Source organism: Vibrio hepatarius (assembly GCF_011806575.1).
GTDB lineage: Bacteria > Pseudomonadota > Gammaproteobacteria > Enterobacterales > Vibrionaceae > Vibrio > Vibrio hepatarius_A.
Map to the genome: position 1 here is coordinate 1 of NZ_JAATOO010000023.1, position 82,253 is coordinate 82,253.

Consider the following 82,253-nt stretch of genomic DNA (forward strand, 5'->3'; position numbering starts at 1 on the left):
TGTAGCTCCAATTGGCAGAGCAGCGGATTCCAAATCCGCGTGTTGGGAGTTCGAATCTCTCCACCCCTGCCATATTTTCCCTTAGGGGATATAGAAAGCCTCAACTTCGGTTGAGGCTTTTTGCTATCTAGTGTTATGAAAAATAGATACTTCCCGATCTTCCACCCATACCTACCCGAAAATCCCCATCAGAATCGCTCCATACAGCTTTCCAAATTTCCTTCTGGTTCATATCCTGTCTTTTCAGCTTCAACCTCGTGGTGAGCTATACCGCTATGAATAGCGCTTGCGGCTGCCTGGGTTGAATATTGCCAATGAACAACTTTCATAGAAATTCGGCGCTGGTATGGTCCATATCCGGTCACATGAATACTGTGCACCTTACTAACGTGACGGTTAGCTCGTTCCCAATGACAGTGATGAAAACCCGTGGGGTGGGGGCTTATCGCAAAATTTCAATCCTTGTTATTGGTACTGTAGAAGTACCGTGATTCCAATTCTCTGATGACCTTGTGATGATTGTGTCTACGATTGTTACTCTGATGCCAACGCAAATGACAGCAATATACATTGCTACAATCCACATCTGAAATAGATCTCTCAGCCCAGTGATACCAGTATATTGCCATTGATCCTGCCAACGATTCTCTGCGTCCTGTTAGTCGGTGAACTGGGGGGTAATAATCATCGTTAGAGACATATATGAAGATTTAGTGTGACTAATTAAAGGAGTCTTCATGTCATGAAAGTTAATCGAACGATAAACCTGACCAATTCAGTCGTGAGATCGTTAAAGCCACCCTCTGCTGACTCACGTTCTAGTGATATCGAATGGTCTGATGGTAGGGGTGATAACAGTGTTATTGGTTTAAAGGTCTTGGTGGGTAAGACAGGGAACCGTCGTTTCTTACTACGATACTCATCCAGAAATTTGAAATCCAGTGGTAAATCCAGTCGTAAGGCAAGTATTTCACTAGGCCGTTTCCCTGATCTCTCGGTAGAAGAAGCTAGAAAGAAAGCCCGTAAGCTAAAAGTACAGATTGCTGATGGAATTGACCCTAAGATTGAACGTGACTCTCGTTCTGCCGTTGTGATGCCTGATGTATATACCTTTTTCCACGAGACTTATTTGCCGTGGGCGAAGACTCGTAAGAAGTCATGGAAAGATGACGAAACCCGCTTCTTGAGATGTAAACCAATCTATAAGATCCAGATGGATAGACTGTCAGCTCATGCAATCATGAAACTGCAGTCCCACTTGTCGACGGAAACCTACAAAGGTAAGCCTTACACAGCTAGCACGAATAATAGGGTCATTGCACTCGTGAAGGGGATTTGCTCACTTTCTGCACGCGTTTTAGATACTACGAACCATGCAACCAAGGTTAGTCTTTTGCCTGAATCGGGATCGCGGGATAGATTTCTTAATGTCGAAGAGACTGCTTTATTGATAAAGGTTTCCCGAACCTACTATTGTAAAGTGAAAGGCAATCTGATTGCGATGCTGTGGCTTACTGGTTGTCGTATATCTGAGTTACTTGAGAGGAAGTGGCAAGACGTTGATTTTGATAATCGTACGCTTTTCATCAAAACCAGTAAGAATAAGAAATCACATCAAGTCTATTTGTCGAACCTAATGCTTGAATTACTCTCGGAGCTTAGGGAGTTGAAGCAACCTGGCAATCCGTATGTGTTTCCCGGTAGTCGAGAAGGGACACATATCTCACCACCACGGAAAGCGTTTAAGTTGATACTAGAACGCGCTGGTATTGACCCTGAAGGCGTCGTGTTCCATACCGCGAGACATTCTGTAGCGAGTAACCTTCTGAACTCTGGGTTAGATATTACGTCGGTGCAACGCGTCCTAAACCATGCTGACATGGCCAGCACGTTACATTATCGGAAATTTGACCGTACTGCCCTAGAGCGTGGAGCGAATGCCTTGTCTGAAATGGTGGAACGAGCTAGTGAGAACCTAGCGCTACCCGAACCTAAATAGGTTAGGAACAGATATCAATTAAATGTGTAGCCCCTGAAGAGTTAGCTCTATTCAGGGGCTTTTTTGTATCTGTAATTTCAGTTGGAGAAATGGAATGAAAGTAGTGAAAAGCATTACCGAGGTTGAACAACTTGAATTGCCTATGCCAGTTAAAGAGCAATTGATGCATCAGCTTTTACTTCCTTGGTCAGGGGATCGTTATGAAGCTGAGAAATTTTGGGAAGAAGTATCCACGTGTCTGATTTTGATTGAGCGAAGTGATACTGACCATGACTTAGCTGACGTTGATGAAGAAACGAATGTTCTTCTGTCTTACGCGTTAGAAAATCCTGAGTTTGTTATTTTGCTACCGGATGATCTTGATCCACATGTGATGGCTTTGTGTGTCCATGCAGACGATGGTAGCGGCAGCTACGTTGTGGGTTCGACGAGCAATGAAACTCAAGCGATTAAAACGTTGAAAGTGATGGCTGAATAAGGAGGAATTTGTATGAGCCGAGATAATGTAAAGCAAGATGTTGAAGTGGTTGAAGCTAGCCCGTTTACAGTTGTTAAGAACGGTAAAAGTCCGAAGCTAAGTCCAAAGTCTAAAGACTTTCTACAGTATGAAATTGCCTTGCATGGGGATGATAAAGAATTTTACATCAGAGTCGCTGGTAACTCATCGTCGGGATTATTCTCGAAGGCTTGGATCAGGTTGGAAGATATTTTTACTTTACTTGATGATCAGGTAGGTAAAACGATGAAGTCTGCCATCTTTAAATCACTTGTATCTGGATCTAGCAGCAATTCAAGCGGGTTCTTAGCAGCGATATTGCGAACGATCTCTATTCTTGAGCCTGTACCCGATAACCTATTCCTCCATCGCGTTTCCGAACGGTATGAGACTGTTAAAACGGAATTACGTGCTTTAGCTTCTGATGGGGACCCGAAATAGCTAATCCAATGTCTGCGGTTTGATTGAGTGAGAACTAAAGCTGTATTGCCGTTATTAGTATTTCGATGGACAGGAAACGGACCAGAACAGTTAAGGTGAATCGAGTTCGGTGTTGCTGCTTGTCCATTGTTTTAGCCATGGCAATGATTGATGTGCTTTCGAGGGATAACTGATAAACCAGACCCAAGTTTTGTACATCCGTTGCTCTTTGATGGGGTCATTTCGGTGTCATTGAAGCTTCCAATGCCGAGAAAGCATTGGAAACGGTATCAGGTAAAACTGTTATTCCGACTAAGGTTGATGAGTGGGTTTCTATCAGGTTTAACCATCAGATTTTCCATGATATTTCCCAATATATTGCACTCAGCCCGGTGGCAGATTATTAATTAGTTTTTAAACCTCGTGCGAAAAACAGCACTATTTTCGGTGTTGCCATATCTCGTAAGGGTTCTTCGATTGGTTAGTTCGGTGCTTAAGCTTATTGCGCATCGAAACTTTTAAAATTGGTACATAGTGGCAATTTCAAGATCGCTTCCCTCTGTACTGGATGAGGAAGTGATCATTATGCAATGGGTGGTTACTACTAGCGAGATTAGCCATCTTGAAAGTTAGGTTCCCTTACAGAGCTTAGGTGCGGGATCAAATTGCTTGAGCTAACCCGAATAAAGAAACGTGGGATCTTCTAACCATGCTTACCATTCTGGTTGAGTCAATTTTCTATGTTCCAGTGTTACTCGAATCGCAATGATTCAACCAAGTAGATAGCACAATTGGGAGCAAAGCTGACTTACTTTACCGAGTACCGAATCTTGCCTTGTTCTTCCGTCTATACGGTTATCGCAGCTGATAACACTTCCTTTTGTATTAACCCTCACGTCAGCAATATCGCTGAATAACCACTTAACAACGTCAATCTGGGATGCCTGAGCATAGCTGTGGCTGTGCATTCCAATATCTATTCGCAACTCTAAGAAACAGGAGAGGTCTATGAAATTAAACAGAACTACAAATGCCGTATCGGTTTATTACCCTGACCGTGATAGTCCAGTGAAATATGAAATCGAACTAAGTGAGTCTGGTGCTCGTAAGGGTATGGTCATTGGTGGAATGATAGGCTCGAAAATCCCCCATCCCATTGCATTACCAGCCTCGATTGCAATCGGTGGGATCTTCGGTGCCATTTGGGGGAAGGCTGACTAAAGCAATGGTAGGGATGTATCGTCCCTACTTTTTTCGGTGCGGTTCGTAAGCGTGGTTTGCCTAGAACGCCTTGTTTTGTATGGGATATAGAGATCAATTTCAGTTCTTATAATGCAATGCGTATGTATTGCTGATGTTCATTTCTCAATGTTGTGGTGATAGCTACGAGATTGATTGAGGCACTGAATGGTTTCATGATAACGGCAATGTACCCATTGCTATCTACAGGTTTTGATATTGACCCTGAAACCCCGTCAATCCCACCCTCTACTCCCATTTCCTGTAACTACTTTTCTCAAATGTTAGTTGCATCTTTTAAATGAATTGCACACAAAACAACCAAACGAGCCGTGTATTAAATTTTTTTATTATGCGTCATGACTTGATAGTTAGGCATTGTTCGGCTGCTTTAAAAATAAGCAAAGATGGTTTGCGTCAAGAATAAGCCTCAAAACTTCTTTATCGATATATCCATAACTGCCTACCTGATTTTTTATGCAATTATGTGGTGTTTTGCTGCTTAGTCATGCGCTTGAGAGCGGTGTTTTATTGCGTTAATGTCTAGCTTCTTTAAATAACCGAGGGTAAAAAACATGGCTCGTACAGCGAAGAAAAATCAACGTGGATACGTCGAAACACCGGATAGTAACCTGATTGCGGTTAGTCGTACCGTAAGTGTTATCCGTGTTGATGAACGATTCATCTTATTGGATAAGAAAGGGCAGTCCATTAGTTACACTGAGCTAAAGCTTGATGAAGAAGGTAAGACTCCAACTGATGCAGACATTTGCACCCAGAAGATTGTCGATGCGTCTAAAGCCGATCCTCTTCTGCATTTAGGGCGTGGCAACTATGTCCGTTGTTCAGCTATTGAAGCGGTTGAGAACCATAGTGGTAGTGACTACAAAGGTCTGCTATTTCGTGGCGAGGGCGATGCTATCTTGGCATTTCTTGCTGTTCCTACGGGGGAAGTTCGTGAGCAGGTAGTCAGTCAAATCCATGCTGCTATCGAAAGCTATCAATCAGGCAAGTTTGTGCAGCCTGATTTAACTGAAATTTTTAACGATTAATCTAATAGGAGTGAGAATAATGAATATTGATAACCGAGCTAACCTAACTCAGCTATTAACTGATGTGAAAGACGCGGTATTTGCATCTGAGCCGAAGCGCTTTACAGGTAATGCTGATTACTTTGCTGGGTTAGTTGGTGCTGTGATTGACTGTTGCAGTTATGAGTTGGGCGACCGTGAATACCTGAAAAATGGAGTGGCTTACCGCCTAAATACCACCTACGATAAGCAGGGTAAGAAAGTGACAAACTGGGGCTACAAGCGTGTCCTTAAAGTGGTGGAACACACCTTTAATTACGTGAATAAATAGGAGTCATACGGCTGCAAGCTGGCTTAGCTCGCCATCGCCTACGTGCATACTATTCTACAGCTGCCATTCTTTAACTAGTCTCAACAGAGCATCAGTCGCCTAAGCGCACTCCATTATTACCAGTCATTACATATCCGATTACCGACGAAGCCGTCCGGTGAGGGATTGCTTCGTCTTTATTTCACCAGTGTAGGGTAATTGAAGATGGGTAGTATCGAAAAAACGATTAAGAAGACAAATATCATTGAGGAAACGAGTAAGAGTGGCTATCAGATCATGCGCGAAACGGATCTAGAAATAGGCGAGTCATTAAGCTCGATATTTACCGATAATCGTTCGTACTTATTGGATGATCAAGTCGCTAAATTTAAAGCTGAAATGCGGGATCGTGAACAGGCTAAGAAGGTCATCGACGAACAGTTGAATCGATACTATGAGGGGTTGCGCTCTGCACCTTGGGCGGCAATTCGTGGCAAGGGTAAGGCAGTTCATATCGCGATTGATTCAGAGTCGGTCTATAACCCTGAAACGGGTAAGAACGATATTCTCTGTTATTCCTACAGCGTCCAGGTTGGCGATAAAGTCTTTAATGGCGTGAAGCATACCGAGATGGCCAAGCTGATTAAACAGTGTCGCGAGCAGGGTCTAACGAAAGAAGAGGAAATGGCTAAACGCAAGCAGTTAGCTAACAGCAAGAAAGGTTACAAGATGAACTTCGATAAGTTCATCCAAGAGCTGTTAATTAAGGCTAAAGCGCGTAAATTCATCGACGAGTGGCCAGAGTATACCTTTATCTACGCTCATTTCTTACGTGCTGATATCGCCTCCTTTGAGGAGTTTTGGAGTATCGGAACCAATAGTAAAAATCATAAAAACTCGTTTACTGCGGTGCAAGGCTCCATCACATCAGGCCGTGGCTCTTACGGCATTGATTTACAGTCGATTGGGCGCAGCAAGTACAAGTTGGAGAACACTAAGTTCTACTCGAATAACAATGCCATTGAAACCAAGGTTCGTTTTATCGATACCATGTTGCTGAGCAGCAAGGCATCTCTGGACGATATTGGTGAGCTGGTTGGCATTCCTAAAATGACATTACCTGACAATATGATCGCGCACATGGATGATTTGTATTGCAGCGATACCAGCTTGTTTAATCGTTATGCGGTTCGTGATGCCGATATCGCGCTCAAGTACGGTTTGGAGATGCAACGTTTCGCTCTGGTAGATATGCGTGAAGATACAGGGTTAGAGCTGAAGCAATTGCCTTCTACGCTTGGTAATTTTGCCGTATCGCTGTTTAAACACACGTGTGGTGGTGTTAAGAAGATGCACGATTTCTTAGGGTATGAAAAGCGTAAATGTCAGTACTTTAATGTACAGAGTAATGCGGCACGAAACTCAACGATGATAACTAAGACGGTAAGCCGTGAGTATACGGATGCGCTAGCAGTGAACTGCTTTTATGGTGGTGCGAACTTTGGCGCGTACTTCGGTATTTCAGAACTGGGTGACTATAACGATTATGACTTATCTGGAGCGTACACCACAGCACTAGTGGACTGCCTCTGCCCAGATTATGAAAATAGCTTTGAATCTAAGAATATCGAAGACTTCTTAGGTCATACCATGGGCTTTGCCTACGTGCGTTTTCGCCATGATGAGAATGAAAAATTTGGGCTACTGCCTTGCCGTACTGATTTGCGCGGTATTTATTATCCGCTTCAAGGTGAGACATATGTTACCGCACCAGAGTTGCAATTGGCTCATGATGCTGGTGTTGATATCGAGATTCTTCATGGCCAGATTATCCCATGGAAAGTTGGCTCCGCTTCCCAGTTTAAAGAGTTCACTAAAATCATTCGTAAGCAACGCGCCAAGTATAAGAAAGAGGGCGATGAGCTGAAAAACGCCCTTTGGAAATTAATAGGGAACACCTTATATGGAAAAGTGGGGCAGGGGCTTCGTGAGAAATCAGGCTTTGATTTATCCTCAGGATTAAGCAGCAAGATACCTTACTCACCCGTGACTAATGCACACGCAGCGGCTCATGCGACGGGTTTTGTTCGCGCGACCATGATGGAAGTTATTCGCAAATTGGTGACGCATTATGGTGATTCTGGCGTAGAAATTGTCAGTGCTACAACGGATGGTTTCCTTACTAATGCCACTCCCGAACAGTTAGACAATTGCATAGATGGGCCGCTCGCGAAACGCTTCCAGCAAATCTGCACTGATGTTAGCGGTGAAGGTATGATGCAGTTGAAGCACCACGCTAAACAAATTGTGTCGATGAAAACTCGTGGCCAATTAACCGCTGAATTAGGTAATACCAAGCCCGTCTGTGCTAAAGCAGGTGTTAAGCCACCTAAACATGTTGATGAAAATGAGTGGATGGTGATGCTGTTCTTAGACCGCTATCCGGGGCAGAAGGTAGAACGTAAACATTTGGCGTCTGCTCGTGATATGTGGCTTAAAGAAATGGATTTGGTAAGTATTCACACTAAGCAAACTCTGAACCTCGAATATGATTTTAAGCGTCGCCCTGTAAATCCTCGTATGGTGGAAGTTCGTCACCCTAAAAGCGGTGAAATGGTAGAACACTTATCGTTCGATACTATTCCATGGAGAACCGTTGATGAGGGGCTGGAGGCGCGTACTTACTTCGACGAATGGCGCGTAAACAACTGCCTCAAAACGATCGAGGACTGGGAAAATTGGATGGACTTTTACAAGGTTCGTAGTTACCTCAAGGGTACTGGTGTGAAATATCTGGAGGACGGCTCAGAGGGCATTTTTAAGGTACAGATGTTACGAGCTATCACTCAGGGTAAATGGGGGCTACCAGAGGCTCCGAAACGCGCTCCGAGAGGTCATTACGATAAGATGGTCACTAAGTTTGAAGAGAGTGGTATTATAGGCATCACCAAGCAAGATTTGGCTAACTCGAAGGGACGCAAGCTACTAGAGTCATCGTTACCTATCACAGTACGTATGCTTCCACTTCTATCTTGGTTTGTTCGTGAGTACCCGATGGTGGATCTGACTTTGATTTTCCACCCTGACGAGGTCCAGGAGGCGGTCTCGATGCTTGAAGAATATAATCTAAACCATACTGAAAAACTCGCAGCGTAGTATCGCTAAACACTTACAAAGCCAGATTCCGAAAGGGACCTGGCTTTTCTTTCAATTATTGATAGTAGCAATGTAGTGGAACGATTGCTTTTGTTTATCTGGTGCGTGCTGGTGGATTCGCTATCATTAGGCAGTCTCACTTATAGCATTAGACTACCAAGTTTCTTTTTATCAAACATGTATCTATCTGAAGTAATGTTGATTTTCATCGCTTGCTACTTATGATGCGTTCTATATGATACTGCATTAACATAGATGCGTTGTGAGGTATAGTATGGTAACTGTATGGGCTGAATCACCGGAAGAAGCTAGGAATTTCATTCAAAATGTGTACGGAAGAGCGGATCTTCCTCCAATATCTGAAATCAGAGTAGCTAAGAGATCTCCGAACTCTAGAGGTAATAATTATCTAGGAGGTCAGTACTATGTCGCTACAAATGATGATTATGTAGATGTTACCGATGAGGTTGTTGAAGCGCCAATTAGAGTGAAAGAGCTTGTTCAATGGTGTACTTGTGACATCATGCTATCAATAGATGACGAGCCTGTATGTGTGATTGAGGATACTACTCATATTGTACGTATGAATGTTTTTCAGCGAGCCCCTCGTATTATCAAAGCTGCACAATTAGGCGTCCATGCAATTATTCTGCAAGGTACTTATGGTCTGGATCTAAGGCTTGGAGGTGATAATTGGGCCGTATATCGTTACATGCTGCCTTTTCAAAAAGCAAACAAAATACATGGCAACACTCTAGTTTGCCCCGTGCTATATCTACCTGATGAACATTCACAAGATCAGGCTGAGCAGAGAGTTTCTGAGATTCTTTATAGCATTTTTAATGCTCCGAAACGTGTTAAAGAGATAAAGATTGAAACTGAAAAAGAGCTTGATGATATAATTCATAACGGTTTTAATGGTTATATTGCCCCTCAGATACCATCAATTGAAGTACTGGATAACGAGGTTATAGTTAAAATCGGTGCGAAGCCAGATAAACCTAGTTGGAAAACTAAAGGTAGCGGGCAAATGGATCCTTACATTGGAATGATTGCAGCTGCTAAGTATGCTTATTGTTATAATGAGTTTGGTGATAGAACTCGTGATCTTATAGTTGAATTCACTTTTCTCCCTGAAGGCTTCTTTTATTTTGATGGGTGGGAAAAAAGCACCTCATTATATAAAAGGCTTGCTTTTGAAATTGCAGATGAGGTTAGATTTCTTGGCTAATATAATTGTTGATCAATCTCATTGTAACTTTCATCTATGCCGATGGCTTGAAAACAATGATTATAAAATATTATTTAAAGATGCCGGAAGGGTTACGAGAGGAGGGCGAGGTATTCAAGGAGTTATGCTTTCATTTTTTGAATCAAACTCTATGCCAATACCAGATATCGTGGCTGTAAAAGGAAGACATACCTTAATAGTTGAAATAGATTCGACTTTAAGTAAAGCGAGAGATAGTTTGAATAGGTATTTGAAGAGAAGCCTTTTCATCTCTGACTTTGTTGTAAAAACATTAAAGTTAGAAGAAGATATGGAACTTAGAGTCGCATTTTGTAAAACAGGAATAACAAAATCAGACAGTAAAGCGGTAAAGTCGGTGAGAAATGAAGGGTTTGATTGCTTTTACTTCCCTATAGCTCGAGAGCCCGAGTTTTTTGCCAGCTAGTGATATATAAGTCGAGAGTGACTATATAATCACTCTCGAAAATGCATTTTACTTTCTAGAAAATATTAGAACATGCTCTTTTTTTCCAGCTTCACCAGGTGCATTAGCTTTTCTAGATTTTAGACTCCCATACATTCCATGATGTGGCCCAGGAATATCAATTGATTCAATGCATTCAATAGTTTTCCATCCCGCTTCATCGGCACATTCAGATAAAATCTGATTTGTATCAACTAGTTTTCCGTAAACAACTGATGGAGCATTAATTAAAGCTATCTTCGCATCATTATTTAGTGCTCCGGTTAAGTTGTTGAATATAGATGTCATATCTGCTGTATAACGTTCAACATCATCCTTTTTCCTTCTCAAATGTCGACCAATTTCAGTTTCTTCATAATCATCTAACTGGAAGTCCATCCAGTAAAATCTAAACTTGTGATATAAAGCATAATCCCATGACATTAAGTATGGAGGGGATGAAACTACTAGATCAGCTTTAGTTGAATGTCCTTCAAAGGTATTTCTCGAGTCAACATTAATGGTTTTTAAAGAGAGTCCGTTGTTAAATAATATACTGTTTTTGTTATCGTAGCTTTTGAAACTCTCTCGTTTAATTCCATCTAACTCGATATTAAAACTAGCAGCACATTTGATGGTGTTTTCAATGCTCTTTGAAAATAAAGATATCGTTTTACCTTTATAATCATCCTTCTCAATTGCAACATAATTAGATTCACCTTTTTGGTTAGATGATCTTGTTATTATTGCACTAAATGAAATCCAAATGAAATTTAATAATGGAGATGATTTAATATCATCTTCGATTTCTTTAATGTGGAACTTAATAAATGATAACTCTTTTAATGAGTTATCAGTAAACCATTTAGAAACCCCTCTTACTCTAGGCATTGAGGGGATAAGATTTAGATAATCATCAAAATTACTTACTTGTTTGAAATTATTTTCAATCTTTAATTTAAAATCATTAAGCTTGTCAATTTCTTCATCTAATATACCCATGAGCTTACATGTTGATATAAGACAAGCTAACTGGCTACTATCCCATCCGATAGCCGATCTATTGTTAATAATTGCTTCATGCAATACTGTACCGCTCCCAGAAAAAGGATCGAGTACAATGTCTTTTTCTTTGGATAGATGAAGTATTAGACTTGAAGCAAGTGCAGGGTCGACCTTTCCAAAATACGGGTGGATTGGCAAGGAGCTTGATACATGTCTTTTGGGTGATATATCTTTAAATTTCATAATTAATTAAATACAAAAACAATTTCATTTTTAATACTGCCGCCTGCACTATTTCGATTTAAGCGCATCCCACTTCTGTTGTTAATAACATGGTAAAATTTATTTTCTACATTAAACCCTGCGTCAACAGCCAAGTCTTGAAGTAGCTCTGCAGTTGGTACATTTATATTACAAATATTATTGTATTCACCAACCACAAATGTCATTTTTCCACCTTGCTTTAATACTCGCCTCATCTCAATGAAAAAACCTTTCATTAAAGTAAAGTATTGCCATACTACATAACTTCTATTTTTAGATGTTGTAGTATTTATTTTCCTTAATTCTTCAATTAAATTTTGTATTTTGGTGTTGCTTTCAAATGTAAGATCTTGTTCGTAATGTTTTACTCGCACCGCTCTTTCCGTTACACCAATATACTCATGACAATGCTCTTTAAACTCTTCTGGCTTAACTAGGCCTAATGCAAACATTGAATATTTATGTGCCATTGTATAGTCAATGGCATTTATATATGGTGGAGAGGTTACAACAATATCAATACTGTTTTTTTGTAGTTTAGTATCTGTTGCACTAGCTTTTTTAATATAAAATTCAGGTTTGCTATTTAAATATTTCTTTGAAGTCTCTAGGTGGCTGTCAATTAATCGCTTTGTAGATTCAAAGTACACTTCATATACTTCAGGTATAACCTTATCTTTAATTTTTTTTACTTTTATCTGATCTTCATCTAAGTAAGAACATTTTTTAATGATTGAAGATAAGCTTGATAATAAGATGTCCTTTATCTCTGTATCAACTAAAGCATGGATAGATTTTCTAATAGCTATAATCTTTGCGATGTCATTCGGTTCGAACCAATTTGACCATGTTTTATCCATGCTATGGCAATTTTTGCCAATGTTGCCTTCGAAATCTAGAGTCAACTGGTAGTCGAGTGTTGCTGCGTTATGTAGAACTTCCTGTAAATTTTTATAGTATTCGTTAAGTTTGCTTTCAAAAATCGTGGAAGTCTTTGCTTTAGATATTTGAATTGCAACATCACTAATGTCAGTACCAATGACACGAGCTCCGTGCAATCCAGCTTCAACAAGAGTTGTTCCTGAGCCGCAGAATGGATCGAGAACAGTAATGCTTTTAGAGTCACCAGCTTGACTCAATGCCCATTTCGGGAATTGAGGTATAAACTTTGCTGGATACTTGTGATGCCCATGGCTATTACCAATAATCTGTTCTTTTGATAGCTTGTGGAACATGTAGAACCCGCCATTTTCGGGAGTAGCAGGTATCTCACAAATTTTGTCAATAGTATGCATTGTGTTCTTCTTACTTTAAGCTGTTTCAGGCGTTAGTCAGATATTGCCCAAACACTGTTTTAATGTACAGTATTTTTGTCATAACGGTTATACCAAAAAACTGACGAATTTTTATCCTATCTATTAACTCTTTGATATTTTTAAGCACAGGCTTTAGGGGGCGTTATGATAACACATCACGCTAATCTCGTTTGACTGGTTTGTGCAGGTATGACTAAATTTCAAACCCTGTTAATGATAGGAGTGCAGTGCAACTACTATTACTGATTACCAGAGTATCATTGTGTGACAGGTGTCTCGCATGATTTACGGTGGGATGCTTTTACCAATAGCTGGTGGAGTGGAATAGCAGCAATGTATCCATTGCTATATACATAGTCGGAAATTTAGCTCTAAGCCTTGGTGTGATGGTAGTTGGTTAGGATTCTCGATATGGCTTGTCGATGAAATTCCGTGGTGAGTGCGTAACAGTCTATCAGCTTGCGAAATTTCCATACAGGACATGCCAACATAACCAAGCGTGGCATTCGGTTATATCTTTATAGAGCGTAACCCATGGATTCCAAATCCGCGTGTTGGGAGTTCGAATCTCTCCACCCCTGCCATTTTTAAGGCTCCAGTCGAAAGACTGGAGCCTTTTTCGTTTAGTTGGGATAGTAGTTCTCTAAATGATTGAGCAGCGAATTCCCCGAATTACCCAAATAGCGCGTGTTGTGAGTTTGTATATCTCCAACTCAACTCTGTCATATCCAAGGCTCCAGTCGAAAGACTGGAGCTTTTTTCGTTTGGTTGGGATATTAATTCTCCAATTGATAGGGCAGCAGATTCCCCTCGGGAAGTATCAGAAACAGTGTGTATTGAACCAAAATGTCGTAATACGTTACTCCTGTAACTTTTTAAATTTCAAACTTTGTTTGAGCTATTTGTTTGATTTTATTGTTCGAAAAACTAGCGCTCACCGTTACAATGGTAAGTCATTTATTAGGGGGGAGTTATGGGGCAGTTTTATATTCTTGGTTGTATTGCAGTCGGTGGTGCATTCGGTGCCTGCTCCCGCTATTTGATTTCTGAGCTGTATGTGTCGTTATTTGGCCGTGGATTTCCTTATGGGACTCTTTCTGTCAACGTCATTGGCTCGCTGATGATGGGATTACTGATCGCTGCTTTTGAAAATGGCACATTAGCTACCGAGCCGTGGCGACAAATTATCGGTCTGGGCTTCTTAGGTGCATTAACGACCTTCTCGACCTTCTCAATGGATAATGTACTTCTTATGCAGCAGGGTGCTTTTATCAAAATGGGACTGAACGTACTACTTAACGTGGTATTGAGCATTTCAGCTGCTTGGGTAGGCTTTCAGTTACTCATCAAAAGTTGAGCCGTATAACGTATTAAATTTACACAACTCAGCTTGGTTTATCCAAGCTGATTTTATATACTCGTAAAACTTGTCGGAGTGCCATAAGGCTGAGACCGTTAATTCGGGATCCGTTGAACCTGATCAGGTTAACACCTGCGAAGGGAACAGGAGTAGATATCTACACTAGTTTTCTATCTAGTGGTCTATCAAACGTTCGAGCGTGGTTAATAACTCGATTATTCAAACACCACATTTCGACACCTCTTGTCGCATCTATCCGCCAAGCATTTTTATCCAAATTCTTTTTATCTAGCATAACAAAGCAAGGAAAAATGCTATGTCGAGTCGCAAACAAGCGAGACTGGAAGCAAAACAGTTCATTGATACCTTATCGGTACAACCATACCCAAATTCTAAGAAAGTTTACGTCGAGGGCTCTCGTCCTGATATTCGTGTGCCAATGCGCGAAATCACTCTCGCCGACAGCTTGGTCGGCGGAACAAAAGACAATCCAATTTTCGAGCCTAATGAGCCTGTACGAGTTTATGATACTTCAGGTGTGTATACAGACCCTGATTACGATATCGACCTTTACAATGGCTTACCGAAGCTTAGAGAAAGTTGGATTGAAGAGCGTTCGGATACCGAAGTCCTTGATGATGTAAGTTCTGTATACACCAAAGAAAGACTGGAAGACGACACGCTTGATGAACTGCGTTATGGAAACCTACCACGTATACGACGTGCTAAAGAGGGGCAATGTGTTACTCAGCTTCACTACGCACGCAAAGGTATTATTACGCCAGAAATGGAATACATTGCTCTGCGTGAAAATATGGGTAGAGCGAACTATCGTGATGAAGTATTAAACCAGCAGCACCCCGGCCAAAGTTTTGGCGCTAACTTACCTAAAGACATTACCGCTGAGTTTGTGCGTAAAGAAGTGGCGGAAGGTCGAGCAATTATTCCTTCTAATATTAACCACCCTGAATCTGAGCCAATGATCATTGGTCGTAACTTCTTGGTTAAAGTTAACGCGAATATTGGCAATTCGTCGGTGACATCTTCTATCGAGGAAGAAGTAGAGAAACTGGTTTGGTCTACCCGTTGGGGTGGCGATACTGTCATGGACTTGTCGACAGGGCGTAATATTCACGAAACGCGCGAATGGATTCTGCGTAACAGCCCTGTGCCGATCGGTACGGTACCTATGTATCAAGCGTTGGAAAAAGTGAATGGTATTGCTGAAAACCTAAACTGGGAAGTGATGCGCGATACGCTTATTGAGCAAGCAGAGCAGGGCGTTGACTACTTTACGATTCACGCTGGTCTGTTACTGCGTTATGTGCCAATGACGGCTAAGCGTGTCACCGGTATCGTTTCTCGAGGTGGTTCTATCATCGCAAAATGGTGCCTCGCCCATCACCAGGAAAGTTTCCTCTACACCAACTTCCGAGAGATTTGTGAGATTTGTGCTAAGTACGATGTCGCGCTTTCATTAGGTGATGGCCTACGTCCGGGTTCGGTTGCAGATGCCAACGATGAAGCGCAGTTTGCTGAACTACGTACTTTAGGTGAATTGACCAAGATCGCCTGGGAGTACGACGTGCAGGTTATCATTGAAGGCCCTGGTCACGTGCCAATGCACATGATCAAAGAGAACATGGAAGAGCAGCTTGAGCATTGTCACGAAGCGCCTTTCTATACGCTTGGTCCTTTGACTACCGATATTGCCCCTGGATACGACCACATTACATCTGGTATCGGTGCCGCAATGATCGGTTGGTACGGTTGTGCAATGCTTTGCTATGTAACACCTAAAGAGCATTTGGGTCTACCTAATAAGGAAGATGTAAAGATAGGCTTGATTACCTACAAACTTGCTGCTCATGCAGCCGATCTAGCAAAAGGACACCCTGGAGCTCAGGTTCGTGATAATGCGTTGTCTAAAGCGCGTTTTGAGTTTAGGTGGGAAGATCAGTTTAATCTAGCGCTAGACCCAGATACCGCCCGCGCTTTCCACGATGAAACGCTTCCTCAAGAGTCAGGAAAAGTTGCTCACTTCTGCTCTATGTGTGGACCTAAATTCTGTTCGATGAAGATCTCTCAAGAGGTTCGTGAATACGCTAAAGACACTAAGCAAGTCGCAGCCGACCAAGAGATCTCGGTTAAGTTGCTCGATGATCCACTAGAGGGAATGCGTCAAAAGTCCGAGGAGTTTAGAGCAACCGGTTCTGAGTTATACCACCCAGCAGTGACGGCTGAAGCGGAGGAGTGATGACTAAAATCCTTATTCCTGCTGATTGTCTTGAAGTTACTGGCAACGTTCAGCAATGCTTGTTATTAGCAAGGGAACAAGGATTTATAGTCGATGATATTGAGTTGGGTGTAAGCCCGAGTCATACCATATTGGTATCTAAACAAAGCGATACCATTGGCTTAGTGGCAGATCTGTATACAGATTTGCCTCCTTGTGTAAGCCAAGACTATTCATCCTCATATGCTCTTATCTATAACAGCAACTTACAGCTTTGTGATGACTTCGAGCAAGTGGAAGACACTGTCTACCTCGCTGTTGGCGATAAAGACCGTTACCTTGATATTTGGCATCACCAATTAACTGGTGAGACGCGCGCTTTGTCTTTCGGTCTAGCTAATGAAGCAGACAACTCGCTTCACCTTGCTTGGGTTGTTACTCTGCTTGCCCTCGATTTTCCGCTCGAAGACTGTCTGACGTTGGCGCGTGCGATGGGCAATGTTTCACGTGAAACATGGACGAATGACTACTCCCATTTTCCCATTCCGGTAATTGAAGATTCACGCTTAGGTATCAAAGTTGGTTGGGGCGTGAATCAAGATAAGATCCAATTTCCGACCTTATCTAAACCTAGCCTAGGACTCTATCCTGTCGTTGATAGTGTCGATTGGATAGAACGCTTACTTAATCTAGGTGTGAAAACACTTCAACTTCGAATTAAGGATCCAGCGAAAGTTGACCTAGAGCTGCAAGTAAAGCGAGCTATAGAACTTGGCAGGCAATTTAAAGCTCAAGTATTTATTAATGACTATTGGCAATTGGCGATAGAGCATGGTGCTTACGGTGTTCACTTAGGGCAAGAAGATCTTGAAGAGTCTAACTTAAAACAGTTGAGTGATGCAGGCATCAGGCTTGGACTCTCGACACACGGTTATTACGAACTGTTGCGAATTGTTCAGATTGCACCGAGCTATATTGCTTTGGGACATATCTTTCCAACCACGACTAAGCAAATGCCCTCCAAACCTCAAGGTCTAGTCCGCTTGGCGTTGTATCAAAAACTCATCGATACCATCCCTTATGGAAGTGAGGTCGGTGTGCCAACGGTTGCCATAGGTGGTATTGATCTCACCAATGCAAATGATGTTTGGCGATGCGGTGTATCGAGCTTAGCGGTTGTTAGAGCAATTACCTTGTCTAATGAACCACAAAAAGTGATTCAATCTTTTAACCAGATCATGGCCGCACATTCACTGAATCAGGAGCTGAGTTATGTTGAGTGATAGAGCATTTCTTAGATACCAACGACAAATTGCGTTGCCTGAAATTGGTGAGATTGGGCAGTCAAAGCTTAAACGTTCTTCAGTGCTGATTATTGGTTGTGGTGGATTAGGAAGTGCCGCTGGAATGTATTTGGCCGCTGCTGGTATTGGTCAGCTCGTGATCAGCGATGATGATGTTGTCGAAACCAGCAACTTACAGCGACAAGTGATATATCGCGCGAGCGATATTAACACCGCCAAAGTGGATGCAATGGCGAGTCAGATGCAAAGCATTAACGATGAGCTCAAAGTGAGAAAGCTGAATAAACGCCTGACTCAAGACCAACTCTATCTGGAAGTTATGATGGCGGATGTGGTACTAGATTGCAGTGATAACTTATCAACTCGCCACATGGTTAATCGTGTCTGCCAAAGTCAAGCGAAGCCTCTTATTTCAGGCTCAGCGATCGGCTGGCAGGGACAATTTGCTGTTTTTGATTTCGTAGAGTCTCAAACCGGCTGTTACCAGTGTTTAGTTCCTGAGGAAGCGGTTAACCGTCCAAACAAATGCAGCGAAAGCGGTATCCTTGGTCCGGTGGTAGGCACGATAGGTAACTACCAAGCGTTAGCAGCGTTGCAAGTCATCGCCTTAGATAAAGTCGGCTTTAAACCGAGAGAATTGCACCTTTTCGATGGCATGAGCCTTAAATGGCAGACCTTAACCATTAGACCTGACTCGGAATGTCGTGTTTGCGGTCAGTACCAAAAAGCGAGTTGAAGTATGGAAACTGTGCGAATTTTAATAAATGACCAAACTCATCACGTGCAGCGTAATAGCTCGCTATCGGTGATCATTGAGCAACTTTCATTACCTGCGTTAGGCTGCGTATTTGCCATTAACAATACGGTGATACCTCGTAGTGAGTGGTCGAGTACTCACTTAAACGAAGGTGATGCTATCTCACTCTTTCAAGCCATCGCAGGAGGGTAATCGGATGCTGACGATTGCTAATAAAACATTTCAGTCACGCCTATTTACTGGTACGGGCAAATTTGCCAATAGTCGAGTAATGGTCGATTCAATTAAAGCGTCAGGCTCTCAACTGTCTACGATGGCACTCAAACGTGTCGATGTGAATAACCAGCAAGATGATATTCTCAAACCGATTATCGATATGGGTGTTGATTTACTGCCGAATACCTCGGGTGCCAAAAATGCTAAGGACGCAATTTTCGCTGCGCATCTTGCACGCGAAGCGCTTGAAACCAATTGGCTTAAATTGGAAATTCACCCTGATCCGAAATACCTGATGCCAGACCCAATCGAGACTTTATCTGCGGCAGAGCAATTGGTGAAAGATGGCTTTATTGTATTGCCATATTGTCATGCGGATCCGGTTTTATGTAAGCGTTTGGAGGAAGTTGGCTGTGCGGGAGTCATGCCACTAGGCGCGCCAATTGGATCCAACAAAGGGATCGTGTCTCATGATTTTATCGAGATCATCATCGACCAAGCTAAGATTCCGGTGATTGTTGATGCGGGAATTGGCGCACCTTCTCATGCAGCGAGAGCGATGGAGATGGGGGCTGATGCGGTACTTGTTAATACGGCTATCGCGGCTGCGGCGGATCCTATTGCCATGGCAACAGCGTTCAAACTGGCGGTGGAAGCGGGGAGAACGGCCTATGAAGCGGGCTTAGCGGGCAAGGTTTCACACGCCGTCGCATCGAGCCCATTGACTTCGTTTCTTGATAACTAAGGTGAGAGGTGAACATGAGTTTCGTCGAGCACTTTAAACAGTTGAATTGGGACGACGTGTCTATCTCAATCAACAGTAAAACAGCTGCGGATGTCGAGCGCGCCCTGAGTAAGCCTAAACGTGATTTGGAAGACTTCAAAGCGCTGATCTCTCCGGCGGCTGAAGGTTGTCTTGAGCAAATGGCGCAGCAGTCATTTGCTCTAACGCGTAAGCGATTTGGTAATACCATGTCGCTTTATATTCCTTTGTACTTATCTAACCTATGTGCCAATGCTTGTACGTATTGTGGCTTTTCGATGGAAAACCGTATTAAGCGTAGAACGCTTAATCAACAAGAGATCGATGCTGAAATTGCTGCTATTAAACAAATGAAGTTTGATAGCGTATTGTTGGTGACCGGTGAGCACGAAACCAAAGTAGGGATGAACTACTTCCGCACCGTGTTACCGCAGATCAAGCAACACTTTAATTATCTTGCGATGGAGGTTCAGCCGCTTAAGCAAGAAGAGTACGCAGAGTTGAAAAGCTTAGGCTTAGACGCGGTTATGGTTTATCAAGAAACGTATCATCCATCGACGTACGCGCAACATCACTTACGCGGTAATAAGATGGATTTTGAGTTTCGTCTTGAAACCCCTGACCGGCTTGCAAAAGCTGGGATAGATAAGATTGGTATCGGTGCGTTAATTGGGTTGGAGGATTGGCGTACCGATTGCTTCTTTACCGCTGCGCACCTGGATTACTTGGAGCGTACCTACTGGCAAACTCGTTACTCGATTTCGTTTCCACGTTTAAGACCGTGTGCGGGTGCATTGCAACCTAAATCGGTGATGAGCGATAAGCAACTGGTACAACTAATTTGCGCTTATCGATTGCTGAACCCGGAAGTTGAGCTGTCTCTTTCTACACGAGAATCACCCGAGTTTCGTGATAATGTACTGCCACTTGGAATTACTTCTATGTCGGCGGCATCAAAAACTCAACCGGGCGGTTACGCCAACAATGACGTTGAACTGGAGCAGTTTGAGATCAGTGATGAACGAAGTGCTGCATCGGTCGAATCAATGATTCGTTCAAGAGGGTTTGATCCGGTATGGCGAGATTGGCATTCGGCATATTCCGGTTAATTAGTGTTTCACGTGAAACATAAAAAAGGGATTGATGTACTCATCAATCCCTTTTGTTTATCTAAAATAGAGCAAGTCTTAGTTATGGACTAGCGGTTGTGTTGCTGTACGTAACCAGTCTTTGACCTCACCTTCGACTAATGGGCTAATGTCGTCCCATACTTTTTGATGGTAGTCGTTCAGCCACGCTAACTCAGGGCGAGTGAGCATATCGACATTGATGTTACGTGTATCGATAGGGCAACGAGTGAGTGACTCAAACGCCAATACAGGGAAGTCACCTTGGGTTGCTTGTTCGACCACAAGCTCAAGATTTTCAATACGGATACCAAATGCGTCCGCTCGGTAGTAGCCAGGCTCGTTAGATAGCACCATGCCTTCAACGAGTGGTACATCGATTTGGCGCTTAGAAATACTCGCAGGCCCTTCGTGTACACTTAAGAAGTGACCGACGCCGTGGCCTGTACCATGGTCATAATCGTAACCTTCAGCCCATAAATGTTGACGAGCGAGTGTATCGATTTGATAGCCGCGAGTACCTTTCGGGAAGCGTGCGCGAGCGACACCGATATGACCTTTTAGCGCCAAGGTGAACTGTTTGATCATCTCTTCGCTCGGTTGTCCAATAGCGATAGTACGCGTGATATCGGTAGTACCATCCAGATACTGACCGCCTGAGTCCACCAAGTAAAGCGTGTTCATTTCTAGCTGGCCCGGTGTTGGCTGGTTTTCGTGATTGTAGTGGCACATCGCGGCGTTGCTTCCCGCAGCTGAAATGGTGTCAAAGCTTAAGTCCATTAACGTCGGGTCTTGTTTACGGAAGCTCTCTAACTTATCAGAAAGGGTGGCTTCGTCGTGCAGTCGATGATTTGCTACTTCACTATCCAACCAGCATAGGAACTTGCTCATCGCGACACCATCGCGAATGTGACATGCCTTCATTCCGGCAATCTCAACTGAGTTCTTCGCGGCTTTTGGCATTAGGCAAGGGTCGGCTGAGCTAATTACAGTAGCGCCAGCATTTTGCAGCACGAGTTTGAACCAAGCGTTGCTGATTGCAGGGTCAACCAAAACGTTTTTGCCAGTTAATGCTTCTAAGCGAGTTTGTAGTTGCTCTGGTGCGAAGACGGAAAGCCCTGAGCCGACGTGAGCTTCAAACTCTGCTGGTAGGCGTGCTGGGTCGAGGAAAAACTCCACGCTCGCATCGCTATGTAGGATTGCATGCGATAGCAATACCGGTAGGCGCGAAACATCCAAACCGCGGACATTAAGCAGCCAACAGATGGAGTCGAGCGCGGTAATGACTGCGCTGTCTGCGCCAGCTTGTTTAATCAGTTTAGCGATTTCTTGGCGTTTGCTTTCGCTCGATTGGCCCACAGATTCAGTGGGCATTAAGCGAACATCTGAAACCATAGGCGCTGGACGATCATGCCAAATCTGATCGATTGGGTTGATATCCAGTACTTTGAGTTCGATAGAACCAGCCAGTTTTCCTTGTGCTGCGTTGAGCCAAGATGCACTGTGCATGCGTGGGTCTATCGCTAGGTTTGAACCAGAAGCTAAATTCTGTGTAATCCAGTCTAAAGCGGGTTCTTCAATTAAGTGGCGGTATTCAAATAACTCGGCAGGTACCTGTTTGGTTACTTGAACGGTATAACGACCGTCAACAAAGATCGCTGCTTTATCTTGCGTAATCACCGCAGCACCTGCAGAGCCAGTAAAACCAGTCAACCAGAGCAAACGTTCATTGTGTGCAGGCACGTATTCGCCAAGGTATTCGTCCTCATGCGGAACGAGTAAAGCATCGATGTTGTTCTGAGCAAGCCATTCCCTAATGGCTGTCAGTCTTTGTTCTGTCGTAGTTAGCATCTGTTAATCCTTCAATAGGTGTAGAGCGTCCATTCTGTACTGCGGACGATGGAGATAAGCTACTCTTTTTAATCTATGGCTGCAAATTATCTCAAGAGGGTGGTTTTTTCAGTAATCATCTGCCTTATCCAAGATAGAGCAGGATCATTCTCTCTGTCTCTATGCCAAAACAGAGTATATGCCATCGGCGGAAACTCAATTGGCAGTGGTAGTACCGCTAACCCAAGTTGCTCTGATGCCAACTCGACAAAATGGCTGGGCGCGGTAAAGATAAAGTCCGTATAGGAACATAAGCTTGCTGCACTGTTAAAGTCGGGAACGGTGATCGCGATATCACGTTCATGCCCGTTGTCCGCCAATCGATAATCGAGTAGCCAGCGGTCGTTGCCGTCACAGCGTACTTGAACATGTCGGTAGGAGAGATAGCTTGATAAATCCCAGGGTTTGGTAAGTGCGGGATGGTCACTTCGCACCAAACACTTTTGTGTATCGCGATAGATTTCCTGCTCGCAGATATCATTGGGTGGTAATAAGGTCAGCTTGGCGTCGTTGATGTCAATGTCTTTACCCGTTAGCCCGAGATCGAGCTCGCCACGTTGCAGCATCTTAAAAGTATTGTCTGTCCATGAATGTGTGCTGATGGTGACGCCTGGTGCTTGCTGAAATATTGCTGGTAAGAAGTGAGGCAGTATCAGCGGATAAACACTTTCAACGGTCGCCATTTGAAAACGATAGCTGCTGGTTTGTGGAGAAAAGGTTTCCGGCTGGGTAATTTGCTCTAGTTGATTGATCAATATGTCGAGCTTGGGCTTTAGGAATAGTGCCTTTGGTGTTGGTGTTAAACCGTGCGAATGACGGACAAAAAGAGGGTCATCAAACTGAGTGCGAAGTTTGGCGAGATTTTTACTCACCGCCGATTGGCTTAAGCACAAACGGTGAGCGGTGCGTGTGACATTGAGTTCTTCTAAAAGCACTTTTAAGCAAACGAGCAAGTTAATATCGACTCTGACCAGCTTTTCGAGATTCATGTGAGTTTCCTGTGTGGAATATCTTTAATGATGAATAGTCATTGGTTGGCATATCTAAATGTATCCTACAATACGCATAATTTCATTCGTTATTGTGGAGACACCAGTGCAAACCCCTCAACCAGCCGCGCATGGCAGAACTCAGCTTGTTCTGCTGACATTATTGGTGCTATTCAGCCCACTTGCCATTGATATCTATCTACCGGCATTACCGCTGATCTCGGCTGCGTTTCACGTGGAACACGCACTGGCACAAGATACGATTACATGGTTCTTATTCGCGATGGGTGTCGGTCAATTGTTTGCCGGTCCTTTGGCGGATAAATACGGACGTCGAACTGTTGCATTGGGTGGTATCACGATCTACGCGTTGAGCGCTTTATTGGCGTGGAGTGCTCAAAACATCGAGTGGTTGTTGATATCACGTTTGCTACAAGGCTTAGGTGCGTGCGCGACATCGGTAGCAGCCTTTGCAACAGTTCGCGATATTTTCGGTCCGCAGAAAAGCGGCAAGATGATCAGTTACCTAAATGGTGCGATTTGTTTTATCCCGGCACTAGCCCCAATACTAGGCAGCTGGTTGACTCAGCAATTTGATTGGCGAGCAAACTTCAGCTTCCTCGCTGGCTTTGCAAGTATTTCACTGGTGGCTATGGTTGTGTTTATGAAAGAAACCAACCCAGCGCCAAGTACAGAGCCAGTATTCCGCCCAAGTCGTTATTTGGCTGTGCTGAAAACACCATCGTTTGTATTCCACGCTTCTCTTTGTCTATTGGCGATGGCAGTGATTCTGGCTTACGTAACATCGGCTCCTGTGGTGCTAATGGAAAATTACGGCCTGACGATGAATGAGTTCAGCATGTGGTTTGGCGTTAACGCCATCTTCAATATCATCGCTTGTATGCTGGCGCCTAAACTGATGGATAAATACGGTACTCACGCAACGCTAGTGACCGGTATTGTCACTTTGGCGTTAGGTGGCATCGTGATGTTATTGCTCGCTCAGGAGCAAACAGCTTTGGCATTTATGACGCCAATTTTCTTGTCTTCGGTAGGTTTTGCGCTGATTTTGGGTGCGGCAGCTGGCAAGGCGTTAGCCCCATTTGGTGACAAAGCAGGGACAGCGGCGGCATTGCTGGGCTTGTTCCAAATGAGTGGATCAGGATTGCTAGTGGGTACTGTGCAGCGTTTTGGTATGGAGCCGCAAACCATGATTGCGACACATATGCTTATCGTCGTGCCAGGTCTATTGATCTTGATGAGTAAGAGTGGCAGAAGTTGGCACAGCGCGACGGTTCATTAACGAGTTATTTACTTTGAAGCATGCGGAAAACGATGTATATTTGAGCTCCTTTCCTTAAAAAATTATGGATCAATAATAAAGATGTCGATGACAACTTATGAGATGGCTCGTGTCCTGGAACAACTAGAAGACTCTCCAGAAAAGATTATGTTTGGCAAACTGCTTAACGAGCTTGGTAACCAGAGTGGCGAACGCATCCGCAGCGCGGCGAAACAAGTGCCATTACATATGTTGCGTGACATTGTTTACCAGTTCCAGCAAGTGATTGAAGATCGCAAAGGGGAACAGGTAGAGCTAATGGCACAAGCCATTACTGAGCAAGGCATTTCAGCAGAAGAGCTGAAACAGTACCTCGAATCTCGTTAATAAAAAGACTCGCCATGGCGAGTCTTTTTATTATGGGTTTACATTGCGGTTGATTGGGTTTTGCAGTGAGATAAGCGTCTCCGTCGATTGCACTTCATCAATCGCCTGCAACTTATCAATCAACACGTATTGAAGTTCTTCTATCGAGCGACACATCAGTTTGACGAAGATGTTGTACGCGCCCGTCGTGTAATACGCTTCAACCACTTCTTCTAATGCGTTGAGCTTTTCAAGCGCTGAGTGATAATCGCGTGCAGCGTTTAAGTTGATGCCAATAAAACAACACACGTCGTAACCGAGCTTTTTGGTATCAACGATCACTTCCGTGCCTTGGATGATATCGGCCGCTTTCATTTTTTCGATCCGAACGTGAATGGTCGCAGGGCTGACGTCAAACTGTTTGGCCATTTCCGCGTAAGGTGTGCGCGCGTCTTCCATTAGTGTTTTGAGTATGGCGCGATCCAAATCGTCCATTTTTGTATTGTGCGCGTACATAGTGATCTCCTGTTATCGCTACGCCGGATGAGTGTGGTTCTATTTTAGTGCCGTTTTGGTGCAAGACACTAGTCAATAATCCTTAGCAACGGTTAAGAAGTTAGTACCACTTAGCAAAATCCATTACACTTGCGCTTGTTAAACTACCAGTTTCGGAGCCCATCGTGCAGTTACAACTTATTTGTGAAGAGCCAAGTCAACTTGAGCAGCTAGAAAGTATCGCCCAGCGCTGGGGATTAGAGCACAGCTCAGACAGTGAGTTCGCGTTAGTGTTGACGGCTGGACGGTTGGAACTGCGAAAACTAGACGAACCCAAGTTAGGTGCAATTTTCGTTGACCTAATCGGCGGTGCGGTTGGCCATCGACGCAAATTTGGTGGTGGTAAAGGACAGGCGATAGCCAAAGCGGCTGGGCTCAACAAAGGCGCAACGCCTACGATACTTGATGGTACCGCGGGCCTTGGACGAGATGCTTTTGTCCTTGCGTCACTTGGCTGCAAAGTACAAATGGTTGAACGCCATCCAGTGGTTTCGGCGTTACTTGATGATGGTCTACAGCGTGCAAAACAAGACCCTGAAATCGGTGGTTGGGTAGGTGAGCGAATGTCGTTGATTCACGCCTCAAGCCACACCGCATTGGATGACTTAGCTCAAGACGAAAGCTTTACTAAACCAGACGTGGTGTATCTAGACCCGATGTACCCACACCCAGAAAATAAAAAGAAAAGCGCGTTGGTCAAAAAAGAAATGCGCGTGTTCCAGTCTTTGGTCGGCGCTGATTTAGATGCCGATAATTTGCTGCAACCAGCGTTAACACTGGCGACGAAACGGGTTGTGGTGAAAAGACCCGATTACGCCAATTGGCTCGCGGATCAAAAGCCGACGATGGCGATTGAAACCAAAAAGAATCGCTTTGATGTTTATGTTAAAGCATCAATGACTTAATGCCCATTGCTGCAATCTGAACGCACGAAAGCCTTGCGTAACCCTTCGAGAGAGAGTATATCTTACTAAGAACTATTCGTATTCTTGTGTGGGGTAAGGTATGTCGAAGCGACTGTGTAAAATGAGCCGTAAACAAATCGCAGACAACCTAGGTGAGATCCATCGTTTAGTGGTAGAGCCTAAGTTTGTTTGCCGCTCTTGTGCGCGCTCATCGGCTTCTAAAGGCGCATTGTGCAAGCCTGCTGCCATTCCTCCTCAAATGTGTCAAACCGCCCCTGTTGAACAGCAGAGAGCGTGTGGTTTGCTCGCCGAAGCGTTACCCGCGCCGATTGGACCATCAACAGATAATCACAGTGAACGCAAAGCACAAGCGGTGCGCCGTGTGATAGAACGAGTGAAAGAGAAATCGGCTCGCAACCAAGTTAACCACGCTATTCACGAAGTGTCCGTCATGCCGACAGCTCCGTCACTGGACTTATCGGATAAAAAGGCACTGAAGAAAGCTAAGAAGGCATTGAAGAAGCAGTATAAGCAGCAGAAAAAGCTGTTTAAGCTCGCTAAGAAACAACACAAATTATTGAAGCGCCAGCGTAAACTCGAGGCGCAAGTTAGTGAGAATCAAGCCTTGGTGAATGTGATTCCGAGTCTGCTCGAAGTGCAGAGCGAACCACAGGTGCATTAAGGACATAAAAAAACGCTCTCCAATCGGAGAGCGTTTTTTTGTTTAACCTGAACTTGGGATAAGAAAGACTATAACTCTTTGATTTTAAAATATAGATACTTTCTTATAACTCAGTGCTGAGATTCTAGATGCATAACTAGGCAAAATCATAAGTCAATAGCTGGTCTATTGTGTTGATTTTAACGACGTTAGGCGCTAGAAGAGCTGTACTGAGAGGCTTAGGTTATCCCTAGTTCAGGTTATTCAGCTCGCAGCGCGATAGCTTTGCTCGACTTTACGCTTCACCCAGGTTTCGTTGACCCACAGTGAGAACATGATAATGGCCCCGCCGATAGCTAAACGTAGCAAGTCCACGTCGCGGTTCCAGATCACGATGTTGACGATAAGGCCTGCTGGGACCAACGCGTTGTTCATTACCGCCAATGCGCCCGCATTAACCATAGTCGCGCCTTTGTTCCAAGCAAAGTAGCCCAGACCAGAAGCAATCAGCCCGAGATAGATCAGAATTCCCCATTGCGTGCTGGTGGTCGGCATTTTCTCCAAGTTACCCATCAGCGCGAAAGCAAGCAATGCTACACACAAAGCACCAAGATAGAAGTAGCCAAAGATAGTGTGTTGAGGAAGGTCGAGAGGCTTTTTCTCCATCAGGTATTTATACCCGACTTGGCCAATCGCAAAACAAATGTTCGCGCCTTGTACGACTAAGAAACCGATGACAAAGTTTTCGTTAATGCCGGCAAACTTAATGAAGGCCGCGCCAGCGACGGCGATTGCGGCTGTCAGTAAATACCAAGGTGAAAAGCGACCTTTCAAAAAATCATAGAGCAAAGTGACGTAGATCGGCGTAAATACAGTAAAGAGTAGAACTTCGGGTACCGAGAGCAATAAGAACGACTGGTAGTAAAAGCAGTACATCAAGCCTAGCTGAAAACCGCCAATAACCATCATTTTAGCGATCAAAGACTTTTCAACGCCTTTAAACTTTAAGAAAGGAATAAACACTAGGCTGGCTAATGCAACGCGCATTAACACAGAAAACCATGAATCAACCTGACCAGCGAGGTAAACGCCGATCAAGCTGAACGAGAACGCCCATAATAGGGTGACTGCAGAGAGATAAGCCATGATTAATACTCATTATCAATAATTGCTCTGCAGTCTATACGAAAACTGTCTAACTATCAGTCTTTAAGTGGCACGACCAATAGGTCAACCGGTGTACAGTTAATCAGTTGACGAGTGGAAGAGAGTAGCTTGCTCCAGAAGTCCTGATGATGACCGCACACGACGAGGTCAAAGTTAAACTCCTGAATCGTTTCACACAGCTCGTTGCCCAAGTCGCCGCTACCCACCAAGGTATGCTTGATCGGGAATTGCGCGTGGTCTGCAAAGTCCTGCAACTGTTTTTGCGAGGCTTGAATCGCTTGGTGCTGCGTTTCGGCAAGGTTGATGTCAATTAAACCGGTATATAGTTCGGCATAGTTCACATCGATATGAACAAACGACACTTCGGCGCCAAGAGGTTTCGCAAGAGACACCGCTTTATCGATCAAAAGTTTACTGTCTTCAGAGAGATCGACGGCAACCAAAATATGTTGATAACTCATAGTGCTATCTCCTTTTAGGTGATTAACTAAAGATTAGCACCAAGGTTGGATAATTTATGTCGCAATGATCTCAGATCCACATTCACCCGACAAAGTGTTATGGTGGTCGGCATGATATAGTCAGTTAAAGTTCATAGACTTAGTAGGAGTGGCAAATGCTTTCTCAAGCAATGGTTGATCAATTGAATGAGCAAATTAATCTCGAATTTTTCTCATCCAATCTATACTTACAAATGAGTGCTTGGTGTGAAGATAAAGGTTTTGAAGGTGCAGCCGAATTTTTACGTGTGCATGCCGTAGAGGAAATGGAGCACATGCAGCGTCTGTTCACCTACGTGAGCGAAACAGGGGCAATGCCGATTCTAGGTGCGATTGAAGCGCCAAAACATGAGTTTGTAAGCCTGGGTGAAGTGTTCCGCGAAACCTATGAGCATGAGCAAATGATTACTGCAAAAATCAATAAGCTCGCTCATCTAGCGTTTACGTCCCAAGATTACTCAACTTTCAACTTCTTGCAGTGGTACGTAGCTGAACAGCACGAGGAAGAGAAGTTATTTAAAGGGATTTTAGACAAGCTAGACTTAGTGGGTGAAGACGGCAAAGCGCTGTTCTTTATTGATAAAGACCTAGCGGCTCTAGCAAAAGAAGGTTCATCTTCGATTATGGATGCCCCTGCTGAATAAACTTCAGCGAAAGACTCTGTAAAGATCGTCTTTTTCTTCTGGGCATCATATCCGAAGATGTAAGGGGGAAAAGATGATCACTGTCGATACCATTCTATTCGCGCTAATGCTGGTTACCATCGTTAATATGGTCAGATACCTAACTGCGCTGCGTTCTCTTATCTACATTATGCGTGAAGCACATCCTTTGCTTTACCAACAGGTGGATGGCAATGGTTTCTTTACCACGCATGGTAATGTCACCAAGCAGGTGAGACTTTTCCACTACCTTAAGAGCAAAGAGTATCACCATCATCATGATGAAGTGTTCACTGGCAAGTGCGAGCGCGTGAGAGAGCTGTTTATCCTCTCTACCTCGCTGCTTGGAGTGACCTTATTTGCTGCGTTAATTCTCTGATTGGTGAATTGGCAATCAGTTCGATTGCCGCTAGAATAGCGACCTAATTTGCAAAGGATGTGCGTTTAGCACATCCTTTTTTATTGTTTAGTGGTTTAGTTTGAGTGGTTGTCATGGCAGAGAAATTTGACGTTGTCATTATCGGAGCAGGTGCCGCAGGGTTAATGTGCGCTGCAGAAGCAGGTAAGCGTGGACGTAAAGTGCTGGTGCTGGACCATGCAAAAAAACCAGGGCGTAAAATTCTGATCTCTGGCGGCGGTCGTTGTAACTTCACCAACTATGACGTGACAGCTAAAAACTACCTGTGTAGCAACCCTCATTTCGTTAAATCGGCGTTGGCTCAGTACACCAACTGGGACTTTATCTCGATGATCTATAAGCACGGGATTGAGTTTGAAGAGCGCGACCACGGACAACTCTTCTGTGTCGGTGATTATGACTCGAAAGACATCGTCAAAATGCTGATGGCTGAGTGTGACTTACCGACCGTTGAGCAGCGTTACCAGCAAGACATTCACCATATCGAAAAAAGTGAGAGCGGATTTATCCTGCACGCCAACACCAACGTGATCGAATGTGCATCGCTGGTGGTGGCAACCGGTGGTCTCTCTATGCCGAAATTGGGCGCGACGCCATTTGGCTATAAGATTGCCGAGCAGTTTGGTTTACCTGTGCTGCCAACTACAGCGGGTTTGGTGCCGTTTACGCTCCATAAAGAAGACAAAGAAGACTTTGCCGAGCTATCGGGTATCGCGATCCCAGTCGAGATCAAATCAGAAAACAATAAACTCTTTAAAGAAGCGCTGCTGTTTACCCATCGTGGCTTGTCTGGACCATCTGTATTGCAAATTTCGTCATACTGGAAGCCGGGTGAGAAAGTAAACATCAACCTAGTGCCGGAAGTGGACGTTGATGAGCTATTGGCGCGCTCGCTGGAAAAACATCCAAACCAGACCCTAAAAAATACCCTGTCTAAAGTGTTACCCAAGCGTTTAGTGGAAGTACTGATCGAACGTAAAGTGCTGGAAGACAAACCACTTAAGCAATTTGGCCCTAAGCAACTCAAAGCGGTGACTGAAGTACTCGAAAACTGGCATATCGCGCCTAATGGCACTGAGGGTTACCGAACCGCAGAAGTGACGCTTGGCGGCGTGGATACTGATCATTTGTCGTCAAAAACGATGGAGTGCAAGAACGTCAAAGGTCTGTATTTCATTGGCGAAGTGATGGACGTTACTGGCTGGCTAGGTGGTTATAACTTCCAGTGGTGCTGGAGCTCCGGTTTCGTTGCCGGGCAGTGGGTGTAAGTGCCTAATCAGAGTCATTCAGCTCAAGTGAAGTAATCAGGCTGAATGACTCGTTATTTTTTCTTAACCAGAACAACTAAGTACCTGTCTTAGGGCGTTTTCCTGACTAAGCGCAGCATGCCACTAGGTTTCAGTATTAGTGCGGTGGTTTTTGTCGGGGTGTCAAACCCAGAAAAGCCAACAACGGTATAACTCAGCTCTTTTTTGTTATCTATGAACGCCGTGTCCGATGTCACTGAATGCCTTCGATATGCTTTACCTTTTTCACTTTCGGCTCTTGCCTTTGCAATTTCGTCATCTAAACCACCCCATGGAATTCTTGTGTGCACGAGATCATCAATTTCACTGACAGTCTGATTCACTGTGTAGCTGAAGCTTGGGTAATACGCAGGGGTGCATTGTTCGTTGTAGATACTCATTAGCTCTTTGACGTTGGGTAGTCGCCAAGACTTGTCGCTGTAATCTAAACGTTCATTTTCAAGCGCAAGTGCCTCCATCGCCGCTTTGCGGTTGTTTGGGTATTTCCCTCCCTCTAAATCATAAGGGACGATAGGCTGCCCTTCACAACTATGTTGATCGGCACTGAGCGTTTGACCGACAAAGCAGTATGACCATTGCAATCCAGTTGCCTTATCATTGACCACTTTGAAGTCGCCTGCATCAGTGACTATGACTTCTTGGTGGAAGCGATTATTTGGATTCAACTTTGCGTTGGGTAAACAGTTTTGAGTTTGTTCTACCGCATAAGAAGATGCTGATAAAAAAACGAGGCTTAAATGTAAATATTTCATGAGTTACTCCTTATCAATCATTGGTGTTAAAGCCGTCGCTGACTAGCATCAGTGGTTTATTGAGTATGATGGCGTCAAAATTGGCTTCTATTCGATAAGGGTTCAATGTTCTGTATTTTTTACCGTCTATGCTTGGTGAATCTAACCACATTACATTACGTAAATTTGGGAAGTATCGTTCATCGATATTTTGTGCTCTGTTTTTACCAAAATCGATTAAGCCATAACCTTCCTGTAGCCTAGGTAAGCGCCAGTTATCCAATCCACAACGTTTGTCGTTGTTGACCCACTTTATTTGATTTTCCACCGTACACTGCTTGGGATCAGTCAACACGCTATTAGTGTCTGGTGATGTGCAAGTCCCTTTAAAGGTGTCAGAGAGCCCTGATGCATCCATAACGAATGTATTGTCGTTGTCATAGATCGAATAGTCGTCTTCTTCGCGTCGGTTGTGTTTGGTCTCCCAAACCAGCCCTGTGTGTGCATCCAAAACACACGCAAAAGGCTGCTGGTTGTATGACAGGTCTTGTCGAACTAACGGCTTTCCTTGGTTGTCGAGCTTGAGGTAACGCGCGCCCAAGATCCCATCTTTATCACTGTTTTGTGCGAGTCCAGTGAGTAGGTCACACGCTAAGCTGTTGTCTCTACCACGCGTGCTGTCATCGCCATTTATCCCTTCTTTTACGCGAGAGTCGGCAATATGAAGTTGATTTGGAACATACGTCATCAGTGTGCTTGGACTGCCGCTATTACTCTGAACACGAATATAATATTGAGCTTCAGAAGCAAGACCACTGATGGTTGTTCTTAGTTTTTCCGTGGAAACAACATGTTGTGCATGGGCAATTTGCGTGAAGCTTTTTTCATCCCATCCAAGTGTATAATTGGTCGCCGCTGGTTGCGTGTCCCAGCCGATGGTTACCCAAGACCCTGCCTCATTTCTGCCTCTGCCTTCAATCCGTAGCCCTAACAGTTGGTTTTCTTGGATTAAAGATTGGCAAGTTGGGGCCAATCCGTTTGTCGGGTAAACCGTTACCCAACTACCAGGGCGTACGCCTTTTGGAAAGTAATAACTGTCTACGTTTGAATCGCTCAGTAGTGAGATCATTTCCTGAGTAATGTGAGATATATTGAGGTCAAGGTTCTCTATCAGTAGCTGGACAATGGAATAGACGACGGCTAGGCGTTCCTGCAGATACTCTACTTCAGGGTAAGTATTATTGTCGGTGATACGATTGTATTTTGCCGCCATATCGATATTAATTAACGCCAGCAAGTCGTCATAAAAACTGCCTCGTTCTACGAGGTCGATCATCGAACCGAATATTTGTCCTTTTGCTTGTAACGCTGCAAACGCGGCTAATAGCTCAATCTGCTTACGTGGCATGTGGCGATATTTTTCGACAATTTCTTCGTGCTTCCACGGGAAAATATAAGTATTAGTCCCGTAACTTGATACCGATTGCTTTAACAGCAGTGCGGCTTGAGCGGTGCTAACGTAGCCTACATTCAAGCGTTCTAGCTCTGTATGTTCAAGGATGCCATTGTTGTTGCCTTGTTGCTCGTCTAGCTTGGCAATTTCACAAAAGGAGCCCAGTACTGAACGCAGTTCTACACTCGTTTTATTATCGCGGAGGTGGATAGTCAGCGTATCTTGCATTTCATCCGCGGTGTACTCTTCTCCGTTCTCGTAAGGTTTTCCCGGATTACATCGAGAATAAAAGTTATCGATATCTCGTAATGCAATGGTGGTTACAAAATCATTTTTACCCGTTAGATCTAGCGTGTTTAGCCGTTGGCCTTGACCGTTAATCAAGCCTACAGGCTGGTGGCGCAACGGATATAGGCCTTTATCATAATATCCGCCAAGTTCAGGGTTTGGTCGGCTACCAAGGACAATGCTTAGAGAGGCTTGTTCAAGCTCTTTCGGGAAGCGACCACTAATACGTAAATACCGTATTGGCGCCAAAGACAGTAGCGCGTTTTTGAATGGGTGCTTGTGATTGGCGAGTACTAACTCTTGAACCTTGCGTTGAAAGATGAATGTTTTTTGCTCATCAGACGAGAAGGCATGTGCGAGCTCTGGATAGGTGTTTATAGCGTTGAGATCATTGGTAAATTGGGACTCATAGTGTTGCCATAACGCCTGTGAGGGTGACTCGACAGCCTTTTCTAAAACCTTCGAGCCAATATGTTGCCGTGTATTTTCGCCTGTAGGCCATTGCATAGGTTTAATGGAGAAAACATAGTCGCCACTTTTGCCTTCAGTCAGCGCGTTTTGGGCGTTTTGATATACTTCTCGCATCGTATTAGCGTCGATTTGCAGTGTAAGTTCGTCGTCATTGATCCTATCAGATAACCCTAATTCCTCTAACGTATCTTCCGTCGCGGGGATGGTATAAGTCCCTTCAAACCGGGTTGCTTCACCATCTCCTGGGTTCAATACGCTAATTTGCTGCTCAAGATCGCGTGCCCGCCATTCGCTCAGTACCACTTCTATGCTCTTATTGGCCCCCAGAAGTTGGTACAAAGCGGCTAATTCAATCACTAATTGCTGGTTGAATACCAGTTTCTTTTGCACTGTGTATGTTTGAGCAACGGTGAGAGATAGCTGCTTGTAGGTTGCTTTTCGGTCGTTGTCTCGATTGTGTATGGTGCGAATCTGAGAAGTATTGAGCGTAATCGCTTTTTGTTCATCAGGTATGTTTGGATCACCGTTAAGTGATAACCATTGTTCCGCTGAAAGTGGAAGCACGTAATTGCCAAAATACTTCTTAAACCGTCCCTGAGAAGCGACGTGAGAGTTCACGTTTTGTTGTTGTTCTTCCGTTAGGTCCAGCAATGTGGTTTTACTGTTTTCTGACAGGTAACTACGAACCGCTTCATACTTGTCTTGGTATGGCAGATTATTGTAGCGACTTAGTTCTCCGTCTAGGAGATATTTAGCCACGGTATTAAACGCCAAGGTTACGGGATCCAGAGACATTGATGGCACTTCGAGTTCATCCACTAGACCATCATCGTTACTGTCTAACTTTAGCATATTGCGCAGGCTATCAAGCTCCGTCATGAAATATGACGGGGAGTTAGCATCAATATTGGCCGCCGAGTAGGCCCGAGCCGAAATAACGTCAGGTGTAGTAGTTAATTTGCTCCCCTCAACTGTCACGATCTGATCGTGCGGCCATTGTGACAACTGAAACGTATACTCAAATCCACCTTCTTCAACTGTACTCTGCCATTGTTCACAAACCTGACCGGAACAGACTTTAAATGCGTACGTATCAGTTTTCTGGCTGCCCGCGACAGGGCCTGAAATCGTTAACGTCGACCGGCTGGTGGGCAGGGCGGGTGGTGTGACGTTACCACCACTTCCGGGTTGGGTTGACGGTGGGGCTGGACTTCCCGGGGTAGTGCTTGAGTCAGAGGTCGTACCGTTTCCTGAACCATTACCCGGCGAGGTTGAATCCGAGCCTGATGGCTGATCGCTACAACCGCTGATCGCCAACACGATTGCTGCAGACAAAACAAGCTGTCTAAAGAGCATGAATATTCCTTTACACAAAAATCAAAGCAAACATGAAATAACGCACTGGTGCAACAATGTGCTTATTATTTAAACCGTTGGTCGTTCGTTATTTCGCGAAATGAAAGAGGTTAATACTGTTTGTAAGCATCTATTCGATCGATATGTTTACATATGATCAATAAATTGGCATTTATTATATAAATGAGATTGATTTTTACAATGGTATTGATAATAATTCTCATAACAAAAGAAAGATACATGATTTTTAGAAAGGAATTGGTTTGATGAATGGTTTTGTAGCTTTGATTGAGCGTTATATACACGATGAAGAAGGGGCAACTGCGATTGAATATGGCATTCTCGCAGCCGGGTTAGCAGCAGGGATATTAGCGATATTTGGTTCTGATGGCTTATTTATCAGTGCCTTAAAAGAAAAGTTTCAAACAATCATTGATGGTATGAACATGGGGTCTGGTGGCGAGTAATTCTTATTTTTTATTGCAAATTATAACGGTGATCTTGTTGTTTTCTATTGCATTAAGCGATGTGTCTCAGCGTAAGGTTCCCAATATATTTTTGCTTTTGTTGTTGAGCGTTTGTGTCGTTGTTACGCCTTTTTCTCTTCACTCATTTCTAGTCGGAATCACAATAGTGGTCTTTGGGTTGGTGGCTTTCCACTGCCGTTGGCTGGGGGCTGGAGACAGTAAATTGTTGGCAATATGCGCCTACGCCTCATTGGAACAATGGTATTGGTTGCTATTAAAAACCGCTTTGTTAGGCGGAGTATTAAGCGTGGCGTATTGGTTGTTTAACTACTTCGCGTTAAGGGGAGTAATTGCGGCAAAACCGCAAACAACCGTGCCTTATGCAGTCGCGATATGCATCGCCGCAACCACCACTATTCACTATATGTAGTTTATACCCATCATGAAAAAGTTAATTTTTGTGCTACTCGGGGGCGCGACCTTGGTCGCAATGCTGTTGGTGGCATGGCAGAGTTCAACGCCAACTCATTCAGATAAACCCGCCGACGTGGCGGTAGAAGAGAAAGCCGTTGTACCGAGAATCTTAGTCGCGAAATATGCCATCCAAGCGGGTGCCTTACTGAGGGCAGAAGATTTCCGTTGGGCACCAATGCCAACCGACAGTAATACGCAGCTTAATGACGTGTTTCTTGAAGGCTTTATCAAACCTGATGTGCTTAAAGGCAGCTTGTTAACTCGTCGCGTCGCAGCCAATCAACCGCTTGCAGTCTCAGACATTATCCGCCCAGAACAGAATCAATACATGTCCGCGATGCTTTCGCCAGGCATGCGAGCGGTCACGCTGGAGATGAGCTTGGCAGGGATGAACTATGACTTGCTAAGACCGGGCAATTACGTCGATGTCATCTTAACCAGTGAAAATGAGCATGCATCCGAGAAAGGCTTTGGCGAAGTCACCAAGCGCGCAACCAGCGTGATTCTCGAAAATACGCGTCTGCTCGCGATCAACAACACGCTGACTGACATTGTCAGCGGACCAAAACTTCAAAATAGCAACGACATGTCGATGGTTGGCGGTGACGCTTTACCGATCACATTCGAAGTCACTCCAGAAGGGGCGCAACGTTTGTTGTTAGCAAAAACGTTGGGGGACTTATCGCTAATCTTACGCGGCGTTCAGCAGGAAGAACCGTCAGTGATGACATCAAGCGTTGCCACCCTGTGGGATGAACAGTTGTCGGACAACCATCATCCGGACCGCAAGCCTCAGCACACCATTCGTATTTTCAGTGGCGAAGATATTCGTACCCAAGAAAAGAGCACAACGAGATAAATCATGTCTTTGCTTCGAAATTTTATACTTTACGTATCGTTGGCATTGTTTGCTTCACCGTGGGCGTTAGCAGCAAGCCAGACCTTGAATCTCACTATCAACCAAAACCGTCTGATCACGGTGGCCGATGATGTGAAAGATATTTTTGTTTCTGACCCAGAGTTGGTCGTGGTCCACGCACCTTCCAACCGTCACGTGATGGTGTCGGGCAAAGCCTTAGGCGAAACCGACATCTTAGTGCTCGGAGACAATGCCCGTACACTGGCGCACTACAAAATAGTGGTAGCGGCCGATCTGTTTGACCTAGAACGAGCGGTGCAACACGCGTTTCCCGATGCTCAAGTAACGTTTGTACACAGCAAAGGGGCTATTGTTGCGATGGGCGAAGTGGCCAATGCACTTCAGGCGCACGAGATCCTAAGCATAGCGTCAGGGTTTGCTAAAGGGCTACAAGAAGTAGACGAGCAAACCTTAGCAGCGCCAACGAGCGAAAGTGGTAGTAGTGGCGGCCGTGGTGAAGGTATGGCAAAACCGGGCGGTGGCATGGGCGTCTATCCATTGGTGGTTAACCAGCTTAAAACCGCAGGTAGCGCCCAAGTGAACATTTCGGTACGCATTGTCGAAATGGAACGCTCGACCAGTGAACAGTTAGGTCTGCGCTGGAGTTCGATCGGTAATATGCGCTGGGGGACATGGGACACATTGCAGACGGCGCTGGGTGTGACTCCAGGCAATAAATTTCCTTCCAACACATTACCCGATGGAAATGGTCAGCATGGCTTGAATGTCATCATCGATGCTTTGGTTGAAGACAGTTTGGTCAACGTGTTGGCTGAACCTAATCTGACGGCAAAATCAGGTGAAGCGGCAACCTTTATGTCGGGGGGCGAGTTTCCTTTCCCTGTCGACAACAGTGACGACGGTGTGAGTATCGAGTTTAAACGCTTTGGTATTTCTTTAGAGCTGACCCCGACAGTGCTGAGTAACAAACAAATCAGTCTTACCGTCGCACCGGAAGTTTCTACGCTGAGTCGTGAGCACAGCGTCTCTATTGCCGGTGTCGAAGTTCCCGGTATTGAAAGCCGCCGCGCTACGACAACGATTGAGTTGGCTGATGGTCAGAGCTTTGCGCTGGCTGGCCTGGTGCGAACCTATCAAGACCATAAAATCGAAGCACTGCCATTTCTAGGCGAAATTCCTTTCCTTGCGCCACTGTTCAGTAGCAACAGCTTTAAGAACTCAGAAAGTGAGTTAGTCATCATCGCGACCGCTCACTTAGTTGAGCCAACCAGCGACCCGAGCGAATTGACGACGCCGCTCGACCGATTCCGTCCCGCCAATCGATTCGAACGTCTGTTCCTACGCGATATGGGTGATGACCATGACGCCAATCAGCGTCTGTTTGGTAACTATGGATACAACTATTAAGGATGATGATGAAATTCGCGAAATTGGCTTTGAGCACGTTGCCCCTTTTATTGGTGGTTGGTTGTCAGCGTCCGTACGAAACAGGCACGCATTCAACCTTTCAGGACAAAACCTCATTTAAGACAACCGCAGCCAACATTGAGTTAGACCTGAAAAATATTTTGAGCCCAGTAAACAAACGTGAAGAACAGGGGCATATTCGCCTTTCGTTGCAAGGTGGGAATTTGGACTCACAGACTCAACAAAAGCTACGCACTCAGTTGAGTGATTACTTTCAGTTACCAGTAGAGCTGACGTATCAGTCGGATAAGCAGAATCAGATCGCTGGTGAACTCGAAGTGAAATTGGTTCGGGGTACGTGTCGCTACAACCGTCAGTCGTTACCTGTCTCGGCGCACGCCTGCCAGCAATTACGCAATCAATACCAGAGTGTTGTCAACAAATCGGCATGGCGCCACGGTGAAGAGTATCAAGAGCAGAACAGCGCTCTGACGACCGGGGCGGTACAACGTTTGTTCAACAACCAGCTTAAATCGGCAGAAAGACAGCCAGTGACAGGAGAGTAAGTCGTGACTGAAAGAGTATTTAATGTTGTCGCGTTTGTTCTCGATAGCCATAGCCAACAAGTGCTTGAGCAGCTAAAAGGTGACTTGACCACGCAAGACATTCAGGTGAACAAAGGCGATATCGAAGCGGCTAGGCTCTGGTGTGTCAAACAGGGTGCACCTGACTTGCTCATCGTTGACGGCGGTGACTGTCTGGGATTGGAAGCTGCGCTGCGTAAGCTGGCGGAGTATTGTCCGCCACAGATGAAGCTGATCGTCTTGGGTAAAAAACAAGAAGTCGCCTTGTACCGTAGCCTTATGTTCTCGGGTGTGAACGACTACCACACCACGCCGTTAGATGCCGATGCGATTCGATTAAGCTTACTGCATCTTCAAGGGCACCAAGTGGCCAAGCCATTGCGTCAGGGGCGTGTGATTTGTGTACTTGGCAGTACGGGTGGGTGTGGCGCGAGTACCATCGCGGCGAACTTGGGGTACTTCTTAGCCGAGCAACAACATCAGTTTGTTGCCTTAGTTGATTTTGACCTGTTCCACAGCCAACACCCAATCCTATTGGGTGCCGATTATGACCCGCATCTGGAGCACATCATTGCCGACGCTGAGCGTATCGACGAAACCTTATTGGCGCACAGTAGCCAACAACTCACCAAGCGTTTGCATTTGTTTTATGGTCAGGATAGTCAACTGCCACATGATGACGTGCAGCAACCCGCAGAGACAATCCAAGCGCTGGCGGAGCACTACGCAACAGTGATTGTGGACGTACCGAACCTTAATCACCCTGCGATGCCTGCGATCGTAGAGCAGGCTGACAACTGCATTTTTGTCACTGACTACAGCCTGAACAGCTTCCGCTATCTGGCCAAGCTCCGCGCCAATACGCCGTTGAAACACCAGCGACAAATCTTAGTCGGCAACTTGTGCCGCCACGGTAAAGGTCGAGTGCCTAAACAGGAAATCACCAAAGCGCTGGGGTTGGAGTTGAGCGTTGAACTGCCGTTTGATGCCAAAGCGTTCGATAAAGCGGAAAGAGAAGGCAAACCACTGTTGGCTGAGCGTTCAAAATTCAGCAAAAAAATCCACCAGTTAGGGCAAGTGCTGGGTGCCGCTTCGGCAGAACAGAAAGGGTAAGTCGATGTTTAAGCAAGATGTGTTAATCCACAAGACCCGCAGCCACGAACTGCTTTCGATGACGGATGACGCCAAAAGTGCGTTTTACGAACTGGTCGATCCATCGATCGCTGCGAGTTTATCCCGTGATGATCTGCTGCCGCGTGTCAAAGATGCACTCAATACCATTTCTGGACGGAAAATGTTGCCTTATAACCGTCAGGAGCTGGCAGTTTTAGGACTACAATTGGTCGATGAAATGGTCGGTATCGGTCCCATTCAACCGTTACTCGAGGATCCGGATGTGTCCGACATCTTGGTGAATGGTCCTGAAACCATTTACGTCGAACGACGCGGCAAGCTAGAAAAAACCGATATTCGTTTCCGCGATGCCAAACATGTACTGAACGTTGCCCAGCGGATTGTCAATGCGATTGGCCGCCGGGTAGATGAATCCAATCCGATGGTAGATGCACGCCTAAAAGACGGCAGTCGCGTCAATGTGATCGCGCCGCCTCTGGCGTTGCATGGAACCTGCATTTCGATCCGTAAATTTCCTGCGAGTAAGTTGATGTTGTCGAATCTGGTCGACAACGACAGCTTGTCAGAGCAAATGGCGGAATTCCTCGCACTGGCGACCTATTGCCGCTGCAACATATTAATTTCCGGTGGTACAGGTTCGGGTAAAACGACCTTATTGAATGCGCTGAGTCGGCACATCAGTGAAGACGAACGTATTCTGACCATCGAAGATGCTGCCGAACTATCCTTGGCGCAGCCACATTGGGTACCGCTTGAGACCCGCAATGCCAGCACCGAAGGCAACGGCGAGGTAACGGTGCGTGATTTGGTGAAAAACGCACTGCGTATGCGTCCAGATCGTATCGTGCTTGGTGAAGTTCGCGGTGCGGAAGCGTTTGACATGTTGCAAGCGATGAATACCGGCCATGATGGTTCGTTGTGTACCTTGCACGCCAACAATCCACAAGATGCGATTGTGCGCTTAACCAATATGCTGCAAATGGGCGGAGAACGTTTATCCGACCATATTATCCGCAGCCAGATTGTCAGTGCGATTGATTTAGTGGTGCAACTCGAGCGGATGCGCGATGGGCGTCGTCGGATTACTGCCATCAGTGAAGTAGTTGGTATGAAAGGTGAGCAGATCGAGCTAAGCCCGGTGTTCCGCTTCGAACTGACCCGTGCCGAGCAGCAGAATATCTACGGCCGCTTTACCGCTCAGTCAATTTCTCCCACCTTGCTGGATAAAGCGGCTCATTTTGCCAAAGAAGAGGCATTGCGCCACTGCGTGGAGGCGCCACAGTGAAGTTACTGATCATCATTATGGCGGTTTGGATTGTCGCAGGTGCGCTGCTGTGGCGCATGATTCAACGTCAGGATCACTGGCAGCGTCAACTCAGACGCTACACGTTGCTGAACTTGGAGGCCAGTGCTGCCCAGCGTCCGCCTTTTTGGTGCGAATGGGTGTGGTATCAGAACCTACAAACCTTTGTCAGCCCGGAAAAGTTAAAGCAGTGGCAACTTGGTGTCGTCGCATCGCTCGTTGTCGCGCCAGCTTTACTCAGTTTTAACGGTATGGACTGGTATGTGGCCTTGCCGCTGAGCGTGAGTACCGTGCTGTTGGTTGTATGGTTTGCTTATCAACAATTGCAACAAAAAGCCAAAGACCAGTTTCGCGATGAACTGCCGGATGTCATTGACGGTTTAATCCGCGCTTTGCGTGTTGGTGCTCCGATGGTTGATGTGTTTCATGAGATGGCTCAGCAACACCAAGACGTGACCGCGCGCCTGTTTGACAACATGCACGACGAACTGAAAGTCGGTCAGACTCTGGATGAAGTGATGAAAAACGCCGCTCAACGTATGCCAATTGCTGAGTTTCGTTTTCTTACTATCGTGCTGAGCTTACAGCAGGAAACGGGAGGGCGCTTAACCGGAGTGCTGGAAAGGCTAGGGCACACATTGAGATCGAGAGCCGAACTCAACGCCAGCATTCAAAGTATTACCTCTGAATCGCGTAACTCAGCCAAAGTACTCGCGGCACTGCCGATTTTGGTGTGTCTGGTGTTGTTTACTACTGGACGTGAGCATTTTGATTTTCTGATGACCTCAAACGGCGGGCAAATCGTCATGGCGTATGTGGTGGGCAGTATTTTAGGTGGTTTGTATCTGATCCGCCGTATGACTCAGTTAAAAGGATAGCGCATGGAACAGTGGATCCTCTCATCAATGACGCTAGTCAGCTTACTGGGAGTAGGTGTAGTGGGCATGTTTGTCTTGGTGTGGTTGTTTCTATCGCAGCAATCACAAAGCCGTTGGCAACTGCAATGTGCGCGTTATTTAAAACTGAGTGATGACAACGCGATAGTAGAGCGTTCTTCGTCTTCATTTCTTGTCGGCCTAGGGGTGCTATACCCGGTGTCGGAGAAAGAGAAATCCCGTTTGCAGCAGATGTTGGAACACGCGGGCATCGCGTCGTCTAAGGCTTTGAACACGGTACGTGGTGCCAAACTCTTTTTGGGTTTGTTGAGTGCGGGGGCGGCGTTGGTTTGGCAGGCTGTTCAAGGGGAGTTGGTCGATGCATACACCTTAATGATGACCCTAATTGGTTACGTTGTGGGCTCCAATTTACCCGAGTATTGGCTGCGCCGTCAGGCGATGCAAGCGCAACAAAAGCAGCAACAGGTTGTGCCTGACGCGATAGACCTGATGGTGATCAGCGTTGAAGCTGGACTGTCGCTGGAAAGGGCGTTGGAAAAAGTCGGCCGATATCTGTTGGATGTTGAACCGATGCTGGCGCGGCAGATGTTGCGCACCCACGCCGAAATTCAAGTTCGGGGCGAATCCGCACAGTGCCTGAAAAAGCTGGCGTGGCGAACCGGATTGAAAGAGCTCGAACGTCTCGCTAGTACGCTGGCGATGGCCGAGCGATATGGTTCTCCATTGGCGGAAACCATGCGCACCATCAGTTCTGATGCAAGGCAGTTGCGCAAAATGGCGTTGCAAGAGCAGGCCGGTAAGTTGCCGGGACGCATTACGCTGATTCAAATGGCTTTCATTATGTTGCCATTGATGGTGCTGATCGTTGCACCGACCATGAACCTGTTGTTGGAGAGTTTAAAATGATGACCACAAATCCGATCAAATGGCTGTTGTTGGTCTGTCTCAGCCCCTTGATATTCGGGTGTGCGACGGCAAGCAAAGTGAAAAAGCAAACCGAAGACAATACCCAAGCCCTTGCCGAGGCTGCGTTTAACTATGGTCAGTATGGAAAAGCGGAGCAGCAGTATCTGAAGTTGCTTGAACTGTCGCCGGACAACCTCAAATACCAAATGATGTTGGCTCGTAGTCAGTATCGTCAGGACAAGAAAGAAACCGCGATGGCGAAATTGCGTTACGTCTGCGCGCATCCAGAAGCTATCTCGGCGCAGGCGTGTATGTACCTTGGCCGCTATTTGCTTAGCAATGGTCGTGTGACTGAAGCCACTGAAGCATATAGATTAGGTCTGCCCAAAGCGGACGAGCCACAGGTCGAAGCGCAACTGCATAACGGTTTAGGTATCGCGTTATTAGACAGTGATGCTCAGCAAGCAAGAACCGCGTTGCAGCAAGCGATTATGCTCTCACCGGACAACCCTCATTTTCGTTCAAACTTGGCGATAAGTTATCTGCATGACAATCAGGTCGAGAAAGCACGCACAACGTTTTCGCCGTTATTGGCGTATCAGCAATTACCTCAACAGGTTGAGCTGAATTTCGCGCTGCTATTACTGGCGGAAGGCAACGAGGACCAAGCCCGAGCGCTACTAGCTCGTCATTTGCCAGCGAGTGAAGTCGAACGTGACCTCTCGCTGCTTAATGCGCGTTTGGCGGTAATGCGGAAGACCCAATGAGCCAGCGTCGTACTCGCCAGCGTGGTGTTATCAGTTTAGAAACGGCGCTGCTGTTTCCCGCTGTGTTAGCGGTGTTGTTAGCCTTCTTCGATATCACCCGAGTCCATTTGCAATACGGACTGTTGGAACACGCGATGCGTAGCTCGCTGCGGGTGCTGTTAGCCGAAGACTGGCGCGTTAAGCCGTTAAACCCCTCTGTTATCAAACGAATGATTGATGACAACAGTTACGGTTTTATCGACCAGGTCGATGTCAGCATTATTCGTTATGACTCGTTGGAAGAGTTGCTCCGGGTGGGGCAGGACGACGATGAGGTCAGCACGGTCTTTCGCCCAAGAGACCCGGTGTTTCAGGTGACCGCGACGCTCTCCACACAAATGGAAATCAGCCCGTTAGCCACGCTATACCCAGAACCTTTGGTATTTACTAGCACCTTGATTGCTTCACAGGACTTGTTGTTCGATTAACTATGTTTCGATATCCGATTTTTTCCGCGCGTAAACGTCGTTTACAAGGCAGTGTCAGTCTAGAAGTGGCTATGATCCTGCCGATGCTACTGACCGTGATTGTGGCGGCGTCAGAAATACTGACCATCCTTCGCGTCGAACAACGCTTGGTGAACCTCAATTACAACATTCTTGAGATGGTGGGCAACCGTCGGACCCTGACGATTGAAAACAATATCGCCCAGCTCCCGTACTTTAGTGGCTTTGCCGAACAGCAACTTTCGAACATTGCTAAAGGCAGCGTGAATTTGTCGATCGCGATGCACAATGCGGCGACTAAGGAAACCACGCCAGTGATGGTGAGTTCATCGTGCCCGTTGAGTGAACAATGGCCGAACTTTGAGGTCGGCAGCTTAGTAGAAGTCGCAATCTGCTTCCAGCCACATGGCAGTGTCAGCAACAACGCGATTTGGAAGCTATGGCCAAATGGTCGTTTCTATTCTCATATGATTAGGGAGACTAACTGATGACGCCATTATCCACATCGGTTATTTCTCGTCACCATCAGCTTGGCGTGGTGTCGGTGTCGGCGGCGATATTTCTCGCTGGTATGCTGACCTTCTTTAGCTTTGTTCTGTTGGTGGTTGTCACCAGTACCACCGATAGTCGTCTCTCAATGCTGGCCGATGCTGTGCTTTATTCTTCATCTGACAGTGTCAGCGCGGATCAAGACGCCAATCAACTGTTGAACGCCAATGTCAATGACGAGACCACAGGTTTGGCAGCGTCTCGCTCAAGGCTAGATAAACGTGATGATTTCACCACGACGACCGTGACCGGCAAAGTAAAGGCTAGCGAACTGGTTCTCAATGAGGAATTGATCTCCGGAGACCTGCAGATTCGTCACCAAGCCGTTTCCCGCTTACACCAGACGACACTGGAAATCGTCATCATGTTGGATGTATCTGGCTCAATGGAGGGTGTGCCTATGGCTCAGGCGATCGATGGCTTACGAGATTTTGCCGACATCTTATACGCCGAAGAAAGACGAAATCTGAGCAAAACCATCAGCATCGTACCCGCAACCGGATTGGTTAATGTCGGCTGGCGCCCAAATTTTCTTAAATCTGACGCGGTAGCGATTCCACGATCATTGCGTACATTGGCAAAAGAGCAAGGGTGGAAGAACCTGCTCAGTCCAACAGTACCAGGTCGCTGGCGCAAAGCAATGTGTATGCAATTACCGGAAGTTCAGTCGGACTTAACCAGTCCCAGTTTACTCAGCCCAAAGTGGATCCGTAGCTTGGAACTTGGACCTAGACAACAAAACATCCGCTTCTATCTTGAAACCCAACGCAAGCCGCCACCAGGAGATACATACAAAAATGGCATGCCATTGCATTCCTATATCCCAAGTAACAACTCGCCATATAACCCGGATTGGAAGCACATGCATGCGCTGTTCGACTCATTTGACTGTGGGGTTAGCAGTGTTCAGTCATACATCTCCAACTATCGTGAATTTGTTGATGGTTTAAAAACACTTTACCCGGAAATGAACACCAATAACGCGGAAGGTGTGATGTGGGCGTGGCGTTTGCTGTCACCTGAGTGGCGTGGAGAGTGGGATCGCACCAAGAGCGAATTACCTCGTGACTATGGTCTGAAGAACAACAAAAAAGTCATGGTGTTGTTCACCGATGGTGACCACTTAGCAGCCCCCGAGTTACGTGATCGCAAGCAGGTCATGCTCTGTCGAGAAATGAAACGAAAAGGCATCGAAGTTATTGCAGTGGATTTCAATAACCGCTCACCTTCGATGCAATCTTGTGCCAGTCCTGGTCAGTATTACCCAGCAAATAACCGCACTATTCGCACTGTGTTACAGCAAGTGGCCACCACACTAAACAAAATTGAATTGGTGGAATAACTATCATTATGAAAGGAACTGTATTTTGTACCGAAAAGAACAGCTAGAACGTTTACCTGCGAAGGTTCAGGGATTTATTGAGCAATTTTCAACGGCCCAATTGGGCACTGTTGATGAGCATGGCACGCCGCTAGCGAGTTACGGTCCGTTTGTCCGAGAAGGCAATAACTTTGTGATGTTACTCAGCACTGTTTCACAACACGCACGCAATCTTCAGCACTCTCCGAGAGCATCGCTAATGCTGGTTGAACCAGAAGATAAGGCGCGTCATCTATTCGCGCGCGAACGTGTGGTGATTGATTGCGATGTGGTGTGTATTGATAAACATGCTCGAGAAGCGGTGCCTCTGAAACAGGAAATGAAACAGACCTTTGGTGATATCGTCGATCAGTTGTGTGGCATGAAAGACTTCAATTTCTACCGTTTTTCGCCCCGTTCCGGTAACTACGTTAAAGGTTTCGGCCAAGCATTCCGTCTTGATCAGGCGCTGAAGCACGCGGTGCACCAGACGGAAGGACATACAGAAGAAGATAAACAACCACGACCCGCTTAGCTTAACAGCCGGTGCGAGGGATTTCCTCGCACCTTGCTAATGATGTGTATCGGTATCTTTGAGAGCGCAGTGACGCAAGGTCGATTTGCCGACACTGATTCAGATTGATATCAGATAAAAATAGCGCAAAGCCTTAAAGGCCAAGGCGCAATTAAATTCAGCCTTTCATTACGACAGACAATTTACAGAATGAATTGGAACATGATTAAAAGATATACCTTCTTGACCATAGGGGTCAGCGCGACTGGGCTGGGTATGGTCGGTGTGTTTATTCCCTTATTACCCACCGTCCCTTTTGCGCTGTTAGCTCTGTATTGCTTCAGCGTTAGCTCTCCTCGTTTTCAATCTTGGTTACTGGCCAGTCGCTTACTTGGTCCGACACTGAGGAACATCAAAGAGAATCGCGGTTTGACCATAGCGGAAAAGGCGCGCGTACTTATACTGGTATGGGCTTCTATACTGGCGACGGTCGTTTGGTTGTTGGATGAACGGCCTTCCGCACAGATCGCTTTGATTGTTATTGCGCTGATCGAAACGTATGTGATCGTGCGTTACAAAACACGCATCGAGCTAGGTGAGGAACAACAATGATAGGTGCGATTCCTCAAACCGCTAAGCCTTGGTTGCTCGGGACGGTAACAAGCGGCATTTTGATTATTCTTGGCTTAGTTGGTCAGTATTGGCTTGTGAGCCAATTGTTTCTGGTCGATGTTCAGCAGGCGGCTGGTCAGCTATTGCTTATGGCCACTGTCCTCGTTGCGCTGCGTTTTGGATTGATAATCTGGCACCGTCATCTAGGTGCTCAGACGTCCGCGCAGGTGAAGCAACGTCTGCGTACTCAATTGCTCGACAAACTTGCGAAGCTAAAACCTCACCAGATGACTCCGGACCTGCGAGGTAAGCTTAATTACTTGCTTGGTGAAGGCGTCGAAGTATTGGATTTATATTGGGGGCTATTTGTTCCACAGTTCTTTATCGGCTTACTTGGTTCGCTGTTAGTTTGTCTGTTTATCGCCTGCATCGACCCATTTTCGGGTTTTGTGCTGCTGTTGATGATCCCGCTTATCCCTGCAATTTTAATGTTGGTGTTTAAGCGCTTTGCCAGCGTCAGTGCAACCTACAAACATAACCTCGCCGTGTTGACCGAGTTGTTTACCCAGAGTTTGCATGGACTCCCAGTGTTAAAACTGTATCAATTCTCTAAAGCGTGGGGGCGTGAGATTGAACACCATGGTGAGTCGCTGCGCCGTTCGACCATGTCGTTGCTCAAGACCAATCAACTGGTGATTTTATTGGTCGACTTGCTGTTTTCACTCGGTACGATAGTGGCGGCGTCGCTGTTGGCGATTACGCGTTATCAATCTGGCATTATCGATGCTGCTTCCGCTGCGTTCATTATTTTAGCGAGCGTAGAGTTAATTCGACCGCTGTCTTTGATGGGGGCATTCTTCTTTGCTGGAGCGTTGGGAAGAGAAGTTCAAGCCGACGTTCAGCAAGTGCTGGCGATGGAAGAAAATGATACTCATCATCTCACACCGCAAAACCGTCATATTATGCTGGATATTCAAGGTTTGACCTTCGGTTATGATCAGCATCGACTGTTATTTCAACGTGTCGATTTAACCGTATACAAAGGGGAGCTGGTTGTTATCCAAGGGCCAAGTGGTTGTGGTAAATCAACGCTGTTTAAGCTTATCCGCGGTCAACTCCAACCCAACAGCGGCATCATTACCCATCAATCGGTTGGCTATCTGCAACAAATGCCGTACGTCTTTGATACTTCCTTAGAAGACAATTGCCGACTGGCTGCGCCCAACGCGTCTCAGGGTGATATTTACAATGCGCTTAATCGATGTGGACTGACAGAATGGCTGCGTTATCCGGAAGGGTTGTTGCGTCAGACTGGGGAAGGCGGTAAGCATATCTCCGGTGGTCAGGCCGCACGGCTGGGTTTGTCACGGGCATTTTTATCAAACCATAGTTTGTTCTTAATTGATGAACCGACCCGCCAGCTGGATAACCAAAGCGAACAACATATCATTGACGCGCTGCATCAACTTAAGCAACAGGCGGGCGTATTGGTGATCAGTCATTCACCACGACTCATTGAGCAGGCGGACCGCGTGATTGATGTCCGCGACTGGCAAAATGCAATTAAAGCAAAACGAACGGAGGCTTGGGTATGATTAAAACGTTATTACGCCTCGCTAAGCCTCATCTGGCGCCACTGACGTTGTCTTTACTCTGCCGGGTATTCAATCAGTTAGGGACGATTGCGATTCTGGTTGTGGCTGGACACTATGCACAACGCTTGTTTGCGGGCCACTCCATGGCGATATGGGAACAACTGATTTGGCCATTGTTATTGATTGGCGTTGGCAAAGCAGCATGCCGTTACGTCGAGCAATTATCAGGGCACAACGCTGCTTTTCGTATTCAAGAAGATTTGCGTAATCAGGTCTACTGGCAACTTGAAGCGCAAGCACCAGACAATATTCAAGACTTATCGACGGGTGAGTTGACGGCGCGTGTGGTGTCGGATATCGAACGTATCGAAGTATTTTATGCGCATACTATCGTGCCCGTGTTGTCTGCATTGTTGGTGTCGTTGTTGGTGACGATTTACGGCTATTGGTTGGTCGGTCCGGCTGCAATGGTATTGTTTGGTCTGTTATTGGCGGTTGGGGCGGCTCTTCCTGTGTGGCATCTCAAGCGCAATGGTTTGTTAGGACAAGGTATCCGTGGTCAGTTTGGTCAATTGAATGCTCTGTTGACGGATGTTATGTCTGGATTCAGTGAAGTGCAAAATTGGTCCGCGATGCCTTTCTTTCAGCGTAAAGTGACCAAACAAGGTCAAGAACTGCAGCAGTTGCACAATCGCTTGGCAATACGCAACGGTACGAAGGATGCGTTGAGCGATGTACTGATCAGCAGCGGCTTTCTGGCGATGCTTTGTGTCGCTTGGCTTACGGGAGAAGCGTTATCGCTCTCTGCGTTATGTTTGTACGCTGGCGCGTTTGGTCCGGTACTGGCGCTGACGCGAACTTTTGAAGACTTACCACAGACATTTCCGGCATGTCGTCGCGTGATTGCCATGTTAGATGTGAAGTCGTCAACTGAGCTATGTACGAGTAATGCAACGCCAAGTTCGGTCAACTCTGACGTGTTATTGAGTGTTGAACAACTTAGTCATCGATATCAAAACGCACCGGAGAAAATCTTTGAAGGCGTCTCGCTTTCACTATCCGCGGGACGACACTTGGTTATTCAAGGTGAAAGTGGCAGCGGTAAAACGTCATTATTGCGCTATCTAGCGGCGATTTATCTGTCGGAAAGCGCACCATTAAGGCTCAAAGGGCAAGCGATCACCATGAAAAATCGTGAAGCCGCTTGGTTGCAAACCAGTTATGTTCCGCAGCAAAGCGTCATCTTTCCGGCCTCTTTGCGTTATAACCTATCTCTAGGAGGAAATTATAGCGATGAGAAACTTATGCAGGCATTGCGATTAGTCTGCTTGGAGTCGATGTATGGTGCGCTTGCTAAGGGTTTAGATACCGAACTGGGTATTAACGGCGCTCGGCTGAGCGGAGGAGAGGCGCAACGTATTGCTTTGGCGAGAGCATGGCTACGCAATACCCCGATCTATGTGTTGGACGAAGCATTCAGTGCGTTGGACAAAAACACCGAGCGAGTTATCCGTCATAACCTTGCGCAAGACTGGCGAGATAAATTGATCATTGAAGTGGCGCATCAGCCGCAAGGTCTAAATCCGCAGTGCGAACGTTGGCTGATGAAAGAAGGTCAACTGACAGCTTTCGTTGATTAAACGAAAAAATGCCGGAGATATCCGGCATTTTTTATAGCAGAGAGATAAACGCATCCTAATAAAGATGTGTTGTAAATATGTTAACTAGCGGCTTGTGAGAGATCTTTTTTGCCAAATTTGATCTGCTGGATCACCAATCCACTGATAATCAATACCAAACCAATGAGGGTCGTTGGGTGAATATCCTCGCCTATGATGGTCGCAAGCAATATCAGCGAGACAAACGGAGAAGCAAAGATAAGGTTGCTGATCCGCGCGGTATTCTGGGTGAGCTTCAATGCGCTCAGCCACAAGACAAAAGTGACGCCCATTTCAAACAATCCGACGTATGTCACCGCTAACCAACCTCGAGGAGAAACCTGTTGCCAGCTTGCCCCCTCATAGATGCTGATACCAATGGCAAACGGGATCGCGACCAGAAAGCCCAGCAGCACGGCGACAATCGGGTCAGCTTTGTTCTTTGCATTCAGAATCCAATAGCCCGCCCAAAGTAGAGTGGAGAGCAATGCTAATCCGACGCCAAGTGGACTTTCAAAGTTCAAGCCGAGGATATCGCCTTTAGTTGCAATCACGACGACGCCAAAGTAGCTCAACGAGCACGCCAGCCAATCTTGCTTACGGATCTTTTGCCCCAAAAACAGCGCCGCCATCAAAGTCAGAGTAATTGCCCAACTGTAGTTAATCGCTTGTGCCTGAGAAGCGGGTAAGAGGTCGTAAGCTTTAAACAGAATCAGGTAATACGCCAGCGGGTTAATTAACCCCAACAACAAGTAATACCAAGGATTGGAAACAAAAGTGCTGGGTATTGAGGCGAGTTTTCCGCGTGCGGCACAAATCACCGTCAGGGCGAGTGCAGACACGATACTGGCGATGGTCAGCATTTGAATCGGGGTAAACTCTGCCAGAGTCAGTTTGAATGCGGTGGCCACCGTTGACCACAAGAGTACAGCGGCTAAACCAAACCCAAGCGCGCGACGTTCGTCCATGATGTTCCTTATCCTAAGACCGATAGGTGAATCCCTGAGTTTCCTGAGAGGGGATGAAGTACGGTGAGCCTAGTCTATCTGTTCGATATCTAGTCGACAAACTGGACATTTATCCAGTGGTAAAATACCATTAAATCAATATCTGGAAAGAGAGTTAAACCTTTATTATGCAATGGATTCTTGAGAATCAGGGCTTGATCGTCAGCGCGCTCAGTGGTGCCGTAATTAGCGGGCTGGGTGTGGGCTGGTGGGTAAAGCAAAAAATGCAGTTTAGTCATCAGCTTATGGAACAACAGCTGACATCAAACCAGCAACTTGCTAACAGCCAAATCAGCCAGCTACAACAAGAGCTGCAGCAAGCCCAGCAAGAATTGGATGAACTCGATACCGAGCGCGACAAAGCCGCGTACGAGTCAAAACAGTTGCACGGTAAGATGATGGCGGTAATGGAAAAGCTGCGTTATTTCGAAGCCGTCAAACAAGAGCGCCAGCAATATTCCGATGACCTGAATCGCGTCCGTGAGCAAAAGTCACAGCTGGAAGCGCAACTGCGAGAACAGGAAGCGCGCCACGAGCAACAAACCAAAGCCAACCAAGAGAAACTCGAGTTGCTGGAAAAGGCTGAAGAACGTCTAAAGCAGCAGTTTGAGCATTTGGCGAACCAACTGTTTGAAAGTAAAACCGCCAAAGTCGACCAACAAAACCGTCAGAGTTTAGAAGGGATTTTGAGCCCACTTAAAGAGCAATTGGAAGGATTTAAAAAACAGGTCAATGACAGTTTCACCGTGGAAGCGAAAGAGCGCCATACCCTAGTGCACGAGTTAAAAAACCTGCAGCGCTTAAACGAACAAATGACGCGTGAAGCGGTTAATCTGACTCAGGCATTAAAAGGCGATAACAAGCAGCAAGGCAACTGGGGCGAAGTGGTGTTGGCTCGCGTGTTAGCCGAATCAGGTTTGCGTGAAGGCCATGAATACCAAACACAAGTGAGCTTGCAAAACGAAGCTGGGAAACGCTACCAACCGGATGTGATTGTTCACTTACCGCAAGACAAACAGGTGGTCGTGGATTCCAAAGTCGCCTTGGTCGCGTACGAGCGTTACTTTAACGCCGAAACCGATAATCAAAGGGATAAAGCGTTAAGTGACCACTTACTTGCACTGCGCGCGCACATCAAAGGGCTATCACAAAAAGACTATCATCAGCTTAAAGGCATTCAGAGCCTCGATTACGTACTGATGTTTATTCCGGTTGAACCCGCGTTTCAGGTCGCGATCCAAGCCGACCCAAGCTTGGTGAAAGACGCGATGGAGCAAAATATCATCTTGGTCAGCCCAACCACCTTGCTGGTAGCATTGCGCACCATCGACAATTTGTGGCGCAACGAGCGACAAAACCAAAACGCTCAGGTGATCGCCGAACGCGCGAGCAAACTCTACGATAAGTTACGTTTGTTTGTCGATGATATGGAAAGTCTTGGCGGCGCGCTGGACAGAGCCAATCAGAACTACCAAGGGGCGATGAACAAACTGGCAACCGGGCGTGGCAATGTCATTCGCCAAGCGGAAAGCTTTAAACAGCTTGGCGTAGAGGTGAAGCGACCGATTTCGGCCAAGCTGAGTGACATGGCTCATTATGATGGCCTCACAGAAAACAACACATTGGGTGAAAATGATTCGCTCGCAGAAAGACATCCGGCTGAGGATAAAGTAAACTAATCGCCCGCAGTGCTCAGGCCGTATATATTCATTGGCACTGTTCAAAGAGGAAACATCATGACGGATACAAGCGTGCAATCGAATACAGCCTTAGAATCGAGTGAAACAACACACTTTGGTTTCACCACCGTAGCAAAAGAAGAAAAAGTCGAGAAAGTGGCTCAGGTGTTCCACTCTGTCGCAGCAAAATACGACATCATGAACGATTTGATGTCTGGTGGTGTTCATCGTCTTTGGAAACGCTTTACCATCGATTGTAGTGGTGTTCGTCCGGGTCAACGAGTGTTGGACCTTGGTGGCGGTACCGGTGATTTGACCGCAAAGTTCTCGCGTATTGTCGGTGAAAAAGGTCACGTGATTCTTGCTGACATCAACAACTCAATGCTGAATGTTGGCCGTGACAAACTGCGCGATAGCGGTATTGTCGGTAATGTGCACTACGTTCAAGCGAACGCAGAAGAGCTGCCATTCCCAGATGACTACTTTGACGCGATCACCATCAGCTTCTGTCTGCGTAACGTAACAGACAAAGACAAAGCGCTGCGTTCCATGTTCCGTGTGCTTAAGCCAGGCGGTCGTCTTTTGGTGCTCGAGTTTTCAAAGCCAATTCTTGAGCCACTATCAAAAATTTATGACGCTTACTCGTTCCACCTATTGCCAAAAATGGGTGAACTAGTGGCAAATGACTCAGAGAGCTACCGCTACCTAGCGGAATCTATCCGCATGCACCCAGATCAAGAAACACTCAAAGGGATGATGGAAGAAGCGGGTTTCGAGAAAACCAACTACTACAACCTCACTGGCGGTATCGTAGCACTGCACCGTGGTTACAAGTTCTAAGGTAGGAACGTTATGCCATTTGACCCTCTTGTAACGGCAGTAGTCGAAACATCTCTCAATACCTTAATCAAAGACGACCCTGAACTGGGTCGTCGTTTAGCTCGTCTCAAAGGGCAAGTGATTCAGGTACACCTCAAAGAAATCAATAAAACCCTGACGTTCGTTTTCAGCCAACAAATCGATGTATTGGCGAATTACGAAGGTGAACCTGATTGCTACCTATCGCTGAACCTTGCTGTGTTACCTGAATTGCGTGACCAGTCAAACATCACCAAGCTGATCAAGCAAGATAAGCTGGTGCTGGAAGGCGATATCCAGCTAGCACAGAAGTTTTCTCAGTTAATGACCGATTGCAAGCCAGACATCGAAGAATGGCTGTCACGTGCTACGGGTGATGTGGTTGCGCATACCTTGGTGAAAGGCGCGGAGAATTTGGGTCAGTTTGTCAAAGCGCAAGCAAGCAAACACCAGAACCATCTCGCGCAAGTGCTGACTGAAGAGTGGAAAATCGCCCCAGCGCCGCTGGAAGTGGCGTATTTCTGCGACCAAGTTGATGATCTGAAAAGCCACGCGGCTCGCGTAGAAGCTAAGCTAAAGCAACTTCTGGAGCGTGCATGACTCTCTCTGAGCTAAAGCGTCTTTACCATATTACCAAGGTTCAACTGGAATACGGTCTTGATGAGTTATTGCCCAACCATCAGCTTTCCAAAGCGCCGCTGCTAGCGCGTAAAGGCTTGTTCTGGATTAAGAATAAGCACAGCGATAAAGAACTTGGCCAGCGCTTACGTTTAGCGTTGCAAGAACTTGGTCCGGTATGGATTAAGTTCGGCCAGATGATGTCGACACGTCGTGATTTGTTCCCACCGCACATCGCTGACCCTCTCGCGCTGCTGCAAGACCAAGTTTCCCCATTTGACGGCCAACTGGCGAAAGAGCAAATTGAGCTCGCGCTTGGTGGTCCATTAGAAAACTGGTTCAACGATTTTGATATCACGCCACTGGCGTCTGCTTCCATTGCCCAAGTGCACACTGCGAAGCTAAAAGAGACTAACCAAGAAGTGGTATTAAAGGTTATCAGGCCAGATATTCGCCCAGTCATTGATGCAGATCTAAAACTGATGTACCGCATGGCACGTATAGTCGCCAAAGCACTTCCTGAAGCACGTCGTTTAAAACCAGTGGAAGTGGTACGCGAGTACGAAAAGACTTTGCTTGATGAGTTGGATCTGCGCCGTGAAGCGGCTAACGCGATTCAACTCAGAAGAAACTTTGAAGGCAGCGAAGAGTTATATGTGCCGGAAGTTTTTTCCGACTTCAGTAATAAAACTGTCATGGTTTCTGAGCGAATATATGGCATTCAAGTCTCTGATATTGAAGGGCTGAAGGCGAACGGCACCAACATGAAGCTGCTGGCTGAACGTGGTGTTAGCGTGTTCTTTACCCAGGTGTTTCGCGACAGTTTCTTCCATGCTGATATGCATCCAGGCAACGTCTTTGTTGAACCTAAGCATCCGGAAAACCCGCAGTGGATCGGATTGGATTGTGGCATTGTTGGTACGTTGAACAGTGAAGATAAGCGTTACTTAGCGGAAAACTTCTTAGCGTTCTTCAACCGCGACTATCGCCGAGTGGCTGAGTTGCACGTTGAATCTGGATGGGTTCCACGTGAAACAAATATTGATGAGTTTGAGTTTGCGATTCGCATCGTTTGTGAACCAATCTTCGCCAAACCCTTGTGTGAGATCTCGTTTGGTCACGTGCTGTTGAACTTGTTTAACACCGCGCGTCGATTCCATATGGAAGTGCAACCTCAGCTGGTATTGCTGCAAAAGACGTTACTTTACGTTGAAGGCTTAGGCCGTCAACTGTATCCACAACTGGATTTGTGGGAAACGGCGAAACCATTCTTAGAAGAGTGGATGATGAATCAAGTCGGCCCGCAAGCGGTAATCAATGCCGTTAAGGACCGAGCGCCGTTCTGGGCAGAGAAATTGCCAGAGTTACCTGAGTTGCTCTACGACAGCTTACGCCAAGGTAAGATGATGAACCAACGTATGGATCAGCTCTACCAAGGTTACCGTGAGAGCAAGCGTCAGCAGGCGACAGGAAAATTTTTGTTTGGTGTTGGTGCAACATTAGTCGTATGCTCGGCAATATTGGTCAACACCACGTTTGAGCAGCTTTCAATGATGAGCGCTATTGGTGGCGTCACATTTTGGTTGCTTAGTTGGCGAGCTTATCGTCGATAGACGTTAAACTCTTTGAATAAATTATTTTTAATAAGACCCGAGGTAAAAAAGAATGGGTGGTATTAGTATTTGGCAACTTCTGATTATTGCTGTGATTGTTATTCTGCTTTTTGGTACTAAAAAGCTACGCAACATCGGCGGTGACCTAGGTAGTGCGGTTAAAGGTTTCAAGAAAGCAATGAGCGATGAAGAGGCTGCTAAGAAAGACGCCGAAGCGAAAGACGCTGACTTTGAACCAAAAAACATCGAACAGCAGAAGTCTGCAGAGACTTCTGAAACTAAGAAAGACAAAGAGCAGGCATAAGACGTGTTTGATATCGGTTTTTGGGAACTGGTATTAATATCTGTCGTCGGGCTGGTGGTTCTTGGGCCTGAGCGTTTGCCTCACGCAATTCGTAGCGTTTCTCGTTTTATCGGCGCTGCGAAAAACATGGCAAACAGTGTGAAAGACGAACTTTCACATGAGCTGAAGGTGCAGGAGCTACAAGAAAACTTGCGTAAAGCTGAGCAGATGGGCATGGAGGATTTGGATCCTCAGCTAAAATCGTCAGTCGAAGAGCTGAAAAGAGCCGCGCAAGAAGTTCAGCGTCCATACGCGAACGAACAATCCGCTGATAAAAAAGCGGAAACAGCAGAGGCGGAAAGCAAATCCGCTTCTGACGCTCGTGAGCCTTCAGCAGATAAAAAAGCCGAATAGTCTCTCTCGAGGAGCTGCATCTTGTGTGGCTCCTTTTTGATCTTATAAACGAGGTTAGCTATGTCTTCGGTTGAGCAGACACAACCTTTGATCAGCCATCTTTTAGAGCTTCGAAACCGTTTATTACGCGCAATTTTAGCGATATTGGTGGTGTTCGTTGGCCTGATCTACTTTTCTAACGAAATATACGAATTTATCTCTAAGCCTTTGGTCGATCGCCTACCAGAAGGGGCGACGATGATTGCAACTGACGTTGCGTCACCGTTTTTCACACCATTGAAGCTAACACTGATTTCGGCCGTGTTTGTTGCGGTACCGTTTATCTTGTATCAAGTCTGGGCATTTGTAGCACCAGGACTATATAAGCACGAACGACGTTTGATCATGCCTTTGTTGTTTTCAAGCTCGTTACTGTTTTACTGTGGTGTCGCGTTTGCATACTACGTCGTGTTTCCGCTGGTGTTTGGCTTCTTTACCGCAATTTCTTTAGGTGGCGTCGAGTTTGCGACTGATATTTCGAGTTACCTCGACTTTGTCTTGGCACTGTTTATGGCGTTTGGTATAGCGTTTGAAGTACCGGTTGCGATCATCTTACTGTGCTGGACAGGAGCGACAGACCCGAAAAGCCTCAGCCAGAAGCGACCATATATTATCGTTGGCGCGTTTGTGGTTGGTATGATGCTGACACCGCCGGATATGATTTCGCAAACCTTGCTCGCTATCCCGATGTGTTTGCTGTTTGAAGTCGGCTTGTTCTTCGCCCGTTTCTATGTGCGCAAGAATGACGATAAGGAATCAGAGTCAGAAAGCGAAAGCTAAACAATGAGAATGAAAAAGGTTGGCCATCGCCAACCTTTTTCTTTATCTGCCGGACGTTAGCAGCCGTTACAAAGCAAACAAGCGGTTAGCGTTGCGGTTAGTCATCGCTTGAACGTCGCCAATCGAAAGCGCTCTCAGAGAAGCAATACGCTCGGCGATTAGTGGAATATACGACGGTTCGTTACGTTTGCCGCGGTGCGGAACCGGCGCAAGGTAAGGACAGTCGGTTTCTAAAATCACGTAATCCATATCAAGGTGAGGAATCACCTTATCCATACCGCCATTTTTAAACGTCGTCACACCGCCCAGACCAAGGTGAAAACCGAGGTCATTGATCGCCTTTGCTTCCTCAATACTGCCGCCAAAACAGTGGAACACGCCAGACAGTGAGCCATCTTGTTCTTTTTCCAGTAACGCTAGAGTCTCTTGGATCGAATCGCGAGTGTGAATCACCACTGGCAGTTTCATCTCTTTCGCCCAGTTGAGCTGAGTGGTGAACGCCATTTCCTGCTCTGCTTTATAGGTTTTATCCCAGTACAGGTCGATACCTATTTCACCCACGGCAATGAAATTGTGCTTGGCAAACCACGAATGAATGATCTCTAGTGTTTGCTTTACGTTGCCATCCACATAGCAAGGGTGGAGCCCCATCATCGAACGACAAATTTCAGGATAGGCCGCCTCGGTTTGCAACATCGGTTCAATTGACTCTAGGTCGATGTTCGGTAGCAGAATCTTTTCGATGCCTTGTGCTAAAGCGCGCTCGACGACCTGATCACGGTCATTATCAAATTCGCTGGCGTAAATATGGGCGTGGGTATCGATCATGTTGTTTCTCAAGTCTGGTTGGTTGGGGTGAGTATAAGGCAGTGTGAGCCTATGGTCATTTTTTGCATTTTTCTACTCTGTCACTGGTGTCAAAAGTGTGGAGTGATATTATGCAGCTCATGCAGTTTCACAACTTAGCACTTTCACCACACAAGGAGAACAGAGTGTCAGTTTCGATTCAAGGTCAATTCCCAGGCCGTCGTATGCGTCGTATGCGTAAACATGACTTTAGTCGCCGTCTAATGGCAGAGAACCAGTTGTCGGTAAGCGATCTTATTTACCCAATGTTCATCCTGATGGGTAAAGATCGTCGTGAAACCGTTGAATCTATGCCTGGTATCGAACGTTTGTCTATCGACTTGATGTTAGAAGAAGCGCAGTACCTTGCTCAGTTGGGCGTACCAGCGATCGCTCTGTTCCCGGTCGTCAACCAAGATGCGAAGAGCTTGTGTGCCGCTGAAGCGTACAACCCTGAAGGTTTGGTGCAACGCGCGGTGCGTTCTTTGAAAGAGCACGTGCCAGAGATCGGTGTGATTACCGACGTTGCGCTTGATCCATTTACCACACATGGTCAAGACGGCATCATCGATGAAGATGGTTATGTACTGAATGATGAGACTACTAAGGTACTTATCAAACAGGCGCTGTCTCACGCAGCAGCGGGTGCAGATGTGGTTGCACCATCTGACATGATGGATGGCCGTATTGGCGCGGTTCGTGAAGCGCTAGAGCAAGCGGGTCACATCAATACGCAGATTATGGCGTACTCTGCGAAATACGCATCTTGTTACTACGGACCTTTCCGCGATGCCGTCGGCTCGTCAAGTAACCTTAAAGGCGGCAACAAGAAGAACTACCAGATGGACCCTGCCAACACTGATGAAGCCATTCATGAAGTGGCAATGGACATCAACGAAGGTGCTGACATGGTTATGGTTAAGCCGGGCATGCCATACTTAGATGTGGTTCGTCGTGTGAAGTCTGAGCTGAGCGTTCCAACGTTTGCGTATCAGGTGTCTGGTGAATATGCGATGCACAAAGCGGCATTCCAAAACGGTTGGTTGAAAGAGCGCGAAACGGTGATGGAATCACTGCTGTGCTTCAAACGTGCAGGCGCGGACGGTATCTTAACCTACTTTGCGAAAGACGTCGCAGAGTGGTTAGCCGAAGAAAATGCACAAGCATCTCAGTACCTCAAAGGCGAAAAATGACGAAGTTTGCGAGCGGTAAATCGCTCGCAGATGGACGTTAACAAAGGCCAGCATTTGCTGGCCTTTATTATTTTAGGGAGACAGTCATGAGCATGGTTTATCGACAGGGTACACTGCAAGAGTGTGTCGAGGCGGTGGAGCAAATCAGTGAGTTTGTCAGCAAAGAAACGGTTGAGTCGTTGTCAGAGCGGCTAGATGGTAAACGCTATCTGATTCTCGTCGCACAGGAAGGGCAACATATTCTTGGCTTTAAGATTGGTTATGAACTGGATAGTGAAACCTTTTATAGCTGGTTTGGTGGCGTCACACCTCGGGCAAGAAACAAAGGCGTTGCTCAAGCGCTTTTGGACCAGCAAGAACATTGGGTACGCGAACAAGGCTACCGTCAGCTTAAAGTGAAGTCTCGCAATCAATTTCCGGCGATGCTGAGGCTACTATTAAGAAATGGCTATATGATTGAAAAATTTGAAGAAAAACAAAAATTGATTGAATCTCGCCTCCATTTTGTAAAGCCAATAACCGTGTCATAGAAAATAAATGAGACTTTTTCTCATTTAATGCTTGCAGTTATAAATGAGAATGGTTATTATTTATCTCGTCTTAGGGAATGAGAGAAGTTCACAAGGACGTAGAGTTACCAGATTCTAATTGGAGACGGTGATGACACTGAACTTAAACGAACTTGCACGAGTTCTTTTTGACACGACATTGCTCACATTGCTTCCAGTGTAATTTATAGCTTTCTGGCAAAGCCGACACTCATTTGAACAAGCTTTGACCTGTTTTTGCTAGGCGACATCGAAAGGTGTCGCTTTTTTTATGCCTCAAGATCAGCGCTGAATAAAAGGACACCAATAGTCTTTTCCACAATTGAAGATCGTTAATGGATCGATCTTTAGATGATCGATCTGTGTTTTAATTGTTTAATAACAATGCCTTATCTTGTTTTATCTGTTGTTGGCACTCAGGTTTATAGGCAGTGGATAAATAATATAAACAGAGTTATCCACAGGTGGTGGCTAAGTGTGGGTAAACAATCGACAAATGTGTGAGTTGGATTCATTGAGTTAAAATGGATTCACTCTCGCAGTCATGGCATCCTAGGCAGATCTTTATTTTAGGATGCTAAAAGACTATGGCTCGTATTCCAGACAATCCATTGATTTTAATTGATGGCTCTTCTTATCTATACCGTGCATTTCACGCTTATCCAGGCACCATGAGCAATGGTGATATCCCAACAAACGCCGTTTACGGTGTGGTAAACATGCTGCGTAGCATGATGCGCCAGTTCAACAGCGAGCGTATCGCGGTTGTATTTGACGCAAAGGGAAAAACGTTCCGTGATGAGATGTACGCAGAATACAAAGCCAATCGTCCACCTATGCCAGACGACCTGCGTTGTCAGATTGAACCGCTACACGATGTGATCCGTGCGATGGGACTACCGTTGATTTGTGTCCCGGGCGTCGAAGCCGATGACGTAATCGGTACTCTCGCGCATCAAGCATCGAAGCAGGGTATGCCAGTACTTATTAGTACCGGTGATAAAGATATGGCGCAGTTGGTGGATGACAATATCACCCTGATCAACACCATGACGAACGTGGTGATGGATCGCGAAGGTGTGATTGAAAAATTTGGTATTCCACCTGAATTGATCATCGATTATCTCGCGCTGATGGGTGATAAAGTCGATAACATTCCTGGCGTACCTGGTGTGGGTGATAAAACCGCAACGGCATTACTTCAAGGTATCGGCGGTTTAGACAAGCTGTATGAAAACCTTGATGATATTGCACCGCTTGGTTTCCGTGGTTCAAAAACCATGGCGAAGAAGCTGGTGGATAACAAAGACAACGCGATGCTGTCTTATGAGTTAGCGACGATCAAACTCGACGTTGAACTCGAAGAAACGCCAGACTCGCTGATCAAAACCACGCCAAATAAAGATGAACTGATTAAGCTGTACGGCCAACTGGTATTCAAATCATGGTTGAATGAACTGCTCGACGGCGGTACAGGCGTAGTGGAAGCGGTAGAAAAATCAGGCGCGAGCGTGTCTTCTTCTAATCTTGCCCCTGAACTGGAAACACCAGCGGTTACCATCGACCGCAGCCAATACGAAACGATTCTGGACGAAGAGACGTTCAACGCTTGGTTTGAAAAGCTAAAAGCAGCGGAGGTGTTTGCGTTTGATACGGAGACCGACAGCCTTGACTACATGGTCGCAAACCTCGTTGGTTTGTCGTTCGCGACTGAAGAAGGTGTGGCGGCTTATGTACCTGTTGCCCACGATTACTTAGACGCGCCAAAACAACTTGACCGCGATTGGGTACTGGCGCAGCTAAAACCAATTTTAGAAGACGGCAGCCAAGCGAAAGTCGGCCAGAACCTTAAGTACGATGCTAGCGTGTTAGCGCGCTACGATATCGAGCTGAAAGGGATTAAATACGACACCATGTTGGCGTCTTACGTCTACAACAGTGTCGGCGGTAAACACGATATGGATAGCTTGGCGCTGCGCTTCCTTCAGCACAGTTGCATCTCGTTTGAGCAAATTGCTGGCAAGGGCAAAAAGCAGCTGACTTTCAACCAAATCGAGCTGGAACAAGCGTCACCGTATGCAGCGGAAGATGCAGACGTAACTCTGCGTCTACACAACCGCTTGATCGCCAACATTGAAAGCGATGACAAACTTAAAGCGATTTACGAACAGATTGAAGTCCCGCTGGTGCCTGTGTTATCTCGCATCGAACGTACCGGTGTTCTGATTGATGACATGAAGCTCTCTGCACAATCACAAGAAATTGCCCAGCGCTTGGATGAGCTAGAACAGAAAGCGTATGAAGTGGCAGAGCAAGAGTTCAATATGAACTCGCCAAAACAGCTACAAGCGATCTTGTTCGAGAAAATGGGATTACCAGTTGTTAAGAAAACCCCTTCAGGCACGCCATCGACGAATGAAGAAGTACTGCAAGAGCTTGCGCTGGATTACCCACTACCAAAACTGATCTTGGAATATCGTGGTCTGGCGAAACTGAAGTCGACTTACACCGATAAGCTGCCGAAGATGATTAACCCTGAAACGGGCCGAGTACATACTTCTTACCATCAGGCGGTGACCGCGACGGGTCGTCTATCTTCAACCGATCCAAACTTGCAGAACATTCCAATCCGTAATGAAGAAGGTCGTCGTATCCGTCAGGCGTTTATCGCGCCACACGGCTACAAGATCATGGCGGTCGACTACTCGCAGATTGAGCTACGCATTATGGCGCACTTATCGGGTGACAAAGCGTTACTTGAGGCGTTCCAGCAGGGTAAAGATATCCACGCGGCGACCGCGGCTGAGATCATTGGCGTCAACATCGAAGAGGTGACCAGCGAGCAACGTCGCCGAGCTAAAGCGGTAAACTTCGGTCTGATCTACGGTATGAGCGCGTTTGGTCTGGCAAAACAGCTCGGCATTCCACGTGGTGAAGCGCAGCAGTACATGGACACTTACTTTGAGCGTTACCCTGGCGTGATGCAGTACATGGAAGACACGCGCAGTGCGGCGTCAGAGCAAGGCTACGTCGAGACGATTTTTGGTCGTCGTTTGCACTTGCCAGAAATTAAGTCTCGTAACGGTATGCGTCGTAAAGCGGCAGAACGCGCGGCGATTAACGCACCGATGCAAGGTACTGCGGCGGACATTATCAAGAAGGCGATGTTACTCGTCGACGAATGGATCCAAAAAGAAGGCGATGGTCGTGTGAAACTATTGATGCAAGTGCACGATGAATTGGTCTTTGAAGTTCAAGAGTCGTCTTTAGCCGAAATTGAAAGTAAAGTACAAGAATTGATGGAATCTGCAGCACAGCTTGAAGTGCCTCTAGTGGCCGAAGCGGGTCACGGTGACAACTGGGATCAAGCGCACTAGACACTATTTGAGCAATTTGGACTGATTTGTATGAGCTGGCGCACAAACGCCAGCTTTTTTTTATCTCTAAATAAGATCTCAGATATCTTGGTAAAATGTAGTTTAATAAAACCTTAATGAAAAAAAACTACAAAAAGAGTTTTCATTTCTGACCAATTGTTGTACATTAAACGGCGTAGGGTACAGAGGTAAGATGTTCTATCTTTCAGACCTTTTGTTTCACGTTATTGGATTAGGCTGATTCAGCCGCCCCAGTCAGCTTTTGACTGGGGCGTTTTTTATTGGGGCAAAGAAAACTTTTACAGCCCGACTAATATCGATTTCACTTTATCTTGATGTTGTTTCCTTTCGCCACGCTTTACGCCATTTCCCTCGTTTTTGTTTGTAACTAAGCATAATTTTGTAATAAAACTCCATTCACACTTTTGTTATTTCAATACGAAAACCAAAGCATAGATCCTGCAATTTGGCTTATGAACTCATAGGTTATCTTTTTATTTATCAGCGCTTTATAGTGGCGTTGTTAATGGTGATGGGAACATTTATGGGATGGGAAAAGGGGATTGCATATCGCGTCAGTTTCGACAATCCTTAGCACACAATAATTATTACTACTATTTCTCTCCCGTTTCCCCGCCAGGATGGTGGGGATTTTTGTATCTGCGCTATATAAAAAAGCCCCACTCGGTGAGTGAGGCTCTTTGATAATCTTAAACGTTATTCTTGCTCTTCGCTTTGCTGCTCTTCTTCAACAAGCTCTTCGACCACTGACTCTGCAAGTGCTGGTGCGAACCACTCGTCGAGTTTGCTACGAAGTACGTCGACACCAATACCTTTCAGTGAAGAGAATGCTGCCACGCTGACGTCACCGCCAAAACCTTTCGCGTCTTGTTTGATTTTCAGTACCTGTGCTTTACGCGCGCCGCTTTTCAGCTTGTCTGCTTTAGTCAGCAACACTTGCACTGGAATGCCGCTATCTACCGCCCAGTAGATCAGTTGTTGGTCGAGATCTTTCATTGGATGACGGATATCCATCAAAACCACGAGTCCTTTCAAACATTGGCGTTTTTGTAGATACTCGCCGAGAGACTTTTGCCACTTTTTCTTCATCTCAAGTGGGACCTGCGCGAAGCCGTACCCTGGCAAATCGACGATGTGGCAGCCGTCGGTGACTTTAAATAAGTTGATTAGCTGAGTTCGACCTGGTGTCTTACTGGTTTTTGCTAAACTTTTCTGGTTCGTCAAGCGGTTAAGAGAGCTCGACTTACCGGCGTTGGAACGTCCTGCGAACGCAACTTCGATACCTTCATCTTCAGGCATGTGACGAATGTCAGGTGCGCTGGTGATGAAATGGGTGTTTTGATAATGAATTTTTACGCTCACTGTTAACTCCATCTCGACTTTGTGTAGTCGATTGATTACTTTTTTGTGAAATTGTGTAAAATAACCGTGCTCGGCATAAGGTCGCCTATTGTACCATGAGTGTTAACGCAGAGTGGTACTGGAAGCTTGATAATTATAATGGAATGTCATGAAGAAATTAGCGCTAATCTTGAGTCTTTTAGCCAGCTGCTCTGTGTGGGCCCAAGGCAGCATTGAAGCTGGTAAAGCAAAATCCCAAACTTGTGTTGCCTGCCATGGTGCTGATGGCAACAGTCAACTCGCAATGTACCCTAAACTTGCAGGTCAGCATGCTAAATATATTGAGAAGCAGCTGAAAGACCTGAAACTGGGTATGACTAGCAACGGTAAGCAAGGTCGTTACGACCCTGTAATGAGTGGTATGGCAATGCCACTGTCTGAGCAAGATATGCAAGATCTTGCTGCTTACTACGCTTCACTACCAATTTCTCCTAATACAACACCTGAAAATGTTGTAGAGAAAGGTAAATCTCTATACACCGCTGGTGATGCTGAGCGTGGCCTAACGGCTTGTATCGCTTGTCATGGCCCACGTGGTAACGGTACAGAGCTATCAGGTTTTCCTAAAATCTCTGGTCAGCACGCCGATTACATCAAAGCTCAGCTAGAAAAATTCCGCGATGAAAAACGTGGTAACGACATGAACGCTATGATGCGTGACGTGGCTAAAAAGCTGACAGATGACGATATCGCTGTACTTTCGAAATACGTTGGTGGCCTACACTAAGCCCTACTTATTCGTTCGAGCACAAGTTGTACTGAAAAAGCCCAGAGTTGTCTCTGGGCTTTTTCATTTGATCGCTGTCACCGTGCAAGTTGGTATCCCATTTCTCTTCTCGCCATCTGCTTTGTGAGAGATCGGCTATTCGTGTTACTGAGATTGGTCGCGACAACTCATTAAGTTATTGAAAAATATATCAGCTAAAATTTGACCTAAAAAAAGTGCCGAATATTTATTCGTGATGATTGCTTGGAAATATAATCGCAGTAAAGTGTTTACATCGGCAGGGGTGCTGATAAGGGAAATAAGACTAGGATGGTCTTAAAGGGATGCAGGCAAGGGATGCTTGTGAAATAAGTAAGGAAAGGGGTAAGCAGGATGCTTACTCGATAGGGATGGTCGACTTGTCTAATGGTTTAGACATTGTAAGGGAACCGGCTAAGGATTAGCCCCAATACAGGAAGTAACACGGAAAGCCAAAATTCACTAGGATGGTGAAAAACGACACCTTTTGCAGGGAAAGCGCGAAAAACAAAAGGATATTTGGTGCACTATACTCGGTGCAACACAGTTTGGCCTTCGGGCATTTAGAAAGCGATGGGAATTTCCTATCGCTTTTTTTATATCTCACTTAACCCGCCTCTGGGTTTACTCCCCATTCTCGCCGCTAAAAGTCAGTGAACTAAAGTCTGAAGTACAAATTTATTTACCTCGTGATCCTGATTCATGCAGGATTCGAGAATATTTTCTTGAATCGATGATTATTTGTACAATAGTGCTCCACTCTCAGGTCAGTTTCTGGTATGTTTCGCATCCCTGTTTGAGGATGGAACAATGCACCACTGCCCACTTTGTCAAAGCTTGGATACTCAACATTACTTTGAAGATAAGCGCCGTGCGTATCTTCAGTGCTTGCAGTGTGAGCTAGTATTCGTCAATCCAGACCAAAGACTGGATGCGACGGAGGAAAAAGCTCACTACGACATGCACGAAAATGATCCAAATGACGAGGGCTATCGACGCTTTTTATCGCGGGTTGCTGACCCCATATTAGAGCGTATTGAGCCTGCATCTCACGGGATAGATTTCGGTTGTGGTCCGGGACCTACGTTATCCATAATGTTGGAAGAGCAGGGCCACACAATGAGTTTGTACGATATCTACTATCATCCTGATAAGAAGGTGTTAGAAAGACAGTACGACTTTATGACGTCCACAGAAGTTATCGAGCATCTTTATGATCCTGATAGCGTGTGGCAACAATGGTTAAATTTGGTTAAGCCAGGTGGCTGGATTGGTCTGATGACCAAACTGGTTATCAATGTCGAAGCGTTTGCCAGTTGGCACTACAAGAATGACCCGACGCACGTGGTGTTCTTTAGCCGAAACACGTTTCAGTACTTGGCGGAGCGGGATCAGCTCGAGCTTGAATTTATTGGTAATGATGTAATTTTACTGAGGAAGCCCCAGTAATGAGCCGTAGTAAGAAAGCAAGATCAGGCGGTAACGGCGACGTAGTCGTTGTTCGTAACCGTACACAGTCAGACGTTGAAGGACGTCTGCGTAAAAGAGAGAAAAAGCGTAAAGGTCTAAAGACAGGTACGCGTAACTCAGAAGAAAAAGCACAGCAGCAGCGCAGCGCAGCTCAAAAACGTGACCCGCGTTTAGGCAGCAAGAAGAAAATTCCTCTCGTTGTTGAAGCAGCGAAGAAGCCAAGCAAGGCTGATCGCCGAGTAAACGCTGAGAAAGAACTTGAGATGCTTGAGAATGACGCGCAGCTAAACGTATTGCTTGACCGTCTAGACAACGGTGAAAGCTTAGGCGCTGGTCTACAGAAATATGTCGACGAGAAGCTTGAGCGAATCGAAGTTCTGATGAAGCAGCTAGGTCTATACGAAGAGCCAGCGGAAGAAGAATTTGAAGAAGAAGTTGTCGTAGAACCAACCGTGAAAAAAGCGAGCAAAAAAGCCGCCACGGATGATGACCTACTATCGCAATTTGAAGACTTGGATCTGAACCAATTTAAAGGATAAGAGCCCGTTATGAATGTAACTGTGTTAGCCATTGCTGGTGGAATCATTATTCTCGGCTTAGCGTCTTATGCAGGTTACCTTCTGCTCCAGCTGAAAAAGCAAAAGGAGTTGCAAGAGCAGCATAAGCAATTAGCGGTCGAAAAACGCAACGCGAACATCTTCGAAAGCGTTCATGTGTTGTGTCTCGCAGGTATTCAAGGTCAATGCGACTTATCAGAGATCAGCATTCGTCTATATAACATCATGGATTATGTCCAAGGTGACGACCGAGTGGATTTCGATAAAGAGTACCCAGCGACAGCTGAACTGTTTCATATTGTCAAAGACATGGCGCGCGGCGAAGACCGCCAACAGCTCGTGAAAAAAGAACGTATGAAACAGACTCTGGAACGTCAAAAGGCAGAATCTCGCCTGCAAGACGCGATCATTGAAGAGCTTACGCAGCTACAAAAAAAAGTTCAGCCTTTAAATAATCAGATCAACATTCAAATGATCTAGCGAAACCCCGATGACTTCCTATGATCAGTAAGTGATCGGGTTATCAATTCCGAGCATTGTTACTCAAAAAGCGAACTGTCTGGCAACGAGCGCCATTTTGCTGTGGCAAAATACGCGGCGATACGTAAGGCTTAGCCGCCAGACAATTATTACAGCCCAAATGGAAAAGCATCATGTCGCAGCAAGTTGTCGCCAGTCAGCAAATAGTGTGGGACCAAGCAGTTCTCGATAAATACAACTACTCAGGCCCACGTTACACCTCGTACCCAACCGCGTTGGAGTTTCACGAGGCGTTTACTATTGCCGATTACGATATGGCGTGCACGGAGTACCCAGAAAGACCACTGTCTCTGTATATCCACATTCCATTCTGCCACAAGCTTTGCTACTACTGTGGCTGTAATAAAGTCATCACTCGTCATGCGCACAAGGCGGATGAGTACTTAGATGTATTGGAGTTGGAGATCCGCACGCGCGCCGCGCTGTTGCACGGTCGTAAAGTGACTCAATTACACTTCGGTGGTGGTACACCCACTTTTTTGAGCAAACAGCAAGTCAGTCGTTTGATGGCGATTCTGCGTGGTGAATTTGCTTTTGAACCAGACTCTGAGATCAGCATTGAAGTCGACCCGCGTGAAATCGAGTTGGATATGCTGGACCATTTGCGCAGCGAAGGCTTTAACCGCCTCAGTATCGGTGTGCAGGATTTCAACAAAGAAGTGCAGAAGCTGGTCAACCGTGAGCAAGATGAAGAGTTCATCTTCGCTATGGTTGCGCGTGCTAAGCAGCTTGGTTTCCGCTCGACAAACCTCGATTTGATTTACGGTCTGCCGAAGCAAACCAAAGAGTCGTTTGCCAAGACATTAAGCCAAGTACTCGAAATGCAGCCGGGCCGTTTGTCGGTATTTAACTACGCCCATATGCCACAACTGTTTGCCGCACAGCGAAAAATCAAAGATGAAGATTTACCTCAAGCGGAAGAGAAAATGGCGATCCTGCAGGACACCATCAGCACGCTAACAGGTGCCGGTTATCAATTTATCGGTATGGACCACTTCGCTAAGCCGGACGATGAACTGGCTGTGGCGCAGCGTAATGGCATTCTGCACCGCAACTTCCAAGGTTACACCACACAAGGTGAGTGTGATTTAGTCGGTTTTGGTGTCTCAGCAATTTCTATGATTGGTAACGCGTACGCACAAAACCAGAAAGAGCTGAAGAAATACTATGCACAGGTTGGTGAACAGCGCCACGCTTTATGGAAAGGTGTGGCACTTGATAGTGATGACTTACTTCGTCGTGAAGTTATCAAACAGCTGATCTGTAACTTCAAGCTGGATAAAACTGCGATTGAAGCCGGTTTTAACGTCGAGTTTAACCACTACTTCAAAGAAGATTTAGGCTTGCTACAAACCTTTATCGATGACCAGTTGGTCGAAGTGGATGAAAAAGAAATCCGCGTGACGTTGCGCGGTCGATTGCTGATCCGCAACATCTGTATGTGTTTCGATAAATACCTGCGTGCCAAAGCGCGTCAGCAACAGTTCTCTCGCGTCATTTAACTGAGCGCCCAATTGAAAAAGCCACCTAGAAAGGTGGCTTTTTGCGTTGTGGGAGTTAAGGAGCAATGTAAGTGGATTGGGCAACTTGCCATAGCGCTTTGACGAGTGGGTTATCAAGCTGAGCACGTTTGCAGCACAGCCCAAGTTTGAACGGACGAATCGACGCGACTTTCAGGCGCTGTATTTTCTCTTTGACCGGACTGTTGTTGATCACTACATCTGGCGCGATACCCACCCCGCAACCAAGCGCCACCATACTGACAATCGCTTCGTGTCCAGACACTTGCGCGTAAATGTTCGGCTTGATTTTCATCTTCTTAAACCAAGTATTCGCGCGTTCGCGTGCGGTGCCAGACTCTGGGACGATAAACGGAATATTGGACCAGTCCGGCTTTTCTTTTTGCAGCTCTTCGGCAAAGTTACTGACGCCAACCGGTGCGATCACTGACAGTGGAATCTCGCTGATGGTTTCGAATTCGATACGGGAAGGCAGTTGTTCGGGTAGGGCGGAGATCGCCACGTCCACGTCGTCAGCCAACACCCGCTCAATCGCGGTGGCTGGGTCGCCGGTCTGTAACTTGAATTCGATAAATGGATGTTGAATGCGGAATTCGGTCAACAACTCGGGTAGATGGCTATAACTTGCAGTGACCGAACAAAACAGGCGAATTTCCCCTTTTAGTTCTTCTTCTATTCCTTTGAGTTGCGCATTGTAGTTCTGCCATTCACCGAGGATTCGCAGCGCTACTGGTAACAGTTTTTTTGCCGCTGGAGTTAATTCGACGCTGCGGTTATCGCGAACAAACAAGCCTTGTCCAGTTTCGGCTTCAAGCTTTTGGATTTGGCGGCTCAGTGCCGATGGACTGATGTGCATCGCTGAGGCCGTTTTAGCAAAGCTCTTACTATCACACAGGTGAATAAATACCTGCAGACTTTTAATGTTCATGAAAGCATCATTTCCTTGTTGCACTTTTTGCAATAACTAATTGTGAATATATCACTTTAAGCAACCTGATGTCTGTTTTAGTATCAGGTCATTCGATAGAGAAATATCGACCAGATGGAAAAATTCTTATAAGGAGAGCCCTGCTATGGCTAACTATTTCAATACCTTAAACCTACGTGAGCAACTAGACCAACTAGGTCGTTGTCGTTTTATGGACCGCAGCGAATTCGCAACAGAAGCCGATTACCTAAAAGGTAAGAAAGTGGTTATCGTAGGTTGTGGCGCGCAAGGTCTTAACCAAGGTTTAAACATGCGTGATTCTGGTCTTGATGTGGCATACGCACTTCGCCAAGCGGCGATCGACGAGCAACGTCAGTCTTACAAGAACGCAAAAGAAAACGGTTTTGAAGTAGGTAGCTACGAGACACTAATCCCTCAAGCAGACCTAGTGGTTAACCTAACCCCAGACAAACAGCACACTAACGTAGTAGAAACCGTAATGCCGCTAATGAAAGAAGGCGCGGCTCTAGGTTACTCTCACGGTTTCAACGTGGTTGAAGAAGGTATGCAGATCCGTAAAGACCTAACGGTAGTGATGGTTGCACCTAAGTGTCCGGGTACGGAAGTACGTGAAGAGTACAAACGTGGTTTCGGTGTACCAACGCTAATCGCGGTTCACCCAGAGAACGATCCAAAAGGTGAAGGTTGGGATATCGCGAAAGCATGGGCTGCAGCAACGGGCGGTCACCGCGCAGGCTGTCTAGAGTCATCTTTCGTAGCAGAAGTTAAATCTGACCTTATGGGTGAGCAAACAATCCTTTGTGGCATGTTACAAGCGGGTTCTATCGTATGTTACGAGAAGATGGTTGCTGAAGGTATCGACCCAGGTTACGCAGGTAAACTACTACAGTACGGTTGGGAAACAGTAACAGAAGCACTGAAGTTTGGTGGCATCACGCATATGATGGATCGCCTATCAAACCCAGCGAAAATCAAAGCCTTTGAGCTTTCTGAAGAGCTAAAAGAGCTGATGCGTCCGCTATACAACAAGCACATGGATGACATCATCGAAGGCGAATTCTCTAGCACTATGATGGCTGACTGGGCGAACGACGACGTGAACCTACTAGGCTGGCGTGAAGAAACAGGCCAAACGGCGTTTGAAAACTACCCAGCGTCAGACGTAGAAATCTCAGAGCAAGAGTACTTTGACAACGGCATCCTAATGATCGCGATGGTGCGTGCAGGTGTTGAGCTAGCGTTCGAAGCAATGACAGCGTCTGGCATCATCGATGAGTCAGCGTACTACGAGTCACTGCATGAGCTACCGCTAATCGCAAACACTATCGCTCGTAAGCGTCTATACGAGATGAACGTAGTAATCTCTGATACAGCAGAATACGGTAACTACCTGTTCGCCAACGTAGCAACACCACTTCTACGCGAGAAGTTCATGCCGAAAGTAGGCACTGACGTTATCGGTAAAGGTCTAGGCGAAACGTCGAACCAAGTAGATAATGCGCGTCTAATCGAAGTGAACGATGCTATCCGTAACCACCCAGTTGAGTACATCGGTGAAGAGCTGCGTGGGTATATGACTGATATGAAGCGCATCGCGGTAGGCGGCTAAATTACTGGCCTTAAGGTTCCATTTCGGTGTCGAAGGTGCTCATTTACTATCGTAAACTCCGCGCCTTCTCCTAGAAATGAAACCTTAATACTGCGTAATTAACTTAACCTAAAGTAACGCAGTAAAAGAACTCCAGGCAGACTGGAGTGATAAATACAAAATAAAACACAACATCTAATTAGAAGGCTTGGTCTCCGTTGACCAAGCCTTTTTGTTTTGTCAGAGCAATAAAAAAGGCTGACATTTTAGTGTCAGCCTTTTGGGTCTGGTCGAAGCCGATGCTTACTTGTCTGCGAGCTTCGCTTCAAGTTCTGCCAGTTTCGCTTCCATTTCAGTTAGCTTTTGGCGAGTGCGCAGTAGCACTTGTGTTTGTACATCAAACTCTTCACGGCTTACCACGTCCAGCTTGTTTAGCTGACCTTGGATTACTTGGCGAACTTTTTGGTCGACGTCTGCGCCCAGCTCTTTTACAGGTGCTGGCATAGAGTCGTGAATTTGTTTAGCGATTTGCTCTAGTTTCTTTGGGTCAAACATGGTGACTAAAACTCCTGTCTCTTTGGCTACATTCTATGTAATTGATACGGGAAAGTCGCTAGTTAGATAACAAAAAATCGAACCAGATACACCTTATACCAGACAATAAAAAAGGCCACCGAAGTGGCCTTTTGCGTTTTTAACTCTTAGCGATTATCAGCGAGTTCGCGTTGTGCGGCTTTTGCCTCATCAACGCGTGCCAACTTTTCCAGGTCTTTGTCCTCGACAAAAACAGGCAGTGGCTTGTGCTTCTCAGCTAAGTAGCTGTAGATCACTGGTAGTACGAATAGGGTAAACAGAGTACCAATCGCTAGACCAGCAACGATTACGATACCGATACTAAAGCGCTGAGCCGCACCCGCACCTGTCGCGTACATCAGTGGTACAAGACCCGCGATCATTGCTGCGGTTGTCATTAGGATAGGACGCAGACGAACTTTCGCCGCTTCCATTACCGCTTCTGTCTTACCTAAGTTATTGTGCAGTTGCTCTTCTTTGGCTACTTCACAGATCAAGATACCGTGCTTGGTAATCAGACCCACCAGTGTGATCAGACCTACCTGTGAGTAGATGTTCATCGACGCAGCACCCCACGCCAGAGCGATCAACGCACCACATACCGCAAGAGGAACCGACACCATGATCACGATTGGGTCTTTCAGAGATTCAAACTGAATCGCCAGAACCAAGAAGATGATCGCCAATGCTAGACCAAACGTCGCGTACAGTGCGCTACCTTCGGTCACGAACTGACGAGCTTCACCCATGTAGTCATGGTTGTAGCCGCTTGGCAGTTTTGTTTCAGCGATGTTCTCGAACCAGTTAATCGCATCACCCATTGCCGTGCCCGGTGCGGGTACTGCACCGATGGTTGCTGAGTTCAGCTGGTTGAAGTGAGGCAGTGAGCGTGGCTCAGCAATCACGTCAATCTTTACTAGGTTGCTCAGTGGAACCGCGTTGCCATCAGCTGCACGCACGTAGTAGTTGTTCATCGACTCTGGGTTTAGGCGCCATTTACGTTCTACCTGAGGGATAACTTCGTACGAACGGCCATTTAGGTCGATACGGTTAACGTAACCATCCGCCATCATAGTACCTAGCGTTACACCGATGTCCTGCATCGTAACGCCGTATGCACCCGCTTTATCTTTGTCGATGTTGATTTTCATCGTCGCCGAGTCGTAGTTCAGGTCTAGGTCTGAGTAGACGAACATCGGGTTAGACTTCACTTCGGTCAATACGTCTGTTGCGATAGCGAACAAGCTTTCAAACGCGTTTGGCGTAGTGAGAACAAACTGAATTGGCAGACCACTACCTGCACCTGGTAGTTCAGGCATTTGGAACGCCGTTACTGCCATTCCTGGTACGTCGGCAACCAATCCACCCACACGGCCTGTTACTTCAGCTTGGCTTGCTTCACGCTCACTCCAAGGAACCATCGAAGCGATACCGAATGCTTGGTTTGAGTTAGGCACACCTGAGAACACCTGAGCGAATTGCACTTCTGGTTGCTCAGAAAGGATGCGGTTTACGTCACTCATAGTGTTCTGGATAAAGTCTAAGTTTGTGTTTGATGGCGCTGTACCCATCAATACCACTACACCTTTATCTTCAGACGGAGCCAGTTCGCTCGGAATGAATTTGAACAGCATTGGTAGGCTGGCAAATACAATCAAAGCAAAACCGATTACCACTGGGCGGTGTTGCATTACTGCACCCAGCATCTTCTCGTAACGACCCGTCATACGGTCTAACACGCTATGCACGGTTTGCTCAAACTTGCTCGGCTCTTGGTGAGCTTTCAGCATTTTTGAACACATCATTGGTGATAAGGTCAGTGCGACGATACCCGATACGAATACCGCACCCGCTAGGGTTAACGCGAACTCTTTAAATAGCGAGCCTGTGATACCACCCATCAGCGCGATCGGCGCGTATACTGCACCCAGCGTCAGTGTCATCGCGATAACCGGTACCGCAATTTCACGTGTACCAATGATGGCCGCACGGAACGGAGATTCTCCGAGTTTGATGTGTCGGTCGACGTTCTCCAGTACAACGATCGCATCGTCCACCACCAGACCGATTGCCAGTACCATCGCCAGTAGCGTCATTAGGTTCCAAGAGAAGCCCATTGACTGCATTACCATCGCTACACCAATCAAAGAGAGTGGGATAGTGACGATCGGGATGATTACCGCGCGGAATGAACCGAGGAACAGCGTAATTACTACCAGTACGATGATCGCTGCTTCAACGATAGTTTTGATAACTTCGCTAATCGATTCGTTGATCGCAATCGTTGAGTCGTACAGCACGTTCATCTTGATCGTGCTTGGCAGGTTACGTTCTAGCTGAGGCAATAAGTCTAGGACGTCTGCGGCGATGTTGATAGGGTTAGCACTTGGTGCCGCGTTGATCGCTGCAACCACTGCTTCCTGGCCGTTCGCACTCGCACGGTACAAGTCGTGGCTCTTCTCGAGCGTCACTTTTGCAATATCGCTTAGACGAGTTACGTTACCGTCGTCAGTGCTCACAACGAGATTTTTCAACTCATCAACGTTCGATACCTGTGTATCGGCGCTGCCGTTGTAAAGCACGAACTCACCGATAGCCTGACCAGTTGCAGACTGGTAGTTGTTGGCACTTAGTACGCCCATTACGTCTGTCGCGGTCAGGTTAAATGCTGCCATTTTCGCCGGGTCTAGCCATACGCGTAGTGCGTATTTCATACCACCGTACAGGTCAACTTTCGATACACCGTTAACGGTAAACAACTGTGGGTTGATTACGCGTTCTAGGTAGTCGGTGATCTGACTTGAAGACAGGTCGTCACTAGTAAAACCAATGTACAGTACCGCGGTTGTCGAACCCGTCGACATGGTTACTGTCGGGTCTTCCGCTTCTTTAGGAAGCTGAGAGCGAACCGAGTTAGTTTTTGCTAGTACGTCTGACAGCGCCGCGTTCGGGTCAGTATTCAACTTCATTTTTACCGTGATAGTTGAACGGCCAAGTACCGATTGAGACGTCATATAGTCGATATTGTCTGCCTGCGCGACGGCTTGTTCCAATGGCTGAGTAATAAAGCCTTGGATAAGGTCGGCACTGGCACCGTAGTAACTGGTCGAAACCGTTACTTCTGTATTCGTCATTTCAGGGTATTCACGGACCTGCATTTTGAAGATTGCTTGTAGACCAAGCAATGCGATCAAAAAGCTGATCGATACCGCTAAAACTGGACGTTTAATGAAAACATCAGTAAAGCGCATGAAGCCTCCGATTACAGCATTGGTGTTTCAGCTGGTGGAGTAGTTGCATTGCTTTCTACTACACGAACTTTTGCGTGGTTACTTAAACGAACCTGACCCGACGTTACAACCACATCACCAGGCTTCACGCCTTCAAGAATGTGTGCGATGTCTTTAGTACGTTCACCCACTTTAACCACTTGCTGTGTTACACGCTGTTCACCATCTTCGTCAGATACGATATAAACGTTGTCACCGTATAGCGTGAAGGTAATGGCGGTTTGTGGAAGAGTGACTTGGTTTTCAAGTTTCGGCAGGATGATGTTCGCACGTGCAAACATACCGCTACGCAGTTTACCGTCGCTGTTCGGGATATCCGCTTGAACTTGAATCAAACCACTTTGTACGTTAACAGCAGGCTCGATCGCTGTGATTGAGCCTTTGAACGCCATCTCTGGGTAAGCATCAACAAAAATGTCGACTTCTTGATCCATATGAATACGAGAGATATCGGTTTGCGGCACCGTGAAACGCAGACGCATCACGCTAGTATCTTCAAGGCGCACGATGTCTGTACCCGCTTGCAGGTACTGACCTAGATAAACGTTACGGATACCAACCACACCAGAGAATGGTGCTTTGATTTCACGGCGGTCAATCGCTGCTTTTAAGCTCTCGATATCGGCGCGAAGAGAGAAGTAGTTCGCTTCAGCGTCATCGTAAGCTTCTTTAGAGATAGAGCCTTTCTTGTACAGACCTTGGTAGCGCTTGTACTTCGCTTCGGCTGCCGGAAGTTTCGCTTCCGCACTCTTTAGGTTGGCTTTTTCGACAGCTGAGTCCAGAAGCACTAATTCTTGACCTTCTTTCACTTGAGTCCCTGACTCGAAGGCGATCTTGTCAATTACGCCACTGGTTTCGTTGGCAACAGTGACACCTTGGTTTGGCTCGATGAAACCAATCGCCTCAATCACAGGCACCCAGTCCACTGCTTTAACTTCGGTGACGGTAACTGGGAACTCAGCTTCTGGACGATTCGCCATATACTCGGCAATCTTCTGTTGTTTGAAAAGATTGAAACCTATCACGCTGCCGAACAGCAGTATCGCGATAAGTAACATAAAGAAGGTCCACTTTTTCATTCTGGTTAGAACTCCAATTAGTGTTGAATGATTGCGTCCCAACTGGCTTCAATCGCAGCTTCTATGGCTGCTTCGTCCAGTTGATAAAATCCCATGGCATGACTGCGAGCGAGCGCAACGGTCGCTTCGAAGCTTAGCCCGGAAAGAATTCGGTTATCGAGTGGTTTAAACACTCCTTGCTCTTTGCCTTGTGTAAATAGTCTCTCTACTTGGTCAAACATTTTCCGCTCTAATTCCAGCGTTGTTCTATTGTTTGCACATGGCAGAGATTCATATTGAACGCGATTATGCAAAGTGTCTACATTTGAACCGGCTAAACGCCAAATATTGAGCCACATTTTTCGGTAACGCGCTTTTAAAGGCATATCGTCGCTCACGCCTGCTTGAACTGCTGTCGCAATGCGCTTCGCTACGTTCAATCTCACTTCGTCTAACAAGTGGTCTTTATCTGTGAAATAACGATAGATGGTCCCCGTTGCAACATCGGCTTCGCTGGCCAGTTTTTGCATCGAAAAGCCTTGAAGTCCCAGTTCTGCGATAAGCCTTTCGGCGGCACAGAGTATCTGCTCTTTCTTATCTAAGGCTGGATTAATAGACATAGTTACACTCTAAGTGAATGAACGTTCATTCATTATAGACTGAAAGCTGCACAGGTGTGCAATAAAAATTTTAGCTATTTTTGAATTTCTTGGGAAGAAGACTAAAGCGTATAGATGACAGGGGAATGATAAACGTGGCAATCGACCCAACTCGCCATTATTATAAGCGCCACCCTTTTTTGCTTAGAGACACGTATGAAGCTGAACCCAAGACAAGATGAAGCCGTTAAATATGTATCGGGACCTTGCCTCGTATTGGCCGGTGCTGGTTCAGGCAAAACACGTGTTATCACCAATAAAATTGCTTATTTAGTTCAGCAGTGTGGCTACAAAGCACGCAACATCGCAGCGGTGACGTTTACCAACAAGGCTGCTCGAGAAATGAAAGAGCGTGTAGGACAGACGCTGGGCAAAAATGAATCCAAAGGTCTGATGGTGTCGACGTTTCACACCCTCGGCCTCAATATCATCAAACGCGAGTACAAAGCGCTGGGATTAAAAGCAGGGTTTTCACTGTTTGATGACCAAGATCAGATGGCGCTGCTGAAAGAGCTGACAGAAAAGCAGCTCGACGGTGATAAAGACCTACTCAAACAACTGTTGAGTACCATCTCTAACTGGAAAAACGACATGCTCTCGCCTGAGCAAGCCAAAGCCGCGGCGAAAGGTGAGCAGCAACAGTTATTTGCCTTCTGCTTTGAGATGTACCAAAAGCAGATGAAAGCGTATAACGCACTTGATTTTGATGATCTGATCCTGATGCCAGTAATGCTCCTGCGTAATAATGAAGAAGTGCGTCAACGCTGGCAAAACCGTATTCGCTACTTGTTGGTGGATGAGTACCAAGATACCAACACCAGCCAATATGAGTTGGTTAAGCTGTTGGTCGGTGAGCGTGGACGTCTAACTGTCGTAGGGGATGACGATCAGTCGATCTATTCATGGCGTGGCGCGAAACCACAGAACTTGGTGCTATTAGGTGAGGATTACCCAAATTTAAGGCTGATAAAGCTCGAGCAGAATTATCGTTCTACCAGTCGAATTCTACGTGCGGCGAACATTCTGATCGCCAATAACCCTCACGTGTACGAGAAATCACTGTTCTCAGAAATTCCGGATGGGGAAAAGCTCAAAGTATTGATGGCGAAAAATGAAGACCATGAAGCGGAGCGCGTGACTGGTGAATTGATTGCCCATAAGTTCCTTAATCGCACCGACTATAAAGATTATGCGATTTTGTACCGTGGTAACCATCAGTCGCGTTTGATTGAAAAGTCACTGATGCAAAACCGTGTGCCTTATAAGCTCTCCGGCGGTACGTCCTTTTTTGCACGCGCTGAAATCAAAGACATCATGGCTTACCTACGTGTGTTGGTGAACCCGGACGATGACAATGCCTTTTTACGTATTGTGAATACTCCGCGTCGTGAGATTGGCCCGGTAACGCTAGAAAAACTAGGCAGTTACGCCAATATGCGTAGCAAAAGCCTGTTTGAAGCCAGTTTTGAAATGGGGCTTGAGCAACACCTGACAGGCCGCGGATTGGAAAACTTACGACGTTTCACCTCTTGGTTGGTGAAGATTGCAGACCAAGCGGAGCGTGGTGATACGGTTGAAGCGGTGCGTTCGTTGGTGCGCGACATTAACTATGAAGATTGGTTGTACGAAACGTCGCCGAGCCCGAAAGCGGCCGAGATGCGAATGAAGAACGTCTCTGACCTTTATTCTTGGATCGTCTCTGATTTAGAAGGGGACAATTACGACCAAGAAGAAAAGACGCTAAAAGAGGTGGTGCAAAGGCTGACGCTGCGAGACATGATGGAGCGTGGTGAAGAAGATGACGATAGCGACGCAGTCCAGTTGATGACGTTGCACGCGTCGAAAGGTTTGGAATTTCCTTACGTCTATTTGATTGGTTCCGAAGAAGGGATCTTGCCGCACCAAACCAGTATTGATGAAGATAATGTCGAAGAAGAGCGACGTCTAATGTACGTAGGGATCACTCGTGCCCAGCGAGAGCTGACGTTCACTATGTGTAAAGAGCGCCGTCAATTTGGTGAACTGATCAAGCCAACCCAAAGTCGTTTTCTTGATGAGCTGCCCTTTGACGATGTCGAATGGGAAGTGAAGAAAAAGCCGCAAAGCCAAGAAGAGCGTATGGCAAAAGGGCAGGCGCACATCGCAAACCTTCGTGCGATGTTCAACAAAAAATAAAAAAGGGCTTGGTGATGTCACCAAGCCCTTCTTGTAATCCGTGTTGTTCTTAGGTTACAGACCAGCGATCATGTGCTCGATAGCGGCAACGATTTCATCGTCTGAACAGTCCATACATGAACCACGAGCTGGCATCGCGTTGAAGCCGTTGATAGCGTGGTCTTTTAGTACGTCTTTACCTTGTGCAATACGAGGACCCCAGTCATCAGCGTTACCTGTTTTAGGCGCGCCACTTACACCAGATGCGTGACAAGCAATACAGAAAGTACCGTATACTGTCGCACCATCGCGTGGGCCTGTTGGTTCAGCTGCAACTGGTTCCGAACCTGCTAGGTATACATCACCGACAGGTTTAATACGTTTTGCAATCGCGTCATGTTCTTCTTGGCTAATATTGGCTGCAAAAGATGCGCTAGAAAAAGTAATTGCAGCGACCAAAGCGGTTAAGATTTTTCGAGACATATCCATTAAACTCACTTTACATTCCTGAAGGTAAGTTCGTGCTTACCTTTTATTAGAGTGTGGCGTTGATGAAACAGGCGATTTCCTGTTAAATCAATGTAAATAATGGGTGATTATATCCTGATAACTTGTTGCAATAAACAGCAAGATACCCCCTTCATATCAGTTATCTAATGGGAAATAGGGGTTTATCACACTTTAATTGCCCAAAAAGGCGCCAAACGATAAAAAAAGTTGAAAAAGTACTAGACGACCTAGTGTGATATACGTATTATTCCACTCCGCCGATAGGGCATGCGCCCGTAGCTCAGTTGGATAGAGCGTTGGCCTCCGGAGCCAAAGGTCGAAGGTTCGAATCCTTTCGGGCGTACCATTCCCCGGAGGATAAGTCGGTAAAATTTCAGTGGTGGCTATAGCTCAGTTGGTAGAGCCCCGGATTGTGATTCCGGTTGTCGCGAGTTCAAGTCTCGTTAGCCACCCCATTATTCTGGTAGCTTTGCTTCCAATCTTGATGAAAGTCGAGATAAAACAAAATCGGTGAATACTACGTTTGGTAGAGCATCGAGGTCTTGGATTAGCGGGACCAGGGGGTGACCCTCAGGTAAAGCTAGTAAAAGACTAAATATCGTCGGTGAATAGCGCAGCTTGGTAGCGCATCTGGTTTGGGACCAGAGGGTCGGGGGTTCGAATCCCTCTTCACCGACC

Annotated in this window: 75 protein-coding genes, 3 tRNA genes, 1 pseudogene and 1 riboswitch; of the genes and pseudogenes, 61 read left to right on the top strand and 18 right to left on the bottom strand. The window is 46.2% G+C overall.

Translation table 11 applies throughout. The features are described from left to right. Positions 1 to 742 precede the first annotated feature (742 nt). The 9 genes from HCZ42_RS16585 to HCZ42_RS16625 all read left to right on the top strand — a co-directional run bounded on the left by HCZ42_RS16585 (position 743) and on the right by HCZ42_RS16625 (position 10,327). Positions 743 to 1,999, top strand: coding sequence for a site-specific integrase (locus HCZ42_RS16585; protein ID WP_167421873.1), 1,257 nt, complete (start codon positions 743 to 745; stop codon positions 1,997 to 1,999). Positions 2,000 to 2,093: 94 nt separating this feature from the next. Further along, entirely contained in the window at positions 2,094 to 2,477 is a 384-nt protein-coding gene (locus HCZ42_RS16590; RefSeq protein WP_167421875.1) for a hypothetical protein, read from the top strand. Between the two features lie 12 nt (positions 2,478 to 2,489). Continuing rightward, positions 2,490 to 2,936 (top strand): hypothetical protein, encoded by a 447-nt coding sequence (locus tag HCZ42_RS16595; protein WP_167421877.1) that lies wholly within the window; start codon positions 2,490 to 2,492, stop codon positions 2,934 to 2,936. Positions 2,937 to 3,923: 987 nt separating this feature from the next. Continuing rightward, the gene (locus HCZ42_RS16600) at positions 3,924 to 4,136 is read left to right on the top strand and encodes a hypothetical protein (protein WP_167421878.1); all 213 of its coding nucleotides are present in this window, start codon (positions 3,924 to 3,926) and stop codon (positions 4,134 to 4,136) included. A gap of 593 nt (positions 4,137 to 4,729) precedes the next feature. Further along, on the top strand, positions 4,730 to 5,206 hold the full coding sequence (locus tag HCZ42_RS16605; RefSeq protein WP_167421879.1) for a hypothetical protein: 477 nt from the start codon (positions 4,730 to 4,732) through the stop codon (positions 5,204 to 5,206). A 19-nt stretch (positions 5,207 to 5,225) separates the two neighbouring features. After that, the gene (locus HCZ42_RS16610) at positions 5,226 to 5,516 is read left to right on the top strand and encodes a hypothetical protein (RefSeq protein ID WP_167421881.1); all 291 of its coding nucleotides are present in this window, start codon (positions 5,226 to 5,228) and stop codon (positions 5,514 to 5,516) included. Between the two features lie 204 nt (positions 5,517 to 5,720). Then, positions 5,721 to 8,651 (top strand): DNA polymerase, encoded by a 2,931-nt coding sequence (locus tag HCZ42_RS16615; RefSeq protein WP_167421883.1) that lies wholly within the window; start codon positions 5,721 to 5,723, stop codon positions 8,649 to 8,651. A gap of 274 nt (positions 8,652 to 8,925) precedes the next feature. Further along, positions 8,926 to 9,882: a hypothetical protein gene (locus HCZ42_RS16620; protein WP_167421885.1), complete on the top strand. Its 957-nt coding sequence runs from the start codon at positions 8,926 to 8,928 to the stop codon at positions 9,880 to 9,882. Then, positions 9,875 to 10,327: a hypothetical protein gene (locus HCZ42_RS16625; RefSeq protein WP_167421887.1), complete on the top strand. Its 453-nt coding sequence runs from the start codon at positions 9,875 to 9,877 to the stop codon at positions 10,325 to 10,327. The genes HCZ42_RS16620 and HCZ42_RS16625 overlap by 8 nt, the downstream gene beginning before the upstream one ends. Before the next feature lie 48 nt (positions 10,328 to 10,375). Here HCZ42_RS16625 and HCZ42_RS16630 read toward each other — a convergent pair whose 3' ends face one another. Next, complete coding sequence (locus HCZ42_RS16630; RefSeq protein ID WP_167421889.1) at positions 10,376 to 11,593, bottom strand: DNA methyltransferase; 1,218 nt, start codon at positions 11,591 to 11,593, stop codon at positions 10,376 to 10,378. A gap of 2 nt (positions 11,594 to 11,595) precedes the next feature. Continuing rightward, positions 11,596 to 12,909, bottom strand: coding sequence for a TRM11 family SAM-dependent methyltransferase (locus tag HCZ42_RS16635; protein WP_167421891.1), 1,314 nt, complete (start codon positions 12,907 to 12,909; stop codon positions 11,596 to 11,598). A 994-nt stretch (positions 12,910 to 13,903) separates the two neighbouring features. Between HCZ42_RS16635 and crcB the strand changes: the two genes are divergently transcribed. The 7 genes from crcB (at position 13,904) to thiH (ending at position 20,675) form a co-directional block, all read left to right on the top strand. Then, positions 13,904 to 14,287 carry a fluoride efflux transporter CrcB gene (gene crcB / locus HCZ42_RS16640; RefSeq protein WP_167421893.1) on the top strand — a complete coding sequence of 128 codons (384 nt, stop codon included), beginning with the start codon at positions 13,904 to 13,906 and terminating at the stop codon, positions 14,285 to 14,287. A gap of 64 nt (positions 14,288 to 14,351) precedes the next feature. Next, a riboswitch (TPP riboswitch) is annotated at positions 14,352 to 14,450 on the top strand. 156 nt (positions 14,451 to 14,606) lie between these two features. Then, the gene (thiC, locus tag HCZ42_RS16645; RefSeq protein WP_167421895.1) at positions 14,607 to 16,547 is read left to right on the top strand and encodes a phosphomethylpyrimidine synthase ThiC; all 1,941 of its coding nucleotides are present in this window, start codon (positions 14,607 to 14,609) and stop codon (positions 16,545 to 16,547) included. Beyond that, positions 16,547 to 17,809, top strand: a complete 1,263-nt coding sequence (locus HCZ42_RS16650) for a thiamine phosphate synthase (RefSeq protein ID WP_167421897.1) — start codon at positions 16,547 to 16,549, stop codon at positions 17,807 to 17,809. The genes thiC and HCZ42_RS16650 overlap by 1 nt, the downstream gene beginning before the upstream one ends. Next, positions 17,799 to 18,566 carry a HesA/MoeB/ThiF family protein gene (locus tag HCZ42_RS16655; protein WP_167421899.1) on the top strand — a complete coding sequence of 256 codons (768 nt, stop codon included), beginning with the start codon at positions 17,799 to 17,801 and terminating at the stop codon, positions 18,564 to 18,566. The genes HCZ42_RS16650 and HCZ42_RS16655 overlap by 11 nt, the downstream gene beginning before the upstream one ends. Before the next feature lie 3 nt (positions 18,567 to 18,569). Further along, positions 18,570 to 18,779: a sulfur carrier protein ThiS gene (gene thiS / locus HCZ42_RS16660; RefSeq protein ID WP_167421901.1), complete on the top strand. Its 210-nt coding sequence runs from the start codon at positions 18,570 to 18,572 to the stop codon at positions 18,777 to 18,779. Positions 18,780 to 18,783: 4 nt separating this feature from the next. Then, positions 18,784 to 19,548, top strand: coding sequence for a thiazole synthase (locus HCZ42_RS16665; protein ID WP_167421903.1), 765 nt, complete (start codon positions 18,784 to 18,786; stop codon positions 19,546 to 19,548). A 14-nt stretch (positions 19,549 to 19,562) separates the two neighbouring features. Continuing rightward, positions 19,563 to 20,675, top strand: coding sequence for a 2-iminoacetate synthase ThiH (gene thiH / locus HCZ42_RS16670; protein WP_167421905.1), 1,113 nt, complete (start codon positions 19,563 to 19,565; stop codon positions 20,673 to 20,675). 78 nt (positions 20,676 to 20,753) lie between these two features. Here the strand turns inward: thiH and HCZ42_RS16675 are convergent, their stop codons facing one another. Then, positions 20,754 to 22,544, bottom strand: a complete 1,791-nt coding sequence (locus tag HCZ42_RS16675; protein ID WP_167421907.1) for an aminopeptidase P family protein — start codon at positions 22,542 to 22,544, stop codon at positions 20,754 to 20,756. An 86-nt stretch (positions 22,545 to 22,630) separates the two neighbouring features. Further along, a complete protein-coding gene (locus tag HCZ42_RS16680) occupies positions 22,631 to 23,572 on the bottom strand; it encodes a LysR family transcriptional regulator (RefSeq protein WP_167421909.1) in 942 nt (313 codons plus the stop codon). 106 nt (positions 23,573 to 23,678) lie between these two features. Between HCZ42_RS16680 and HCZ42_RS16685 the strand changes: the two genes are divergently transcribed. Together HCZ42_RS16685 and tsrA are read left to right on the top strand one after the other, a co-directional pair. Further along, the gene (locus HCZ42_RS16685) at positions 23,679 to 24,875 is read left to right on the top strand and encodes a multidrug effflux MFS transporter (RefSeq protein ID WP_439849003.1); all 1,197 of its coding nucleotides are present in this window, start codon (positions 23,679 to 23,681) and stop codon (positions 24,873 to 24,875) included. 81 nt (positions 24,876 to 24,956) lie between these two features. Then, on the top strand, positions 24,957 to 25,241 hold the full coding sequence (tsrA, locus tag HCZ42_RS16690; protein ID WP_167421913.1) for an H-NS-like global regulator TsrA: 285 nt from the start codon (positions 24,957 to 24,959) through the stop codon (positions 25,239 to 25,241). A gap of 30 nt (positions 25,242 to 25,271) precedes the next feature. Here tsrA and asnC read toward each other — a convergent pair whose 3' ends face one another. Then, entirely contained in the window at positions 25,272 to 25,736 is a 465-nt protein-coding gene (gene asnC, locus HCZ42_RS16695; protein ID WP_053411040.1) for a transcriptional regulator AsnC, read from the bottom strand. A gap of 164 nt (positions 25,737 to 25,900) precedes the next feature. On the opposite strand from asnC, the gene HCZ42_RS16700 reads away from it, so the two are divergent. Together HCZ42_RS16700 and HCZ42_RS16705 are read left to right on the top strand one after the other, a co-directional pair. After that, a complete protein-coding gene (locus tag HCZ42_RS16700) occupies positions 25,901 to 26,680 on the top strand; it encodes a class I SAM-dependent methyltransferase (protein ID WP_167421915.1) in 780 nt (259 codons plus the stop codon). A gap of 100 nt (positions 26,681 to 26,780) precedes the next feature. After that, positions 26,781 to 27,362, top strand: a complete 582-nt coding sequence (locus HCZ42_RS16705) for a hypothetical protein (RefSeq protein WP_167421917.1) — start codon at positions 26,781 to 26,783, stop codon at positions 27,360 to 27,362. A gap of 243 nt (positions 27,363 to 27,605) precedes the next feature. Here HCZ42_RS16705 and HCZ42_RS16710 read toward each other — a convergent pair whose 3' ends face one another. Together HCZ42_RS16710 and HCZ42_RS16715 are read right to left on the bottom strand one after the other, a co-directional pair. Further along, positions 27,606 to 28,487, bottom strand: coding sequence for a carboxylate/amino acid/amine transporter (locus HCZ42_RS16710; RefSeq protein WP_167421919.1), 882 nt, complete (start codon positions 28,485 to 28,487; stop codon positions 27,606 to 27,608). Between the two features lie 56 nt (positions 28,488 to 28,543). Further along, complete coding sequence (locus HCZ42_RS16715; protein WP_167421921.1) at positions 28,544 to 28,969, bottom strand: universal stress protein; 426 nt, start codon at positions 28,967 to 28,969, stop codon at positions 28,544 to 28,546. Between the two features lie 155 nt (positions 28,970 to 29,124). Here HCZ42_RS16715 and ftnA point away from each other — a divergent pair, with 155 nt between their 5' ends. From ftnA to HCZ42_RS16730, 3 genes are all read left to right on the top strand, one after another. Continuing rightward, positions 29,125 to 29,652 carry a non-heme ferritin gene (gene ftnA, locus HCZ42_RS16720; RefSeq protein WP_167421922.1) on the top strand — a complete coding sequence of 176 codons (528 nt, stop codon included), beginning with the start codon at positions 29,125 to 29,127 and terminating at the stop codon, positions 29,650 to 29,652. A gap of 73 nt (positions 29,653 to 29,725) precedes the next feature. After that, positions 29,726 to 30,049 (top strand): universal stress protein UspB, encoded by a 324-nt coding sequence (gene uspB / locus HCZ42_RS16725; RefSeq protein WP_167421923.1) that lies wholly within the window; start codon positions 29,726 to 29,728, stop codon positions 30,047 to 30,049. A gap of 113 nt (positions 30,050 to 30,162) precedes the next feature. After that, entirely contained in the window at positions 30,163 to 31,356 is a 1,194-nt protein-coding gene (locus HCZ42_RS16730) for an NAD(P)/FAD-dependent oxidoreductase (protein ID WP_167421924.1), read from the top strand. An 89-nt stretch (positions 31,357 to 31,445) separates the two neighbouring features. Here HCZ42_RS16730 and HCZ42_RS16735 read toward each other — a convergent pair whose 3' ends face one another. Together HCZ42_RS16735 and HCZ42_RS16740 are read right to left on the bottom strand one after the other, a co-directional pair. Beyond that, entirely contained in the window at positions 31,446 to 32,147 is a 702-nt protein-coding gene (locus tag HCZ42_RS16735; protein ID WP_167421925.1) for an Lcl domain-containing protein, read from the bottom strand. Positions 32,148 to 32,160: 13 nt separating this feature from the next. Then, entirely contained in the window at positions 32,161 to 35,694 is a 3,534-nt protein-coding gene (locus tag HCZ42_RS16740) for an Lcl domain-containing protein (protein ID WP_167421926.1), read from the bottom strand. Between the two features lie 266 nt (positions 35,695 to 35,960). On the opposite strand from HCZ42_RS16740, the gene HCZ42_RS16745 reads away from it, so the two are divergent. The 17 genes from HCZ42_RS16745 to HCZ42_RS16825 all read left to right on the top strand — a co-directional run bounded on the left by HCZ42_RS16745 (position 35,961) and on the right by HCZ42_RS16825 (position 51,267). After that, the gene (locus HCZ42_RS16745; protein WP_167421927.1) at positions 35,961 to 36,161 is read left to right on the top strand and encodes a Flp family type IVb pilin; all 201 of its coding nucleotides are present in this window, start codon (positions 35,961 to 35,963) and stop codon (positions 36,159 to 36,161) included. Further along, positions 36,151 to 36,591, top strand: coding sequence for a prepilin peptidase (locus tag HCZ42_RS16750; RefSeq protein WP_167421928.1), 441 nt, complete (start codon positions 36,151 to 36,153; stop codon positions 36,589 to 36,591). The genes HCZ42_RS16745 and HCZ42_RS16750 overlap by 11 nt, the downstream gene beginning before the upstream one ends. A 12-nt stretch (positions 36,592 to 36,603) precedes the next feature. Further along, the gene (cpaB, locus tag HCZ42_RS16755) at positions 36,604 to 37,494 is read left to right on the top strand and encodes a Flp pilus assembly protein CpaB (RefSeq protein ID WP_167421929.1); all 891 of its coding nucleotides are present in this window, start codon (positions 36,604 to 36,606) and stop codon (positions 37,492 to 37,494) included. A 3-nt stretch (positions 37,495 to 37,497) separates the two neighbouring features. Then, entirely contained in the window at positions 37,498 to 38,922 is a 1,425-nt protein-coding gene (locus HCZ42_RS16760; protein WP_167421930.1) for a type II and III secretion system protein family protein, read from the top strand. 8 nt (positions 38,923 to 38,930) lie between these two features. Beyond that, positions 38,931 to 39,488, top strand: coding sequence for a pilus assembly protein FlpD (locus HCZ42_RS16765; protein WP_167421931.1), 558 nt, complete (start codon positions 38,931 to 38,933; stop codon positions 39,486 to 39,488). Positions 39,489 to 39,491: 3 nt separating this feature from the next. After that, entirely contained in the window at positions 39,492 to 40,619 is a 1,128-nt protein-coding gene (locus tag HCZ42_RS16770; RefSeq protein WP_167421932.1) for an AAA family ATPase, read from the top strand. A 4-nt stretch (positions 40,620 to 40,623) separates the two neighbouring features. After that, complete coding sequence (locus tag HCZ42_RS16775; protein WP_167421963.1) at positions 40,624 to 41,925, top strand: CpaF family protein; 1,302 nt, start codon at positions 40,624 to 40,626, stop codon at positions 41,923 to 41,925. After that, the gene (locus HCZ42_RS16780) at positions 41,922 to 42,821 is read left to right on the top strand and encodes a type II secretion system F family protein (protein WP_167421933.1); all 900 of its coding nucleotides are present in this window, start codon (positions 41,922 to 41,924) and stop codon (positions 42,819 to 42,821) included. Before HCZ42_RS16775 ends, HCZ42_RS16780 begins: the two co-directional genes overlap by 4 nt. 3 nt (positions 42,822 to 42,824) lie before the next feature. Continuing rightward, positions 42,825 to 43,745, top strand: coding sequence for a type II secretion system F family protein (locus HCZ42_RS16785; protein ID WP_254868980.1), 921 nt, complete (start codon positions 42,825 to 42,827; stop codon positions 43,743 to 43,745). Next, positions 43,742 to 44,512, top strand: a complete 771-nt coding sequence (locus HCZ42_RS16790) for a tetratricopeptide repeat protein (RefSeq protein WP_167421934.1) — start codon at positions 43,742 to 43,744, stop codon at positions 44,510 to 44,512. The genes HCZ42_RS16785 and HCZ42_RS16790 overlap by 4 nt, the downstream gene beginning before the upstream one ends. Next, positions 44,509 to 44,979 carry a TadE/TadG family type IV pilus assembly protein gene (locus HCZ42_RS16795; RefSeq protein ID WP_167421935.1) on the top strand — a complete coding sequence of 157 codons (471 nt, stop codon included), beginning with the start codon at positions 44,509 to 44,511 and terminating at the stop codon, positions 44,977 to 44,979. Before HCZ42_RS16790 ends, HCZ42_RS16795 begins: the two co-directional genes overlap by 4 nt. A 2-nt stretch (positions 44,980 to 44,981) precedes the next feature. Further along, positions 44,982 to 45,485, top strand: a complete 504-nt coding sequence (locus HCZ42_RS16800) for a hypothetical protein (protein WP_167421936.1) — start codon at positions 44,982 to 44,984, stop codon at positions 45,483 to 45,485. Beyond that, complete coding sequence (locus tag HCZ42_RS16805; RefSeq protein WP_167421937.1) at positions 45,485 to 46,888, top strand: VWA domain-containing protein; 1,404 nt, start codon at positions 45,485 to 45,487, stop codon at positions 46,886 to 46,888. The genes HCZ42_RS16800 and HCZ42_RS16805 overlap by 1 nt, the downstream gene beginning before the upstream one ends. 25 nt (positions 46,889 to 46,913) lie before the next feature. Next, entirely contained in the window at positions 46,914 to 47,441 is a 528-nt protein-coding gene (locus HCZ42_RS16810) for a HugZ family protein (RefSeq protein WP_254868981.1), read from the top strand. Between the two features lie 201 nt (positions 47,442 to 47,642). Further along, entirely contained in the window at positions 47,643 to 48,032 is a 390-nt protein-coding gene (locus HCZ42_RS16815; protein WP_167421938.1) for a YbaN family protein, read from the top strand. Beyond that, positions 48,029 to 49,627, top strand: coding sequence for an ABC transporter ATP-binding protein/permease (locus HCZ42_RS16820; protein WP_167421939.1), 1,599 nt, complete (start codon positions 48,029 to 48,031; stop codon positions 49,625 to 49,627). The genes HCZ42_RS16815 and HCZ42_RS16820 overlap by 4 nt, the downstream gene beginning before the upstream one ends. After that, positions 49,624 to 51,267, top strand: a complete 1,644-nt coding sequence (locus HCZ42_RS16825) for an amino acid ABC transporter ATP-binding/permease protein (protein ID WP_167421940.1) — start codon at positions 49,624 to 49,626, stop codon at positions 51,265 to 51,267. Before HCZ42_RS16820 ends, HCZ42_RS16825 begins: the two co-directional genes overlap by 4 nt. A gap of 80 nt (positions 51,268 to 51,347) precedes the next feature. Here HCZ42_RS16825 and HCZ42_RS16830 read toward each other — a convergent pair whose 3' ends face one another. After that, positions 51,348 to 52,253, bottom strand: coding sequence for a DMT family transporter (locus HCZ42_RS16830; protein WP_167421941.1), 906 nt, complete (start codon positions 52,251 to 52,253; stop codon positions 51,348 to 51,350). Between the two features lie 167 nt (positions 52,254 to 52,420). On the opposite strand from HCZ42_RS16830, the gene rmuC reads away from it, so the two are divergent. The 7 genes and pseudogenes from rmuC to tatC all read left to right on the top strand — a co-directional run bounded on the left by rmuC (position 52,421) and on the right by tatC (position 58,576). Then, positions 52,421 to 53,971: a DNA recombination protein RmuC gene (gene rmuC / locus HCZ42_RS16835; RefSeq protein WP_167421942.1), complete on the top strand. Its 1,551-nt coding sequence runs from the start codon at positions 52,421 to 52,423 to the stop codon at positions 53,969 to 53,971. A 57-nt stretch (positions 53,972 to 54,028) separates the two neighbouring features. After that, positions 54,029 to 54,811 carry a bifunctional demethylmenaquinone methyltransferase/2-methoxy-6-polyprenyl-1,4-benzoquinol methylase UbiE gene (gene ubiE, locus HCZ42_RS16840; protein ID WP_167421943.1) on the top strand — a complete coding sequence of 261 codons (783 nt, stop codon included), beginning with the start codon at positions 54,029 to 54,031 and terminating at the stop codon, positions 54,809 to 54,811. A 12-nt stretch (positions 54,812 to 54,823) separates the two neighbouring features. Then, positions 54,824 to 55,429, top strand: coding sequence for a ubiquinone biosynthesis accessory factor UbiJ (locus HCZ42_RS16845; RefSeq protein ID WP_167421944.1), 606 nt, complete (start codon positions 54,824 to 54,826; stop codon positions 55,427 to 55,429). Further along, positions 55,426 to 57,060 (top strand): ubiquinone biosynthesis regulatory protein kinase UbiB, encoded by a 1,635-nt coding sequence (gene ubiB / locus HCZ42_RS16850; protein ID WP_167421945.1) that lies wholly within the window; start codon positions 55,426 to 55,428, stop codon positions 57,058 to 57,060. Before HCZ42_RS16845 ends, ubiB begins: the two co-directional genes overlap by 4 nt. Positions 57,061 to 57,112: 52 nt before the next feature. Beyond that, entirely contained in the window at positions 57,113 to 57,364 is a 252-nt protein-coding gene (tatA, locus tag HCZ42_RS16855) for a Sec-independent protein translocase subunit TatA (RefSeq protein ID WP_053411010.1), read from the top strand. Between the two features lie 3 nt (positions 57,365 to 57,367). After that, a pseudogene (tatB, locus tag HCZ42_RS16860) lies at positions 57,368 to 57,662 on the top strand (Sec-independent protein translocase protein TatB); the annotation flags it as partial. 155 nt (positions 57,663 to 57,817) lie between these two features. After that, on the top strand, positions 57,818 to 58,576 hold the full coding sequence (gene tatC, locus HCZ42_RS16865; RefSeq protein WP_167421947.1) for a twin-arginine translocase subunit TatC: 759 nt from the start codon (positions 57,818 to 57,820) through the stop codon (positions 58,574 to 58,576). 66 nt (positions 58,577 to 58,642) lie between these two features. Here the strand turns inward: tatC and HCZ42_RS16870 are convergent, their stop codons facing one another. Further along, positions 58,643 to 59,404 carry a TatD family hydrolase gene (locus HCZ42_RS16870; protein ID WP_167421948.1) on the bottom strand — a complete coding sequence of 254 codons (762 nt, stop codon included), beginning with the start codon at positions 59,402 to 59,404 and terminating at the stop codon, positions 58,643 to 58,645. A gap of 164 nt (positions 59,405 to 59,568) precedes the next feature. On the opposite strand from HCZ42_RS16870, the gene hemB reads away from it, so the two are divergent. The 4 genes from hemB (at position 59,569) to HCZ42_RS22195 (ending at position 64,781) form a co-directional block, all read left to right on the top strand. Next, positions 59,569 to 60,615 (top strand): porphobilinogen synthase, encoded by a 1,047-nt coding sequence (hemB, locus tag HCZ42_RS16875; RefSeq protein ID WP_167421949.1) that lies wholly within the window; start codon positions 59,569 to 59,571, stop codon positions 60,613 to 60,615. Between the two features lie 86 nt (positions 60,616 to 60,701). Next, on the top strand, positions 60,702 to 61,145 hold the full coding sequence (locus tag HCZ42_RS16880; protein ID WP_167421950.1) for a GNAT family N-acetyltransferase: 444 nt from the start codon (positions 60,702 to 60,704) through the stop codon (positions 61,143 to 61,145). 605 nt (positions 61,146 to 61,750) lie between these two features. Continuing rightward, the gene (gene polA / locus HCZ42_RS16885; protein ID WP_167421951.1) at positions 61,751 to 64,540 is read left to right on the top strand and encodes a DNA polymerase I; all 2,790 of its coding nucleotides are present in this window, start codon (positions 61,751 to 61,753) and stop codon (positions 64,538 to 64,540) included. Positions 64,541 to 64,733: 193 nt separating this feature from the next. Continuing rightward, positions 64,734 to 64,781: a hypothetical protein gene (locus tag HCZ42_RS22195; RefSeq protein ID WP_438356636.1), complete on the top strand. Its 48-nt coding sequence runs from the start codon at positions 64,734 to 64,736 to the stop codon at positions 64,779 to 64,781. Between the two features lie 476 nt (positions 64,782 to 65,257). Here the strand turns inward: HCZ42_RS22195 and yihA are convergent, their stop codons facing one another. Next, a complete protein-coding gene (gene yihA, locus HCZ42_RS16890; RefSeq protein WP_167421952.1) occupies positions 65,258 to 65,923 on the bottom strand; it encodes a ribosome biogenesis GTP-binding protein YihA/YsxC in 666 nt (221 codons plus the stop codon). A gap of 148 nt (positions 65,924 to 66,071) precedes the next feature. Here yihA and HCZ42_RS16895 point away from each other — a divergent pair, with 148 nt between their 5' ends. The 5 genes from HCZ42_RS16895 (at position 66,072) to hemN (ending at position 70,776) form a co-directional block, all read left to right on the top strand. Further along, positions 66,072 to 66,689 carry a c-type cytochrome gene (locus HCZ42_RS16895; protein WP_053411003.1) on the top strand — a complete coding sequence of 206 codons (618 nt, stop codon included), beginning with the start codon at positions 66,072 to 66,074 and terminating at the stop codon, positions 66,687 to 66,689. 828 nt (positions 66,690 to 67,517) lie between these two features. Beyond that, a complete protein-coding gene (locus HCZ42_RS16900) occupies positions 67,518 to 68,156 on the top strand; it encodes a class I SAM-dependent methyltransferase (protein ID WP_167421953.1) in 639 nt (212 codons plus the stop codon). Next, a complete protein-coding gene (gene yihI / locus HCZ42_RS16905) occupies positions 68,156 to 68,716 on the top strand; it encodes a Der GTPase-activating protein YihI (RefSeq protein ID WP_167421954.1) in 561 nt (186 codons plus the stop codon). The genes HCZ42_RS16900 and yihI overlap by 1 nt, the downstream gene beginning before the upstream one ends. A 9-nt stretch (positions 68,717 to 68,725) precedes the next feature. Next, on the top strand, positions 68,726 to 69,214 hold the full coding sequence (locus HCZ42_RS16910; protein ID WP_167421955.1) for a DUF2489 domain-containing protein: 489 nt from the start codon (positions 68,726 to 68,728) through the stop codon (positions 69,212 to 69,214). A 173-nt stretch (positions 69,215 to 69,387) separates the two neighbouring features. Further along, positions 69,388 to 70,776 (top strand): oxygen-independent coproporphyrinogen III oxidase, encoded by a 1,389-nt coding sequence (hemN, locus tag HCZ42_RS16915; protein ID WP_167421956.1) that lies wholly within the window; start codon positions 69,388 to 69,390, stop codon positions 70,774 to 70,776. A gap of 55 nt (positions 70,777 to 70,831) precedes the next feature. On the opposite strand, the gene ilvY is transcribed toward hemN, so the two are convergent. Further along, on the bottom strand, positions 70,832 to 71,722 hold the full coding sequence (ilvY, locus tag HCZ42_RS16920; RefSeq protein ID WP_167421957.1) for an HTH-type transcriptional activator IlvY: 891 nt from the start codon (positions 71,720 to 71,722) through the stop codon (positions 70,832 to 70,834). A gap of 145 nt (positions 71,723 to 71,867) precedes the next feature. Here ilvY and ilvC point away from each other — a divergent pair, with 145 nt between their 5' ends. Continuing rightward, positions 71,868 to 73,352, top strand: a complete 1,485-nt coding sequence (gene ilvC, locus HCZ42_RS16925) for a ketol-acid reductoisomerase (RefSeq protein WP_167421958.1) — start codon at positions 71,868 to 71,870, stop codon at positions 73,350 to 73,352. A 282-nt stretch (positions 73,353 to 73,634) separates the two neighbouring features. Here the strand turns inward: ilvC and ubiK are convergent, their stop codons facing one another. From ubiK to HCZ42_RS16945, 4 genes are all read right to left on the bottom strand, one after another. After that, on the bottom strand, positions 73,635 to 73,886 hold the full coding sequence (gene ubiK / locus HCZ42_RS16930) for a ubiquinone biosynthesis accessory factor UbiK (protein WP_014230445.1): 252 nt from the start codon (positions 73,884 to 73,886) through the stop codon (positions 73,635 to 73,637). A 146-nt stretch (positions 73,887 to 74,032) separates the two neighbouring features. Further along, a complete protein-coding gene (locus HCZ42_RS16935) occupies positions 74,033 to 77,155 on the bottom strand; it encodes a multidrug efflux RND transporter permease subunit (RefSeq protein ID WP_167421959.1) in 3,123 nt (1,040 codons plus the stop codon). 11 nt (positions 77,156 to 77,166) lie between these two features. Continuing rightward, positions 77,167 to 78,273, bottom strand: coding sequence for an efflux RND transporter periplasmic adaptor subunit (locus HCZ42_RS16940; RefSeq protein ID WP_167421960.1), 1,107 nt, complete (start codon positions 78,271 to 78,273; stop codon positions 77,167 to 77,169). A gap of 17 nt (positions 78,274 to 78,290) precedes the next feature. Beyond that, positions 78,291 to 78,872 carry a TetR/AcrR family transcriptional regulator gene (locus HCZ42_RS16945; protein WP_167421961.1) on the bottom strand — a complete coding sequence of 194 codons (582 nt, stop codon included), beginning with the start codon at positions 78,870 to 78,872 and terminating at the stop codon, positions 78,291 to 78,293. A 195-nt stretch (positions 78,873 to 79,067) separates the two neighbouring features. On the opposite strand from HCZ42_RS16945, the gene rep reads away from it, so the two are divergent. Next, the gene (gene rep / locus HCZ42_RS16950; protein WP_167421962.1) at positions 79,068 to 81,086 is read left to right on the top strand and encodes a DNA helicase Rep; all 2,019 of its coding nucleotides are present in this window, start codon (positions 79,068 to 79,070) and stop codon (positions 81,084 to 81,086) included. 54 nt (positions 81,087 to 81,140) lie between these two features. Here the strand turns inward: rep and HCZ42_RS16955 are convergent, their stop codons facing one another. After that, positions 81,141 to 81,554 (bottom strand): c-type cytochrome, encoded by a 414-nt coding sequence (locus HCZ42_RS16955; RefSeq protein WP_167421966.1) that lies wholly within the window; start codon positions 81,552 to 81,554, stop codon positions 81,141 to 81,143. 290 nt (positions 81,555 to 81,844) lie between these two features. On the opposite strand from HCZ42_RS16955, the gene HCZ42_RS16960 reads away from it, so the two are divergent. The 3 genes from HCZ42_RS16960 (at position 81,845) to HCZ42_RS16970 (ending at position 82,251) form a co-directional block, all read left to right on the top strand. Next, positions 81,845 to 81,921: transfer RNA gene (locus HCZ42_RS16960), tRNA-Arg, on the top strand. A 33-nt stretch (positions 81,922 to 81,954) separates the two neighbouring features. Next, positions 81,955 to 82,030: transfer RNA gene (locus HCZ42_RS16965), tRNA-His, on the top strand. 147 nt (positions 82,031 to 82,177) lie between these two features. Next, positions 82,178 to 82,251: transfer RNA gene (locus HCZ42_RS16970), tRNA-Pro, on the top strand. The last annotated feature ends 2 nt before the right edge of the window (positions 82,252 to 82,253 follow it).

What these genes read in the sequence shown, in the direction of transcription:
- HCZ42_RS16630 (WP_167421889.1), bottom strand. Translation starts at nt 11,593, where the DNA reads ATGAAATTTAAAGATATATCACCCAAAAGACATGTATCAAGCTCCTTG.
- cpaB (WP_167421929.1), top strand. Translation starts at nt 36,604, where the DNA reads ATGAAAAAGTTAATTTTTGTGCTACTCGGGGGCGCGACCTTGGTCGCA.
- thiH (WP_167421905.1), top strand. Translation starts at nt 19,563, where the DNA reads ATGAGTTTCGTCGAGCACTTTAAACAGTTGAATTGGGACGACGTGTCT.
- HCZ42_RS16900 (WP_167421953.1), top strand. Translation starts at nt 67,518, where the DNA reads ATGCACCACTGCCCACTTTGTCAAAGCTTGGATACTCAACATTACTTT.
- HCZ42_RS16735 (WP_167421925.1), bottom strand. Translation starts at nt 32,147, where the DNA reads ATGAAATATTTACATTTAAGCCTCGTTTTTTTATCAGCATCTTCTTAT.
- HCZ42_RS16705 (WP_167421917.1), top strand. Translation starts at nt 26,781, where the DNA reads ATGTCGAAGCGACTGTGTAAAATGAGCCGTAAACAAATCGCAGACAAC.
- HCZ42_RS16825 (WP_167421940.1), top strand. Translation starts at nt 49,624, where the DNA reads ATGATTAAAACGTTATTACGCCTCGCTAAGCCTCATCTGGCGCCACTG.
- rmuC (WP_167421942.1), top strand. Translation starts at nt 52,421, where the DNA reads ATGCAATGGATTCTTGAGAATCAGGGCTTGATCGTCAGCGCGCTCAGT.
- ftnA (WP_167421922.1), top strand. Translation starts at nt 29,125, where the DNA reads ATGCTTTCTCAAGCAATGGTTGATCAATTGAATGAGCAAATTAATCTC.
- HCZ42_RS16590 (WP_167421875.1), top strand. Translation starts at nt 2,094, where the DNA reads ATGAAAGTAGTGAAAAGCATTACCGAGGTTGAACAACTTGAATTGCCT.
- thiS (WP_167421901.1), top strand. Translation starts at nt 18,570, where the DNA reads ATGGAAACTGTGCGAATTTTAATAAATGACCAAACTCATCACGTGCAG.
- rep (WP_167421962.1), top strand. Translation starts at nt 79,068, where the DNA reads ATGAAGCTGAACCCAAGACAAGATGAAGCCGTTAAATATGTATCGGGA.
- crcB (WP_167421893.1), top strand. Translation starts at nt 13,904, where the DNA reads ATGGGGCAGTTTTATATTCTTGGTTGTATTGCAGTCGGTGGTGCATTC.
- HCZ42_RS16710 (WP_167421919.1), bottom strand. Translation starts at nt 28,487, where the DNA reads ATGGCTTATCTCTCTGCAGTCACCCTATTATGGGCGTTCTCGTTCAGC.
- asnC (WP_053411040.1), bottom strand. Translation starts at nt 25,736, where the DNA reads ATGTACGCGCACAATACAAAAATGGACGATTTGGATCGCGCCATACTC.
- HCZ42_RS16635 (WP_167421891.1), bottom strand. Translation starts at nt 12,909, where the DNA reads ATGCATACTATTGACAAAATTTGTGAGATACCTGCTACTCCCGAAAAT.
- HCZ42_RS16895 (WP_053411003.1), top strand. Translation starts at nt 66,072, where the DNA reads ATGAAGAAATTAGCGCTAATCTTGAGTCTTTTAGCCAGCTGCTCTGTG.
- HCZ42_RS16680 (WP_167421909.1), bottom strand. Translation starts at nt 23,572, where the DNA reads ATGAATCTCGAAAAGCTGGTCAGAGTCGATATTAACTTGCTCGTTTGC.
- HCZ42_RS16910 (WP_167421955.1), top strand. Translation starts at nt 68,726, where the DNA reads ATGAATGTAACTGTGTTAGCCATTGCTGGTGGAATCATTATTCTCGGC.
- ilvY (WP_167421957.1), bottom strand. Translation starts at nt 71,722, where the DNA reads ATGAACATTAAAAGTCTGCAGGTATTTATTCACCTGTGTGATAGTAAG.
- HCZ42_RS16795 (WP_167421935.1), top strand. Translation starts at nt 44,509, where the DNA reads ATGAGCCAGCGTCGTACTCGCCAGCGTGGTGTTATCAGTTTAGAAACG.
- HCZ42_RS16785 (WP_254868980.1), top strand. Translation starts at nt 42,825, where the DNA reads ATGGAACAGTGGATCCTCTCATCAATGACGCTAGTCAGCTTACTGGGA.
- hemN (WP_167421956.1), top strand. Translation starts at nt 69,388, where the DNA reads ATGTCGCAGCAAGTTGTCGCCAGTCAGCAAATAGTGTGGGACCAAGCA.
- HCZ42_RS16655 (WP_167421899.1), top strand. Translation starts at nt 17,799, where the DNA reads ATGTTGAGTGATAGAGCATTTCTTAGATACCAACGACAAATTGCGTTG.
- HCZ42_RS16595 (WP_167421877.1), top strand. Translation starts at nt 2,490, where the DNA reads ATGAGCCGAGATAATGTAAAGCAAGATGTTGAAGTGGTTGAAGCTAGC.
- HCZ42_RS16650 (WP_167421897.1), top strand. Translation starts at nt 16,547, where the DNA reads ATGACTAAAATCCTTATTCCTGCTGATTGTCTTGAAGTTACTGGCAAC.
- HCZ42_RS16830 (WP_167421941.1), bottom strand. Translation starts at nt 52,253, where the DNA reads ATGGACGAACGTCGCGCGCTTGGGTTTGGTTTAGCCGCTGTACTCTTG.
- HCZ42_RS16765 (WP_167421931.1), top strand. Translation starts at nt 38,931, where the DNA reads ATGAAATTCGCGAAATTGGCTTTGAGCACGTTGCCCCTTTTATTGGTG.
- HCZ42_RS16940 (WP_167421960.1), bottom strand. Translation starts at nt 78,273, where the DNA reads ATGAAAAAGTGGACCTTCTTTATGTTACTTATCGCGATACTGCTGTTC.
- HCZ42_RS16800 (WP_167421936.1), top strand. Translation starts at nt 44,982, where the DNA reads ATGTTTCGATATCCGATTTTTTCCGCGCGTAAACGTCGTTTACAAGGC.
- tsrA (WP_167421913.1), top strand. Translation starts at nt 24,957, where the DNA reads ATGTCGATGACAACTTATGAGATGGCTCGTGTCCTGGAACAACTAGAA.
- HCZ42_RS16880 (WP_167421950.1), top strand. Translation starts at nt 60,702, where the DNA reads ATGAGCATGGTTTATCGACAGGGTACACTGCAAGAGTGTGTCGAGGCG.
- yihI (WP_167421954.1), top strand. Translation starts at nt 68,156, where the DNA reads ATGAGCCGTAGTAAGAAAGCAAGATCAGGCGGTAACGGCGACGTAGTC.
- HCZ42_RS16715 (WP_167421921.1), bottom strand. Translation starts at nt 28,969, where the DNA reads ATGAGTTATCAACATATTTTGGTTGCCGTCGATCTCTCTGAAGACAGT.
- HCZ42_RS16620 (WP_167421885.1), top strand. Translation starts at nt 8,926, where the DNA reads ATGGTAACTGTATGGGCTGAATCACCGGAAGAAGCTAGGAATTTCATT.
- HCZ42_RS16775 (WP_167421963.1), top strand. Translation starts at nt 40,624, where the DNA reads ATGTTTAAGCAAGATGTGTTAATCCACAAGACCCGCAGCCACGAACTG.
- HCZ42_RS16740 (WP_167421926.1), bottom strand. Translation starts at nt 35,694, where the DNA reads ATGCTCTTTAGACAGCTTGTTTTGTCTGCAGCAATCGTGTTGGCGATC.
- HCZ42_RS16730 (WP_167421924.1), top strand. Translation starts at nt 30,163, where the DNA reads ATGGCAGAGAAATTTGACGTTGTCATTATCGGAGCAGGTGCCGCAGGG.
- ubiK (WP_014230445.1), bottom strand. Translation starts at nt 73,886, where the DNA reads ATGTTTGACCCAAAGAAACTAGAGCAAATCGCTAAACAAATTCACGAC.
- HCZ42_RS16820 (WP_167421939.1), top strand. Translation starts at nt 48,029, where the DNA reads ATGATAGGTGCGATTCCTCAAACCGCTAAGCCTTGGTTGCTCGGGACG.
- HCZ42_RS16805 (WP_167421937.1), top strand. Translation starts at nt 45,485, where the DNA reads ATGACGCCATTATCCACATCGGTTATTTCTCGTCACCATCAGCTTGGC.
- HCZ42_RS16615 (WP_167421883.1), top strand. Translation starts at nt 5,721, where the DNA reads ATGGGTAGTATCGAAAAAACGATTAAGAAGACAAATATCATTGAGGAA.
- ubiB (WP_167421945.1), top strand. Translation starts at nt 55,426, where the DNA reads ATGACTCTCTCTGAGCTAAAGCGTCTTTACCATATTACCAAGGTTCAA.
- HCZ42_RS16600 (WP_167421878.1), top strand. Translation starts at nt 3,924, where the DNA reads ATGAAATTAAACAGAACTACAAATGCCGTATCGGTTTATTACCCTGAC.
- polA (WP_167421951.1), top strand. Translation starts at nt 61,751, where the DNA reads ATGGCTCGTATTCCAGACAATCCATTGATTTTAATTGATGGCTCTTCT.
- HCZ42_RS16760 (WP_167421930.1), top strand. Translation starts at nt 37,498, where the DNA reads ATGTCTTTGCTTCGAAATTTTATACTTTACGTATCGTTGGCATTGTTT.
- tatC (WP_167421947.1), top strand. Translation starts at nt 57,818, where the DNA reads ATGTCTTCGGTTGAGCAGACACAACCTTTGATCAGCCATCTTTTAGAG.
- thiC (WP_167421895.1), top strand. Translation starts at nt 14,607, where the DNA reads ATGTCGAGTCGCAAACAAGCGAGACTGGAAGCAAAACAGTTCATTGAT.
- HCZ42_RS16665 (WP_167421903.1), top strand. Translation starts at nt 18,784, where the DNA reads ATGCTGACGATTGCTAATAAAACATTTCAGTCACGCCTATTTACTGGT.
- HCZ42_RS16935 (WP_167421959.1), bottom strand. Translation starts at nt 77,155, where the DNA reads ATGCGCTTTACTGATGTTTTCATTAAACGTCCAGTTTTAGCGGTATCG.
- tatA (WP_053411010.1), top strand. Translation starts at nt 57,113, where the DNA reads ATGGGTGGTATTAGTATTTGGCAACTTCTGATTATTGCTGTGATTGTT.
- HCZ42_RS16945 (WP_167421961.1), bottom strand. Translation starts at nt 78,872, where the DNA reads ATGTCTATTAATCCAGCCTTAGATAAGAAAGAGCAGATACTCTGTGCC.
- HCZ42_RS16845 (WP_167421944.1), top strand. Translation starts at nt 54,824, where the DNA reads ATGCCATTTGACCCTCTTGTAACGGCAGTAGTCGAAACATCTCTCAAT.
- HCZ42_RS16955 (WP_167421966.1), bottom strand. Translation starts at nt 81,554, where the DNA reads ATGGATATGTCTCGAAAAATCTTAACCGCTTTGGTCGCTGCAATTACT.
- HCZ42_RS16790 (WP_167421934.1), top strand. Translation starts at nt 43,742, where the DNA reads ATGATGACCACAAATCCGATCAAATGGCTGTTGTTGGTCTGTCTCAGC.
- HCZ42_RS16610 (WP_167421881.1), top strand. Translation starts at nt 5,226, where the DNA reads ATGAATATTGATAACCGAGCTAACCTAACTCAGCTATTAACTGATGTG.
- HCZ42_RS16745 (WP_167421927.1), top strand. Translation starts at nt 35,961, where the DNA reads ATGAATGGTTTTGTAGCTTTGATTGAGCGTTATATACACGATGAAGAA.
- HCZ42_RS16585 (WP_167421873.1), top strand. Translation starts at nt 743, where the DNA reads ATGAAAGTTAATCGAACGATAAACCTGACCAATTCAGTCGTGAGATCG.
- ubiE (WP_167421943.1), top strand. Translation starts at nt 54,029, where the DNA reads ATGACGGATACAAGCGTGCAATCGAATACAGCCTTAGAATCGAGTGAA.
- ilvC (WP_167421958.1), top strand. Translation starts at nt 71,868, where the DNA reads ATGGCTAACTATTTCAATACCTTAAACCTACGTGAGCAACTAGACCAA.
- HCZ42_RS16605 (WP_167421879.1), top strand. Translation starts at nt 4,730, where the DNA reads ATGGCTCGTACAGCGAAGAAAAATCAACGTGGATACGTCGAAACACCG.
- uspB (WP_167421923.1), top strand. Translation starts at nt 29,726, where the DNA reads ATGATCACTGTCGATACCATTCTATTCGCGCTAATGCTGGTTACCATC.
- HCZ42_RS16870 (WP_167421948.1), bottom strand. Translation starts at nt 59,404, where the DNA reads ATGATCGATACCCACGCCCATATTTACGCCAGCGAATTTGATAATGAC.
- HCZ42_RS16675 (WP_167421907.1), bottom strand. Translation starts at nt 22,544, where the DNA reads ATGCTAACTACGACAGAACAAAGACTGACAGCCATTAGGGAATGGCTT.
- HCZ42_RS16815 (WP_167421938.1), top strand. Translation starts at nt 47,643, where the DNA reads ATGATTAAAAGATATACCTTCTTGACCATAGGGGTCAGCGCGACTGGG.